Annotated in this window: 116 protein-coding genes, 1 tRNA gene and 1 riboswitch (2 of these 118 running past the window's edge); of the genes, 48 read left to right on the top strand and 69 right to left on the bottom strand. The window is 66.5% G+C overall.

Annotated elements, in window-relative coordinates:
• Positions 1-480, top strand: partial view of an electron transfer flavoprotein subunit alpha/FixB family protein gene (locus H7828_RS16710; protein WP_226782198.1) — the 3' portion only. It extends 447 nt beyond the left edge of the window; 480 of the gene's 927 nt are visible here — the last part of the coding sequence; its start codon lies beyond the left edge, outside the window; its stop codon occupies positions 478-480.
• 62 nt (positions 481-542) lie between these two features.
• On the opposite strand, the gene H7828_RS16705 is transcribed toward H7828_RS16710, so the two are convergent.
• Entirely contained in the window at positions 543-1,367 is an 825-nt protein-coding gene (locus H7828_RS16705; RefSeq protein WP_226782197.1) for a DUF6473 family protein, read from the bottom strand.
• 160 nt (positions 1,368-1,527) lie between these two features.
• Here H7828_RS16705 and H7828_RS16700 point away from each other — a divergent pair, with 160 nt between their 5' ends.
• Together H7828_RS16700 and H7828_RS16695 are read left to right on the top strand one after the other, a co-directional pair.
• Positions 1,528-2,403, top strand: coding sequence for a 3-hydroxybutyryl-CoA dehydrogenase (locus tag H7828_RS16700; protein ID WP_226782196.1), 876 nt, complete (start codon positions 1,528-1,530; stop codon positions 2,401-2,403).
• Between the two features lie 28 nt (positions 2,404-2,431).
• Positions 2,432-2,848 (top strand): VOC family protein, encoded by a 417-nt coding sequence (locus tag H7828_RS16695; RefSeq protein ID WP_226782195.1) that lies wholly within the window; start codon positions 2,432-2,434, stop codon positions 2,846-2,848.
• Positions 2,849-3,364: 516 nt separating this feature from the next.
• On the opposite strand, the gene H7828_RS16690 is transcribed toward H7828_RS16695, so the two are convergent.
• The 3 genes from H7828_RS16690 to H7828_RS16680 form a co-directional block, all read right to left on the bottom strand.
• The gene (locus H7828_RS16690; protein ID WP_226782194.1) at positions 3,365-5,299 is read right to left on the bottom strand and encodes an AsmA family protein; all 1,935 of its coding nucleotides are present in this window, start codon (positions 5,297-5,299) and stop codon (positions 3,365-3,367) included.
• Between the two features lie 137 nt (positions 5,300-5,436).
• Positions 5,437-7,626 carry a primosomal protein N' gene (locus H7828_RS16685; protein WP_226782193.1) on the bottom strand — a complete coding sequence of 730 codons (2,190 nt, stop codon included), beginning with the start codon at positions 7,624-7,626 and terminating at the stop codon, positions 5,437-5,439.
• 8 nt (positions 7,627-7,634) lie between these two features.
• Complete coding sequence (locus H7828_RS16680; protein ID WP_226782192.1) at positions 7,635-8,264, bottom strand: LysE family translocator; 630 nt, start codon at positions 8,262-8,264, stop codon at positions 7,635-7,637.
• Between the two features lie 100 nt (positions 8,265-8,364).
• On the opposite strand from H7828_RS16680, the gene fsa reads away from it, so the two are divergent.
• From fsa to H7828_RS16660, 4 genes are all read left to right on the top strand, one after another.
• The gene (gene fsa, locus H7828_RS16675) at positions 8,365-9,018 is read left to right on the top strand and encodes a fructose-6-phosphate aldolase (protein ID WP_226782191.1); all 654 of its coding nucleotides are present in this window, start codon (positions 8,365-8,367) and stop codon (positions 9,016-9,018) included.
• A gap of 176 nt (positions 9,019-9,194) precedes the next feature.
• Positions 9,195-9,902, top strand: coding sequence for a DUF484 family protein (locus H7828_RS16670; protein WP_226782190.1), 708 nt, complete (start codon positions 9,195-9,197; stop codon positions 9,900-9,902).
• A gap of 3 nt (positions 9,903-9,905) precedes the next feature.
• Complete coding sequence (locus tag H7828_RS16665; RefSeq protein ID WP_226782189.1) at positions 9,906-10,826, top strand: tyrosine recombinase XerC; 921 nt, start codon at positions 9,906-9,908, stop codon at positions 10,824-10,826.
• A gap of 49 nt (positions 10,827-10,875) precedes the next feature.
• Positions 10,876-11,568 (top strand): CDP-alcohol phosphatidyltransferase family protein, encoded by a 693-nt coding sequence (locus H7828_RS16660; RefSeq protein WP_226782188.1) that lies wholly within the window; start codon positions 10,876-10,878, stop codon positions 11,566-11,568.
• Between the two features lie 79 nt (positions 11,569-11,647).
• Here H7828_RS16660 and H7828_RS16655 read toward each other — a convergent pair whose 3' ends face one another.
• From H7828_RS16655 to H7828_RS16640, 4 genes are all read right to left on the bottom strand, one after another.
• Positions 11,648-12,106 (bottom strand): methylated-DNA--[protein]-cysteine S-methyltransferase, encoded by a 459-nt coding sequence (locus tag H7828_RS16655; RefSeq protein ID WP_342592303.1) that lies wholly within the window; start codon positions 12,104-12,106, stop codon positions 11,648-11,650.
• Complete coding sequence (ileS, locus tag H7828_RS16650) at positions 12,103-15,066, bottom strand: isoleucine--tRNA ligase (protein ID WP_226782187.1); 2,964 nt, start codon at positions 15,064-15,066, stop codon at positions 12,103-12,105. The genes H7828_RS16655 and ileS overlap by 4 nt, the downstream gene beginning before the upstream one ends.
• Positions 15,067-15,266: 200 nt before the next feature.
• Positions 15,267-16,271, bottom strand: a complete 1,005-nt coding sequence (locus H7828_RS16645) for a YcjF family protein (protein WP_226782186.1) — start codon at positions 16,269-16,271, stop codon at positions 15,267-15,269.
• Positions 16,272-16,383: 112 nt separating this feature from the next.
• Positions 16,384-17,796 (bottom strand): YcjX family GTP-binding protein, encoded by a 1,413-nt coding sequence (locus tag H7828_RS16640; protein ID WP_226782185.1) that lies wholly within the window; start codon positions 17,794-17,796, stop codon positions 16,384-16,386.
• 113 nt (positions 17,797-17,909) lie between these two features.
• On the opposite strand from H7828_RS16640, the gene truA reads away from it, so the two are divergent.
• From truA to H7828_RS16625, 3 genes are all read left to right on the top strand, one after another.
• On the top strand, positions 17,910-18,686 hold the full coding sequence (gene truA / locus H7828_RS16635) for a tRNA pseudouridine(38-40) synthase TruA (RefSeq protein ID WP_226782184.1): 777 nt from the start codon (positions 17,910-17,912) through the stop codon (positions 18,684-18,686).
• A gap of 105 nt (positions 18,687-18,791) precedes the next feature.
• A complete protein-coding gene (locus tag H7828_RS16630) occupies positions 18,792-19,103 on the top strand; it encodes a hypothetical protein (RefSeq protein WP_425354956.1) in 312 nt (103 codons plus the stop codon).
• Between the two features lie 10 nt (positions 19,104-19,113).
• On the top strand, positions 19,114-19,815 hold the full coding sequence (locus tag H7828_RS16625) for an NAD-dependent deacylase (RefSeq protein ID WP_226782183.1): 702 nt from the start codon (positions 19,114-19,116) through the stop codon (positions 19,813-19,815).
• A 55-nt stretch (positions 19,816-19,870) separates the two neighbouring features.
• Here the strand turns inward: H7828_RS16625 and rpmB are convergent, their stop codons facing one another.
• Together rpmB and meaB are read right to left on the bottom strand one after the other, a co-directional pair.
• Positions 19,871-20,158, bottom strand: coding sequence for a 50S ribosomal protein L28 (gene rpmB / locus H7828_RS16620; RefSeq protein ID WP_226782182.1), 288 nt, complete (start codon positions 20,156-20,158; stop codon positions 19,871-19,873).
• Between the two features lie 133 nt (positions 20,159-20,291).
• On the bottom strand, positions 20,292-21,284 hold the full coding sequence (meaB, locus tag H7828_RS16615; RefSeq protein WP_226782181.1) for a methylmalonyl Co-A mutase-associated GTPase MeaB: 993 nt from the start codon (positions 21,282-21,284) through the stop codon (positions 20,292-20,294).
• Between the two features lie 93 nt (positions 21,285-21,377).
• On the opposite strand from meaB, the gene hrpB reads away from it, so the two are divergent.
• Together hrpB and H7828_RS16605 are read left to right on the top strand one after the other, a co-directional pair.
• Complete coding sequence (gene hrpB / locus H7828_RS16610) at positions 21,378-23,819, top strand: ATP-dependent helicase HrpB (protein ID WP_226782180.1); 2,442 nt, start codon at positions 21,378-21,380, stop codon at positions 23,817-23,819.
• A gap of 13 nt (positions 23,820-23,832) precedes the next feature.
• The gene (locus H7828_RS16605) at positions 23,833-24,057 is read left to right on the top strand and encodes a hypothetical protein (RefSeq protein WP_226782179.1); all 225 of its coding nucleotides are present in this window, start codon (positions 23,833-23,835) and stop codon (positions 24,055-24,057) included.
• A gap of 144 nt (positions 24,058-24,201) precedes the next feature.
• Here the strand turns inward: H7828_RS16605 and argF are convergent, their stop codons facing one another.
• Both argF and H7828_RS16595 read right to left on the bottom strand, forming a co-directional pair.
• Complete coding sequence (gene argF, locus H7828_RS16600) at positions 24,202-25,107, bottom strand: ornithine carbamoyltransferase (protein WP_226782178.1); 906 nt, start codon at positions 25,105-25,107, stop codon at positions 24,202-24,204.
• An 85-nt stretch (positions 25,108-25,192) separates the two neighbouring features.
• The gene (locus H7828_RS16595) at positions 25,193-26,374 is read right to left on the bottom strand and encodes an aspartate aminotransferase family protein (protein WP_226782177.1); all 1,182 of its coding nucleotides are present in this window, start codon (positions 26,372-26,374) and stop codon (positions 25,193-25,195) included.
• Between the two features lie 243 nt (positions 26,375-26,617).
• Between H7828_RS16595 and H7828_RS16590 the strand changes: the two genes are divergently transcribed.
• Positions 26,618-27,511, top strand: coding sequence for a DMT family transporter (locus H7828_RS16590; protein WP_226782176.1), 894 nt, complete (start codon positions 26,618-26,620; stop codon positions 27,509-27,511).
• Positions 27,512-27,639: 128 nt separating this feature from the next.
• A complete protein-coding gene (locus H7828_RS16585; protein ID WP_226782175.1) occupies positions 27,640-28,230 on the top strand; it encodes a GcrA family cell cycle regulator in 591 nt (196 codons plus the stop codon).
• 88 nt (positions 28,231-28,318) lie between these two features.
• On the opposite strand, the gene H7828_RS16580 is transcribed toward H7828_RS16585, so the two are convergent.
• The 7 genes from H7828_RS16580 to H7828_RS16550 all read right to left on the bottom strand — a co-directional run bounded on the left by H7828_RS16580 (position 28,319) and on the right by H7828_RS16550 (position 33,766).
• Entirely contained in the window at positions 28,319-29,191 is an 873-nt protein-coding gene (locus tag H7828_RS16580) for a lysophospholipid acyltransferase family protein (RefSeq protein WP_226782212.1), read from the bottom strand.
• An 84-nt stretch (positions 29,192-29,275) separates the two neighbouring features.
• Positions 29,276-29,554: an HPr family phosphocarrier protein gene (locus H7828_RS16575; protein ID WP_226782174.1), complete on the bottom strand. Its 279-nt coding sequence runs from the start codon at positions 29,552-29,554 to the stop codon at positions 29,276-29,278.
• On the bottom strand, positions 29,551-29,952 hold the full coding sequence (locus H7828_RS16570; protein ID WP_226782211.1) for a PTS sugar transporter subunit IIA: 402 nt from the start codon (positions 29,950-29,952) through the stop codon (positions 29,551-29,553). Before H7828_RS16570 ends, H7828_RS16575 begins: the two co-directional genes overlap by 4 nt.
• Positions 29,953-30,007: 55 nt before the next feature.
• Entirely contained in the window at positions 30,008-30,925 is a 918-nt protein-coding gene (rapZ, locus tag H7828_RS16565) for an RNase adapter RapZ (protein ID WP_226782173.1), read from the bottom strand.
• Complete coding sequence (locus H7828_RS16560; RefSeq protein WP_226782172.1) at positions 30,918-31,364, bottom strand: HPr kinase/phosphorylase; 447 nt, start codon at positions 31,362-31,364, stop codon at positions 30,918-30,920. Before H7828_RS16560 ends, rapZ begins: the two co-directional genes overlap by 8 nt.
• Positions 31,361-33,061 carry a sensor histidine kinase gene (locus tag H7828_RS16555; protein ID WP_226782171.1) on the bottom strand — a complete coding sequence of 567 codons (1,701 nt, stop codon included), beginning with the start codon at positions 33,059-33,061 and terminating at the stop codon, positions 31,361-31,363. Before H7828_RS16555 ends, H7828_RS16560 begins: the two co-directional genes overlap by 4 nt.
• Before the next feature lie 3 nt (positions 33,062-33,064).
• On the bottom strand, positions 33,065-33,766 hold the full coding sequence (locus H7828_RS16550; protein WP_226782170.1) for a response regulator transcription factor: 702 nt from the start codon (positions 33,764-33,766) through the stop codon (positions 33,065-33,067).
• A 336-nt stretch (positions 33,767-34,102) separates the two neighbouring features.
• Between H7828_RS16550 and H7828_RS16545 the strand changes: the two genes are divergently transcribed.
• Entirely contained in the window at positions 34,103-35,701 is a 1,599-nt protein-coding gene (locus H7828_RS16545) for a phosphoenolpyruvate carboxykinase (protein WP_226782169.1), read from the top strand.
• Between the two features lie 104 nt (positions 35,702-35,805).
• On the opposite strand, the gene H7828_RS16540 is transcribed toward H7828_RS16545, so the two are convergent.
• A complete protein-coding gene (locus H7828_RS16540) occupies positions 35,806-36,564 on the bottom strand; it encodes a sulfite exporter TauE/SafE family protein (protein WP_226782168.1) in 759 nt (252 codons plus the stop codon).
• Between the two features lie 171 nt (positions 36,565-36,735).
• On the opposite strand from H7828_RS16540, the gene H7828_RS16535 reads away from it, so the two are divergent.
• Together H7828_RS16535 and H7828_RS16530 are read left to right on the top strand one after the other, a co-directional pair.
• A complete protein-coding gene (locus tag H7828_RS16535) occupies positions 36,736-38,424 on the top strand; it encodes an acyl-CoA dehydrogenase family protein (RefSeq protein WP_226782167.1) in 1,689 nt (562 codons plus the stop codon).
• Positions 38,425-38,524: 100 nt separating this feature from the next.
• Positions 38,525-38,899 (top strand): META domain-containing protein, encoded by a 375-nt coding sequence (locus tag H7828_RS16530; protein ID WP_226782166.1) that lies wholly within the window; start codon positions 38,525-38,527, stop codon positions 38,897-38,899.
• Here H7828_RS16530 and recO read toward each other — a convergent pair.
• The 12 genes from recO to folK all read right to left on the bottom strand — a co-directional run bounded on the left by recO (position 38,890) and on the right by folK (position 48,219).
• Positions 38,890-39,612 carry a DNA repair protein RecO gene (recO, locus tag H7828_RS16525; protein ID WP_226782165.1) on the bottom strand — a complete coding sequence of 241 codons (723 nt, stop codon included), beginning with the start codon at positions 39,610-39,612 and terminating at the stop codon, positions 38,890-38,892. The two genes, H7828_RS16530 and recO, sit on opposite strands and share 10 nt — an antisense overlap.
• A 1-nt stretch (position 39,613) precedes the next feature.
• Complete coding sequence (locus H7828_RS16520; protein ID WP_226782164.1) at positions 39,614-39,943, bottom strand: DUF1491 family protein; 330 nt, start codon at positions 39,941-39,943, stop codon at positions 39,614-39,616.
• Positions 39,944-39,966: 23 nt separating this feature from the next.
• Positions 39,967-40,881: a GTPase Era gene (era, locus tag H7828_RS16515; RefSeq protein ID WP_226782163.1), complete on the bottom strand. Its 915-nt coding sequence runs from the start codon at positions 40,879-40,881 to the stop codon at positions 39,967-39,969.
• Positions 40,878-41,564: a ribonuclease III gene (gene rnc / locus H7828_RS16510; protein WP_226782162.1), complete on the bottom strand. Its 687-nt coding sequence runs from the start codon at positions 41,562-41,564 to the stop codon at positions 40,878-40,880. The genes era and rnc overlap by 4 nt, the downstream gene beginning before the upstream one ends.
• Positions 41,561-42,337 carry a signal peptidase I gene (lepB, locus tag H7828_RS16505; RefSeq protein WP_226782161.1) on the bottom strand — a complete coding sequence of 259 codons (777 nt, stop codon included), beginning with the start codon at positions 42,335-42,337 and terminating at the stop codon, positions 41,561-41,563. Before lepB ends, rnc begins: the two co-directional genes overlap by 4 nt.
• A 160-nt stretch (positions 42,338-42,497) precedes the next feature.
• Positions 42,498-42,896: a holo-ACP synthase gene (gene acpS, locus H7828_RS16500; RefSeq protein WP_226782160.1), complete on the bottom strand. Its 399-nt coding sequence runs from the start codon at positions 42,894-42,896 to the stop codon at positions 42,498-42,500.
• Positions 42,897-42,933: 37 nt separating this feature from the next.
• A complete protein-coding gene (locus H7828_RS16495; protein WP_226782159.1) occupies positions 42,934-43,551 on the bottom strand; it encodes a LysE family translocator in 618 nt (205 codons plus the stop codon).
• Positions 43,548-44,306, bottom strand: coding sequence for a pyridoxine 5'-phosphate synthase (locus tag H7828_RS16490; RefSeq protein ID WP_226782158.1), 759 nt, complete (start codon positions 44,304-44,306; stop codon positions 43,548-43,550). The genes H7828_RS16495 and H7828_RS16490 overlap by 4 nt, the downstream gene beginning before the upstream one ends.
• A gap of 17 nt (positions 44,307-44,323) precedes the next feature.
• A complete protein-coding gene (locus tag H7828_RS16485; RefSeq protein ID WP_425354955.1) occupies positions 44,324-44,989 on the bottom strand; it encodes a DUF2062 domain-containing protein in 666 nt (221 codons plus the stop codon).
• Positions 44,990-45,009: 20 nt separating this feature from the next.
• Entirely contained in the window at positions 45,010-47,130 is a 2,121-nt protein-coding gene (locus H7828_RS16480; protein ID WP_226782156.1) for a RelA/SpoT family protein, read from the bottom strand.
• Positions 47,131-47,185: 55 nt separating this feature from the next.
• Positions 47,186-47,539: a DNA-directed RNA polymerase subunit omega gene (gene rpoZ / locus H7828_RS16475; RefSeq protein ID WP_226782155.1), complete on the bottom strand. Its 354-nt coding sequence runs from the start codon at positions 47,537-47,539 to the stop codon at positions 47,186-47,188.
• Between the two features lie 86 nt (positions 47,540-47,625).
• Complete coding sequence (gene folK, locus H7828_RS16470) at positions 47,626-48,219, bottom strand: 2-amino-4-hydroxy-6-hydroxymethyldihydropteridine diphosphokinase (protein WP_226782154.1); 594 nt, start codon at positions 48,217-48,219, stop codon at positions 47,626-47,628.
• Between the two features lie 96 nt (positions 48,220-48,315).
• Between folK and H7828_RS16465 the strand changes: the two genes are divergently transcribed.
• Together H7828_RS16465 and H7828_RS16460 are read left to right on the top strand one after the other, a co-directional pair.
• Positions 48,316-48,891 (top strand): LabA-like NYN domain-containing protein, encoded by a 576-nt coding sequence (locus H7828_RS16465; RefSeq protein ID WP_226782153.1) that lies wholly within the window; start codon positions 48,316-48,318, stop codon positions 48,889-48,891.
• 21 nt (positions 48,892-48,912) lie between these two features.
• The gene (locus tag H7828_RS16460) at positions 48,913-49,341 is read left to right on the top strand and encodes a YqaA family protein (RefSeq protein ID WP_226782152.1); all 429 of its coding nucleotides are present in this window, start codon (positions 48,913-48,915) and stop codon (positions 49,339-49,341) included.
• Between the two features lies 1 nt (position 49,342).
• Here the strand turns inward: H7828_RS16460 and H7828_RS16455 are convergent, their stop codons facing one another.
• Positions 49,343-49,810 carry a c-type cytochrome gene (locus H7828_RS16455; RefSeq protein ID WP_226782151.1) on the bottom strand — a complete coding sequence of 156 codons (468 nt, stop codon included), beginning with the start codon at positions 49,808-49,810 and terminating at the stop codon, positions 49,343-49,345.
• Positions 49,811-49,947: 137 nt separating this feature from the next.
• Here H7828_RS16455 and ispH point away from each other — a divergent pair, with 137 nt between their 5' ends.
• The 8 genes from ispH to H7828_RS16415 all read left to right on the top strand — a co-directional run bounded on the left by ispH (position 49,948) and on the right by H7828_RS16415 (position 55,517).
• Positions 49,948-50,898, top strand: coding sequence for a 4-hydroxy-3-methylbut-2-enyl diphosphate reductase (gene ispH / locus H7828_RS16450; protein WP_226782150.1), 951 nt, complete (start codon positions 49,948-49,950; stop codon positions 50,896-50,898).
• Positions 50,895-51,359, top strand: a complete 465-nt coding sequence (locus H7828_RS16445; protein WP_226782149.1) for a pyridoxamine 5'-phosphate oxidase family protein — start codon at positions 50,895-50,897, stop codon at positions 51,357-51,359. The genes ispH and H7828_RS16445 overlap by 4 nt, the downstream gene beginning before the upstream one ends.
• Positions 51,360-51,424: 65 nt before the next feature.
• Entirely contained in the window at positions 51,425-52,039 is a 615-nt protein-coding gene (locus H7828_RS16440; protein ID WP_226782148.1) for a LysE family translocator, read from the top strand.
• Positions 52,036-52,635: a class I SAM-dependent methyltransferase gene (locus H7828_RS16435; RefSeq protein ID WP_226782147.1), complete on the top strand. Its 600-nt coding sequence runs from the start codon at positions 52,036-52,038 to the stop codon at positions 52,633-52,635. The genes H7828_RS16440 and H7828_RS16435 overlap by 4 nt, the downstream gene beginning before the upstream one ends.
• A 66-nt stretch (positions 52,636-52,701) precedes the next feature.
• A complete protein-coding gene (locus H7828_RS16430; protein WP_226782146.1) occupies positions 52,702-53,157 on the top strand; it encodes a DUF3429 domain-containing protein in 456 nt (151 codons plus the stop codon).
• Between the two features lie 94 nt (positions 53,158-53,251).
• The gene (locus H7828_RS16425; protein WP_226782145.1) at positions 53,252-54,349 is read left to right on the top strand and encodes an AI-2E family transporter; all 1,098 of its coding nucleotides are present in this window, start codon (positions 53,252-53,254) and stop codon (positions 54,347-54,349) included.
• Positions 54,350-54,426: 77 nt separating this feature from the next.
• Positions 54,427-54,897, top strand: coding sequence for a ribonuclease HI (gene rnhA / locus H7828_RS16420; RefSeq protein WP_226782144.1), 471 nt, complete (start codon positions 54,427-54,429; stop codon positions 54,895-54,897).
• Positions 54,894-55,517 carry a trimeric intracellular cation channel family protein gene (locus H7828_RS16415; RefSeq protein WP_226782143.1) on the top strand — a complete coding sequence of 208 codons (624 nt, stop codon included), beginning with the start codon at positions 54,894-54,896 and terminating at the stop codon, positions 55,515-55,517. Before rnhA ends, H7828_RS16415 begins: the two co-directional genes overlap by 4 nt.
• 29 nt (positions 55,518-55,546) lie before the next feature.
• On the opposite strand, the gene fmt is transcribed toward H7828_RS16415, so the two are convergent.
• The 4 genes from fmt to def (H7828_RS16395) all read right to left on the bottom strand — a co-directional run bounded on the left by fmt (position 55,547) and on the right by def (H7828_RS16395) (position 58,025).
• Positions 55,547-56,446: a methionyl-tRNA formyltransferase gene (gene fmt / locus H7828_RS16410; RefSeq protein WP_226782142.1), complete on the bottom strand. Its 900-nt coding sequence runs from the start codon at positions 56,444-56,446 to the stop codon at positions 55,547-55,549.
• A gap of 71 nt (positions 56,447-56,517) precedes the next feature.
• On the bottom strand, positions 56,518-57,012 hold the full coding sequence (gene def, locus H7828_RS16405; protein WP_226782141.1) for a peptide deformylase: 495 nt from the start codon (positions 57,010-57,012) through the stop codon (positions 56,518-56,520).
• Entirely contained in the window at positions 57,009-57,500 is a 492-nt protein-coding gene (gene def / locus H7828_RS16400) for a peptide deformylase (RefSeq protein ID WP_226782140.1), read from the bottom strand. Before def (H7828_RS16400) ends, def (H7828_RS16405) begins: the two co-directional genes overlap by 4 nt.
• A 3-nt stretch (positions 57,501-57,503) precedes the next feature.
• A complete protein-coding gene (def, locus tag H7828_RS16395; RefSeq protein ID WP_226782139.1) occupies positions 57,504-58,025 on the bottom strand; it encodes a peptide deformylase in 522 nt (173 codons plus the stop codon).
• A gap of 158 nt (positions 58,026-58,183) precedes the next feature.
• Here def (H7828_RS16395) and H7828_RS16390 point away from each other — a divergent pair, with 158 nt between their 5' ends.
• Positions 58,184-59,353, top strand: coding sequence for a MalY/PatB family protein (locus H7828_RS16390; protein WP_226782138.1), 1,170 nt, complete (start codon positions 58,184-58,186; stop codon positions 59,351-59,353).
• Positions 59,354-59,928: 575 nt separating this feature from the next.
• Positions 59,929-61,188 (top strand): DEAD/DEAH box helicase, encoded by a 1,260-nt coding sequence (locus H7828_RS16385; protein ID WP_226782137.1) that lies wholly within the window; start codon positions 59,929-59,931, stop codon positions 61,186-61,188.
• Positions 61,189-61,266: 78 nt separating this feature from the next.
• Here the strand turns inward: H7828_RS16385 and H7828_RS16380 are convergent, their stop codons facing one another.
• The gene (locus tag H7828_RS16380) at positions 61,267-61,620 is read right to left on the bottom strand and encodes a hypothetical protein (RefSeq protein WP_226782136.1); all 354 of its coding nucleotides are present in this window, start codon (positions 61,618-61,620) and stop codon (positions 61,267-61,269) included.
• Between the two features lie 107 nt (positions 61,621-61,727).
• Complete coding sequence (gene cobM, locus H7828_RS16375) at positions 61,728-62,495, bottom strand: precorrin-4 C(11)-methyltransferase (RefSeq protein WP_226782135.1); 768 nt, start codon at positions 62,493-62,495, stop codon at positions 61,728-61,730.
• Between the two features lie 65 nt (positions 62,496-62,560).
• Between cobM and H7828_RS16370 the strand changes: the two genes are divergently transcribed.
• Entirely contained in the window at positions 62,561-63,511 is a 951-nt protein-coding gene (locus H7828_RS16370) for a formylglycine-generating enzyme family protein (protein ID WP_226782134.1), read from the top strand.
• Here the strand turns inward: H7828_RS16370 and cobJ are convergent.
• The 6 genes from cobJ to H7828_RS16340 form a co-directional block, all read right to left on the bottom strand.
• Entirely contained in the window at positions 63,487-65,325 is a 1,839-nt protein-coding gene (gene cobJ / locus H7828_RS16365) for a precorrin-3B C(17)-methyltransferase (RefSeq protein ID WP_226782133.1), read from the bottom strand. The genes H7828_RS16370 and cobJ overlap by 25 nt on opposite strands.
• The gene (cobI, locus tag H7828_RS16360; RefSeq protein ID WP_226782132.1) at positions 65,316-66,017 is read right to left on the bottom strand and encodes a precorrin-2 C(20)-methyltransferase; all 702 of its coding nucleotides are present in this window, start codon (positions 66,015-66,017) and stop codon (positions 65,316-65,318) included. The genes cobJ and cobI overlap by 10 nt, the downstream gene beginning before the upstream one ends.
• 43 nt (positions 66,018-66,060) lie before the next feature.
• Positions 66,061-67,263: a precorrin-6y C5,15-methyltransferase (decarboxylating) subunit CbiE gene (gene cbiE, locus H7828_RS16355; RefSeq protein WP_226782131.1), complete on the bottom strand. Its 1,203-nt coding sequence runs from the start codon at positions 67,261-67,263 to the stop codon at positions 66,061-66,063.
• Positions 67,260-67,883, bottom strand: a complete 624-nt coding sequence (locus tag H7828_RS16350; protein WP_226782130.1) for a precorrin-8X methylmutase — start codon at positions 67,881-67,883, stop codon at positions 67,260-67,262. Before H7828_RS16350 ends, cbiE begins: the two co-directional genes overlap by 4 nt.
• 70 nt (positions 67,884-67,953) lie before the next feature.
• Positions 67,954-69,195, bottom strand: a complete 1,242-nt coding sequence (locus tag H7828_RS16345) for a sirohydrochlorin chelatase (protein ID WP_226782129.1) — start codon at positions 69,193-69,195, stop codon at positions 67,954-67,956.
• Positions 69,192-69,398 carry a DUF6732 family protein gene (locus tag H7828_RS16340; RefSeq protein ID WP_226782128.1) on the bottom strand — a complete coding sequence of 69 codons (207 nt, stop codon included), beginning with the start codon at positions 69,396-69,398 and terminating at the stop codon, positions 69,192-69,194. The genes H7828_RS16345 and H7828_RS16340 overlap by 4 nt, the downstream gene beginning before the upstream one ends.
• Positions 69,399-69,706: 308 nt before the next feature.
• Here H7828_RS16340 and H7828_RS16335 point away from each other — a divergent pair, with 308 nt between their 5' ends.
• Entirely contained in the window at positions 69,707-70,681 is a 975-nt protein-coding gene (locus H7828_RS16335; RefSeq protein WP_226782127.1) for a glutathione S-transferase family protein, read from the top strand.
• Positions 70,682-70,835: 154 nt separating this feature from the next.
• Here the strand turns inward: H7828_RS16335 and H7828_RS16330 are convergent, their stop codons facing one another.
• The 5 genes from H7828_RS16330 to H7828_RS16310 form a co-directional block, all read right to left on the bottom strand.
• Entirely contained in the window at positions 70,836-72,719 is a 1,884-nt protein-coding gene (locus H7828_RS16330) for an acyl-CoA synthetase (protein WP_226782126.1), read from the bottom strand.
• 131 nt (positions 72,720-72,850) lie between these two features.
• On the bottom strand, positions 72,851-74,638 hold the full coding sequence (locus H7828_RS16325) for an ABC transporter transmembrane domain-containing protein (protein ID WP_226782125.1): 1,788 nt from the start codon (positions 74,636-74,638) through the stop codon (positions 72,851-72,853).
• A gap of 187 nt (positions 74,639-74,825) precedes the next feature.
• Positions 74,826-75,758: a 3,5-dioxohexanoate:acetyl-CoA acetone transferase gene (kce, locus tag H7828_RS16320; RefSeq protein ID WP_226782124.1), complete on the bottom strand. Its 933-nt coding sequence runs from the start codon at positions 75,756-75,758 to the stop codon at positions 74,826-74,828.
• A 4-nt stretch (positions 75,759-75,762) separates the two neighbouring features.
• Positions 75,763-76,704: a 3-hydroxyacyl-CoA dehydrogenase gene (locus tag H7828_RS16315; RefSeq protein ID WP_226782123.1), complete on the bottom strand. Its 942-nt coding sequence runs from the start codon at positions 76,702-76,704 to the stop codon at positions 75,763-75,765.
• A 162-nt stretch (positions 76,705-76,866) separates the two neighbouring features.
• Positions 76,867-76,940: transfer RNA gene (locus tag H7828_RS16310), tRNA-Gly, on the bottom strand.
• 218 nt (positions 76,941-77,158) lie between these two features.
• Between H7828_RS16310 and H7828_RS16305 the strand changes: the two genes are divergently transcribed.
• The 4 genes from H7828_RS16305 to H7828_RS16290 all read left to right on the top strand — a co-directional run bounded on the left by H7828_RS16305 (position 77,159) and on the right by H7828_RS16290 (position 80,612).
• Positions 77,159-78,031: a TIGR01459 family HAD-type hydrolase gene (locus H7828_RS16305; RefSeq protein ID WP_226782122.1), complete on the top strand. Its 873-nt coding sequence runs from the start codon at positions 77,159-77,161 to the stop codon at positions 78,029-78,031.
• Between the two features lie 147 nt (positions 78,032-78,178).
• Complete coding sequence (locus tag H7828_RS16300) at positions 78,179-79,117, top strand: bifunctional riboflavin kinase/FAD synthetase (RefSeq protein ID WP_226782121.1); 939 nt, start codon at positions 78,179-78,181, stop codon at positions 79,115-79,117.
• Positions 79,114-79,590 carry a YcgN family cysteine cluster protein gene (locus tag H7828_RS16295; protein ID WP_226782120.1) on the top strand — a complete coding sequence of 159 codons (477 nt, stop codon included), beginning with the start codon at positions 79,114-79,116 and terminating at the stop codon, positions 79,588-79,590. Before H7828_RS16300 ends, H7828_RS16295 begins: the two co-directional genes overlap by 4 nt.
• The gene (locus tag H7828_RS16290; RefSeq protein WP_226782119.1) at positions 79,590-80,612 is read left to right on the top strand and encodes a threonine aldolase family protein; all 1,023 of its coding nucleotides are present in this window, start codon (positions 79,590-79,592) and stop codon (positions 80,610-80,612) included. Before H7828_RS16295 ends, H7828_RS16290 begins: the two co-directional genes overlap by 1 nt.
• On the opposite strand, the gene H7828_RS16285 is transcribed toward H7828_RS16290, so the two are convergent.
• Both H7828_RS16285 and H7828_RS16280 read right to left on the bottom strand, forming a co-directional pair.
• Positions 80,596-81,387: an alpha/beta fold hydrolase gene (locus H7828_RS16285; protein ID WP_226782118.1), complete on the bottom strand. Its 792-nt coding sequence runs from the start codon at positions 81,385-81,387 to the stop codon at positions 80,596-80,598. The two genes, H7828_RS16290 and H7828_RS16285, sit on opposite strands and share 17 nt — an antisense overlap.
• Positions 81,387-81,980, bottom strand: coding sequence for a 2-hydroxychromene-2-carboxylate isomerase (locus H7828_RS16280; RefSeq protein ID WP_226782117.1), 594 nt, complete (start codon positions 81,978-81,980; stop codon positions 81,387-81,389). Before H7828_RS16280 ends, H7828_RS16285 begins: the two co-directional genes overlap by 1 nt.
• 106 nt (positions 81,981-82,086) lie before the next feature.
• Between H7828_RS16280 and H7828_RS16275 the strand changes: the two genes are divergently transcribed.
• Positions 82,087-83,103: a ribose-phosphate pyrophosphokinase gene (locus tag H7828_RS16275; protein WP_226782116.1), complete on the top strand. Its 1,017-nt coding sequence runs from the start codon at positions 82,087-82,089 to the stop codon at positions 83,101-83,103.
• Between the two features lie 9 nt (positions 83,104-83,112).
• On the opposite strand, the gene H7828_RS16270 is transcribed toward H7828_RS16275, so the two are convergent.
• The 11 genes from H7828_RS16270 to ccoN all read right to left on the bottom strand — a co-directional run bounded on the left by H7828_RS16270 (position 83,113) and on the right by ccoN (position 94,424).
• A complete protein-coding gene (locus tag H7828_RS16270; RefSeq protein ID WP_226782115.1) occupies positions 83,113-84,714 on the bottom strand; it encodes a DUF1217 domain-containing protein in 1,602 nt (533 codons plus the stop codon).
• 82 nt (positions 84,715-84,796) lie between these two features.
• Positions 84,797-85,123 (bottom strand): hypothetical protein, encoded by a 327-nt coding sequence (locus tag H7828_RS16265; RefSeq protein WP_226782114.1) that lies wholly within the window; start codon positions 85,121-85,123, stop codon positions 84,797-84,799.
• Positions 85,123-86,283 (bottom strand): acyl-CoA dehydrogenase family protein, encoded by a 1,161-nt coding sequence (locus H7828_RS16260; protein WP_226782113.1) that lies wholly within the window; start codon positions 86,281-86,283, stop codon positions 85,123-85,125. Before H7828_RS16260 ends, H7828_RS16265 begins: the two co-directional genes overlap by 1 nt.
• Positions 86,284-86,335: 52 nt before the next feature.
• Complete coding sequence (gene ccoS, locus H7828_RS16255) at positions 86,336-86,506, bottom strand: cbb3-type cytochrome oxidase assembly protein CcoS (RefSeq protein ID WP_226782112.1); 171 nt, start codon at positions 86,504-86,506, stop codon at positions 86,336-86,338.
• A complete protein-coding gene (locus tag H7828_RS16250) occupies positions 86,503-88,626 on the bottom strand; it encodes a heavy metal translocating P-type ATPase (RefSeq protein ID WP_226782111.1) in 2,124 nt (707 codons plus the stop codon). The genes ccoS and H7828_RS16250 overlap by 4 nt, the downstream gene beginning before the upstream one ends.
• On the bottom strand, positions 88,623-89,081 hold the full coding sequence (locus H7828_RS16245; RefSeq protein WP_226782110.1) for a FixH family protein: 459 nt from the start codon (positions 89,079-89,081) through the stop codon (positions 88,623-88,625). The genes H7828_RS16250 and H7828_RS16245 overlap by 4 nt, the downstream gene beginning before the upstream one ends.
• Positions 89,078-90,700 (bottom strand): cytochrome c oxidase accessory protein CcoG, encoded by a 1,623-nt coding sequence (gene ccoG, locus H7828_RS16240; protein ID WP_226782109.1) that lies wholly within the window; start codon positions 90,698-90,700, stop codon positions 89,078-89,080. The genes H7828_RS16245 and ccoG overlap by 4 nt, the downstream gene beginning before the upstream one ends.
• 233 nt (positions 90,701-90,933) lie before the next feature.
• Positions 90,934-91,797 (bottom strand): cytochrome-c oxidase, cbb3-type subunit III, encoded by an 864-nt coding sequence (gene ccoP, locus H7828_RS16235; RefSeq protein ID WP_226782108.1) that lies wholly within the window; start codon positions 91,795-91,797, stop codon positions 90,934-90,936.
• Positions 91,794-91,976 (bottom strand): cbb3-type cytochrome c oxidase subunit 3, encoded by a 183-nt coding sequence (locus tag H7828_RS16230; RefSeq protein WP_226782107.1) that lies wholly within the window; start codon positions 91,974-91,976, stop codon positions 91,794-91,796. Before H7828_RS16230 ends, ccoP begins: the two co-directional genes overlap by 4 nt.
• Positions 91,977-91,987: 11 nt before the next feature.
• Positions 91,988-92,812: a cytochrome-c oxidase, cbb3-type subunit II gene (gene ccoO, locus H7828_RS16225; protein ID WP_226782106.1), complete on the bottom strand. Its 825-nt coding sequence runs from the start codon at positions 92,810-92,812 to the stop codon at positions 91,988-91,990.
• 13 nt (positions 92,813-92,825) lie between these two features.
• A complete protein-coding gene (gene ccoN, locus H7828_RS16220; protein ID WP_226782105.1) occupies positions 92,826-94,424 on the bottom strand; it encodes a cytochrome-c oxidase, cbb3-type subunit I in 1,599 nt (532 codons plus the stop codon).
• A gap of 202 nt (positions 94,425-94,626) precedes the next feature.
• Here ccoN and H7828_RS16215 point away from each other — a divergent pair, with 202 nt between their 5' ends.
• Complete coding sequence (locus H7828_RS16215) at positions 94,627-95,466, top strand: universal stress protein (RefSeq protein WP_226782104.1); 840 nt, start codon at positions 94,627-94,629, stop codon at positions 95,464-95,466.
• Positions 95,467-95,496: 30 nt separating this feature from the next.
• Here the strand turns inward: H7828_RS16215 and fnrL are convergent, their stop codons facing one another.
• Positions 95,497-96,273 (bottom strand): transcriptional regulator FnrL, encoded by a 777-nt coding sequence (gene fnrL / locus H7828_RS16210; protein WP_226782103.1) that lies wholly within the window; start codon positions 96,271-96,273, stop codon positions 95,497-95,499.
• A 157-nt stretch (positions 96,274-96,430) separates the two neighbouring features.
• On the opposite strand from fnrL, the gene H7828_RS16205 reads away from it, so the two are divergent.
• Entirely contained in the window at positions 96,431-97,696 is a 1,266-nt protein-coding gene (locus H7828_RS16205) for a glycerate kinase type-2 family protein (protein ID WP_226782102.1), read from the top strand.
• A 4-nt stretch (positions 97,697-97,700) separates the two neighbouring features.
• Here the strand turns inward: H7828_RS16205 and H7828_RS16200 are convergent, their stop codons facing one another.
• Positions 97,701-98,207 carry a DAK2 domain-containing protein gene (locus H7828_RS16200; RefSeq protein WP_226782101.1) on the bottom strand — a complete coding sequence of 169 codons (507 nt, stop codon included), beginning with the start codon at positions 98,205-98,207 and terminating at the stop codon, positions 97,701-97,703.
• Positions 98,208-98,317: 110 nt separating this feature from the next.
• Positions 98,318-98,686: a response regulator gene (locus tag H7828_RS16195; RefSeq protein WP_226782100.1), complete on the bottom strand. Its 369-nt coding sequence runs from the start codon at positions 98,684-98,686 to the stop codon at positions 98,318-98,320.
• 222 nt (positions 98,687-98,908) lie between these two features.
• Here H7828_RS16195 and H7828_RS16190 point away from each other — a divergent pair, with 222 nt between their 5' ends.
• Genes H7828_RS16190 through H7828_RS16175 form a run of 4 tightly spaced genes read left to right on the top strand, consistent with a single transcriptional unit; the run spans position 98,909 to position 102,393 of the window.
• Positions 98,909-99,280, top strand: coding sequence for a DUF1636 family protein (locus H7828_RS16190; protein ID WP_226782099.1), 372 nt, complete (start codon positions 98,909-98,911; stop codon positions 99,278-99,280).
• Positions 99,277-100,251, top strand: coding sequence for an aminotransferase class I/II-fold pyridoxal phosphate-dependent enzyme (locus tag H7828_RS16185; protein WP_226782098.1), 975 nt, complete (start codon positions 99,277-99,279; stop codon positions 100,249-100,251). Before H7828_RS16190 ends, H7828_RS16185 begins: the two co-directional genes overlap by 4 nt.
• Positions 100,248-101,150: an adenosylcobinamide-phosphate synthase CbiB gene (gene cbiB / locus H7828_RS16180; RefSeq protein ID WP_226782097.1), complete on the top strand. Its 903-nt coding sequence runs from the start codon at positions 100,248-100,250 to the stop codon at positions 101,148-101,150. Before H7828_RS16185 ends, cbiB begins: the two co-directional genes overlap by 4 nt.
• A gap of 58 nt (positions 101,151-101,208) precedes the next feature.
• Positions 101,209-102,393, top strand: a complete 1,185-nt coding sequence (locus H7828_RS16175; RefSeq protein WP_226782096.1) for a lytic murein transglycosylase — start codon at positions 101,209-101,211, stop codon at positions 102,391-102,393.
• A 57-nt stretch (positions 102,394-102,450) separates the two neighbouring features.
• Here H7828_RS16175 and H7828_RS16170 read toward each other — a convergent pair whose 3' ends face one another.
• Complete coding sequence (locus H7828_RS16170; protein WP_226782095.1) at positions 102,451-103,014, bottom strand: YbjN domain-containing protein; 564 nt, start codon at positions 103,012-103,014, stop codon at positions 102,451-102,453.
• Positions 103,015-103,242: 228 nt separating this feature from the next.
• On the opposite strand from H7828_RS16170, the gene H7828_RS16165 reads away from it, so the two are divergent.
• Positions 103,243-104,085: a PRC-barrel domain-containing protein gene (locus H7828_RS16165; RefSeq protein WP_226782094.1), complete on the top strand. Its 843-nt coding sequence runs from the start codon at positions 103,243-103,245 to the stop codon at positions 104,083-104,085.
• An 89-nt stretch (positions 104,086-104,174) separates the two neighbouring features.
• Here the strand turns inward: H7828_RS16165 and H7828_RS16160 are convergent, their stop codons facing one another.
• Positions 104,175-107,630: a chromosome segregation SMC family protein gene (locus tag H7828_RS16160; RefSeq protein WP_226782093.1), complete on the bottom strand. Its 3,456-nt coding sequence runs from the start codon at positions 107,628-107,630 to the stop codon at positions 104,175-104,177.
• A 191-nt stretch (positions 107,631-107,821) separates the two neighbouring features.
• A riboswitch (cobalamin riboswitch) is annotated at positions 107,822-108,039 on the top strand.
• A gap of 36 nt (positions 108,040-108,075) precedes the next feature.
• Here H7828_RS16160 and H7828_RS16155 point away from each other — a divergent pair.
• On the top strand, positions 108,076-108,249 hold the full coding sequence (locus H7828_RS16155) for a CbtB domain-containing protein (protein WP_226782092.1): 174 nt from the start codon (positions 108,076-108,078) through the stop codon (positions 108,247-108,249).
• A gap of 15 nt (positions 108,250-108,264) precedes the next feature.
• On the top strand, positions 108,265-108,966 hold the full coding sequence (locus H7828_RS16150) for a CbtA family protein (RefSeq protein WP_226782091.1): 702 nt from the start codon (positions 108,265-108,267) through the stop codon (positions 108,964-108,966).
• Positions 108,967-108,970: 4 nt separating this feature from the next.
• On the opposite strand, the gene H7828_RS16145 is transcribed toward H7828_RS16150, so the two are convergent.
• A complete protein-coding gene (locus H7828_RS16145; protein ID WP_226782090.1) occupies positions 108,971-109,291 on the bottom strand; it encodes a DUF1636 family protein in 321 nt (106 codons plus the stop codon).
• 56 nt (positions 109,292-109,347) lie between these two features.
• Between H7828_RS16145 and cobW the strand changes: the two genes are divergently transcribed.
• The 3 genes in view from cobW to cobN are tightly spaced (at most 10 nt apart) and all read left to right on the top strand, a layout consistent with a single transcriptional unit that may run on beyond the window.
• On the top strand, positions 109,348-110,412 hold the full coding sequence (gene cobW, locus H7828_RS16140; RefSeq protein WP_226782089.1) for a cobalamin biosynthesis protein CobW: 1,065 nt from the start codon (positions 109,348-109,350) through the stop codon (positions 110,410-110,412).
• Positions 110,409-110,864 carry a GNAT family N-acetyltransferase gene (locus H7828_RS16135; RefSeq protein WP_226782088.1) on the top strand — a complete coding sequence of 152 codons (456 nt, stop codon included), beginning with the start codon at positions 110,409-110,411 and terminating at the stop codon, positions 110,862-110,864. The genes cobW and H7828_RS16135 overlap by 4 nt, the downstream gene beginning before the upstream one ends.
• Positions 110,865-110,874: 10 nt before the next feature.
• Positions 110,875-110,940: the start of a cobaltochelatase subunit CobN gene (gene cobN, locus H7828_RS16130; protein WP_226782087.1), read on the top strand. Its footprint extends 3,726 nt past the window's final position; only the first 66 of its 3,792 coding nucleotides appear in the window; its start codon is at positions 110,875-110,877; its stop codon lies beyond the right edge, outside the window.

The following is a 110,940-nucleotide window of genomic DNA, read 5'->3' as shown; positions in this document are numbered from 1 at the left end:
TCGGCCTTCGACGCGGCCGAAACCGGCGGCAGCGCGACCGTCGAAAACCTGTCGGCGGTCGAGAACCCCGGCCTGTCCGAATGGGTCGAGGACAAGGTGGCCGAAAGCGACCGCCCCGACCTGACCAGCGCCGGCATCGTCGTTTCCGGCGGGCGCGGCGTGGGCAGCGAGGAGAACTTCGCCATCGTCGAGAAGCTGGCCGACAAGCTGGGCGCCGCCGTGGGGGCCAGCCGTGCCGCCGTGGATTCGGGCTATGCGCCCAACGACTGGCAGGTGGGCCAGACCGGCAAGGTGGTGGCGCCCGAGCTTTACATCGCCATCGGCATTTCCGGCGCGATCCAGCACCTGGCGGGGATGAAGGACAGCAAGATCATCGTCGCTATCAATAAGGACGAAGAGGCGCCGATCTTCCAGGTGGCCGATTACGGCCTTGTCGCCGATCTTTTCGATGCGGTGCCTGAACTGGAAAGCAAGCTCTGAGCCATTGGCACGAATGAACAATGGGCCCGTCACCCTTGGTGGCGGGCCTTTTTCGTGCGCGGTCAGTCCGGACGCATCAGCACCCGCTCCAGCGCCTCGGCCACGGCCTCATGCGCGTCGGGGCCGGGCATCAACAGCGCGGCCGGCGCCTCCAGCGGGCTGAACACCTTGCCCTCGGTCGTGCCCGCGCCCTGCCCCCCCGGCGGGCAGTGTTCGACGATGCGGGCGATCCGCCCCCGCAACTGGCGCAGCATCCGCCGGGTCACGAACATCGGCGCCCCGTCCCCGGCGCTTTCGGCCGGATCGTCGGGCCCGCGGTCGGCCATCCAGAGAAGGATCACCGGGCGGGCGATCTGCGCCATCAGCAGATTCATCCGCTGCACCCAGACGCGGCGCAGTTCGTCGCGGATCAGGGCAAAGCGCGCCTCGGAGGTGCGGGCCAGCGCGTCCAGCATGTGGCCGGTAAAGTGAAACTCGGTAAAGTCCACCTCGGGGAAGACCGCGCGCATCATCGGGCTGGCGCGCACGAAACGGTCGTTGCGGCGTGGATGCACCGAGTAGAACCTGTTCGAAAGGTTCTGCGCCCCCGTCACCTGCAACACCACTGCCCGGGCACGGCGACAAGCCTCGATCACGGTTTCGTCGTGCAGAAAGACATCGACGCCGGCATTCATGTAACCGAAGTTGACCGTCCGCACCCCGGTACGGTCCTGCACCAGCGCCGGATAGGGATCGGGCAGATAGCGGCCATAGGTTTCGGACCCGCCCAGAACCGCGATGAAATCACCCGTCAGCCGTTGCGCGGGGCCGCGAAACACCAGTTTCGATCTGCCGTACCTGCATGGCGCATAATCCAGCGCAGGCCCGGGCATATTTTCATAAGCCATGACTCACCCAATTTTCAATCTCACCCGGGGGTGTTTATGAAGGCCAAGGGTGATCAATCCGCTAACGCGCCATTTTGAACGATTACATCTGTCGGGATTGCGCCTTGCACAGCTGCTGCGCCGCCGCATAATGTCGCGCGAACAAGCAGAGGGGCGGATCATGGACATTCAGCGGGTCGGTATCGTGGGCGCGGGGCAGATGGGCAACGGCATCGCCCATGTCTTTGCGCTGGCCGGGTATGACGTGGTGATGACCGACATCAGCCAGGACAGCCTCGACAAGGCGCGCAAGCTGATCGACCGCAACCTGACCCGCCAGGTCAGCCGCGAAAAGATCAGCCAGGCTGACAAGGACACCGCCATGGGGCGGATCTCGTCCACGATGCAACTGTCCGATCTGGGCGACACCGACCTGGTGATCGAAGCCGCGACCGAACGCGAGACGGTGAAGACCGCCATCTTCGAAGACCTCGTGCCGCACCTGAAGCCGACGACGATCCTCACCTCGAATACCTCGTCGATCTCCATCACCCGCCTGGCCAGCCGCACCGACCGGCCGGAAAAATTCATGGGGTTCCATTTCATGAACCCGGTGCCGGTGATGCAGCTGGTGGAACTGATCCGCGGCATCGCCACCGACAAGGAAACCTTCGACGCCTGCCACACCGTGGTGGAGCGGCTGGGCAAGACGGCCGCCACGGCCGAGGATTTTCCGGCCTTCATCGTCAACCGCATCCTGATGCCGATGATCAACGAGGCGGTCTATACGCTGTACGAAGGCGTCGGGAATGTCCGGTCCATCGACATGGCGATGAAACTGGGCACGAACCACCCCATGGGGCCGCTGGAACTGGCCGATTTCATTGGCCTCGATACCTGCCTTGCCATCATGAACGTGCTGCACGACGGGCTGGCCGACACCAAGTACCGCCCCTGCCCGCTGTTGACGAAATACGTCGAGGCCGGATGGCTGGGCCGCAAATCCGGGCGCGGCTTCTACGACTATCGCGGCGATGAGCCTGTGCCGACGCGCTAGCCGTAGGGATGGGAAGGGACCAAGCAGCTTGATTGCATATGTCACTGTCGGGGCCGACGATATGGCCCGCGCCAGGCGCTTCTACTCTGCCTTTCTGCCGACCCTCGACTATCGGCTGGAAGAGGGCCCCGAGGGCCTGAGCTTCACACTGCCCGTGCAAGAGGGCCAATCTTGCGCGCTGCCGGATTTCTACGTCAAGCCGACCTTCAATGGCCTTCCGGCCTCGGCCGGGAATGGCGCCATGGTTGCCTTCGAGGTCGGGAATCAGCAACAAGTGCGTGACCTTCATGCCGCAGCGCTTGCCGCAGGCGGCATTGACGAAGGGCTGCCCGGGTTTCGGGAGTCCTACGGTCCGCATTTCTATGTCGGGTATCTGCGCGACCCGCAGGGCAACAAGATCGCCCTGTTCTCCAACGACCCGAAGGAACCCGGACGCGACGGATGATATCGGCGCGGCGCTGCAATTCTCGCTTCCCGGACGATACTGCAAAGAGTTTTCCTTGGCGATGTTTTGGTCTTTGAACCCCAGTAGGTCGGTAAGTGCAGGCGCGGCGAACAAGAGTGCCTGAAACCAGAGACGGTCTTAGTTTCGCCAGTTTCCTGATTTTATGTCGTGATGACCGGCCCGCGAAGCAGGGAGTATTCCAGTGGCTAGAGAAAGAGCCAGTTCATGACGACCGTTGATTGGGTGCTTGTGGGCATATTCGGTTTTGCACCTTGCTGGTCGCTTCTGAACTCGGCCTTCGCCTTTTTCTCGGAAAGGCGTCTACGCCCTTTTCTCAAGGCGCAGCGGCAAGCATCCCGTCTGCACCGCCAAAATCAGGTGCCCAACCCGCGCGCCCGGAAGCGATAGAAAACCCGCGACACCTGCGGGCGAAGACCTGACAAGGCCGGCGCCGTCAATCTGGCTTTGCCCATCATGAGTATCCTAGCTGCCGCTGGGTGATACAGGTTGCGCCGCTCAGTTCCCGCCCAGCAGGTCCAGCAGCCCCTTTTTCGCCTCTTCCTCAAGCCGCTTCTTGATCGCATCCTCGGCCGAGCGGCCGTCGGTTATGGGGGTGCCCAGTTCCTCTTCCAACTTGCGGCGGGCGGCCTCCTTGGCCTTTTCCTCAAGCTGTTTGCCCTCTTCCTTGAGCTTTTCCCTGGCCACACCTTCCAAATCCAGCTTGAATTTCGGGGCGGACCAGGGGCCGGTGACCAGGATCGGCACCTCGATCCCCTCGCCCGCCAGAAGCCGCGGGACCACGCGGAAATTCAGGGTCTGTTCGCCCAGGCCCACCTGCCCGCCGCCGCTGGCCGATATCAGGGGCGCGAGAAGCGAAAGGTCGGTGTTGCGCAGTACGCCGTCGGTGATGGTGAATGACGCGCTGATCCTGTCGAAGATCGTCTTGCTGCCCGCGCCACGGAAATTCGGATCGAGCGTGCGCAGCATGCCCACGAGGTCGAACCCCAGCAGCTCGCCCGCGCCGGTGGAAAACCGTCCCTCGCCCTTCAGCGAATGCATCAGCGTGTTCATGTCGTTGCCCACGCCCAGAACGTTCAGCGAAAGGTTGCCCTCGGCCACCAGGCGGTCATAGCCCAGCAATTCGTTGAACAGCCTGGAAATCGCCAGGGCCGAACCGTTCACGTCGACGCGCGTCGACAGGCCGCCGCGGCTGTTGACCACGACCGACCCGTCGATGTTGCCGCCATAGGCCTGAAGCTGGCGGATCTCGGTCACGGCGCGGCCCCGGTCAAGGACGGTGTAGAGGTTCGTCGCGCCCAGAGTGGTGGCGCCGATCCTGACCGATGTGGCCACCAGCGAGATCTTGGCATCCATCGCCTGCAAACCGCTGACGTCGATGGGCGCACTGCTCCAACCGGTGCTGGTGGTGCCGCCGCCGGTCTCGCTGCCCGACAGGCCCGACAGGTCAAGCGCGCCGGTCGCCAGCTTGGCGTTCAGCGCCGGACGGTCGCCCTGCAGGTTCAGGTCGGCATCGCCGGCCAGGCTGTTGTTGTCCAGCGTCACGGTGGCGCTGCGCAGGTTCAGCAGGTTGTCGGTAAAGGTGACATCGCCCACCAACGCCACCTTGTCGCGCCCCAGCCCCTGGGGCAGGCCGGGCGCGGATTGGCCCATCAGGCCCATGATGTCGGACAGATCGCCAAGATCCGCCGTCAGCCGCCCCGCCGCCGCCAGCGGTGTCAGCCCCGCCCGCCCCGAAAAACCGGCCTTGGCGGCGCCCAGCGTCGCCTCGGCCGAGACCGGGACCGCGCCTCGTTCGACAAAGGCCGCCAGCCCGTCGATGGTGGACTTCAGGCGCAGGGGCTTGTCGTTCATCAGCGCGCTCAGCTCAAGGGTGGCCTTGCCCCGCATCGAGGGCAGGGTCAGCGTCGCATCCACGGCCTTGAGGCTCAGATCGCTGCCGCTGCGCCGGTCACGGAACCGCAGGGCGCCGCGCTTCACCTCGGCCCGGTCGATGGTCAGTTCGGGCAGCCCGCCAGCCGCGCCGCTGCTGTCATCGCCGCCGCCGGAGGTTTCGAACTCCCAGTTGCCCTGCCCGCCCGGCCCGATTTCAAGCAATATGTCGGGCGCCGTCGCGCTGACGCCGGTGACGTGGATATTGCCCCGGATCAGTTTCGCCAGGTCAACCGAAACCGAAAGGCTTTCGGCGCGCAGCATCGGCCCCGCATCCGACCAGGGGGCGTTGGCGATGGTCACGGCACCGGTGGTCACGCCCAGGCTGGGCCAGATCGTCGGGCGCACATCGCCCGTCACCGTCATCGCGCGGCCCGTGGCCTGCTGGAACCGGCTTTCCACCAGCGAGGCGATCTTTTCGGCAGGCAGGAACAAGAGCGTGATCACGGCCACGATGCACAGCAGGATCAGCCCCAGAACACCCCGAAAAATCCACCGCATACCTGCCTCCGCCCGATTGTTTCGTGAATCCTAGGGGAAAGCGGGGCTTGCGCGCAACCGTATCCGTGGCGCCGCACGAGGGTGCGGGAGCCTCCGGCGGGGATATTTGAAGGACCAAAGATGAAGGGGCGCAACCTTCAGTAGAAACTCTGCGGATCGATGTCGATGGAGAGGCGCAGCGAGGCGGGAAGCCGGAACTGCGCCACCCATTTCGACAATGCGCCCTGAAGCGGCACGGCCTTGTCGGCCTTGACCAGAAGACGCACCCGGTGGCGCCCCCTGATCCGGGCGATGGGCGCGGGGGCGGGGCCGAAAAGCTGGGCGTTGATCGCCCGGAGGGGGCCGTCGCGGCGCGCCATGTCGGTGGCCACCTCGAAAACCTCCTGCACGTTGGGCGAGGACAGGATGATACCGGCCATGCGGCCATAGGGCGGCACGCCTGCGGCCCGCCGTTCCTGTGCCTCGGCCGACCAGAACTGTTCCTCGTCACCGGCCAGGATCGCGCGGATCACCGGGTGTTCGGGCTGATAGGTCTGCAGCATCGCCGAGCCCGGCTTGTCGGCCCGCCCGGCGCGCCCGGCCACCTGACGCATCAGCTGGAACGTGCGTTCGGCGGCGCGCAGGTCTGACCCCTGCAACCCGAGGTCGGCGTCGATCACCCCGACCAGCGTGAGCAGCGGGAAGTTGTGCCCCTTGGCCACCAGCTGCGTGCCGATGATAATGTCGGCCTCGCCCGCCGCAATGCTCTCGATATGCGCCTTCAGAGCCCGCGCACTGCCGTAGAGATCGGAGGAGAGCACGGCGATGCGGGCCTCGGGGAAAAGCGCCGTGGCTTCCTCGGCCAGGCGTTCGACGCCGGGGCCCACGGGCGAGAGTCGATCCTCGGCCTCGCAGCTTGGGCATTTCTCGGGCATCGGTTTGGTTTCGCCGCATTGATGGCAGACCAGCCGCTTCTGGAACCGGTGTTCCACCATCCGCGCATCGCAGTGATCGCAGCCGATCTGATGCCCGCAGGCCCGGCACAGCGTGATGGGCGCATAGCCGCGCCGGTTGATGAACAGCAGCGCCTGTTCGCCCCTGTCCACCCGCTGCGCCACGGCGCGGGCCAGACGGGGCGAGATCCACTTGCCGCCGGGCAGATCCTCGGCCCGCATGTCGATGGCGCACATTTCGGGCATGACGGCGGCGCCAAAGCGGCTGGTCAGTTCCAGGCGGCGATATTTCCCCGCCTGCACATTGGCCCAGGTTTCAAGGCTGGGCGTGGCGCTGGCCAGCACCACCTGCGCGCTGCAAAGCGAGGCGCGCAGAACCGCCATGTCGCGGGCGTTGTACAGCACGCCATCCTCCTGCTTGTAGGAAGTGTCGTGTTCCTCATCCACCACGATCAGGCCCAGATCGCGGAACGGCAGGAACAGCGCCGAACGCGCGCCCACCACCAGTTGCGCGCCCCCCTCGCCCACCATCCGCCAGCAACGGCGCCGTTCGGTCATGGTGACACCGCTGTGCCATTCGGCGGCCCCTGCCCCGAAACGGCCCTGCACGCGGGTCAGGAACTCGCTGGTCAGCGCGATTTCCGGCAGCAGCACCAGCGCCTGCCGCCCCCTGGCCAGGCAGGCGGCCACGGCCTCGAGATAGACCTCGGTCTTGCCCGAGCCGGTGACGCCACGCAGCATGGTGGTGCCGTATTCGCCGGTTTCGATGGCCGCTTGCAGGCTGGCCGCGCCGGCGGCCTGATCGGGGGTCAGGTCATGGCCCGGCAGATCGGGGTCAAGCCTTGGATAGGGCAGGTCACGGGGGCTGGCCTCTTCCTGTACGGCGCCCTGTTTCACCAGCCCCTTGACGACCGAGGGCGTGACACCGGCACTTTCGGCCAGCTCGCGCAGGGTGAAGGACAAACCGCCGTAGTCGCGCAGCACCTCAAGCACCTTGGCGCGCGCCTCGGTCATGCGGTCGGGTTCACCTGTGCCCAGCCGATAGACGGTGCGCATGCCCGGCGGATCGCCCAGCCCCGGGCTGCGCGTCGCCAGGCGCAACATCGCCGACAGCGGGGTGAGGGTGTAATCGGCGGCGCGGCGCAGGAACTGCTGCATCTCGTCACGCATGGGGGCGGCATCCAGCACGCGGATGATGCTGCGCACCTTGGCCAGGTCGTATCCCCCCTCGCCCGGGCCCCAGACAACGCCCAGAACCTTGCGCGGGCCCAGCGGCACCTCGACAAAGGCGCCTGCCATGCATCCACCCTCGGGGGCCTTGTAATCGAGGCAGCGATCCAGCGGCTGGGTCGTCAGGACGGCCACCAGCGTGCCTTCGTCGAAAAACCCCTGCACCGCGCCGCTCAGGCCGCCTGGCGGCGCAACATCGCCGTCGCCACGCCCATGGCGATCAGCGCGCCGCCCCCGGTGCGGGTCAGCCAGGTGATGACGGCAGGGCGGCGGATCACCCCGCGCAACCTGGCGGCAAGCACGGCGAACATCAGCGCGTTCAGCGCGGCAAGGCCAACGAAGGTGGCAACCAGGATGGCGAACTGCGGCAGAAGCGGGGCGTTTGCCACGATGAACTGCGGCACGAAGGCGATGAAGAAGGCGATGGATTTCGGGTTCAGCGCGGTCACCGCCGCGGCATGGCCAAAGGCGCGACCACCGCTGATCACCGCCTGGTCGGCCGAGACCGTCAGACCGGAGCCCGCACTGCGCAACATCCGCACGCCGAGATAGACAAGGTAGACCGCGCCGACCCATTTCAGCACGGTAAACAGCGCCGCCGAGGTCGCCACCAGCGCCCCAAGGCCGGCGAGGGACAGGCTCATCGCCACCAGATCGCCTGCCGCGACGCCCAGGGCGGTGGGCACGGCCACGCGCCGCCCCTGCCCCAGCGCATAGGACAGCACCAGCAGAACCGTCGGCCCCGGGATCGCCAGCAAGGCGACCGAGGCCGCAACGAATGTCAGCCAGATCGACAGGTCCATCCGCGCCCTCCTTTTTCGCGCCCACATAGGGCTTTCGGCCCCCCCCACCAATGCGCTATCAGGTGGGCAAGTTCAACATGAGAGCCAGAAGGACGATCAGATGAAATTCTTTGTCGATACCGCCGATGTGGATGCAATCCGCGAGCTGAACGATCTGGGCATGGTCGACGGGGTTACGACGAACCCGTCGCTGATCCTGAAATCGGGCCGTGACATCAAGGAAGTCACCAAGGAAATCTGCGACATGGTCGAAGGCCCGGTCAGCGCCGAATGCGTCGCGCTGGACTATGACGGCATGATCGCCGAAGGCCGCGAACTGGCCAAGATCGCCGACAACATCGCCATCAAGCTGCCGCTCACCTGGGCCGGGCTGAAGGCCTGCAAGACGCTGACCGGCGAAGGCAACATGGTGAACGTGACGCTGTGCTTCTCGGCCAACCAGGCGCTGCTGGCCGCCAAGGCGGGCGCGACCTTCATTTCGCCCTTCATCGGCCGGCTGGACGATCTGAACATCGACGGAATGGAGCTGATCGGCGACATACGCACGATCTATGACAACTACGGCTTCGAAACCCAGATCCTGGCCGCCTCGATCCGCAGCGCCAACCACATGAAGGAAGCCGCCCTGATCGGCGCCGATGTGGCCACCGCACCGCCGGGCGTCATCAAGGGCATGGCCAACCACGTTCTGACCGACAAGGGGCTGGATGCCTTCATGGCCGACTGGGCCAAGACCGGCCAGAAGATCGTCTGACCCGCTGCGCCGCCGCAACCCCAAGTTGCGTGGCGGCGGCGCAAATCCGCCCGCGCGGGCGATGCAAAAACACCGCGCCCCCCTGTCCGATTGACAATTGCCCGCAAAAAATGGCTGCCAATGCGGGCAACTCCGATGTATTACTTCACAAATCGAACAATCGAGACGAGGCAGCAATGGCCGAAAGCGCCGTGATCGAAGACGAACTTCGCAACCGGATCATGTCCCATCCCGACGTCATTCTCGAGGATCTGGACCTGATGCGCGCCCTTGTCGCGGGCAACGAACAGACGATGGGCGAGAATATCGTCGATCTGCGCGGCATCGCCATGAAGCGGCTCGAAAACCGGCTGGACCGTCTGGAAGACACCCATCGCAGCGTGATCGCCGCCGCCTATGAAAACCTTGCCGGCACCAACCAGATTCACCGCGCCGTCCTGCGGATGCTGGACCCCACCGATTTCGAGACTTTCCTGCACGACCTTGGCGGCGAGGTGGCCGATATCCTGCGGGTCGATGCCCTGCGCCTTGTCCTGGAAACCGACAGCAACGACGAAGACGCCGATATCCGCCGGTTGTCCGACGTGCTGTCCCTGGCCCAGCCCGGTTTCGTGGCCGATTACCTGACCCAGGGGCGCAACCTGCCCGAACGCCGGGTGACGCTGCGGGGCTGCCAGGGGGGCGCGCCGCGGGTCTATGGCGCCGTCGCGGCCCATCTGCGCTCGGAAGCCTGCCTTAAGCTGGATTTCGGCGCGGGCCGCCTGCCCGGCCTTCTGGTGCTGGGCAGCGAAGATCCGCATATGTTCACCCCCACCCACGGCACCGACCTTCTGGGGTTCTTCGCCGGGGTGTTCGAACGCTCCATGCGCCGCTGGCTGGCCTAGGCCATGCTGTCGCCAGCCCTTCGCGATGCGCTGCAACTCTGGCTGGATGGCATGGGCGCCATGTCCGACGCGGCCGATCATACCCTGACGGCCTATCGCGGCGACCTGCTGGGCTGGCTGGCCTTCCTACAGGGCCACATGAGCGAGGGCAGCGGCATTTCGATGATCGCCGCGGTGGGCATTTCCGACATGCGCGCCTGGATGTCCCACGAACGGGCCCGCGGCGTGGCGCCCCGGTCGCTGGCGCGCAGTCTTTCGGCCGTCAAATCCTTCACCCGCTGGCTGGCCGAGCGTGAGGGGTTCGACCCCACCGCGATCCTGTCCACCCGATCGCCGAAGTTCCAGAAAAAGCTGCCCCGCCCGCTGAGCGAGGACGGCGCGCGCGCCATGATCGACACGGTCGAACTGCAATCGCTGGACGGCTGGGTCGCCGCGCGGGATGTGGCGGTGGTGACGCTGCTTTATGGCTGCGGGCTGCGGATTTCCGAAGCGCTGGCCCTGACCGGCGCCGATCACCCGCTGCCCGAAAGCCTGCGCATCCGCGGCAAGGGCGGGAAGGAACGCATGGTGCCGGTGCTGCCGGCGACACGCCGCGCGGTGGCCGAATATGTCGCGCTGTGCCCCCACCCCCAGGCCGAGGACAAGCCGCTGTTTCGCGGCGTGCGCGGTGGCCCCCTTGGCGGCGGGCCGATCCGCAAGGCGATGGCCCAGGCCCGCGCGCAACTGGGCCTGCCCGCCACGGCCACGCCCCATGCCATGCGCCACAGCTTTGCCACCCACCTTCTGAACGCCGGGGGCGATCTGCGCGCAATCCAGGAGCTTCTGGGCCACGCATCGCTGTCCACGACCCAGGCCTATACCGCCGTCGACTCGGCCCGCCTGCTGGATGTCTACAACGCCGCCCATCCGCGCGCGGCGGGCTGATGGCAGGTTCCCGTTTGCGCCCGCGCCCCGTTTGCGGCAAAACGGGGAAATGACACTCCGGTTTCGCGCCCTTCTCGTGCATCTTCTGACCGCCACAGGCGCGGTGATCGCCATGCTGGCCATGCTTGCGGCCGTGCAAGAGGAATGGAACCTGATGTTCCTCTGGCTGGTCGTCGCCTTCTTTGTCGACGGCATAGATGGCCCCCTGGCCCGAAAATACGACGTGAAGGTCAATGCGCCGCAATACGATGGCGTGCTGATGGACCTGATCATCGACTATCTGACCTATGTCTTCATCCCGGCCTATGCGCTGTTCAAATCCGGCCTGCTGCCGGGGTGGACGGGCTGGATCGCGATCATCGTCATCACCTATGCCAGCGTTGTCTATTTTGCCGACAACCGCATGAAGACGAAGGACAATTCCTTTTCGGGCTTTCCCGGCTGCTGGAACATGGTGGTGATCGTCATGTTCGCGCTGTCACCGAATTTCTGGGTGATCCTCGGGATTGTCGCGGCCCTGTCGGTGGCAATGTTCACGCCGCTGAAGTTCATCCACCCCGTACGCACCGAGCGTTGGCGCAATGTGTCGCTGCCGGTGGCCCTGGCCTGGACCTTCTTTGCCGGGCGCGCCGCCTGGGTCGGGTTCGATCCGGCCAGCTGGGCGCTTTGGGGGCTGGCGCTGACGTCGATCTACCTGATCTTTGCCGGGATCGCGCAGCAGTTGATACCCGAACGCGGCTGAATGCGGCGATTGCCAGGATGATGCAATTTACGGGCCACGCTTGGCACCAAATGCCTGCCCGATTGTCAGATAATCGCAATTACAATAGCAGAGAGGCGGCACCTTCCAGACGCAGGAGCGCCACCTTGGATTCGATCCCGCCCCTTCCCGAATAGCCGCCCAGCCCCTGTGCCGCGAGAATGCGGTGGCATGGCACGAAGATCGGCAGGGCGTTGGCCCCACAGGCCTGACCGATGGCCTGTGCAGGTGCGCCCAGCGCGCGGGCCAACTCGCCATAGGTGCGGGTTTCGCCAAAGGGAATCGCCAGCATCGCCCGCTGCACCTGTCCCTGAAGCTGCCCCTTGTCCAGGGTCAGCGGCAGATCGAAGCGGCGGAGATCACCCGCGAAATAGGCGGAAAGCTGTGCCGCCGCCTCGTCCAGAAGCGGGGTGTGATCAGCCGCGCGTCCGCCCCATTCCAGCGAAACCAGGCTGTCGTCCCGGGCCACCATCGTCAGGCGGCCCAGGCGGCTTTGCACGGTTAGCGCGGTCTCGCTCAACCGGCGTTCAGCGCATCGTCGCAGCGACCGCAGACGCCGGGGTGATCGTGGGTGCCGACATCGGGCAGGATCTTCCAGCAACGCTGGCATTTCTCACCCGAGGCGGGGCGGAACTGCACCGTCACGCCCGGCACATCGTCCAGCGCAAAGCCCTCGACCTGCCCTACCTGAACCGTCAGGTCCGATGTGATGCAGACATCCTCGAAAGGCACGCTGGCCAGGACATCGGCCGTGGCCTGATCGACAAAGACCAGCGGCGCCGCCTCAAGCGAGGCACCGATGGTTTTCTCGCGCCGCTCGACCTCAAGCGCGCCCAGAACCACGCGGCGCACCTTGCGCACCACGGCCCATTTCGCCGCCAGGGCCTCGTCATGCCATTCGGACGGGGTGTCGGGAATGTCCTGTAGATGCACCGAGCTGTCATCGCCAGGGAACCTCTCCAGCCAGACATCCTCCATGGTGAAGACGAGCACCGGTGCCAGCCAGGTTGTCAGCCGGTGGAACAGCAGGTCCAGCACCGTGCGCGCCGCATTGCGGCGGTTCGAGGGGCCATCGCAGTACAGCGCATCCTTGCGGATGTCGAAATAGACCGCCGAAAGATCGACCGTGGCAAAGGTGAAAATCGCCTGGAACACGCCCTGGAAATCGTAGCGGGCATAGCCCTCGCGCACCACCTGGTCGAGCTCAGCCAGCCGGTGCAGAACCCAGCGTTCCAGTTCCGGCATGTCGGCGGGGGCGACACGTTCATCGTCACTGAACCCGTGCAGGTTGCCCAGCAGGAACCGCATGGTGTTGCGCAACCGGCGATAGCTGTCAGCGGTGCCTTTCAGGATCTCGTCACCGATCCGCAGGTCAACGGTATAGTCGGCCTGGGCCACCCAAAGCCGCAGGATATCGGCGCCATACTGCTGCACCACCTTTTCGGGCGCCACGGTATTGCCGATGGATTTCGACATCTTCATGCCCTTGGCGTCCAGCGTGAACCCATGGGTCAGCACGCCGCGATAGGGCGCGCGCCCGATGGTGCCGCAGGCCTGCAACATCGACGAATGGAACCAGCCGCGGTGCTGATCCGTGCCCTCGAGGTAAAGATCGGCCAGTCCGTCGTCCGATCCGTCGGCCCGGTCGCGCAGGACGAAGGCGTGGGTCGAACCGGAATCGAACCAGACGTCGAGGATATCGAAAACCTGGTCATATTCGGACGGGTCGACGATGCCGTCCAGGAACCGCTCCTTCGCGCCGTCCTGATACCAGGCGTCAGCGCCCTCTTGTTCGAAAACCTCAACGATGCGGGAATTCACGGCCTCATTCCGCAGCAGATAGTCGGAATCGTCCGGTTTCGCGCCACGCTTGGTGAAACAGGTCAGCGGCACACCCCAGGCCCGCTGGCGGCTGAGCACCCAGTCGGGTCGCGCCTCGATCATGGAATAGAGCCGGTTGCGCCCGGTCTTCGGTGTCCAGGTCACAAGCTGGTCGATGCTGGTCAGGGCACGCTGGCGGATCGTTTCGCCATATTCGTCCAGACCATCGCCCACGGGCCGGTCGATGGCGGCAAACCACTGGGGCCGGTTCAGCCGGATCACCGGCGCCTTCGAGCGCCAGGAATGCGCATCGCTCAGGGTGATGCGCCGGGTGGCGAACAGCGCGCCGGGTTCCTTCAGCTTCTCGATCACCGCCTTGTTGGCGCCGCCCGGCTTGCCGTTCGGCTTCAGCACCGCCTGCCCGCCGAAGAACGGAAGGTCGGGGCGGAAGGAACTGTCGTCAAGGATGTTGAAGGTCATCGCAAGGCCATGCTTGACCCCGATGGCATAGTCGTCGTCACCGTGGCTGGGCGCGGTATGCACGAAACCCGTGCCCGCATCCGCCGTCACATGGCCGCCGGGGAAAAGGCGCACGTCGAAATCCCATTCGCCCGCCGCCCCTTCAAGCCCGCGCAGGGGGTGCGCACAGTGCAGACCCGCCAGTTCCTGGGCCGACACGCCCCGCAGACGGCGCACCATGGTCATGTCCAGCCGGCCGGCGGCAAATGCCTCTTGGGCAAGATCGTCGGCCACCAGGAAACGCTCGCCGATCGTGGCCCAGCATTCCTCGGGGCGGCCGATGACCTCGTAAAGGCCATAGGCGATCTCGGGGCCGAAACAGATGGCGCGGTTCTGCGGGATGGTCCATGGCGTCGTCGTCCAGATCATCACGCTGGCGTGGTGCAACTGATCGGCCAAAAGCGCCGAATCCGCACCGGCGAAATCGTCGCCCTCACCGCTGGCCATCACCGCGTTGCCCCCCGAAACCACGGGAAAGCGCACCCAGATCGCATCGCTCTGGCGGTCGTGATATTCAACCTCGGCCTCGGCAAGGGCGGTCTTTTCCACCGGCGACCACATGACCGGCTTGCTGCCTTGGTAAAGGGTGCCGTTCATGAGGAACTTCTGAAACTCTTCGGCGATCACCCGTTCGGCGTGGAAATTCATCGTCAGATAGGGATCGGCCCAGTTGCCGGTGACACCCAGCCGCTTGAACTCCTCGCGCTGGACATCCACCCAGCCGGCGGCAAAATCGCGGCATTCCTTGCGGAACTCGACAACCGGCACGGCGTCCTTGTCGCGGCCCTTGGCGCGGTATTTCTCTTCGATCTTCCATTCGATCGGCAGGCCGTGACAATCCCAACCGGGGATATACCGCGCATCCTTGCCCATCATCTGCTGGCTGCGCACCACCATGTCCTTGAGGATCTTGTTCAGCGCGTGCCCGATATGCAGGTTGCCGTTCGCATAGGGCGGGCCGTCATGGAGGGTAAAGCTTTCGCGGCCCTGCTTTTCGCGCAGCCGGTCATAGACGCCGATACGCTCCCACCGGCTCAGCCATTCGGGTTCGCGCTTGGGCAGGCCCGCGCGCATGGGAAAATCGGTCTGCGGCAGGCGCAGGGTGTGTTTATAGTCGTGTTCAGGCGTGTCGGCGCACATGAGGAAAACCCATCGTATCAGAGATTCGGTAAAAAGGGGTGGCGGCGCGACGGAATGTCAGGCGCCTTGTCCCGGCCGGCCTGATCACGTCAGACCGCCGGGCGCGTAATTCGCAGGCTTATGTGCATCATCTCGCGCATGTCGCGGGCGTTATAGGCCCGCGGGGCGCCATCGTCCAGAGCGACCGGCGCGCCGGTGGGCTAGTCGCCCTGCCCCGGAAACAGCCCGGTCAGCGCCCGGCTGACCAGCCGCGACACCGAAGGCCGGCGTTCGCGGTGAAAGGGCAGCGGGCGGCAGACCTCGATCGCGGCAACGCCCACCCGCGCGGTCAGGGCGCCATTCACCACCCCCTCACCGAACCGCCGCGACACCTTGGAAAGCAAACCGCCCCCCGCCATCGAACCGATAAGGTCGTCACCCACGGCCACGGCACCTGTCGCCACAAGGTGGGTCAGAACGCTGCGGGTCAGGCGCCAACTGCCCAGGGTGCCCGCGCGCCCGCCATAGATCTCGGCGATCCGGCGAATCATCCGCAGGTTCCCGGTGAGCGCGGCAAAGACATCGGCCAGGGCCAGCGGCACCAGGGCCGTCACCGCCGCCACCTGCCGTGCCGCCGCCTCCACCTCAAGCCGCGCGGCGGCGTCAAGAGGCGCCAGCAACTCGGCCTCGGCCAGGTCGAACAGCCCGTCGGCATCAAAACTGTCGCCCTTGCGTTCGCTCAGGCGCGCGCGGCCCCACTCCAACTCGGGGCGCGCGGCGTAAAGCGACAATAGCCGGTCCACCACCTTGCGCGCGCCTGCAAGGTCGCCCGCGGCGCGGGCCGCTTCGGCCGCCTTGTGCACGCCATCCAGCCGTTGCAGCCGGGCCAAGGCCGCCCATTCCTTGATGGCGATGGCCAGCAGCACGAACAGAAAGGAGCCCACCAGAACCGCCGCAGCATAGCCCAGCACCGGATAGGTGGCGATCAACCCGCTGACCGCCGACCAGGCCGCCAGTGTCAGGAAGAACCCGACCATGGCGATCAGCAGCCGCCAGAACCACCGCGCCAGGGCCGAAGGCCGGCGCGCCGCCAATGCCGCCACGGTGCGCATGGCCTGGCCGGTGGGTGCATCGGTGTTGATATCGGGCACGGGCGGGGCATCGGCGGGCGTAGAGTGGGGCGCGCTGCCCGCCTCTTCCTCGATCAGAACGGGGCCTTTCACCATGTCTTCGGTCTCCCTTGCATCTGCGTCCCGCCCGCTCTTTCTTGCCTCAAATACTCCCGCCGGAGGCTCCTGCCCCCACGATCATCGCAGCCGCGCAGGGGCGCATACGGGCTCACAGCCGGTCACCGATCAGGAATTGTGCGGCCCGGTCCAGCCGGATATGGGGCGGCCCCTCGCCGGGTTTCAGGGTCAGGGGCTGGGGCGCGAAGGACATCACCGAATAATCCCCCTCCAACCATTCCGCCTGGCCCGAACGCGCCGGGCCAAGAAGGTGCATCGGGTCTTCCGGCAGGGCGCCCGGATAAAAGGCCGCCCTCTTGCCCGAACTCAGCAACTGCCCGCGCACCACGTCCAGCGTGCCGCCCTCGTGGGGCACGGTATCCTCGGTTGTCGCGCGCAGGGCGGCAATCGACATGGCGGCGGTCTGGGCCCCGGCGAAATCGGCGCGCGATTTCGCATCGGCCACCAGCGCCTGCATGATCGCGGTCAGGCGCGGATGCTGGGTGTGGTGCAGGTGATCGGCCTTGGTGGCGGCAAACAGGATCTTCTCCACCCGCTTGCCCAGCAGAAGCTGGCTGAGCCAGGCGTTGCGACCGGGGCGGAAGGCCGACAGGATGTCGGTCATGGCAAGGCGCATGTCCTCGACCGCTTGCGGCCCGGCATGGATGGCCCCCAGGGCATCGACAAGAACCACCTGCCGGTCGATACGGCTGAAATGGTCGCGGAAGAAGGGTTTGACCACCTCGCGCTTGTAGGCGTCGAACCTGCGCTCCATCTCGCGCCACAGCGCACCGCGCGGCAGGCTGGAGGGCTTTTCCAACGGCGCAAAGGTCAGGACAGGCGAACCCGCCAGGTCCCCCGGCAGAAGGAACCGCCCGGGGGTACAGTCGGAAAAGCCCGCCTCGCGCGCGGCGTTCAGATAGGCGGTAAAGCTGGCGGCAAGCGCGCGCGCCACGGGTTCGTCCAGTTGCGCCGTCGCATCGGTCTGTGCGGCCAATGCCAGGTAATCGGCGGCCAGGGGGCGGGTCGCGATCCGTTTCAGGGTTTCGGCCGACCATTCTTCAAAGCTCTTGTCCATCAGGGCCAGGTCAAGAAGCCACTCGCCGGGATAGTCGACAATATCCAGGTGCACCGTGCGCGGCCCCCGCAGCCCGGCGATCAGCCCCGTGGGCTGCACCCTCAGCGACAGGCGGAGTTCCGAAATGGCCCGCGTGCTGTCGGGCCAGCGGGGGGTGCGCCCGGTCAGGTCGGCCAGGTGGGTTTCATAATCGAAACGCGGCAGGGTGTCGTCGGGCTGGGGTTGCAGATAGGCGGTGCGAATCGCCCCATCGGCCGCGGCCACCAATTGCGGCATCCGCGCCCGGTTGATCAGGTTGGCCACAAGCGAGGTGATGAACACGGTCTTGCCCGCCCGCGACAGGCCGGTGACCCCCAGCCGCACCACAGGTTCGAGAAAGGCCCCCGAAAAGGTCGAGCCGATGGATTCCACGCCGCGGCTGACGCCCTCTGCAATATCGCCGATCATATGAAGCGCTGCCCCCTTGCCTTCAGGGCAACATAGGGGCGCGGGCGCCGGGGTTCCAGTGCGCGGCCCTCTGCGGAATTGCCTTTGCCAGGCGCGCGCGCTAGGTCAGCACCATGCCACGCTATGCCCTCAGGATCGAATACAACGGCGCGCCCTTCGCTGGCTGGCAGCGGCAGCGCGATCTGCCCAGCGTCCAGGGCGCCATCGAGGATGCGCTGAAACGGCTGGAACCCGACGCGCCGGGAATCGGCGCCGCCGGACGCACCGATTCGGGCGTGCATGCGACGGCCCAGGTGGCCCATTGCGACCTGCGCCGCGAATGGGAGCCGTTCCGCCTTTCCGAGGCGCTGAACTATCATCTCAAGCCGCAGCCGGTGGCGATCACCGCCATCGCGCGGGTGGCAGACGACTGGCACGCGCGATTCTCGGCAATCGAGCGGCGCTACCTGTTCCGCCTTGTCGCCCGGCGCGCGCCGGTGGTGCATGATGCCGGGCTGGTCTGGCAGGTGCGCCATGCCCTGCGCCTGGCGCCCATGCAGGAGGCCGCGCGCCACCTTCTGGGCCTGCACGATTTCACCACGTTCCGATCCACCATGTGCCAGGCCAATTCGCCGCTCAAAACACTGGACCAACTGGATATTTCCGAACACCCCTACCCCGGCGGACAAGAGTTTCGCTTTGCCCTGCGCGCCCGCAGCTTCCTGCACAACCAGGTGCGCAGCATCGTGGGCACCCTTGAACGGGTCGGCGCGGGCCACTGGCCGCCCGAACAGGTGCAGGCCGCGCTTGCGGCACGCGACCGCGCCGCCTGCGGGCCGGTCTGCCCGCCCCAGGGGCTTTACCTGCGTGGCGTCGGTTACCCCGATCCGCCCTTCCCGCCCGAGGCGTAAAATTTTGTGATTTGCCCGAAACCGCCCAAAATGGCATGATGCGCCCATTGGGCAGCTACCGGCAGCACCGTAAATATGCGGGTTCCGGCAAAAACGAGGCAAGACATGAAAACCATGCTTATCATCGCGGCTCTGGCCGTGGGGACAGTATCCTTTGTGACGTCGCCGGTTCAGGCCGGCACCATTGAACGCGCCTGTCTGAAATCCGACCGCAAGGCAGCCACCCGCGCGCTGTGCGGCTGCATTCAGCAGGTGGCAGACCTGACGCTGGACCGGCGCGATCAGCGTCTGGCGGCGAAATTCTTCCGCGATCCGCACCGCGCGCAGGAAGTGCGCCAGTCCGACCGAAGCAGTGACGAGACTTTCTGGAAGAAATACAAGCAGTTCGGCAGCAACGCCAAGGCCTATTGCAGCTGATTCGCCCCCGATGATCGTGATCCTGACCGGCGCCGGGCTTTCGGCGGAAAGCGGGCTGGGCACGTTTAGCGACAGCGGTGGCCTCTGGTCGCGTTTCGATCTGAACGAGGTAGCAACGCCCCAGGGCTTTGCCCGCGATCCGGCGCAGGTGCATGACTTTTACAACCTGCGCCGCGACACCTGCCGCAAGGCAAGCCCCAACGCCGCCCACCGCGCCCTGGCCCGGTTGAAGCAGGCGCTGGGGGACGATCTGATTCTCGTGACGCAGAATGTCGATGACCTGCTTGAAAGGGCCGGGGCGCAGCAGGTGATTCACATGCACGGTAGCCTCATGGGCGCCCTGTGCAACAAGTGCGATTCGCGTTGGCCGGCCCCGCACCGGATGAGGCCCGACGATCTCTGCCCCGATTGTGGCGCAAGGGCCACGCGCCCCGATGTCGTCTGGTTCGGCGAAATGCCCCGCGCCATGGAGCCTGTCACCCATGCGATTGCGCGGGCCGATCTTTTCGTGGCGATCGGCACCTCGGGCACCGTCTATCCCGCTGCGGGCTTCGTTGACCTTGCGCTTGAGGCGGGCGCCAAAACACTCGAACTGAACCTCGAACCGTCGCAAACCCACGACCGGTTCTACCGCAGCCTTTCCGGCCTGGCCACGCAAACCGTTCCCGCCTTCGTTGAAGGCCTGCTGACCAGCCGCGATCACCGCATCTGAAAACGACAAAAGCCCCGCCGAACCGGCAGGGCCATCGTCATCGTCGAAATCAGGTTCAGGCGGTTGCCTGAGCCTTGGCGATTTCTTTCTTGATCTTCAGCGCATCCGCCGAAAGCTCGGCATCCTTGGCCTTGGCCATGAAGCCGTCCAGACCGCCACGGTGATCGACCGTGCGCAGGGCAGCGGCAGAAATGCGCAGCTTGAACGTGCGGCCCAGCGATTCGGACATCAGCGAGACTTCGTTCAGGTTGGGCAGGAAGCGGCGGCGGGTCTTGTTGTTGGCATGGCTGACATTGTTGCCAGACATCGGGCCTTTTCCGGTCAGTTCGCAACGACGCGACATGGGTTTCATCCTATTTCTTGGGTCGGCAGGTGGCACAGGGCACCACTCCGACACTTCTTGACGACACCGCAGACGCAGCGCCATGAATTCCGTCCGTGGCTCATACGTCCAAGCCATCGGGGCGTCAAGCGATTCATCCCGTTTTGCTGCCGATCAAGCCCTGCAATATCTCGGCCGCCGCGGACGAGGGCGGGCGCGTTCCATCGGCCACCTCGCCATCCAGCCGCGCCATGGCCCCGGCCATCGCGGGATCGGCCCGCAGATGGGCCAGCACGCCCTGGCGCACCTCTTCGTGAAACCAGTGCAGCGCCTGTTCGCGACGCCGCCTGTCCCAATGGCCCTGGGTGCGCCGCCAGTCGGCCAGCGCCTGCATCTTCTCCCAGGCTTTTTCCAGCCCGGCCCCCTCGACCGCCGAAACCGGCATGGCCAGCGGGAACCCCTCGGGGTCTTGCGGGCGCTTGCGCAAAAGCCGCAGCGCCCCGGCATAATCGGCGCAGGTGCGCCGGGCCGTCGCCGCCAGATCGCCATCGGCCTTGTTGATCAGGATGATGTCGGCGGTCTCCATGATCCCGCGCTTGACCCCCTGCAATTCATCGCCGCCCCCGGGCGCAAGCAACAGGACGAAAAGATCGGCCATCTCTGCCACCATCACCTCGCTCTGACCTACACCGACGGTTTCAATCAGCACCACGTCGAACCCCGCCGCCTCGCAAAGGCTCACCGCCTCGCGGGTGCGCCGGGCCACGCCGCCCAGCTCGCTCTGGCTGGGGCTGGGGCGGATGAAGGCGCGGGGGTGACGGCTCAGCTTCTCCATGCGGGTCTTGTCCCCCAGGATCGACCCGCCCGAACGCGCCGAACTGGGATCAACAGCCAGAACGGCGACCCGAAGGCCGGCATCGCACAGCATCAGGCCGAAGGCCTCGATAAAGGTCGATTTGCCCACCCCCGGCGTGCCCGACAGACCAATGCGCAGGGCCTGCGGCGCCTCGGGGGCCAGATGCTCCAGCAATGCGCCCGCCGCCGCCCGGTGATCGGCCCGGCGGCTTTCGATCAGCGTGATCGCACGGGCCAGCGCCCGCCGTTCGCCCGCCGCCACCCCGCGGGCCAGGGATTCGGGATCAGCCATCGCGCCTCCTTGCCGTCACAGGTTTGCCCGGCGGCGCGGGGATTTGTCCAGCCACCTCTGGCATCGGGGCCAAAGGCACGCGATAACGGCGCCATGACGCACCTGCCCATCGACGACGCCCTGCCCGCCCTGCTGGATGCCCTGCGCACCGGCAATCAGGCCGTCCTTCAGGCGCCCCCCGGCGCGGGCAAGACAACCCGCGTGCCCCTGGCCATGCTGGCCGCCTTCGACCCGTCCGGCCGGATCGTGATGCTCGAACCGCGCCGCCTCGCGGCCCGGGCCGCCGCCGCACGCATGGCGCAAACCCTTGGCGAACCGGTGGGCCAGACCGTGGGCTACCGCATCCGCGGCGAAAGCAAGGTGTCGCCCGCCACGCGGATCGAGGTCGTGACCGAAGGCATCCTGACCCGGATGATCCAGTCGAACGCCGAACTGCCGGGCGTTGCCGCCATCATCTTCGACGAATTTCATGAACGGTCCCTGAATGCCGACCTGGGGCTGGCCCTGTGCCTCGAGGTGCGCGGCGCGCTGCGCGACGACCTGATGCTGGTGGTCATGTCGGCAACGCTCGACGCCGAACCGGTGGCCGGGCTGATGGGCGGCGCTCCGGTCATCACCTCGCAGGGGCGGGCCTTTCCGGTTGAAACCCGCTGGCTCGACCGCCCCCTGCCCAAGGCGCAGCGGTTCGATTCCGCCATGGCCGACCTGATCTGCGACGCCGTGGCGCAGACCGAAGGCGGGTTGCTGGCCTTCCTGCCCGGCGAGGGTGAGATCCGCCGCACCGAACGGGCGCTCTCGGGTCGCCTGCCCGCCGATGTCACCATCCGCCCCCTCTTCGGCGCGCTGCCCTTCGCCGATCAGCAGGCGGCCATCGCCCCGGCGCAACAGGGGCGCAAGCTGGTGCTGGCCACCGCCATCGCGGAAACCTCGCTGACGCTGGAGGACGTGCGCGTGGTCATCGACGGAGGTCGCGCCCGCCGCGCCCGGTTCGACCCCGGCTCGGGGATGTCGCGCCTTGTCACCGAACGGGTCACCCGCGCCGAGGCCGAACAACGCCGGGGCCGTGCCGGACGGGTCGCGCCGGGCGTCTGCTTCCGGCTCTGGGCGCGGGGCGAAGAGGGCGCGCTTGCCGCCTTCCCCCCGGCCGAGATCGAAGCCGCCGATCTTGCCGGCCTCGTGCTGGAACTCGCGCTCTGGGGGGTCAGCGACCCTGCGGCCCTGCCCTTTCTCACCCCGCCACCCGAAGCCGCCTTCGGCGAGGCGCAGGCCCTGCTCAGCGACCTTGGCGCGCTGAAGGACGGCCAGATCACCGACCACGGCCGTGCCCTCGCGGTGATGCCCCTGCACCCCCGCCTTGCACATATGCTGCAAAAGGCGGGACCAAAGGCGGCACATCTGGCCGCGCTCTTGTCGGAACGCGACATTCTGCGCGGTGCGCCGGTGGATCTGTCACTGCGCCTGGCCGCCCTGCGTGATCCGCGCGCCTTCGCGAACCACTCTCCCCACCGGATCGACCGCCCCACCCTCGCCCGCGTCCAGCAGGAGCAGCGCCGCCTCACCCGGCTGGCCGGTCGCGAAGGCGCGCTCAACCCGGCGCAGCAGGCCGCGCTCGCCTTTCCCGATCGCATCGCCCTGCGCCGCAAGGGCGACGATCCGCGCTTCGTGCTGTCGGGAGGAAAGGGCGCGGTCCTGCCCGCCGAAGATCCGCTGGCCAATGCCCGGCTTCTGGTGGTCACCGACACCGATGGCCACCCGCGCGAGGCGAAGATCCGCCAGGCCATCGAGATCAGCCAGGCCGACCTGCACACCGTCCACGGCGCCGCCATGACCTGGCAGAACGTCTGCCGGTGGGACAAGCGCAGCCGCCGGGTGATCGCCCGCCAACAGTTGCAGTTCGGCGCACTGGTGCTGGATGACCGCCACTGGCAGGACGCCCCGCCCGAAACACGCGCCCGCGCCATGCTGGACGGCGTGCGCGACCTGGGCTTCACCTTCTCCGCCGCCGCCGACCGCCTGCGCGCCCGCGTCGCCCTGGCGCGCGAGGATGGCGCAGATCTGCCGGACATGGACGAAACCGCCCTGATGGAGGGGATCGAAGACTGGCTGCTGCCCCACCTGACCCAGGTGGCCAATGCCGCCGACTGGAAATCCTTCGATCTCACCACGCCCCTGCGCGCCATGCTGGACTGGACCCAGGCCCAGACGCTCGACCGGGTCGCCCCGGCCCATTTCACCACGCCCCTGGGCAACAAGGCCCCCATCGACTATGCAGGCGAGGCGCCCGAAATCGAAATCCGGCTGCAGGAGATGTTCGGCGTCACGCAACACCCAAAGGTGGCCGGCCGCGCCCTGCGCATCACGCTGCTGTCGCCCGCAAGGCGCCCGGTCCAGACCACCATGGACCTGCCCGGCTTCTGGGCCAGTTCCTATTCCGACGTGCGCAAGGACATGCGCGCCGCCTATCCCCGCCACCCCTGGCCCGAAGACCCGCGCCAGGCCGAACCGACCCTGCGCGCCAAGCCGCGCGGCAGTTGACCAAGGAAACGACATGCAGCTTCTCGAAGACCTCGCCGACGAACTCGCCCTCGAAGCGCTGGCCGCCGCCGAAACCAGCGGCGACACCACCATCGTCAACCAGGTGGGCGAAGTGCTGGGCGCTTCCTCCCAGACCCTGCAAGAGGCCTATCTTACCGCCGTGCGCGTCCGCCGCGCCGAGGAACGGGCCCGCGCCTTGCTGGCCCCCTTCAAGGCAAAACCCGCCGCACAGGAATAACCTCCACTGCGCGAGGAACGGGCAATGCCCCCTCTTTCTTGCCTGAAATACTCATCCCCGGCCAACCCCGCGCGCCCTGGCCCGCAGGGGCGCGCCCGCCCGAAGGGCGGCAAGGGAATGGCATGCGCGCAGCGCGCCTTTGGATCAAACCCCGAGGCACCAGCGCATGATCGCCTTCTGGGCATGCATGCGGTTCTCGGCCTCGTCGAAGATCACCGAATTGGGGCCGTCCATGACGGCACTGGTGGCCTCGTCCTCGCGGTGGGCGGGCAGGCAGTGCATGAACAGGGCGTCGGGGTTGGCCCTGGCCATCAGGGCTTCGTTCACCTGGTAGCCGCGCAGCTGGTTGTGGCGGCGTTCGCGCGCGCTTTGCGGATCGTGCATGCTGACCCAGGTGTCCGTCACCACCAGGTCGGCCCCCTCGACCGCCTTGTGCGGATCGCGTTCGGTGGAATACATGCCCGCCAGCGCCGGATCGGGGTCAAGAGGCGGCGGCCCGGTGAAGACCAGGTCGAAATCGAACTGCTGCGCGGCATGGGCAAAGCTGGCGAAGACGTTGTTGCCATCCCCCGACCAGACAACCTTGCGCCCCTTGATCGGGCCGCGGTGCTCCTCGAAGGTCATCACGTCGGCCATGATCTGGCAGGGGTGGCTGGTGTTGGTCAGCCCGTTGATTACCGGCACGCTGGCATATTCGGCCATGTCCAGCAGGGTCTGCTCCTCGAAGGTGCGGATCATGATCAGATCGACATAGCGGCTGAGCACGCGGGCCGTATCGGCGATGGTTTCGCCATGGCCCAGCTGCATGTCGGCCCCCGAAAGCACCAGGGTCTGCCCGCCCATCTGGCGCACCCCGACATCGAAGCTGACGCGCGTGCGCGTCGAGGGTTTCTCGAAGATCAGCGCCACCATGTGGTTCGCCAGGGGCTGTTCGTCATCGGGTGCGCCGCGCAGCTGGCCGTTGCGCGCCGATTTCATGGCCTGCGCCGAATCGATGATCTGCCGCAGGGCGGCCGGGTCGGTCGTGTGGATGTCGAGAAAATGTGTCATGCGATGTCTCCTGGTGGAGAGCGCCGGGGGCTTTCTGCCCCCGGACCCCCGAGGATATTTTTGGACCAAAGATGGGAGGGGTGGCTCAGGACTCGGAGGCCTGCACCTTGGCGGCCGCGCGATCGAGACGCGCCAGCGCCTCGGAGATGTCGGCATCGGTCAGGGTGAGCGGCGGAAGCAGACGCACCACGTTGTCGGCGGCGGGCACGGTCAGCAGGTGCTCACCATAGCCGGCGGCCACCACGTCGGTGTTGGCTGCGATGCATTTCAGGCCCAGCATCAGCCCGTTGCCGCGCACCGCCTCGAAGACGCCGGGGTGCGAGGCCACGAGGGATTCAAGCCCCTGGCGCAGCAGGCCCGCCTTGCGGTTCACCTCGGGGAGGAAGGCCGGGTCGGTCATGATCTCCATCACCCGGGCGCCCACGGCGCAGGCCAGCGGGTTGCCGCCATAGGTGGACCCGTGCGAGCCGGCGGTCATGCCGCTGGCGGCCTTTTCGGTGGCCAGCACCGCCCCCAGGGGAAAGCCGCCGCCGATGCCCTTGGCGACCATCATGATATCCGGTGCGATCCCGGCCCATTCATGGGCGAAAAGCTTGCCCGTGCGCCCCATGCCGCATTGCACCTCGTCGAAGATCAGCAGGATGCCGTGGTAGTTGCAACGGTCGCGCAGGCCCTTGAGGCACTGATCGGGCACCGGGCGGATGCCGCCTTCGCCCTGGATCGGTTCGATCAGGATGGCGGCGGTGGTGTCGGTGATGGCATTGCTGAGCGCTTCGTGATCGCCGAAGGGCAGGTTCACGAAACCGGGCAGCAGCGGGCCGAAGCCCTTGGTCATCTTTTCCGACGCCGCGGCGGCGATGCCGGCGGAGGACCGGCCATGGAACGAGCCGGTGAAGGTGATGATGTCGGTTCTTTCCGGCTGCCCGGCATCGTGGAAATGCTTGCGCGCCATTTTCACCGCCAGTTCGCAGGCCTCGGTCCCCGAGTTGGTGAAGAAGGCGGTGTCGGCGAAGGTGTGTTCGACCAGCAGGTCGGCCAGCTTCTGCTGGGCGGGGATGTTGTAGAGGTTGCTGACATGCCAGAGCGCATTTGCCTGTTCGGTCAGGGCCGCCACCAGGTCGGGGTTGGCGTGGCCCAGGGCATTCACGGCGATGCCTGCCCCAAGATCGAGGTATCGGGTGCCGTCCGCCTCGGTCAGCCAGGCGCCTTCGCCCTTCTGGAAGGACAGGGGCGCACGGTTGTAGGTCGGCAGAATCGAGGGGATCATCGGATAAATCCTTCAGGCAAGACGCCCCTTTTGGTGGCCGTTCGGCAGGGGGCTGTCAACAATTTGCGGAAAGTCTGAGCGCAGGGCGCACCGAAGTACACCCGAAAATCGGGATCAGCGTCGGCGTCGGAGGGTGATCTGGACAAAAAGGCTCATGCGCATTTGCATAGCGGCGCCACCGCGGCTTGTGAAGCGCAAACTTCGCCCCTTGCCCCCGGGCGCGCGGCGGCGCAGACATCGCGGATGATACCGCGCACCCCCAACCCCGCCCTTGCCGTTGCCCTGATGCTGATGGCCACCGCCTTTATCGCCGGGACAACCGTTCTGGCCAAGGCGATCGGCACCGGCAGCCTGGGGGCGCCGCTCCATCCGCTTCAGGTGAGCAACGGGCGGTTTCTCTTTGCCTTCCTGGCACTGCTGAGCATTGCCGCCGTGGTGCGCCCCCGGATCGAAGCGCCCGATCTGCCGCTGCACACCGCACGGTCGCTGTTCGGCTGGGGCGGCGTGACGCTGATGTTCGCGGCGGTGGCTTTCATCCCGCTGTCGGACGCCACCGCGATTTCCTTTCTGAACCCGGTCTTCGCCATGGTGCTGGCCATCCCCCTGCTGGGGGAAAAGGTGGGCCCGGTGCGGTGGAGTGCTGCGGGCATCGCCTTTGTCGGCGCGGTGATCCTGCTGCGCCCCGGCGCAGGGGTGATCCAGCCCGGCGCCCTTCTGGCGCTGGGGGCCGCGGCGATCATGGGGGTCGAGATCGTCTGCATCAAGCGGCTGAGCGGCAAGGAAGCGCCGTTCCAGATCCTGCTGATCAACAACGCGATCGGCCTTGGCATTTCCACCCTCGCGGTACTGGCCTTCTGGCAGATGCCCAACCTGCAACAGTGGATCGCCCTTGCCGCCATCGGCATGCTGATGGCCTGTGCGCAGACGCTGTTCATCAACGCCATGGCCCGCGCCGAGGCCAGTTTCGTGGCGCCCTTCAGCTATGGCACGCTGTTGTTTGCCACGCTGTACGATTTTGCCATCTACGACGTGATTCCCGACGGGGTTTCGTTTCTGGGGGCCGGTGTCATCGTGGCGGGGGGCGTGGTTCTGGCCACCCGCGACCGGCGCCGCAGGGCCGCCGTTCTGCCGCGTTAGGCCGCCAGACACCACCATGCCTTGTATCCGCCGCGCGGGTGATTAAAATAGAAACCTACCCGAACACCGGGCGCCCCTGTATCACCACGCTATCCGCGCCCCGACATCCCTGCCACCAAGGAGCCGCCATGTCCTGGACCGATGAACGCGTCGAGACTTTGAAGAAGATGTGGGGCGAAGGCCAGTCCGCAAGCCAGATCGCCAAGGAACTGGGCGGCGTGACCCGCAACGCGGTGATCGGAAAGGTGCATCGCCTTGGGCTGTCCAACCGCACCGCCGCCGCACCGGTCAAGCCCGAGCCGGCGGAAGCCGCCCAGCCCGAGGCCGCCAGCAAACCGGCCCCCGCGCCCGAGACGGCCGCCGCGCCCGAACCGTCGCCCGCCCCCAAGGCGGAAGAGCCCGAGCCGACGCCCGCCCCTGCCAGCGTCACGCCGATCCGCCGCGCGATCATTCCCGCCGGTCAGCCGCTGCCGCCGCAGCCCTCGGCCAACGAGATTTCGCCCGAGGCCCTGGCCAGCGTGCGCGAGGTGGAAAAGACCAGCAAGAAGATCAGCCTCATGGAGCTGACCGAGCGCACCTGCAAATGGCCCGTGGGCGATCCGGCAACCGACGATTTCTGGTTCTGCGGCCTCGCGACCCAGGCTGGTAAACCCTATTGCGAGGCCCATGTCGGCGTCGCTTTCCAACCGATGAGTTCGCGCCGCGACCGTCGGCGCTGACGGATTGACGCGCGCCAGCGTGCTGCGGTTTCGCAGGCTGCGGCGGCGTGGTCACCTACTTCTGTAAAAGGCCTGCACCGACGGCAAATCAGCCGCCGTCGCGCAGGGCCAGCGTGCGTTCGCGCAGCCAGGCCATGAACTGCCGGGGCCTTGCCGCGAAGGGCTGCATTTCTTCGGGCGAAATCGGCAGGCCCACGCGCGGCGCCTGGGGCTTGTTCAGCGCATGCACCACCTCGTGCAGTAAAAGCCCTTGGCGCAGGGTGGCCGAAACCCGGTTTGCCATCTGGTACCAGCGCGAATTCTGCCCCGGAAAATAGACCGGCACCACCGTCGCCCCCGAGCGCGCGATCATCTTGGCGGTAAAGGGGTTCCACTCGGCCTCGACCGCCGGACCGAAAAGCGAGGCCGAAGAGGCGACGACGCCCGAGGGGAACAGCACGATCACCCCGCCATCGGCAAGATGGGCCATGGCCCGCTTGCGCATCGCCAGGTTCTGCTGAAGCGAATCCGCCTCGTGGGGGAAGGGCACCGGGATCATGAACTGTTCGATCTCGCCCACCCCGGTCAACAGCGACCGGGTGAGGATCTTGTAGTCTTGGCGCACCCGGCCCACCAGTTCGGCCAGGACCATGCCATCGACCAGTCCGTGCGGGTGGTTGGCGGTGATGACCAGCGGGCCGGTGGCCGGGATGCGGGAAATCTCGCCGCGCGGCGTAGCAAGGTCGATGCCCATGACGTCAAGGGCCTGGGCCCAGAAACCCTGGCCATGGGGCACGCCCATCGCCTCGAACCGGCGAATCAGGCGCAGCAGGCGCAGTTTGCCGGTCAGAAACTCCATGGTCTGGATGGTGCGCGACTGCCAGGGATTGGTGAAGGTGCCCGCATAGGACAGGCGGCGCCGGTCATAGGGCTGATCGGCCAGGTTGCCGCCATCGCCCTGCCCCACGCCGGGGCGCACCATCGGCGCGGCGTCGCTGTCGCTCAGGCTGCGGTCTGTCGGAGGATGTGCCACCCTGCGGCGCCTTTCCCGGCCCTCGCCGGGGCGCTACATGTCTTCCCCAAAGCGGCTGGCCACAAGTGTTTCTATCGCATCGGCCAGTTGATCTGCCTCGGGGCCGCTGGTCTGAACCTCGATATAGGTTCCCCTGGAAGCTGCCAACATCAAAAGCCCCATGATGCTGTCGCCGGCCGCGCTCAGCCCGTCCTTGGAAACGGCGGCGCGGGCGTCATGCTGTTCGACGACTTCGACCAGACGGGCCGAGGCGCGCGCATGCAGCCCCTTCTCGTTCACGATCTTCAGCTTGCGGGTTACGGTCGCGGTCATTCTGTGTCCTCCCCGGGCACGTCGAAAGCATCAATGTATTTTCGCCCCGCCGTCAGCGCCATGCGCACGGCATCGGGCACCGATTGCTGGCGTGACTTGGCCAGCTTGATCAGCATCGGCAGGTTCGCTCCGTAGATGATTTGCCGGTCGACCGGGCGGCAGGCGCAAAGGGAAAGGTTGCTGGGCGATCCGCCGAACATGTCGGTCGCGACGACCACGCCATCGCCGACATCCACATCGTCGGCGGCGGCACAGATTTCATCCTGCTTGGCGCTGCGGTCGTCGTTCGGGCCGATCGAAATGGCCATCATGCCGGTCTGCTTGCCCACCACATGTTCGACGGCAGCCAGAAACTCGGCCGCAAGCCCGCCATGTGCAACGATCACGATGCCGATCAACCGAATACACCCCATTCCCGGCCCCACGTTGGCCGGTTTTCTGCGGTCCGCGACGTCAAACCTGTCTGGTGCCCGTCGTAAGAGCGGCCCGTCGCTCCATTTCCCGGTGCCGAGTTGACACCTGCCAATCTGCCTCTGCAAGGGCTTTCGCCATATGCTCGGCCACCGCGACCGACCGGTGCTGCCCCCCCGTACACCCGAAGCCAATCGCAAGGTGCGTCTTACCCTCTTCGCGGTAGGCAGGCAACAGCGTCAGCAGCAGGTCGCGCACCCGGGCGAAAACCTCGCCATAAAGCGGATCGCCCGCCACATAGGCGGCGACGGCGGGGTCGGTCCCGTTCAGGGGGCGCAGCTCGGGCTCCCAGTAGGGATTGCGCAGGAAGCGCACGTCAAACACCATGTCCACCCCTCGCGGCAGACCGCGCTTGTAGGAGAACGACTGGACCGAAACCGCCAGCCCGCTACCCGAGGCGCCGTCGAACCACATGGCCAGTTCCGCCCGCAGGTCATGGGGGCTTAGTTCCGAGGTGTCGATCACGATGTCCGAACGCGCCCGGATCGGCGCCAGAAGATCGGCCTCGCGGGCGATCCCGACCTCGGGGGTTTCAGCGGGGGCCAGGGGGTGGCGGCGGCGGGTTTCGGAATAGCGCCGCTGCAGCACCTCGGCGCTGGCATCCAGGAACAGCACGTCGGCCCTGAGGCCCGGGGTGGCCGCGATCCGATCGATCACCTCGATCAGGCCACTGGTTGAAAAGTCGCGGTTGCGGGCATCCAGCCCCAGCGCCAAGGGGCGGCTGGGCGGCGCGCCGTCCAGAAGCCGGGGCAGCAGCGAGAGAGGCAGGTTGTCGATCGCCTCGAACCCCATGTCCTCGAGCGCGTTGATCGCGGTCGACCGCCCCGCCCCCGAGGGGCCGGTGATCAGGACGATCCGCGCAGGGCCATCGGGCGGGATCGGAGAGCGGGAGTCAGTCATGAGACGGCACCTGTCCGGTTTTCAGAATTTGCAGCAACGCGGGCGCAAGATGCGCACAACCCTGCCCCGCAACAAGCGGAATTTCGCACCCGACAAGCGTCGTGGCGCGCGGCGGCGGCAGGCGGTCGGTGGGCCCGATATCAAGGTCGGCAACGACGATCAACCGGCTGCCCCCTGCAAGCGTGGCGGGCAGAAGGCCGATACCCCGCGCTTCGATCAGAGGGGGAAGGCTATTGGGGGCGCGGGCGTAAAGCTGGCCGTGGCGCAGCGAAACCTCGGTCCGGTCATCGGCGACAAGATGACAGCCGAAGGCCATCATCCACAGCGCCAGCGCAGATTTGCCCGACCCGGCCGCGCCCGTGATCAGCACGGCATGCCCGTTCAGGGCCACGGTCGTGCCATGGACAACGGCCGTTCCGCCGTCCGGTGCCGGTGTCACACCGGCAGACCCACGACAAAGCGCGCGCCCAGCGGATCCGAGGTGACGTCGGCATCGGTCGGGCGGATGTTCTCGGCCCAGATCACGCCGCCATGAGCCTCGACGATCTGCTTGGAGATGGCGAGGCCGAGGCCCGAGTTGTTGCCGAACTGACCTTCCGGGCGTTCGGAATAGAAGCGGTTGAACACCTTGCTCAGCGCCGATTCGGGGATGCCGGGGCCGGTATCCTCGACCACGATCAGCACCCGGTTTTCACGCTTGCGGGCCCAGACGCGGATGGCGTCGCCGTCTTCGCAGAAGGAAACGGCATTGGTGATCAGGTTCACGAAGACCTGCGCCAGCCGGCTTTCCAGCCCGTCGATGATGATCGGATCGGTCGGCAGGTCCGAGATGAACTCGACCCCCTTGCTCTTGGCATCCTGGCCCAGATACTCGGTCAGGTTGCCCAGCATGTTCAGAAGATCGAAGCTTTCTTCCTCTTCCTTGACCAGCTCGCTGTCCAGCCGCGAGGCGTTGGAAATGTCGCTGACCAGACGGTCAAGGCGGCGCACGTCATGGTCGATCACGTCCAGAAGGCGTTCGCGCTGTTCGTCTTTCTTGACGAACCGCAGGCTGCCCACCGCCGAGCGCAACGAGGCCAGCGGGTTCTTGATTTCGTGGGCGACATCGGCGGCGAACTGTTCATTCGCATCGATCCGGTCGTAAAGTGCGGCGACCATGCCGCGCAGGGCACCGGACAGGCGGCCAATCTCATCCGGGCGGGCCGTCAGATCGGGAATGCGCACGCGGCTGGGCTTGACCGTTTTCGAATTGCGGTCACGCCCGATTTCCGCCGCCGCCGCCAGATCGGACAGGGGATTGGCAATGGTCGAGGCCAGAACCAGGCTCAGCCCGATGGAAACAAGGATGGCGATGACGAACATCTGCAGCACCTGTTCGCGCTCTTCGCGCACCAGGCGGTCAATCTCGCCCGCGGCGCTGGTGATGGCCACCACGCCCACCACATCGCCGCCCTGGCGGATCGGGCTGGTGACGGCGAACACCGCCCCGCCATTGGCATCGACCCCGGTGTTCACCTGGGCGGCTCCGCTCAGCGTCCGTTCGACAAGGGGGCGGGCCTGCGCCTCGAAATCGGCGGCGGGGGTATCGCCGTTGCGCGCGGCGAAAACGGCGGAAAGCCCTTCCCAGATGGAATTCAGGAAATCGGTGATGATCGTGCGCCCTTCCCCGGCGTCGATCTGGGCGAAGGTTTCGGGCCGTGTCCGTTCGATCCCTATGGTGGAGCCAATCAGCGCACCGGTGGCGTCATAGACGAAAATCTCGTTCGAATTGGCAAAGCTCAGATCGCCCAGCACCGCTTCGGTATCAGGCGTGCCATCGCGGGCCATGCGCGCGGCAAAGACATCGGCCACCAGCCCGGCCTCGGTGACCAGGGATGCCTCGCGCTGCACGACAAGGCTGTCGCGGAAGGGGTTCAGATAAAGCACCCCCGCCACCAGAACCAGGATCGCCAGCAGGTTGAAGGTGATGATCTTGCGCGCCAGCGGCGAACGGTTGATCGAGATCAGGCCGCGTTTCTGGCGGCGATCGCGCAACTCCTGCTCCACGGCCGCGCCGGGGCTGGTCCAGTCCTCGCCCAGAACAACGCCGCGCTGCTTGCCTGCCTTGCCCACCTCGATCCCCGACGCCATCGTCATTGCTTACTCTTCGTTGTAGCGGTAGCCGATACCGTAAAGCGTTTCGATAGCCGAGAAATCGTTGTCGACGCTGCGCATCTTCTTGCGCAACCGCTTGATATGGCTGTCGATGGTGCGGTCGTCGACATAGACCTGATCGTCATAGGCCACGTCCATCAGCTGATCGCGCGACTTCACGAAACCGGGGCGCTGTGCCAGCGCCTGAAGCAGCAGGAACTCGGTCACGGTCAGCGATACGTCCTTGCCCTTCCAGACCACCGCATGGCGCAGCGGGTCCATCGACAATTCGCCGCGCTGCATGACCTGGCTTGCCTCGGCCTCGGTCACGTCATCGCCCGAGATCACCTCCTGGCGGCGCAGCAGGGCGCGGATGCGTTCCACCAGAAGACGCTGGGAAAACGGCTTTTTCACATAGTCGTCGGCGCCCATGCGCAGGCCCAGAACCTCGTCGATCTCGTCGTCCTTCGAGGTCAGGAAGATCACGGGCATCGCGGTTTTCTGGCGCACGCGCTGCAACAGGTCCATCCCGTCCATGCGCGGCATCTTGATGTCGAACACGGCCATGTCCGGCAGTCTTTTGTTGAAGGCATCCAGCGCGGCCTGCCCGTCGTTGTAGGTTTCAACCTCGAAACCCTCGGCCTCAAGAGTCATGGACACGGACGTCAGGATGTTCCTGTCGTCGTCCACCAATGCGATCCTCGACATAGGTTTTCCTTGTGCTGCTCGATTATTGTTCTGTTGTTTTGCAAACATAATCCTGTCTCGGTGTCCCAGAATCAACAATTAAGTGCGAATCAGGCCAGTATCGGCGCCACAATTTGGCCCCGAAGGTCTTAGGAATGACTAAATTGTCTCACTTTTCCCTTCGTTGGCGGTGTTCGCCGGGCTGTGGAAAACCCCCGGCGCGCCATGGTTGCGCTAAACCCGGAACTGGTTGCGCTAAACACTTGCGCGCCCCGGGCGACAAATGTTCTCCCTTTTCCCGGGCGGGGGAGACAGGCAACAGCCCCCGCATCATGGATCTTACAGGAGAACGGCACCATGGGCACAGGACGGGTCAATCCGGCACAAACGTTGGAACAGCAGGGAATCAACGGTCTGGGCAACGTCTATTACAACCTGCCCGAGCCCGACCTGATGACCCACGCCCTGACCCGCAAGGAGGGCGAACTGGGGCGCGGCGGCACGCTTCTGGTGACCACCGGCAAGTTCACGGGCCGTTCGCCCAAGGACAAGCATGTGGTGCGCAGTGCCACCACCGAAGATACGATCTGGTGGGAAAACAACGCCGCCATGGCCGCCGATGCCTTTGACCGGCTGTATGACGACATGCTGGAGCATATGAAGGGGCGCGATTATTTCGTGCAGGATCTTTATGGCGGGGCCGATCCGGCGCATCGTCTGGATGTGCGGGTCGTGACGGAACTGGCGTGGCATTCGCTGTTCATCCGCACCCTGCTGCGCCGCCCCGAACGGGATGATCTTGACGATTTCACCGCCGATTTCACGATCATCAACTGCCCCAGCTTCACCGCCACCCCCGAGCGTCACGGCTGCCGCTCGGGCACGGTGATCACGCTGAACTTCGATCGCAAGCTGATCCTGATCGCGGGCACCGAATATGCCGGCGAGAACAAGAAATCGGTCTTCACCCTGTTGAACTACATGCTGCCCGCCAAGGGGATCATGCCGATGCATTGCAGCGCCAACCACGCGCCCGGCAACCCGGTGGACACGGCGGTTTTCTTCGGCCTCTCGGGCACCGGCAAGACGACGCTTTCGGCCGATCCGGCCCGCACCCTGATCGGGGATGACGAACACGGCTGGTCGGACCGCGGCACCTTCAACTTCGAAGGGGGCTGCTATGCCAAGACGATCAACCTCTCGCCCGAGGCCGAGCCCGAGATCTTCGCCACCACCGAGAAATTCGCCACCGTGATCGAGAACATGGTTTACGACCCCGAAACCAAGGAGCTGGATTTCGAGGACGACAGCCTGACCGCGAACATGCGCTGCGCCTATCCGCTGCACTATATCTCGAACGCCTCGCAAAGCGCGCTGGGCGGCCACCCCAAGAACATCATCATGCTGACCTGCGATGCCTTCGGCGTCCTGCCCCCCATCGCGCGGCTGACCCCGGCCCAGGCGATGTACCACTTCCTGTCGGGCTTCACCTCGAAGGTTGCCGGCACCGAGCGCGGCGTGACCGAGCCCGAGCCGACCTTCTCCACCTGCTTCGGTGCACCCTTCATGCCCCGCCGCCCCGAGGTTTACGGCGAATTGCTGAAGGCGAAAATCGCCAAGCACGGCGCCACCTGCTGGCTGGTGAACACCGGCTGGACCGGCGGCGCCTATGGCACCGGATCGCGCATGCCCATCAAGGCCACCCGCGCGCTTCTGTCGGCCGCGCTGGACGGCAGCCTGGAACAGGCCCCCTTCCGCAAGGACAAGAACTTCGGCTTCGAGGTGCCCACCGAGGTCAGCGGCGTGCCCGACATCCTGCTGGACCCGCGCCGCACCTGGGACAACCCCGAAAGCTATGACCGGCAGGCGGCCAAGCTGGTGGCGATGTTCTCGGACAACTTCACCCAGTATGCCGATCACATCGACGACGACGTGCGCGCCATCGCCATCGGCTGAAATGGCCGCAAACCCCGGATCGGCGCCTTGCGGCGCCGGCCTCCGGCGGGAGTATTTCGGGCAAGAAAGAGGGGCGCGTCGTACGCTTCCGCGACGGGGCGCCCCTATCCCAGCAGGCCGCGGCGCAGCAGGTTTGCGCCGGCCAGCACCAGCACGATCAGGGTCATCCTCTTGAACCGCACCTGATCCAGCCGGTCCTGCGCGAGAAAGCCCAGCATCAGGCCGATCCCGGCGGGGACCAGCATGAACAGCGACAGCGGCAGGGTTTCGGCGTTCAGGATGCCCGAGCGGACATGCGCCCCCAGCAGCATCACCGCCCCCAGGCCATAGACCACACCCTGCACCCGGATGTGTTCCACCTTCGGGGTTTCCAGCGCGGTTAGATACATCACTGTCGGCGGCCCCCAGACCCCCGAGACACCGCCAATGGCGCCCGCAAAGGCACCTATGCCCAGCTCGGCGCGGCCCCGCCATTGCGGCGCGATGCGCAGGGTCCAGCCCGCAAGCTGCACCAGGGCGAAAAGGATGATCGGCCCCCCGAGGACCAGGTAAAGCACCCGTGTCGGCAGTAGCGACACCATCTGCGCCGAAAGGGCGATGAAGATCATGACCATGGCAATGAAGCGCCAGTGCAACCGGGCCGAAGCCAGCGCGCCGGGCAAACCGCCGCGCAGGGCCTGCCAGCCGTTCGCGCAGAGCGTGGGCAGGATCAGCGCCGCCAGCGCCCGGTCGGGCGGCAGGACCGACCCGAGCAGGGAGATCATGATCGTCGGCATCGCGAAGCCGACCGCACCCTTGACGAAACCCGCCAGAACCGCCACCCCGCAGATCGCCGCCCAGACGGCAAGCGATAATTCATCCATGTCCGGCCTCCGGCTTGCGCATCGCTCCTCTCTATCGCAGTCGGCTGCGGGGGCCAACGGCCTTCCACCCGATCATTTATGTTCGTAAATTATGGCGCTGGTGAAATTATATTGCGCCACGCTGCATTCCACCCTATCAATTGCTGCAACTGCACAGCGACGGAGACCCCGATGCCCCGAGATGCCGACCAGATGACCGCAACGCCCGATCAGCCACTTCTGGAGGACCTTCCGGCCCTGTGCGAAGAGGCGCTGACCGCCCTGGACGCCCTGATCGCCAAGGCGACCGAAACCCTGCGCGGCAAGGTCATGGCCGGTGGCAAGGTCTCGGGCCCGCTGATCGAAACCCATCAGGTCGCGGCGCACGGGCTGGCCTGGCTGGCCACCTATGCCCAGGCGCTGCGCCAGATGCAGGGCTGGGCGCTTGCCCTTCAGGGGGAGGGGCGGTTCGGGGAAACCGAGCAGTTGATCCTTCAGATCGCCTTTGGCGAATACCTCTGGCAGGTCTATGGCGGCCTGCCCATGTCGCAGGGCGAAATGCTGCGCCCGCAGGATATCGGGCTGTCGCAGGAGGACCAGCGCGCGCTGATGGTGCCCGCGGTGATGGCCCTGACCCGGGATGGCAACACCCAGGCCGCCCGCAGCCGGCTTGTGGCGCTGATGCAGGACCAGACCGCGCGCAGCACCCTGGGGGCGACGGGCCTGGACGACGAGCTTGAGATGATCCGCGACCAGTTCCGCCGCTTTTCGCAGGAACGTGTCGCCCCCCATGCCCATGGCTGGCACCTGACCGACAGCCTGATCCCCATGGAGATCATCACCGAGATGGCCGGCCTGGGGGTCTTCGGCCTGACCATTCCCGAGGAATATGGCGGGCTTGGCCTGTCCAAGGCCAGCATGTGCGTGGTGAGCGAAGAGCTTTCGCGCGGGTATATCGGTGTCGGCTCCCTTGGCACCCGAAGCGAGATCGCGGCCGAACTGATCCTCTGTGGTGGCACCGAGGCGCAGAAGGAGAAATGGCTGCCCGGGCTGGCCAGCGGTGAGATCCTGCCGACGGCGGTCTTCACCGAACCCAACACCGGCTCGGACCTCGGGGCGTTGCGCACCCGCGCGGTGCGCGATGGCGCGGATTGGCGGATCACCGGCAACAAGACCTGGATCACCCATGCCGCCCGCACCCATATGATGACGCTGCTGGCCCGCACCGACCCCGCCACCAGCGATTACCGGGGGCTGTCGATGTTCCTGGCCGAAAAGACGCCGGGGGACGACGCGGCCCCCTTCCCCACCCCGGGGATGAGCGGTGGCGAAATCGGCGTGTTGGGCTACCGGGGGATGAAGGAATACGAACTGGCCTTCGACGGTTTCACGGTGGCGGGCGACAACCTGCTGGGTGGGGAAACCGGCCAGGGGTTCAAGCAGTTGATGGAAACCTTCGAAAGCGCCCGCATCCAGACCGCCGCGCGCGCCATCGGCGTGGCGCAATCGGCGCTGGATGTCTCGCTTGCCTATGCGCAGGACCGCAAGCAGTTCGGCAAGGCGCTGATCGACTTTCCGCGCGTGTCGGGCAAACTGGCGATGATGGCCGTTGAAATCATGGTTGCGCGGCAGCTGACCTATTTCAGCGCCCGCCAGAAGGATGCGGGCAAACGGTGTGATCTTGAGGCGGGAATGGCGAAACTGCTGGGGGCGCGTGTCGCCTGGGCCGCCGCCGACAATGGATTGCAGATCCATGGCGGCAACGGCTTTGCGCTGGAATACCCGATCTCGCGCATCCTCTGCGATGCGCGAATCCTGAGCATCTTCGAAGGGGCCGCCGAGATCCAGGCACAGGTGATCGCCCGGCGCCTGCTGGGGTGATGATGGATGGCCGTGGGCGGGCGTATTCTTGCCAAGGGGCACCACGGCACCACTTGCCTTTCACGCCGCCGCTTGGCATCCCGACGCCATGAAACACCTCATGATCCTCGCCCTTCTGGGCGCCTGCGCCGCCTCTGACGAAACCATTTCGGCTTTCGTCGATCCCGACACCGAATTCCGCCTTGAGAGCATTGCCGGCAAGGATTTTCCGGCAACCGCAACCATCAGCTTTCCGGGCGAAGGCAAGGTTCTGGGCAAGGCGCCCTGCAACCGCTGGTCGGCGCCGCAGACCGAACCCTATCCTTGGGTGAAGATCGGCCCGATCCTCAGCACCCGCCGGGCCTGCCCTGAACAGGCCGCCGAAACCGCGTTTTTCGACGCCCTGCGCGCCATGACCCTGATCGAGGCCACCGGCACGGTCGTGATCCTGAGCGACGGCGACGCGCGCGAGATGGTGTTCCGCGCTCAGAAATGACGGCGGAACAGGTCGATCAGCCTTTGGCGTGCCGCCGGTAGCGGGCGGTTGCCAAGGGAGGGTGCCAGATGCGTTTCAAGGAAATGGCCGGTGGTGCGCAGCCCCTCCTGCAACTCGCCCGCCGATGCCGTGCCCTGCCCCAGCATGCACAGCGGCAACGGCAAAAGACGGTCGGCCCATTCGCCCGCGCCCTGACGGCTGACCGCCCGCCCCGTGCGCGGCGAGACATAGGCCAGGTCATCGAAACTGCCCGTGGCGGCGCAGCTGGTCAGATCAAGCCCGAAACCCGTTTCCTCAAGCAGGGCCTGTTCCCAGTGCAGATAGGCCAGCGGCCAGTCGTCGTTGTCGCCCAAAAGGTCCAGCAGCGCGATCGAGCGAGCATAGAGCAGAGGGTGGCTTTCGCGTTCGGGGAGACAGAACGACAGAAGCGCGGTGATGGCGTTCAGTCCGGCCAGGGGCAGGCGCCCCGCCATCAGGGCGGCCCGGCTGGCCAGGGGTTCGACGGTGAAGGCGCCCAAGTGATCTTCAAGCCGCGCGCGCCAGGTCAGGTCAAGCTGGGCGCCCGGTTGCAGGATGGGCGACATGCGCCGCCCTGCCCCGCCGCGCACCACCCCGGCATGGCGCCCGTGGGCGGTGGTGAACACCTCGATGATGGCCGAGGATTCGCCGTGGCGGCGCACGGTCAGAAGAACCCCCTGGTCGCGCCACTCCATCTCAGCCGCCAAGCCCCGGTTCATCGAGAAGATGCCGCCCGGCGCGATCCTCGACCTCGATCACCCAGAGATCGGAATCAAAGCCGCGTTGGCGGGCGATGGCGGCATCGACCTCGGGTTCGGCGCCCTCGGTCAGGACGGCCCAATGGCGGGTGTCACTCATCATGTCGAACTGGCGCTGGAACACCCGCGCCTGACCGTCCAGCGTGTTCAGCTTGACCAGGACCGCGCCTGCCGTGTCGTCGCCATGGGCCACCACGAAGGCGGGGATATCGGCCAGACGCAGCCGCGCCAGATAAGCCGCCACCCAGAAATCCGCCGTCAGCCGCATGTCAGCCTCTCCTGGCGCGCGCCTCAGTCGCCGTCCTTGAAATCAAGTCCGATCTCGGAATACCGCGCCGCCTCGTCCAGCCAGCCGGGCCGCACCTTGACCTGAAGGAACAGGTGCACCTTGCGCCCCAGGAACGTCTCGAGCTCGGCGCGGGCGGCCTGTGACACGGCCTTGATCGTCTCGCCGCCCTTGCCAAGAATGATGCCCTTGTGGCCGTCGCGCTGCACATAGATCAGCTGTTCGATCCGGGCCGAGCCATCCTTCTTCTCGTCCCAGCTCTCGGTCTCGACGGTCAGCTCGTAGGGCAGTTCCTGGTGAAGGCGCAGGGTCAGCTTTTCGCGGGTCATCTCGGCCGCGATCATCCGCATGGGCAGGTCGGCGATCTGGTCTTCGGGGTACAGCCAGGGCCCGACAGGCAGTTCCGCCGCCAGCCACCGGCGCAGATCCTCGACCCCATGGCCCTTCTCGGCCGAAATCATGAAGGTCTCCGAAAAGGCGAAGGCCTCGTTCAGCTTCCTTGTCAGCGCCAGAAGAACCTTCGCCTCGACCCGGTCGATCTTGTTGATGGCCAGAACCACGCGGCGGCCCTCGGTATGTTCGGCCAGGTTCTCGAGAATGGCGGCGACGCCTTCGGTCAGACCGCGCTGTGCCTCGATCATCAGGACGACGATATCGGCATCCCCCGCCCCGCCCCAGGCCGCCTTGACCATGGCCCGGTCCAGGCGGCGGCGCGGCTTGAACAGCCCCGGCGTATCCACGAAGACGATCTGCGACGCCCCCTCGATGGCAACGCCGCGGATGCGGGCGCGCGTGGTCTGCACCTTGTGGGTCACGATGGAAATCTTCGCGCCCACCATGCGGTTCAGCAGGGTGGATTTTCCGGCGTTCGGTTCCCCGATCAGGGCGACAAATCCGGCGCGGGTTTCGGCTTCACTCATGTCTGATGCTCCATGCGCGCCAGCATCGCGCTTGCTGCGGCCTGTTCGGCGGCACGTTTGCTGGTGGCCTGCGCGCGCTCGGCCTCGCCGGTCTGCAATCGGGCCTCGATGGTGAAGACCGGCGCATGGTCGGGCCCCTCGCGCGAGACGACGACGTATTTCGGCGGGGGCAGCTTGCGGGCCTGGGCCCATTCCTGAAGGCTGGTCTTGGGGTCGCGGGCATCGGCCTCCACGCTGGCGATGCGGGTCTTCCAGTGACGCAGGATCACCTTCTGCGCGGCGTCGATCCCCCCGTCCAGATAGACCGCGGCAATCACCGCCTCCATCCCGTCGCCCAGCAGCGCCTCCTTGCGCCGCCCGCCCGATATCATCTCCGAGCGGCCCAGCTTCAACACCGTGCCAAGCTCGATCTCGCGTGCGACGGCGGCGCAGGTCTCCTTGCGCACAAGGGCGTTGAAGCGCGGGGCAAGCTGGCCCTCGGCCGCATCCGGATCGGCCTTCAGCACCTCCTCGGCCATCACAAGGCCCAGAACCCGGTCGCCCAGAAACTCAAGCCGCTGGTTGTCGGGCCGGGTCGCCGAGGAAATCGAGGCATGGGTCACCGCGCGCACCAGGTGCTCGGGCGTGGCGAAATCGTGCCCCAGGCGCCGGCTGAAGGCCAGGAGGTCGGCGGAAAGTTTCACTCGATCGCCTTGAAGAACCGGTCACTGCGCCAGGTCCAGAAGAACAGCATCGACTTGCCCGCGGACGAGAACATGACCCGGTCCGCCCGGCCGATCAGGTTCTCGTAGGGCACGAAACCGACGCCCATGGCGTTCTGGCTGACCCGGCTGTCGGTCGAGTTGTCGCGGTTGTCGCCCATGAAGAAATACTGCCCCTCGGGCACCGTGTAGACGGGGGTATTGTCCAGCCGCGACTCGCGGATGTTCAGGATCGAATGAGTCGGCCCGCCCGGCAGCGTCTCCCTGAACTTCGATTTCTCGCAGGTGCCGCCGATGCCCACGCCCTCGTTCTCGCACTGGGGCAGGTTGCCCACCGGGCCCTGCTGCTCGAACTCCTCGGCAAAAACGCCATCGGGGGTCTGCACCGCTTCCTCGCCGTTGATGAACAACACACCGTCCTGCACCTGGACGCTGTCGCCCGGCAGGCCGATCAGCCGCTTGATGAAATCGCTGCCCGTCACCGGATGGCGGAACACCACCACATCGCCCCGCTCGGGCTCGGAACCGAAAATGCGGCCGGAAATCGGGCAGATCGCGAAGGGGCAGGAATAGCGCGAATAGCCATAGGCCATCTTGTTGACGAAAAGGAAATCGCCCACCAACAGGGTATCCTTCATGCTGCCCGAGGGAATCCAGAAGGGCTGAAAGAACAGGGTGCGGAAAATACCGGCGATCAACAGGGCATAGACCACCGTTTTCACGGTTTCCATGATACCGTCCTTCTTCTCTGCCATCGCCTGCCTGCCTTGTTGTTGATGCCCGCGCTACATGAGCGGGCCATGCCGGGGAGTCAAGATCGCCGGCCGATTCAGCCGCCCCCATCTTTGGTCCACAAATATCCCGGAGAGCGCGAGAGGCTGGCCTCTCGCTCCCCCGCCCGCCGCGCAAACCGCCCTATTCGGGCAGCGCCTCGATCACCACGAAGGCCTGGGCCCAGGGGTGATCGTCGGTCAGGGTGACATGGATCACGGCCTTGTGACCCGCCGGCGTCATCCCCGCCAGGCGCTCTGCCGCCCAGCCGGTCACGGCCATGACAGGCTGACCGGTGGGCAGGTTGCTGACGGCCATGTCCTTCCAGGCGATCCCCATGCGCAGACCGGTGCCCAGGGCCTTGGAACAGGCCTCCTTGGCGGCCCAGCGTTTGGCATAGGTGGCGGCCACATCGGGGCGGCGGGCCGCCTTGCGCTGCTCGGTTTCGGTGAAGACACGGTTGCGGAACCGGTCGCCGTGCCGCTCCAGCACCCCCGCGATCCGGTCGATGTTGCACAGGTCGGTGCCGATACCCAGGATCATGCAGCACCCCCGTTGCGGACCGACCAACAGGCCCCCCTCATCGCGCAAACGCCGAGCGTAGCAGCCCGAAGGCTGCGAGCGAGAAGAGCGCGGCACAGCCCGCCTCGACCCCGCGCCGGGCGCGGGCATAAAACGCCATCGCGCCGCCCGCCGAGAACACCAGCGCCCAGAGCAGGTAATTGGCCACACCGATCAGCGCACAAACCGCCGTCGCGCCCCGCACGGCGCCGGCGCCCACCTCAGGGCTCAGCCCCATGGAAAGCGCCGCCATCCAGGCCAGAACCGCCTTGGGGTTGGACAGGTTCAGCAACAGGCCGGTCCGAAACCCGCCCATCCGCCCGGCCACCGGGGCCTCTGGCCCGTCTCGCCGCGCCGCCCCCTGGGCCGCGCCCAGCGCAAGCCATCCGAGATAACATGCGCCCACCACCTTCAGCGCGCCCAGTGCGGCGGCCGATCCGGCCAGCACCGCGCCCAGCCCGGTCGCAGCTGCCACGCCCCAAAGCGCAAGGCCCAGGGCAAGCCCCGCCGCCATGGGCAGCGCGGCCCGCCGCCCTTGCGCCATGGCCCGTGCCGCAAGGGCAAGGTTGGCCGGCCCCGGCGAAACGCAGACCACCCCGAAGGCCAGCATGACCTGCAGCAGATCGCCAAGGCTCACGGGGCCGACCGTGCCGCGTCCATCAGGCGGCGCATCTCGGCCATGGCGGCGGGAAGGCCCACGAAGATCGCCTCGCCCACCAGGAAATGGCCAATATTCAGTTCCACCACCTGCGGCAGCGCCGCGATGGGGCCCACCGTGTCATAGGACAATCCGTGCCCGGCATGCACCTCAAGGCCCAGCTCGGCGGCCAGCGCCGCCATGTCGCGCAGGCGGGCCAGTTCGCCGTCGCGCTCGCCGCTCTTCCCCTCGACGTGGAAATCGCAGTAGGCGCCGGTGTGCAGTTCCACCACCGCCGCACCGATCCGGGCCGAGGCGCGGATCTGCGCCTCGTCCGCCGCAACGAACAGCGACACCCGGCAACCCGCCTCGCGCAGGGGGGCGATGAAGGCGGCCAGACGCTTTTCCTCGCCCGCCACCTCAAGCCCGCCTTCCGTCGTGCGTTCTTCGCGCTTTTCGGGAACGATGCAGACAGCGTGGGGCGGATGGCGCAGGGCGATGGCCTGCATCTCCTCGGTTGCGGCCATCTCGAAGTTCAGCGGAATGCTCAGCTGTTCCATCAGGCGGGCGATGTCATCGTCGCGGATGTGGCGGCGATCTTCGCGCAGGTGGGCGGTGATGCCGTCCGCCCCGGCCTCCTGCACCATCAGCGCGGCGCGCAGCGGGTCGGGCACGGCGCCGCCGCGGGCGTTGCGCACGGTTGCCACGTGGTCGATGTTCACGCCAAGGCGCAGGCGATCGGGGGTTTGGGCCATGTCTCGGTTCCTCGGTGCTAGCGGGTGGGCGGTGGCGGCGCGGGCTTCAGCCGTGCCGCTTCGGCGGCGGCGCGCCGTTTGGCGAAATTCTTCTTCAACCGCTTGATGCGCGATTTCTGATAGGCGGTGATCAGGGGCCGCGAGGCGAAATAGGCCACCAGTCCGCAGATCACGCCGGGAATGATACCGCCCACCAGGTAGGGCAGGAAGACCCTGTCGAAAAATTCGTTCAGATGGCCCCAGCGCACCGGCTCGGCGGTGAAGATCGCCTTCAGGTTATGCCAGATCTCAAGCGAGGCATAGGAAAAGGCCGAGACCACCGAGGGGTGGTTCAGGTTGCCGCTGTGTTCGCCCAGCATCCAGCTTCCCAGTTCGACCGACCCCGTGGCGATGATCGGAAAGGTCAGCGGATTGCCCGCGAAGGTGCCCAGGATCGAGGCCAGGATATTGCCGCGCATCACCCAGGCGATGGCGGCGGCGGTGACGAAATGGAATCCGAAAAGCGGCGTGAAGCTGACGAAGACCCCCGCCGCCAGGCCGCGGCTGATCTTGTGGGCCGGATCGGGAAGGCGGCGCAGGCGATGGGCGACGTATTGCGCGGCACGCAACCAGCCACCGCGCGGATAGAAGAATTCGCCAATGGCCTGGAGGTATGAACGCGGGGTGCGTCGTTTGAACACCACTGGCTAGCCGTCCTTCCCCGTCAGGGTTTGCGTTTCAGATCGCGGTGACGGCGAATGGTTGCGACATCGCTGTCGGCCTCCAGCGCCAGGCGCACCGCGTGCATATGTTCGGCGTCCCTCAGGTCAACGTCAATGACGAGGCGGAAAAAGTCCTGTTTCCTGTCGCTGAACCGCAGGTCCGAGATATTCGCCTTCTGCTCGCCGATCAGGGTGCAGATGCGCCCCAGGACGCCGGCATCGTTGCTGATGGTCATGTCGAAGGACACGGTATGCACCGCCGCATGGGGGCCGGAATGCCAGGTCAGATCGACCCAGCGGTCGGTTTCCTCTTCGAAATCGGTCAGCGCGGGGCAATCGATGGCGTGGATGCGCACCCCCATGCCGCGATAGGTGATTCCGACGATCCTTTCGCCCGGCACCGGCTGGCAGCATTCGGCCCGCGCGAAGGTCTGGTTCGGAGACAGCCCGACAATGGCGCGGCTCGGCTCGATCTCGTCCCCCGGCTTGACGGTCAGTTCAGGGTACAGCACCTGCACCACCTTGCGCGCGGGCAGTTCCGCCGAACCCAGCCGCGCCAGCAATTCGTCGCTGCTGTTCAGCGACAGGCGGCGGGCGGCGGTGGTCAGGGCGCGGTCGCTCATCCGCTTGCCGACGTGGTCAAAGGCGACTCGGGCCAGTTCCAGCCCCAGCTTGATGAACCTTTCGCGGTCTTCCTCGCGCAGGGAGCGGCGGATCGCGGTCTTGGCCCGCCCCGTCGCCACGATGTCGATCCAGGTGGTCTGGGGGCGCTGCCCCTCGGCGGTGATGATCTCGACCGACTGGCCGTTCTTCAACCGTGTCCAAAGAGGCACGCGAATGGCATCGACCTTGGCGCCCACGCAGCTGTCGCCGATGCGGGTGTGGATCGCATAGGCGAAATCCAGCGGCGTCGCCCCGCGCGGCAGCTTCACCACGTCGCCCTTGGGGGTGAAGCAGAACACCTGGTCCTGGTACATCTCAAGCTTGACCGCCTCGAGGAAATCCTCGTGATCCTCGGCGGTGTCCAGCCGCTCGGTCAGCGAGGCGATCCACTTCACCGGATCGACGGCAAAGGGGTTCTGCACCCGCACGCCATCGCGATACGACCAATGGGCCGCCACGCCGGTTTCGGCCACCTCGTGCATCTGGCGGGTGCGGATCTGCACCTCGACCCGCTTGCCGTCGCGCCCGGAAACGGTGGTATGGATCGAACGGTAGCCGTTGGATTTCGGCTGGCTGATGTAATCCTTGAACCGCCCCGGCACCGCGCGCCAGCGCTGGTGGATCGCGCCAAGGATGCGGTAACACTCCATCTCGGTGCGGCAGATCACGCGGAACCCGTAAATGTCCGAGAGGCGCGAGAAGGAGAGCTGTTTCTCCTCCATCTTGCGCCAGATGGAATAGGGTTTCTTGGCCCGGCCATAGACCTGAGCCTCGATATTGGCTTTCGAGAGTTCAAGCTGGATGTCGCCGGTGATCTTGTGGATCACGTCGCCGGTTTCGCGTTGCAGGGTGATGAACCGCCGGATGATGCTGGTGCGCGCCTCGGGGTTCAGAACCTGGAACGTCAGGTCCTCAAGCTCATCGCGCATCCACTGCATCCCCATCCGCCCGGCCAGGGCGGCGAAGATGTCCATGGTTTCGCGGGCCTTCTGAACCTGCTTTTCCGGGCGCATCGATTTGATCGTGCGCATGTTGTGCAAACGGTCGGCCAGCTTCACCAGGATCACCCGCAGATCCTTGGACATGGCCATGAACAGCTTGCGGAAATTCTCGGCCTGCTTGGTTTCGGTGCTGTTAAGCTGCAGGTTGGTCAGCTTTGTCACGCCATCCACCAGTTCGGCCACCTCGGTGCCGAACTTCAGCGCCACTTCGCCGTAGGTCGATTTCGTATCTTCGATGGTGTCGTGCAGCAGCGCGGTGACGATGGTGGCATCGTCCAGCTGCATTTCGGCCAGAATACAGGCCACGGCGACGGGGTGGGTGAAATAGGGGTCGCCGGAATGGCGGAACTGGCCCTCGTGCATCGCCTCGCCGTAGGCATAGGCATCGGCCAGAAGCTGTGCGTTGGTCTTGGGGTTGTAGGCGCGGACCAGCGTGATCAGGTCTTGGGCTGTCGTCATCCGGTCCGCCGCCTTGCACGTTTCCGTGCGGATATCACAAGCGCTGTTCGCGCGATTATTGCTGACCCTGCGCTTCCATGAGGGCGCGCAGCAGTTTCTCTTCGCTCATGTCGTCTTCGGCGGGCTTGTCGGGGGCGCCGCCCATCAGCAGGGCCATCGAATCCTCTTCGGGTTCGTCGACCTCGATCTGGGTCTGGTGCGATTCGATCATCCGTTCGCGCAGATCGGCCGCCTGCTGGGTTTCCTCGGCGATCTCGCGCAGCGAGACGACCGGGTTCTTGTCGTTGTCCCGATCCACGGTCAGCGAACCGCCCGAGGCGATCTCGCGCGCACGATGCGCGGCCAACATCACCAGTTCAAACCGGTTGGGGACTTTATCGACGCAATCTTCTACCGTAACGCGGGCCATTGGAATCTCCAGTCGGGACAAGGAAAGCCTGAACGGCGCTTGTATGCCCGTTGAAAAGCCTTGACAACCAGAAACAATCCGGAACGTCAGTTCGTGATCGGGATCACGGCCGATTTTTCGGCCTCGGGAAGGGCATCGGCCATCTGACGCACCGTCATCCCCGAAACCGGGTGGCGCCAGTCGGGCGCGATATCCAACAGGGGAATCAGGACAAAGGCCCGCTCGGCCATGCGCGGGTGCGGCACGATCAACTTGTCGGGAGCGCGCATTTTCTGCTCTTCGATGGCAAGATCATGCCAATGCAGGAATGTCGCCCTGTCGGGCAGCACACTTTCGCCATAGGCGAGCAAATCAAGGTCCATGGTGCGACTGCCCCAGCGTTGCACCCGTTCGCGCCCGAGGTCTGTTTCGACAGAATGCAATCTTGCAAGAAAGTTGCGCGCGGTAAGCCTTGTCTCGAATGACGCGACAGCATTAATATAGTCAGGGCCGGCTCCGGCCGGAAAACAGGGCGTCATGAACATGCGGCTGTATTTCAGCAATCGGCAAGTGGAACTGTCGAGACGTTGCAGCGCCGACATGACCGCCTCTTCTCTCGTTTGACCCGCCAGGGTTGTATTCGCGCCCAATGCCACCAAGACTCGGGCATTGGAATCTGACTGAAAGGACAGTTGCGCCACCGCCGACATTCCTTGATTACCCCAGACAATCGGTCTGCGTTAGCACTCCTTGCTCACGGGAGCCAGCAAACCGAAAGATCAGAAAGGCATTATTTCATGTTTTACCGGGACGAACGGCTTGCGCTGTTCATCGATGGGTCCAACCTTTACGCCGCTGCGAAGGCTTTGGGTTTCGACATCGATTATAAACTGCTGCGCCAGGAATTCATGCGCCGCGGAAAATTGCTGCGGGCGTTCTATTATACCGCGCTTCTTGAAAACGACGATTATTCTCCGATCCGGCCGCTGGTCGACTGGCTCCACTACAACGGTTTCAGCATGGTCACAAAGCCGGCCAAGGAATACACCGACAGCCAGGGCCGCCGGAAGGTCAAGGGCAACATGGATATCGAACTTTGTGTCGATGCCATGGAGCTTGCGCCGCGGGTCGATCACATCGTGCTCTTCTCGGGCGACGGCGATTTTCGCCCTCTGGTTGAAAGCCTGCAACGCAGCGGCGTGCGGGTTTCGGTGGTGTCGACGATTCGCAGCCAGCCGCCGATGATCTCGGACGACCTGCGTCGCCAGGCCGACAATTTCATCGAGCTGGACGAGTTGAAGGACGTGATCGGCCGCCCGCCCCGTGAACCGCGCGAGGACGACAGGCAGGTGCGCGAGCTGGCCGACGACTGATCCGCATCCGGGCGCGCGCGGATGACAGGCCTTGCCATGCTGTTCGCGGCGGCCTTCGGCGCGGCCACCCTGCTGCCGCTGCAATCCGAAATCGTCTTTGCCGCCCTGCAATTGCAGGGCGAAACCCCGGTCGGTTGGCTGATCGTGGTGGCCAGCCTGGGCAACACCCTGGGCGCGCTGGTCAATTATGCACTCGGGCGGCAGGTCGACCGGTTCTCGTCGCGCCGCTGGTTTCCAGTCAAACCGCAACAGATGGCGCGGGCGCAGGCCTGGTTCGCACGCTGGGGCGTGTGGACCCTGCTGCTGTCCTGGGCGCCCTTGGGCGATGCCGTCACCCTGGTGGCAGGCGCGATGCGCACTCCGGTCTGGCTGTTCCTGCTGCTGGTCGCCATCGCCAAGACGCTGCGTTACATCGCCCTTGCCGCCCTCACCGCCGGACTTCTGGCCTAGGTCAATCATGTGCGGTGGCGGCGTTCATCGCGTTGTGCCGGGCGATGATCTCATCAGGCCAGGTGGATTTGATATAGGCCAGCACCGCGGCGATCTCGGCATCCGACAGCACACCGCCATAGGCCGGCATGTCGCTTTCATACCCCTGCCCCACCATGGCCGCCACGCCGTTCCTGGTCAGCGCGAACAGGGCGGCATCGGGATGATGCCAGGTGTGGCCGGTTTCATCATGGGGCGGCGCGGGCATCCGGCCGTTTTCTCCGGCGCTGCGCCAATCGGGCTGGCCCCCCAGGTCGGCGCCATGGCAGCTGGCGCAGGTTTCGGCATAAATGGACTGACCGGCCTTCACCACCTTTGGGGCGTCATAGGCCAGAAGCTGCCCCTTGCGGGGTGCGGCCTGGGTCACGCTCCAAAGGGCAAGGGCGCCCAGCGCCAGCACGCTGACGGACAGCAGGACCTTGGTTTTCATTTCGGCTCCTTCACGGTTTTTCCCTCCGTGACGGATTCCAGCCGGGGGAAGCCAATTCACGTTTCCGCGATCCGCCAGGGGCTGGACGACCGGCGCGCCATTGCCTACCTGTGGGCCATCCCCGACGGAGTGACGACATGGCCAAGCCCCCCCTCACCCTATATCTTGCCGCGCCGCGCGGGTTTTGCGCGGGCGTGGACCGCGCCATCAAGATCGTGGAGATGGCGATCGGAAAATGGGGTGCGCCGGTCTATGTGCGCCATGAGATCGTGCACAACAAATACGTGGTCGACGGGCTGCGCGAAAAGGGCGCCGTCTTCGTCGAAGAGCTTGACGAATGCCCCGCCGACCGCCCGGTGATCTTTTCGGCCCATGGCGTGCCCAAGGCCGTGCCCGCCGCCGCCGAGGCGCGCAACATGATCTATGTCGATGCCACCTGCCCCCTTGTCAGCAAGGTGCATATCGAGGCGGCGCGCCATTCCGAAAACGGCTTGCAGATGGTGATGATCGGCCATGCGGGCCACCCCGAAACCCTTGGCACCATGGGGCAACTGCCCGAAGGCGAGGTTCTGTTGGTGGAAACCGTGGCGGATGTGGCCAAGGTCGCGCCGCGCGATCCCGAAAAGCTGGCCTTCATTACCCAGACCACGCTTTCGGTGGATGACACCGCCGGCATCGTCGCCGCCCTGAAGGCGCGCTTCCCGGCCATCGTGGGGCCGCACAAGGAAGACATATGCTATGCCACCACCAACCGGCAGGAATCGGTCAAGGCGATGGCGCCAAAATGCGATGCGATCCTGGTGATCGGTGCGCCCAATTCCTCGAACTCGCGCCGCCTGGTGGAAGTCGGGCGTACCGCGGGCTGCGACTATGCCCAACTGGTGCAGCGGGCGGGCGACATCGACTGGCGCGCGCTGGACGGGATCGGCTCCATCGGCATCACCGCGGGCGCCAGCGCCCCCGAGGTTCTGGTGAACGAGGTGATCGACGCCTTCGAGGAACGCTATGACCTGACGGTCGAGCGGGTGGAGACAGCCATCGAGAACGTCGAATTCAAGGTGCCGCGCGTCCTGCGCGAACCGGCGTGAAATCGCCCTTCGATCCCCGGCTGGTGCTGGAGCGGCCGCTGATGGCCAACCTGGCCACCGTCGCTGCCGATGGCACGCCGCGCAATGCGCCGGTGTGGTATCAATGGGAGGATGACGCCCTGTGGATGCTGGGCGGCAAGGACAACGCCAGCACCCGCCGCCTGGCCGAAAACCCCGCCTGCGCGGTCGAGATCGTGGATTACGACAACCCCGCAGGCATCCTGCGCCACCTGGGCCTGCGCGGCCGGGCCGAGGTGCACCCGATGAACCCCGACCTGTTCCGCCGCCTGCTGCAACGCTATCTTGGCGCGCCCGACGGCTGGAACCCCTGGTTCATCGACACCATCGCCCGCATCGACGACCCGGCCGGCCGGCTGATCCGGCTGGCGCCCGACAGCATCTTCACCAACGACGTGTCGTTCTTCCGCACCGGGCCCGACCTGGCCACGCGCCCCGACTGACCGCTGGACAGGTTGCGGGTTCGGTGCAACGCTAAGCCACCCCAACGGCAAAAAGGACCGATCCGGTGATCTCGCTCCAGTTCCTGCTGACCGCCCTTGTCGTCGTCTGCGCGCCCGGCACCGGGGTTGTCTATACGCTGGCCATCGCTTTGGGTCAGGGACGGGCATCGGCACTCTGGGCCGCTTTCGGCTGTACGCTGGGCATCCTGCCGCACCTTGCCGCGGCCACGCTGGGGCTGGCGGCGATCCTGCACACCAGCGCGCTGTTGTTCGCCGTGGTGAAATGGGCCGGTGTCGCCTATCTGCTGTACCTCGCCTGGCAAAGCCTGCGCAGCGGCGGGGCCATGGCGATAACCGCGACCCGGACGCGCCATGACGGCATCGCGATCGCACGGCGCGGCGCGCTGATCAACATCCTCAACCCCAAGCTTTCGATCTTCTTCCTCGCCCTCCTGCCGCCCTTCCTGTCGGGCAACCCGGCCAGTGCCACAGGGGAAATGGCCCTGCTGGGCGCCGTTTTCATGGGGATGACCTTTGCCGTCTTCGCCCTCTACGGTGTCTTCGCCGCCGCGGCGCGCAACCGGGTTCTGGGCAGCGCGACGATCATGGCCTGGCTGAACCGGGGCTTTGCGGCGGTCTTCGCCGCCCTTGGCGCCCGGCTTGCCGCCGAAACAAGATGAGCGGCGACCCCCAAACCCTGGCGGTCTATGCCGCCCACCATGCCCAGTACGCGGCATTGACCGAACCCGCCTCGGCCCGCGACAGCCTGCGCCGCTTCATCGCCCGCCTGCCCCGTGGCGGCGCCGCGCTGGACCTTGGCTGTGGGCCGGGCCATGCTGCGGCGGAAATGGCGCGCGCCGGCCTGGTGACCACCGCCTTCGATCTTTCGCCCGAAATGGTCGCCCTTGCCGCCAGCCACCCCGGGGTGAAGGCCATGAAGGCGAGCTTCGACGATCTGAAGGACGAGGCGGCCTTTCACGGCATCTGGGCGAACTTTTCGCTTCTGCATGCGCCGCGCGCCGCCTTTCCGGGGCATCTTGACCGGATCTGCCGCGCCCTGAAACCGGGCGGGATACTTCATCTTGGCATGAAGACGGGCACCGGCACAGATCGCGATGCCCTGGGGCGCCTCTATACCTATTACAGTGCCGATGATCTGGTGGCGCATCTTGACCGCGCGGGGCTGACGGCGGAACCGCCACGTCATGGCAAAGGCCGGGGGCTGGCCGGAACGACCGACCCCCATGTCATCATCCTGGCCCGCCGCCCCGGATAGCCCCGCTTGGCCCCCGGCCCGTTCCGCCCTAGTGTCACCCCGACGCAACCCACCGGCAGAGCCACCATGCAGCGCAACAACATTCCCACCGTTCCCCTTTGCCTTGGCCTGGCCGGGCTTGTCCCCTTCATCTGGGGCGCGCTCAGCGTCCTTCTGCCCGATCTCGGGCTTGCGGCGGCGCGACTGATCGGCGCGCGCTTCGTCGGCCCCTATGTGCAGATCGCCTATGGCAGTGTGATCCTTGCCTTCATGTCCGGGGTGCTTTGGGGCTTTGCCACCCGGGCCGAAGGCGGCGTGGCCGGCACCGGTTATGCGCTTTCGGTGCTGCCGGCGCTCTGGGCTTTCCTCTTCGTCGGCGGCGGCCCGGTCTCGGCCACGATGTACCTGATCTTCGGCTTCCTGGGGCTGCTCATGCTGGACGCGGTCTTCTGGCATCAGGGGCTTGCCCCGCCCTGGTGGATGAAGCTTCGCCTGATGCTGAGCGTCGTCGTGATCGCCTGCCTTTCGGTAAGCGTGATCTGATCGCGCGAATTTCGCGCCCTGCGGGAACCAAACGCCACAGGGGCCGTTGTCGGTAAAGCGCGCCCGCAGGGCAATCGCATGGCAAGAGGTTTAAATGGCGCATCCCGAAAACGCAGACCGCCATGAAACCCCCGAGTTCGATACATTGAATGCAATCCGCAGGGGCGTGACCGTCCTCGTGGTGATTTCGCTGTTCTCGACGGCCTATGTCGCCCGCGACCTGCTGCTGCCGATCCTCGGCGGTATCCTCATCGCGCTGACCCTGCGCCCGGTTGCCCGGGGCATGCAGCGGCTGGGCCTGCCTGCACCCGTATCGGCGGTGATCCTCTGTCTGGGCATCGCCGTTGCGCTTCTGGCGGCCGCGCTGTTTTCGGCCGGGGCCATCAACACCCTGATGGCCGACAGCGCGCAGATGCAGGCCGATCTGCAAAGGCGCCTGACCCGGATCATGATCTCGGTGCGTGACGTGCAGGACGCCTCGCGCGAGGTCGAACAGATGACAAGCATGGGCGAGAACGGCGTGCGCGAGGTGGTGGTACAGCAACCCTCGCTTCTGAACAACGCGATGAGTTCGATCGGCCGCGTCGGGGCCACCGTCGCCGTCGCGCTGGTGCTGGCCACCTTCCTGCTGGCCTCGGGCGAACTGTTCCTGATCAAGCTGGTGCAGGCCTTCCCCCGGATGAGCGACAAGAAGCGCGCCCTGAACACCGTCTACGACATCGAGCGCAATGTCTCGCGCTACCTGCTGACGATCACGCTGATCAACCTGGCGCTGGGGCTGGCCGTCACCGGCGCGCTGGCGCTGATCGGGATGGAATACCCCTATATCTGGGGGATCCTGGCCTTCTGCCTGAACTTTCTGCCCTATATCGGCGGGCTGATCGGCGCCGCCCTTGTTGCCGCCTTTGCCATCGTGTCCTTCGATTCGCTGGCTTATGCGGCGCTGGCGCCCGCTGCCTACATGTTTCTCACCGCCATCGAAGGGCAGTTCATCACGCCCTGGATGGTCGGCCGGCGGCTTGAGATGAACCCGGTCGCCGTCTTCCTGACGGTGGTGGTCTGGGGCTGGCTCTGGGGCATTCCCGGCGCGCTGGTGGCCGTGCCGCTGCTGGTGGCCTTCAAGGTGATCTCGGACAACGTGGACCGGCTCCAGATCATCGGCCGCTTCCTGGGCGGCCCGGAAGCGCGATAGCGCGCCTCGCGGGCTTTTCAGCGGGCGCCGCAGGGCCTATGAGGGCGGCAAACCTGACCGACAGCGGAGCCTGCCCGATGCCCGATATCCTTGCCTATACCGACGGCGCCTGCAGCGGAAACCCCGGCCCCGGCGGCTGGGGCGCGCTGATGATCGCGCGCAGCGACGGCAAGGTGGTGAAAGAGCGCGAGCTGAAAGGCGGCGAGCCTGACACCACCAACAACCGGATGGAGCTTCTGGCCGCAATCAGCGCGCTGGAATCCCTGTCGCGGCCCAGCAAGATCACCATCGTCACCGACAGCGCCTACGTGAAGAACGGCGTGACCGGCTGGATTCACGGCTGGAAGCGCAACGGCTGGCGAACCTCGCAGAAGAAACCGGTCAAGAACGAAGACCTGTGGCGCCGCATCGACGAGGCGCAAAAGCGCCACGACGTCACCTGGGAGTGGGTCAAGGGCCATGCCGGCCACCCCGAAAACGAACGCGCCGACGAACTGGCCCGCGCCGGAATGGCGCCCTTCAAGCCCGGCAAGGGCAACGGCGCATGACGCTGGTCTGGCTGCTCGATCACGTCGCCGTCTTCGTCTTTGCGCTGACGGGCGCGCTGACGGCCAGCCGCGGGCAGCTTGATATCGTTGGCTTCATCGTGCTTTCGGGGCTGACGGCCGTGGGCGGCGGCACGGTGCGCGATGTGCTGCTGAACCGGGATCCGGTGTTCTGGGTCGGCCAGCCCACTTTCCTGGCGCTGATCGTGGCGGCGGCGGTGCTGATCTTCTTCACCGCGCACCTGGTGGAAAGCCGCTATCGTTGGGTCTTGTGGCTGGACGCCGCGGCCCTGGCCTTCGCCGTGCCCGCGGGGGCCGGCGTGGCGCTGGCCATGGGCCATTCCCCGGCGGTTGTCCTTGTCATGGGGGTGACGACGGGCACCGCCGGCGGGCTGATGCGCGACGTGGTGGCCAACGAAATTCCGCTGCTGCTGAAGCAGGGCGAAATCTATGCCACCGCCGCCTTCGCCGGAGCCGCTGCGGCGCTGATCGCGCTACAGTTCGGCGCGGTGCCGCAACTGGCGCTGATCGGAGGGGGCATCGTCACCTTCGCACTCAGGGGCGGGTCTCTGGCCTTCGGGTGGCGGATGCCGGTCTATCGCGCGCGACCACCGCGCGCCTGAACGATCGCGCGCGCCCACCGCGCGTCAGATCAGGTCAGAACCGGCGGCAGGGCAAGCCCGCGCAGCACATCCTCTGCCGCCATGGCACCCTTGCCGGCCCGCTGCGCCCGTTCGATGCGCACCGCGCCGGTGCCGCAGGCCACGGTAAAGCCCTCCGTCACCTGCCCCGGCGCGCCCTCGCCCGCGACGGCAAGGGCACGCAGCAGCTTCACCCGCTCGCCCGCCACCTCGCACCAGGCGCCCGGAAAGGGCGAAAGGCCGTTGATATGCCGTGCCACCTCGGACGCCGGGCGGGTCCAGTCGATCCGCGCTTCGGCCTTGTCGATCTTGGCGGCATAGGTCACGCCCTCTTCGGGCTGGGCCACGGCCTCCAGCCTCGGCAGATCCTCCAGCGCCCGCAGGATCAGGTCGGCCCCCGTGGACGAAAGCCGGTCGTGCAGATCGCCGGTCGTCTCGGCCGCGCCAATCGGCGTGGCAGCGCGCAACAGCACCGGCCCGGTGTCCAGCCCCGCCTCCATCCGCATGATGCAGACGCCGGTCTCCCCGTCCCCCGCCATCACGGCCCGGTGAATAGGCGCCGCCCCGCGCCAGCGTGGCAGCAGCGAGGCGTGGATGTTCAGACAGCCCAGCATCGGCGCATCCAGAACCGCCTGCGGCAGGATCAACCCATAGGCCACGACAACGGCCACATCCGCCCCCAGCGCGGCGAATTCGGCCTGCGCCTCGGCCCCTTTCAGAGAAACCGGATGGCGCACCCGCAGCCCCAGTGCCTGCGCACGGGCATGAACCGGCGTCGGACGATCCTTCTTGCCCCGCCCCGCCGGGCGTGGCGGCTGGCAATAGACACAGGCAATCTCGTGCCCCGCCCCGACCAATGCCTCCAGCACCGGAACCGAAAAATCCGGCGTTCCCATGAACACGATCCGCATCTGTGCGCCCTCGCCTCTTTCTTGCTGAAAATACTCGCGCCGCAGGCATCCCCGGCCCGCAACGGCCACCGTCAGCGCAGTTTTGCCGCCTTCTTCAGCAGCATGGCCCGCTTTACCCGGCTCAGCCGGTCGAAGTACATCCGCCCGTTCAGGTGATCGATCTGATGCTGCACGCTCGTGGCCCAAAGCCCGACGAAATCGCGGTCTTCGCTTTCGCCGCGTTCGTTCATAAAGCGCACAGTCACGGCCCGGGGCCGCTCCACCGGCGCCGAAAGCCCCGGCAGGTTGGGCGAGGCCTCCTCGTGCCAGCGCGGCTCGACACTGGCGTGCAGAACCTCGGGGTTGGCCATGCGCACGGCCTGCCCGCGCTTGTCCGAGGCATCCACCACCGCAAGGCGCAGCATCACCCCAAGCTGCGGCGCGGCCAGCCCGACACCGGGCATGGCATCCATCGCCGCAATCATCTCGTCCCACAGGGCGCGGATATCGTCGGTGATCTGCTCGACGGGTTCGGCTGCCGTGCGCAACCGGCGGTCGGGCCACATGACATAGGGGCGCGGCGTCATGCCAGATACCCCGCCTCAAGCCCGGCGCGCAGGTCGGGCGCGACACGATCGAAGATCACGATCCCGTCCAGATGGTCCAGCTCGTGCTGGGCACAGCGGGCGGCCATGCCCGAAAGCTCCTGTTCCTGCCAGGCGCCGTCATGCCCCTGCCAGCGCATCCGCACCGTTTGCGGCCGTTCGACGGGCATCGGCACGTCGGGGATCGAAAGGCATTGCTCATCGGCCGTGCCAAGATCATCCGACGCCCAGAGGATCTGCGGATTGACGAAGGCGAAGGGCGAAGGGGTGCCCTCCTTCCAGGTCACATCCATGACGAAAAGGCGCAGGGCGCGCCCGACCTGCGGTGCGGCAAGGCCCCGCCCCGGCGCGGCATACATCGTGGCGAACATATCGTCGATCAGGGCCTTAAGCCCCGCGTCGAAAAGCGCAACCGGCGCACAGACCTGCGACAGCACCGGGTCGGGCCATTTCAGGATGTCGAGCGGCACCGCTCAGGCCCGCATCCGCTCGCGCTTCAGCTTCACCATCTTGCGGGTGATCATCTGCCGGCGCAGGGGCTTGAGATAATCGATGAACAGCTTGCCGTCGATATGGTCGATCTCGTGCTGCACGCAGGTCGCCCACAACCCGCTGAAGCGCTCCGAATGCTCGGCCATGTCCAGATCATGCCAGCGCACGTCAACCTCGGCCGGCCGCTCGACCTCGCCGTATTGCTCGGGGATCGACAGGCAGCCCTCGTCATAGACCGAGAGTTCGTCGCTCGCCCAGGTCACCTCGGGGTTCACCATGACGATGGGGCGCGGCGCGGCACCCTCCTCCTTGACGCAGTCGAGCACGATCAGCCGCTGCAATACGCCAACCTGCGGCGCGGCCAGCCCGATGCCCGGCGCGTCGTACATGGTTTCCAGCATGTCCGCCGCCAGGGTGCGCAACGCGGGCGTCACCTCGGCAACCGGGGTGGCGGCCTTTTTCAGGCGCGGGTCGGGATGGATGAGGATATCAAGCAATGCCATGGCGCGGATGTAAGCGGAGAGACCGCGTTTGGCAATATCGCCCGGACCCGGGCGTCGGCAAATGGGAAGGCCCGGACCCGGGCGTCGGCGAATAGGGCTGGACGCCACGCCACGCCCGCTTAGGGTATCGGCGCATATCAGCGAAGAGGACCACCCCCATGAGTTTCGACGAAATCATCGACCGCCGCGGCACCCACAGTGCAAAATGGGACATGATGGAGACACTCTATGGCGTCCCCGCCAAGGACGGGCTGTCGATGTGGGTGGCCGACATGGATTTCCGCCCGCCCCAATGCGTGCAGGACGCGGTGCAGGGCATGGCCGATCATGGCGTCTATGGCTATTTCGGCGGCGATGGCGAATACAAGGCCGCCATCCAGTGGTGGATGGAGAACCGCCACGGCTGGCAGGTACAGCCCGAATGGATCTTCACCACTCACGGCCTGGTCAACGGCACCTCGATGTGCATCGACACCTTCACCGCGCCCGGTGACGGCGTGGTGCTGTTCACTCCGGTCTATCACGCCTTCGCCCGGGTGATCGAGGCCGCGGGGCGGCGCGTCGTGGAATGCGAGATGCCCCTTGCCGATGGCCGCTACGAACTCGACATCGAAGGCTGGAACGCCCGGATGGACGGCAGCGAAACGATGCTGATCCTCTGCTCGCCCCACAACCCCGGCGGGCGGGTCTGGACAAGGACCGAGCTGGAGCAGGTGGCCGAATTCGCCCGCCGCCACGACCTTATCCTTGTCAGTGACGAAATCCACCACGATCTGGTCTATCCCGGCCACCGCCATATCCCCATGGCCCATATCGACGGGATCGCCGACCGGCTGGTGATGATGACGGCAACCACCAAGACCTTCAACATCGCCGGATCGCACGTCGGCAATGTCATCATCTCAGACCCGGCCCTGCGCACCCGCTTCGCCGCCCGCATGGCGGCCATGGGAATGTCGCCCAACTCTTTCGGCCTGATCATGGCGACGGCCGCCTATTCCCCCGAGGGCGCGGCCTGGGTCGACGACCTGATGGTCTATCTCGACGGCAACAGGAAGGTGTTCGACGCCGGGATCGCCCAGATCCCCGGCCTCGCCTCGGCCCCTCTCGAAGCGACATACCTCAGCTGGGTCAGCTTCGAAGGCACCGGCATGACACCTGAAGAGTTCACCGGCCGCGTGTCGAAAGAGGCGCGAATCGCCACCAATGCAGGGCCCACCTTCGGAAAGGGCGGTGAATCCTTCCTGCGCTTCAACATCGCCACCCCCCGCGCCCGCATCGACGAGGCCGTGGCGCGCCTGAAGGACGCCTTCGGCGACCTGCAATAAGGGGGGCGGCCCTGCGGGCCGTTTGGGGCTTCGCCCCTTGCCCCCAGAGTATTTGAAGCAAGAAAGAGAAGAGGTAACGCTCGGTTAACCTTAATCCCTTATGACCGAAAGCACGGTACAGGCTGGAGAGCCGATGACCGTGCAAGGAAGAGACGCCCCGCCCGGCGACAGGCTCCCCGGGTGGGGCACACCGCCCTGTTTCTTTCTTGCCAAAAATACTCAATCCCGCGCGAGCCTGCGCAGCAGGCGAGCGCGCCCCATGGCGACGCGCGCAGGCGCGGCGCAACAGGGTTGCTGAGGAAACTCCTTGACTTTCAGCCCGCCGGCGCCGATATGCGCATCAACCGCCACCCTCTGCCGCGTGAGCAGATCCGCCCCTCCTGGGCCGAACCGGGGTCGCGTTCATCCACAGTTTCCCACATCACGCAGGGGGGCTGCGCCCTGACGGCATTCGGCGGCATTCGGCCATCGGAGTCAGATCGCGGCGCAACCTGCACCGCTCCCGGGTCCGATCCCGGGCGCACCACCGCATTCATGCGGCCGGAACCTTCTCTGGCCGCGACAAAGGACTTCCCATGGATTTCGACATGCTGGGCCTTGCGCCCAAGATCGTCTCTAACCTCACCGCGCTTGGCATCACCGATCCGACGCCGATCCAGAAACAGGCCATTCCCCACGCCATGAACGGGCGCGACGTGATGGGTCTGGCCCAAACCGGCACCGGCAAGACTGCCGCCTTCGGTCTGCCGCTGATCCACACGCTGTCGAAGCTGGGCGTGAAGCCGAAGCCGCGCAGCGCCCATGGCCTGATCCTGGCCCCCACGCGCGAGCTGGCCAACCAGATCGCCGAGAACCTGCGTGCCTATACCGGCGGATCGCATCTCTCGGTGGCCATTGTCGTGGGCGGCGTCAGCATCAACCGCCAGATCAACCGTCTGGAGCGGGGCGTCGACCTTCTGGTCGCCACGCCCGGCCGCCTGATGGACCTGCTGGACCGGCGCGCCGTCACCTTGGGCGATGCCAAGTTCCTGGTGCTGGACGAGGCTGACCAGATGCTGGACCTTGGTTTCATCCACGCCCTGCGCAAGATCGCGCCGCTTCTGGCCAAGGATCGCCAGACCATGCTGTTCTCGGCCACCATGCCCAAGCAGATGAACGAAATCGCCAGCGCCTACCTGACCGATCCTGTCCGTGTCGAGGTCTCGCGCCCCGGCCAGACGGCCGACAACATCACCCAGTCTGTGCATTTCATCGCCCAGTCCGAAAAGCAGGGCCTTCTGATGGAACTCCTGAAGAAGCACCCCGAGGAACGGGCCCTGGTCTTCGGGCGCACCAAGCATGGCAGCGAAAAGCTGATGAAGAACCTGGATCGCGCCGGTTTCGCCACCGCCTCGATCCATGGCAACAAGAGCCAGGGCCAGCGCGACCGCGCCATCGCCGATTTCAAGGCCGGCAAGATCAAGGTTCTGGTGGCCACCGACGTTGCCGCGCGCGGCATCGACATCCCCGAGGTCATGTTCGTCTACAACTACGACCTGCCCAACGTGGCCGAGAACTATGTCCACCGGATCGGGCGCACCGCCCGTGCGGGGGCCAGTGGCCAGGCCATCGCCTTTTGCGCCCCCGACGAGATGCCCTATCTCAAGGATATCGAGAAGGTGGTGAAACAGTCCATCGAGGTGGCCTCGGGCCGCCCCTGGGAGGTTGTCGGCGCGGCCAAACCCGCCCGTCGGCGCGGTGGTGGTGGCGGCAAGCCCCAGGGCAACCGCAAGCCGCAGTCGGCCAAGCCCGCGGGCAGTGGCAGCCAGAACCGCCGTCGGCGCCGCGCGGCCTGATCGCCGACCGGCCTGCCCCGTTCAGCCGGGGCGGGCCATTCCGGTTTCGTGCCGCATCACGGCGTGCAAAACCGGACCCTAGTGAAAGATCGGCAACAGGGCGGCCGGCGTGAAATCGCCCCGGGCGAAATCGACCGGCGGACGGTCGCTGACCGGCGTCATCCGCTTGAATTCATAGACCATTTCATCGTCGTCCGCCCCCGAGGCGACGATCAGGCAGCGGCCCATGTGGCGCGGGCCATCGTAAAGATCGACATGGCCGCGCATCCTTGGGGCATCTTCGGCGCGCAGCGAAAACCCCTCATCCCAATAGCGCAGGACAGTGAAGGTCTGGCCGCCGACATCCACGCGCATCCGCCCCTTGCGGCGCTGCGCCCTGTCGCGCGCGGCCTTCAGCCCGTCCTTCACCTCTTGTGGCAGATCTTCCAGCATGTTGCCTCCGGTTCGCCGATGCATCCACAGGATGCCCGTCCCCGGGCATCCGTCAAGTCGTTCCGTATCTCGCCACAAGCATAGAGCGCATTTCCATGACAGTTCGGTTAAGCCTCGGCCTTTGGTCGTAGAACATGGGGGCGTGCCGGGTCGTAAAGTGCCGAATCGCGAAAGTCTTGCACCTCGCCCAGGGCGGGGCCGACCAGGATCAGCGCGGTGCGCGTGATCTTCTCGTCGCGCACCTTCTGGCGCATGTCGGACAGTGTGCCGCGCAGGAACATCTGGTCGGGCCAACCGACGCGATAGGCCACCACCACCGGGCAGTCGGCGCCGTAGTGGGGGGTCAGCACGCGCTCGATCTCGCGCAGGTTGCGGATGCCCAGGTGAATGGCCAAGGTCGCGCCGGTGCGGGCGAAGTTCTCCAGCGTTTCGCCGGCGGGCATCGAGGTGGATTTCATCGACACCCGCGTCAGCACGATCGACTGCGCGACCTCGGGAATCGTCAACTCCTGCCCCAGCGCGGCGGCGGCGGCGGCATAGGCGGGCACGCCGGGCACGATCTGATAGTCGATGCCATCGGCCCGCAGGCGGCGGATCTGTTCGGCAATCGCGCCGTAAAGCGAAGGATCGCCCGAATGCACCCGCGCCACGTCCTGTCCGCGGGCATGGGCGGCGACGATCTCGGCGTGGGTCTGCTCCAGCGTCATCGGCGCCGTGTCGCGCACCAGCGCCCCCTCGGGCGCGCCTGCCACCACCTCTTGCGGCACCAGCGATCCGGCATAAAGACAGACCGGACAGGCCGCGATCAGGCGCTGAGCCTTCAGCGTCAGAAGTTCAGGGTCGCCCGGCCCTGCGCCGATGAAATAAACCGTCATTCCAAGTACTTTCCCATTCGTTGCGGCCCTTGACATGGCCCTGTCGGCGGCCGGATTATCGGCCCATGAAAACTTCCCCAAAGCCCGCCTGCTGCACCCCCACCGCCGGGGCGCGCGCCCCGGACGCACCTGCCACCTTCGATGCGAACGCCCGGATGGACCCTTCCCTGCGCGACTGCGTCCCGGTGCCGGGGGGCACATCGCTGATCGGAACCGACCGCCCGGTGATCTTGCCGGACGAGGAATCGCCCCTGCGCCGCGCCCGCGTCAAACCCCTGTGGTGGGAGCGTGGCACGACGACGAACGCCGCCTTCGCCCGCTTCGTCGCCGCCACCGGATACCAGAGCGAGGCGGAACGCTTCGGCTGGTCCTTCGTGTTCTGGATGCATGTTCCCGAAGCCCTGAACACGACCCGCGCCGTCGACGGGCTTGAGTGGTGGCGTCGTGTGGATGGCGCCTGCTGGGCGCATCCCACCGGCCCCGAAGGCCCCCCCGCCGACCCCGATCATCCGGTCGTTCACATGTCCTGGGCCGATGCCCGCGCCTATGCCGGCTGGGCCGGGGGCCGCCTGCCCCGCGAGGCCGAGTGGGAGCATGCGGCGCGTGGCGGGCTGGGCGATGTGCGCTATCCCTGGGGCGACCGCGAACCCGACGACACCGAATTCATGCCCTGCAACATCTGGCAGGGCGATTTCCCGCGCACCAATACCTGCGCCGACGGCCATTCGGCCACGGCCCCCGCCATCAGCTTTGCGCCCAACGGTTACGGGCTTTTCAACATGGTGGGCAATGTGTGGGAATGGTCGGGCGATCCGTTCCGCCTGCGCAGCCTGAAGAAGACGGCCCGCAATGCCGCCCCCCACGGGCCGCAAAAGATGCTGAAGGGTGGTTCGTTCCTGTGTCATGCGTCCTATTGCCACCGCTACCGGATCGCCGCGCGGACGGGCAACACACCCGACAGCGCCACCACCCACATGGGGTTTCGCGTCGTTTACGATTCGCCGCCGCCCGGCTGAGCCAGGTCACCGTCGATCTTGCGGGCATAACCGCGCGGGGTGTACATGCGCGGCCCCTCGCCCAGCTGTGCCAGGCGCGATTGGCTTGACCCGACAAGAACCACGGTCAGCATGTCCACCTCGTCGACCTGCAATTCATCCAGGCGGCGATAGCGGATATGTTCTTCGGGCCGTCCAAGGGACGAGGCCAGCATCACCGGCGTGTCGGCCGGGCGATGGGCCAACAGGATGTCGCGCGCCTCGGCCAGAAGGGTGCGGCGGCGCATCGACACCGGGTTGTAGAAGGCGATGACAAAATCGCCCTCGGACGCCGCCTGCAACCGGCGCAGGATGTCATCGCGCGGTGTCAGAAGATCAGACAGCGAGATTGCACAGAAATCATGCCCGAGCGGCGCACCTGCCCGCGCCGCCGCCCCCTGAAGCGCGGAAACCCCGGGCGAACAGACCACCTCGATCCGGCGGGCGGCGTCACTGACACCGTGTTCGGTGCGGTCCAGCAGTTCGAAGACCAGCGCCCCCATGGCATAGATCCCGGCATCCCCCGAGCAGACCAGCGCAACGTCGCGCCCCTCGCCCGCCCGCTCCAGCGCATAGCGGCAGCGGTCTTCCTCGCCGCCCAGGGGGAAGTCGGTGCGCTGCTTGCCCGCCGCCAGCGGGCCCAGCAGGTCGATGTAAAGGCCATAGCCCACCAGTTCCTCGGCCTCGGCCACCAGGCGCGACACCTCGGGCGTGCGCCAGGCCGCCTGGCCCGGGCCGATCCCGACCACCGAAAGCCGTCCGCGCCCCCGCCCTCGCAAGGCGGTGAGGGGCGCGGGGGCGGTGGCCAGGGCGCAGGTGGCCATGGCCGTCTTGCGCTTGGGCGCCGACAGGACCGCGTCGGGGCCTGCCCCTGCCAGGGCAGCGCCTTCGCTTACCCCGTGGCAGCCGACCTCGGCAAACACGACATCGCTGGGGTTCTCCAGACGCGGTGTCTCGGCCTCCAGTTCGGCGGCATCGAACAGGCGCAGCGGCAGGTCCAGCTTGCGCGCCAGGGCCAGCACGGCGGGTTCGTCCGCCTTCAGGTCCAGCGTGCACAGCGCTTTCACGGCGCCCGGAGCGATTTCAAGGTCGTCCAGCATCTGCAAGACCAGCCGCTCAAGCTCTTCTGGCGGGCAGTCCCGCGCGCAGCCGACGCCGATCACGCAGCGCTGTGGGTGAAAGGTAAGGACGCCTGGCGCCGGGGGCATCATCGTCGCCTCGACCGCCACGCCCGAGAGATCGGGCGCATCGGCCAGGGGCAGATCGTGCAGCCATTGGGCCCTGCCCGCCTCGTCGCCGTTGATATGGGCCCGCTCGCCGCCCAGCAGCCGCGCCATGGCATCCTTGGCCAGGTCGGGCGTGCCCAGGGCCCAGCCCTCGGGCGGTTCGTCCAGCGCAACGCCAAGCGCGACATCCCCCGCCGTCGTCACCGCCGCCACGCCGCCCAGCCCTTCGGCGATCTGGCGCGCCAGCCGGTTCGCGCCGCGATGCCCGCCCAGAAGCGGCACCACCACGGCGCCATCGTCCGACACAGAAACCACGGGCGGTTCGCTGCGCTTGTCGGCCAGCAAGGGCGCGACGCCGCGAATCAGGATGCCGCTGGCACAGACACCGACAATCGGCACACCGGCGGCGAACAGATCGCGCGCATGCTCAAGCGCGTTGTCGAACAGGGCATCGGCCCGCCCGACCCGGCCCGACCGCCCATGAACCGCAGCCCCCAGCAGGGCAGCAATCCGGTGCGCCACCGGCTCACCCGAGCGGGACAGGCACAGAACGACAGGTTTCACAGCCATGGATCGGCCCCCTTGGTCAGCAGGATCATCGAGAAATAGGGCGCCGCCTCGGGCGCTTCGGACAATGGGCAGACCACCTCGTCGGCCAGGGTGGCGCGGGCGACATAGACCGCCCGCCCCTCCAGCCCCAGGTCGGCCAGAACCGCGCGGATCTTGCCGAGGTGGCGGCCCACCTTCATGATCGCCACGCTTTCGGCGCCCTCGATCCTTGCGCGCAGCTCGGCCTCGGGCAAGGGGCCGGGCAGGATCGTCACCCTTTCGTTGCGCGCGGCCAGCGGCATCGCGGCGCGGGCGGCACAGGCCGTGACCGAGGTGACACCCGGCACCACCTCGACCGCGAAGCGACGCGACAGGCGGGCGTGCAGATACATGAACGACCCATAGAAAAAAGGATCGCCCTCGCAAAGGCAGACCACATCCCGGCCCTGCTCCAGCACGGCGGCAATCTGCGCCGCGCCCGCGTCATAGGCCGCCTGCGCCGGTTCGCGCGCCACGCTCATCGGGACGTCGATCACGATCTCCTCGGCCCCCGGCGCGATCAGGTCGGCGGCGATGGCGCGCGCAAGGCTTGCCCCGCCCGCCAGCGCCGGATAGGCCACGACCGCCGCGCCCGAAATCAGCCGCGCCGCCTTGCGCGTGATCAACTCGGGATCGCCCGGCCCCAGTCCGACACCGTAAAGAACGCCGGTCAAGACCCGCACCCTGCCGTTTCTGCCTGGCCTAAAGAACTCTGCGTCATCGCTTGATCAGGCTCCACTGGGTGACAGGCATCGAGGGGCGCCAGCCGCGATAGGGGCCGACCGGTTCGGCCCGGTGTATCTGAACCTTCACCAGGTCCCCGCCATGTTCGGCGTGAAGGGCCAGAAGTTGCGCCTCGGATTCCAGGGTCACGGCATTGGCCACCAGCCGCCCCAGAGGTTTCAATGCCCCCCAGGCCGCCTGAAACACACCATCGCTCAGCCCGCCGCCAACGAAGATCGCGTCGGGTGCGGGCAGGCCCTCCAGGGCATCGGGCGCTTCGCCCTCGATCAGTTCCAGGCGCGGTGTGCCAAGGGCCAGGGCGTTGGCGGCGGCCATGGCGCGACGGTCGGCGCGGGGTTCGATGCCGATGGCGCGGGCATACCGGGCCGCGCGCATCCATTCGACGGCGACCGAACCGCAGCCGGTGCCGATATCCCACAGAAGTGCCCCGCGCATCGGCATCAGCTTGGCCACCGTGATGGCGCGCACCTCTTGTTTCGTCATGGTGCCGTCGTGCTGGAACAGGGCATCGGCCAGGCCCGGCACCCGGGGCAGAAGTGCGGCATCCGGCGCCGCCACGCATTCGACGGCCAGCGTGTTGAAGGCGGGCACCGCGTGATCCCAGCTTTCGGCAAGGCCATCGAAGCGCTGTTCTTCCTTGCCGCCCATGGCCGCCAGCACGGTCATCGCACTTTTGCCAAAGCCGCGTTCCGTCAGGAACCGGGCGATCCGCGCCGGGGTTTCGGCGCCGGTGGTGAGGATCAGCAGCCGCACGTCAGGCTGGATGAAGGCGATCATCTGTTCCACCGGGCGGCCATGCACGGTCAGCGTTTCGACATCCGCCATCGACCAGCCCATGCGCGCGGCGGCCAGTTGAAAGGCGCTCAGCTGCGGATGGAACACGATCTGCGCCGGCGGGATCGCCCGGCCGATCCGCGCCCCGACCGAGAACCACAGCGGATCACCCGTGGCCAGCACCACGACCCGCCGCCCGGCAAACCCCTTCAGCATGTCGATCAGCGCATCGAAGGGCGAGGGCCACGAGACGCGCTCGGCCGTCACGCTGTCGGACAGGCGGTGATGCCGGTCGCCGCCGACGATCACTTCGGCGGCTTCCAGAATGGCCCGGGTGGCGGGGGCCAAGCCCTCGATCCCGTCTTCTCCGATACCGACGATGTGCAGCCAGGGTTCGGTCATTGCGTCGCTCCCAATGCGTTGACGGCGGCGGCGGCCATGGCCGAGCCACCCCGCCGGCCCCGCAGGGTCACAAAATCACAGCCGCGCGGATCGCGCGCCAGTTCGGCCTTGGATTCGGCCGCGCCGACAAAACCCACGGCAAAGCCCAGGATCAGGGCAGGTTTCGGCCATCCCTGATCCAGCAGTTCAAGCAGGTGAAACAGGGCCGTCGGCGCGTTGCCCACGGCCACGACAGCGCCTTCGATCCTGTCGCGCCAAAGCTCGACCGCCGCGGCCGAGCGGGTGTTGCCGATGTCGCTGGCCCGTTCCGGCACGCCGGGGGCGTTCAGGGTGCAGATCACCTGGTTCGATGCGGGCAGGAACCGGCGGATCACCCCCGAGGCGACCATTTCGCAATCGCACAGCACCGGCGCCCCGGCGGCCAGGGCCGCCTGCCCCGCCGAGAAGGCTGCGGGCGAAAAGGCCAGCCGGTCCGCGATCTCGACCATGCCGCAGGCGTGGATCAGCCGCACCACCATCGCATCCATGCCCGGCGGAAAGCGCTCCAGCCGCGCCTCGGCGCGCACCGTGGCGAAGCTTTGCGCATAGATCGCGGCGGGGTCTTTTTCGTAGGGGCGCATCCGGTTTTCCGATGTTGCGCCGGTGGCAGATGGCGGAGCCTCCGGCGGGAGTATTTTCAGCAAGAAAGAGTCAGCGGCGGGTCTTGCGGGCGGATTCGGGGCCGTGGGGGTGATCGGCGTGGGGGTACGGCGCGTGGTGGTGGTGGTGATCGTGGTCGTGATGATGATGGTGGTGGCTGTGGTCGTGGTGGTGGTCGTCACCATGGTGATGGTGATGATGATGGTGGTGGTGATCTTCCGCCATCAGCAGGCGGCAGAGACCGGTGCAGAAGGTATCGCAGAGGCTGCAATCCTCGACGTTGGAGCCCGGCGCGCTGGCGCCCTGCCCTTCGACGTGGTGGTGGTGGGATTCCTGCACGGCCCCCACCTCGGCCTCGAAGCCCAGCACCTGGGCGCGATATTTGCACATGGCACAGGTGGGCGGGGGAATGTCGCCGAAGGCCGGGTGATCCTGGCGGGCCGCGATCGGGATCGAGATCGGCGCACCACCTTCCGGGGCAAGAACCTGTGCGCGGTAGGGACAGGCGGCGCAATTGGGCGGCGGTGTCTTTCCGGTCTGTTCGATGATGCGCTCGGCGAAGGTTTCCAGCACCTTGGGGTGATCGTTCAGATAGCCCGCCTTCACGAACTGAAGATCGGGATGGCGCGCGGCGACTTCATCGGTAAATCCGTAGATCCGGTCGATCAGGATGCCGGTGAACAGGAAATAGGGAAAGACGACGATTCGCTTGTAACCCAGCTTTGCCGCATGGGTCAGGCAGGGTTCGACCAGCGGGAAGGTGACGCCGGAATAGCCCACCTCGACCCAGCCGAACCCCATCCCCTCGTGCAGCAGGCGCGCGATCTTGGCCACGTTGCCATTGGCGTCGGGGTCTGACGCGCCGCGCCCGATGACCACGAGGCAGGTTTCATGCAGCGGCACCTCTCCCAGTTCGGCATTCGCGCGCTGCACGGCCTCATCTATACGCGCCCCGGCGGCGGCGATCATCTTCGGATCGACCCCCAGTTCGCGGCCATATTGCACGGTGATCCCGTGCCTGGCGCCATAGGTATTCAGCACGGTCGGAATGTCGTTCTTGGCGTGCATCGCGGCAAAAAGCATGCCCGGCACGGCAAGGATGCGGTCGCACCCCGCCTCGCGCAGGCGGTCCAGCCCGTCGCGGATCACCGGGTTGGCGAATTCGAGGTAGCCGTAATCGACCAGCCAGTCCTCGGGCAGATAGGCGGGCAGCTTTTCGGCCAGCACGGCGAATTCGTCCACCGCCGCCTGGCTGCGCGACCCGTGGCCGCAGATCATGACGCCGGTCTTCATGCCTCGGCCTCGGCTTCTTCGCTGTCGTCCTGCGCATCGTCATCGTCGCGCTTGCCCTTCAGCCCGGCCCAGAGGCCCAGCCCGATGGCGATGGCAATGGCCGCCCCGGCAACCCAGTGATCGTGCCCGGCATATTCACCGATATGCCCCACATGGGCCAGGGCGGCCCCCGGGGCGAGGATCAGAAGAAGGGTCAGTCGCATGGCGCATCCTTTCGCAGCTGTGCGGGCGCGCCGGATGGTGCGTCGGGGCACCTGCCCCGCCTGACGATGCCATCCGCGCACCCCCTGTTTGGGTCGGTTCGCAAGACGGCCACCTGTCCGGCCCCCGCTGGGGCGTCGTCAGGCCCGGGTATAGGCCGGGCGGCCCCGGGCCGCAATGCGCGATGCGGCACCTGCCGCGCCCGGCGCGACCTGTGCGCCTTTGCCGAGGTGGCCGTGCCTTGGTGCCGGTATGCACAGGAGACGCCCCGCGCTAGGTATGAACGACAGGAAAAAGCAGGAGCGGAACGATGGGACAACTGGTCGACGGCGAATGGCACGATACATGGTATGACACCGAATCCAACGGCGGCGCCTTCAAGCGCGACAATGCCTCGTTCCGCAACTGGATCACCGCCGATGGCAGCCCCGGCCCCAGCGGCGAGGGCGGTTTCAAGGCCGAGGCGGGGCGCTATCACCTCTATGTCTCGCTGGCCTGCCCCTGGGCCAACCGCACGCTGTTCTTCCGCGCCCTGAAAGAGCTGGACGACCTGATCGACGTGTCGGTCGTGCACCCCGAGATGCTGTCCGAAGGCTGGACCTTTGCGACGGATTACCCCGGAACGACCGGTGACCGGCTTTATGGTCTGCCCTTCGCCCGCGACATCTATCTGAAGGCCAAGCCCGACATGACGGGCCGCGTCACGGTGCCGATCCTGTGGGACAAGCAGCGCGAAACCGTGGTCAGCAACGAAAGCAGCGAAATCATCCGCATGTTCAACTCGGCCTTCGACCAGTTGACCGGCAACACCGACGATTACTGGCCCGAAGACCTGCGCGCCGCCATCGAACCGGTGAACGACCGCATCTACGACACGGTGAACAACGGCGTCTACAAGGCGGGCTTCGCCACGTCGCAAAAGGCTTATGACGCGGGCGTGGTGCCGCTGTTTGACAGTCTCGACTGGCTTGAGGCGCGGCTGGGCGAGAACCGCTACCTCATGGGCGACCGGATCACCGAGGCCGATTGGCGGCTGTTCTCGACACTGGTGCGGTTCGATCCGGTCTATCACCTGCACTTCAAGTGCAACCGCCGGCGGATCGTGGATTACCCGAACCTCTGGGCCTACACGCGCGAATTGTACCAGTGGCCCGGAATCCCCGACACGGTGAATTTCGACCATATCGTGCGCCACTACCACTACAGCCACGACACCATCAATCCGAACCGGATCATCCCGATCAATCCGGTGATCGACTGGTGGGCGCCGCACGGACGGGGCTGAGGCGTCCGGCGCGGCGGGGACGGACAAGCCCCGGAAAGGGCCCGCGCCCCGTGACGGCGGAATTGAGTATTTTCTGCAAGAAAGAAACTGGCCGTAGGTCTTCCTCGCTCAGATACTCAGTTTTCCGCCCCCACGCGTGGCGCCCAAGGCACGATCAGTCGGCCCATTCCCAGGGCCGGGTGAAGGCGCCCAGCACCTCGGTGACCTTCGCTTCGTCGGCTTTCGGGGACAGCCGGGCGACGAGGCCGCGCTTCTTGTCCTCGATCACCTCTTTCACCCGGACATCAAGCCCCGCCTCTTTCAGCGCACCGTCATAGACGCGGGTGATGGCCATGCGGCGCAGGTCGGGCTTGAACACCTTGCCCACCGCCGTTTTCGGCAGTTCGTCGAGAATTTCGATGTACTTGGGCTGAGCCGCGCGTTCATGCACCGTCTTGCGGGCATGCTCCATCAGGGTTTCCACCGTGCAGTCGCTGCCCGAAACCAGTTCGACATAGGCGCAGGGCAGCTCGCCCGAGTGGGCGTCGGGCTGGCCGATGGCGCCGCACATGGCCACAGCCTCGTGCCCGGCCAGCGCCTCTTCGATTTCGGCCGGGTCTATGTTGTGCCCGCCCCGGATGATCAGATCCTTGGCCCGGCCGGTGATCCAGAGATAGCCGTCGGCGTCCATCCGGCCCAGATCGCCGGTGCGCAGGTAAATGTCGTGGTGGAACAGATCATGGTTCTTGTCGGCCTCGGTATAGGTGGACCCGGCGAAGACACCGGGGTTGGCCACGCAGATTTCGCCCACGGTGTCGGTTTCGCATTCCTGCACGCCATCGGGCGTCTTCTTCAGGATCTTCACCTCGGTATAGGGGAAGGGAATGCCCACCGAACCGACCTTCTTTTCGCCATCGACAGGGTTGATCGACACGAGGCAGGTCGCCTCGGTCAGGCCGTAGCCTTCGCAGATCTTCACGCCCGTGGCCTTTTCGAACCGCTTGAACAATTCGATCGGAAGCGGCGACGAGCCCGAGAAGGCCTGCTTGATCGAGGACACATCGGCATCGACCGGGCGTTGCATCAGGGCGGAAATGGCGGTGGGGACGGTGATCACGAAGGTGATCTTCCAGCGTTCGATCAGCTTCCAGAAGTTGTCGAAGACACCATCGCCGCGATAGCCTGCGGGCGTCGGAAACACCACATGCGCCCCGGACGAGATCATGGCCATGACGATGACGTGGCAGGCAAAGACATGGAACAGCGGCAGCGGGCAGATCACGTTGTCCTGTTCGGTGAACAGCAGCCGATGCCCCAGCCAGCCGTTATAGACCATGCCCGAAATCTTGTGCTGGGCCACCTTGGGCATCCCGGTGGTGCCGCCGGTGTGGAAATAGGCGGCGACGCGGTCGACCTCGGGGTCGTCGAAGGTAAGCCGGTCGGCGGGGCGGCGGGCCAGTTCGGCCCTGAAATCCAGCACCTTGGCATTGTGCGACACCGGGTTCTTGGGCCGCAGGAAAGGCACGAGCCAGGATTTGGGTGGGCTGAGATAGCGGTTGAGATCAACCTCGAGCACGGTCGTGACCCCTGGGGCCAGCTTCACCGCCTCGGCCGCCTTTTGCGGCACATCGGTTTTCGGGAAGGCCTTGAGCGTGACCAGGACCTTCGCACCGGTTTCGCGCAGGATCGCGGCGATCTGTTCGGCGTCCAGCAGCGGGTTGATGGGGTTGGCGATGCCGGCAATGCAGCCCCCGATCAGGGTGACGGCGGTTTCCAGGCAGTTGGGAAGCAGATAGGCCACAACGTCATCCGGCCCCACCCCGAGATCGCGAAACAGGTTCGCCGCCTGGGTCGACTGGCGGTGGAAGGCATCCCAGGTCAGGGTTTCGGCCTTGTCCTTCGGCCCCGAGAGAAGCTGGAAGGTGATCGCGTTGCGCGGCCCGTGGCGCCCCGCCACATCGGCCATGAAACGGTGCATCGTCCTGGGCACATCCCGTTCGGCCCAGGGCATTTCGTTCTCGATCGCGTCACGATCAGCGTAACCCGCATATTGGCCCATGATAAAGTTCCTCCTCCCGGGGGGCGCTTGTCGCGCACTCGTTCTCACAACTTCAGAATGAGCGGAAAGCGGCCACATCGCAAGCGTGGCGGGCAAAGCGACGCGACGTCAGACCGGCAGGTGCCGTTTGGTCATTCGGCCGCGATGCCGTCGGTGAACTGCAACCGCGCCAGGCGGGCATAAAGCCCGTCTTCGGCCACCAGGGCATCATGGGTGCCGGTGGCCACGATCCGGCCCGATTCAAACACGACGATGCGGTCGGCCTTCTTCACGGTCGCCAGGCGGTGGGCCACGATCAGCGTGGTGCGGCCACGGGCCAGGGTTTCGACGGCGCTTTGCACCGCGCGTTCGCTTTCGGCGTCCAGCGCGCTTGTCGCCTCGTCCAGCAGCAGCACCGGCGCGTCGCGCAGGATGGCCCGGGCGATGGCGATACGCTGTTTCTGCCCGCCCGACAGCATCACGCCGCGCTCGCCCACATAGGTGTCATAACCATCGGGAAGGGCGGTCAGGAAATCGTGGGCGGCGGCGGCGCGGGCGGCCTGTTCGACATCGGCGTCGCTTGCGCCGGGACGGCCGAAGCGGATGTTCTCACGCGCCGAGGCGGCGAAGATCACCGGGTCTTGCGGCACCAGGGCCACATGGGCACGGAATGCATCGCGGGCCAGATCGCGCAGGTCCATCCCGTCCAGCCGGATCGTGCCGCTGTCGGGATCGTAGAACCGCAGGATCAACTGGATGATCGTGGTCTTGCCCGCGCCCGAGGGGCCCACCAGGGCGACGGTTTCGCCCGGTTCGACCTTCAGGTTCACCCCGTCCAGCGCGGCGGTGCCGGGGCGGGCGGGATAGTGGAAGGAAACGTCGTCGAAGGTGATCGCGCCCTTCACCGGCAGGGGCAGCGCCTTGGGCGCGGCGGGGTCGTTCACGGTATCCGTCACGCTCAGCAGTTCGACAAGGCGTTCGGTTGCCCCGGCGGCGCGCTGCAATTCGCCCCAGATTTCCGACAGGGCGGCCACGCCCCCTGCCACCATCACCGCGTAGATCACGAACTGGACCAACTCACCCACGCTCATCAGATCGGCGCGCACATCGCGCGCACCCATCCACAGCACTCCGACAATGCCGAAAAACACCAGCGCGATGACGATCACGGTCATGATCGCCCGGGTGAAGATGCGCCGGCGCGCGGCATCGAAGCTTTTCTCGGTCACATCCGAAAAGGCGCGGCGGCTCATGCTTTCGTGGGTGAAGGCCTGCACCGTCTGCACAGCCGTCAGGGTTTCGCTGGCCGAACCCGAGGATTGCGCGATCCAGTCCTGGTTCTCGCGGCTCAGCACCCGCAACCGGCGGCCCAGCACGATGATCGGCACGATCACCAGCGGCACGATCAAGAGAACCATCGCCGTCAGCTTGATCGAGGTGATGAACAGCAGGACAAGCCCGCCGGTCAGGATCAGCAGGTTGCGCAGGGCTATGGAGACCGACGAACCGATAACCGACTGGATCAGCGTCGTGTCGGTGGTGATCCGGCTCAGAACCTCGCCGGTCATGATCTTTTCATAGAAGGTGGGCGACATGCCGATCACCCGGTCGAACACCGCCTTGCGGATATCGGCCACCACACGTTCGCCCAGGCGGGTCACGAAATAGTACCTTAGCCCGGTGCCCACGGCCAGAAGCCCGGCAATCGCCAGGGCCGCCATGAAGTACTCATCCAGAAGTGCCGCCGCGCTGGTTTCGAAACCGTCGACGACCCGGCGCACCGCAAGCGGCAGAACCAGCGACACGCAGGCCGTCAGCACCAGCGCCCCCAGCGCCAGCGCGACCAGCCCGCGATAGGGCCGCATGAAGGGCCAGAGCGCACGCAGCGCGCCGACCTTTTTGCTTTTCGCCCGTTCCTGATCGCTGAATTTCTCTGCCATGGTCCACCATTCTGCCGCGCGCCTGCGGCTTAGCCGTTTCGGACGCGCGGAACAAGTTATGCACGCCGCGGCACGTCGTCCCCCGAAAGGGCGGCGCGGCTGTGCGCCCCCTATGCACCCGAGGGCAACATGCGGTCTTTGATTCAGCGCAACCTTGCGCGCGGCGCCGGCAGGTGGGGCGGTTGGGTCAGAAATTCACCCGGTCGCCACCCTTCAGGTTAAGGATCGCGCGCGCCTCGTCGGGGGTGGCGACGCGTTTGCCCAGGGCCTCGATCAGGGCGCGGGCCTTCTTCACCTGCTGGGCATTGGATTCGGCCAGTTGCCCCTTGCCGATCCACAGCGAATCCTCCAGCCCCACGCGGATGTTGCCCCCCAGCGCCGCCGCCTGGGCCGCGATGCGGAACTGCGCCGCCCCGGCGCCAAGGACCGACCAGCGCAGATCGGCGCCGAACAGGCGGTCGGCGGTGCGCTTCATGTGGGCCACGTCTTCGGCGTGGTTGCCGATGCCGCCCAGCAGGCCAAAGACCGACTGTACGAAAAAAGGCGGCTTCACCAACCCGCGCTGCACGAAATGGTGCAGGTTGTAGAGATGCGAGATGTCGTAGCATTCGAACTCGAACCGGGTGCCGTTTTCGCCCGCCATCTTCAGCACGTATTCGATGTCCTTGAACGAATTGCGGAACACCAGGTCGCGCGATCCTTCCAGGTGCTCACGCTCCCACCCTTGCAGGTCGGGATAGCGGCTCAGCATGCCGTATAGGCCAAAGTTCATCGACCCCATGTTCAGCGAGGCAACCTCGGGGGCGAATTGCGCCGCGGGGCGGGCGCGCTCCTCGACGCTCATGTAGGGGGAACCGCCGGTGGTCAGGTTGATGGCGGCCGAGGTGGCCTGTTTCACCCGCGGCAGGAAGGCGGCAAAGCCCTCGGGCGTCTGGTCGGGCCTGCCGGTTGCTGGATCGCGCGCATGCAGGTGCAGGATGGCCGCCCCCGCCTCGGCCGCGTCGATGGCCGCTTGCGCGATCTCGTCGGCGGTGACAGGCAGGTGCGGCGACATGCCCGGCGTATGGATCGCACCGGTCACGGCACAGGTGATGATGACGGCGTCGTCGATGGCGGCCATGGGGTCAGTCCTTCGGTTTCAGGTCGCGGCGATGCAGGGCAAGATCGGCCAGCCGCGTATCGCGCCAGGCGCTTCGCGCGGGAATATCGGCAAGCGGCAGGCGGGCGCGCCGGTCCTGCGTGACCTGTTCGCGCACCGGGCCAGTCCAGTCCGGCCGCCCTTCGGTTCCGATGGCAAGGTCGACATACATCGGCCCGTACCGGTCGATATAATCCGAAACGCCACCCGGCGCGTTCAGGTCGATGGTTTCGAACGGCCCGATGATCGACCAGCGCAGGGCCAGCCCGTCGCGCAGGGCGATGTCCACATCCTCGGGGTCGGCGATGCCCGCCTCCACCAGGCGAAACGCCTCGTCCAGAAGGGCGCCCTGCAGGCGGTTCATCACGAAACCCGGGATCTCCCGTTTCAGGGTGATCAGGCTGTGGCCCGCCGCCTGCATCGTGGCATGGCAGGCGGCAAGGGTTGCCGCATCGGTCTGCGGGCCGGGCACCAGTTCGACCGCCGGAAGAAGATGGGGCGGGTTCAGCGGATGAGCGACAAGGCAGCGATGCGCCCCCTCCAAACCCTCGAACATCGCCGAGGGCAGCAGGCCCGAGGTGGAACTGGCAATCACCGCATCCGGCGCCGCCAACCTGTCGATTTCACCAAGAACCTCGCGCTTGATCTCCAGCTTCTCGGGGGTGTTTTCCTGCACATGCACCGCCCCCTCCAGCGACGCTGCGATATTCTCACAGGGGTGAAGGCGGGCCATCACGGCATCGACCGGATCAAAAAGCAAACCGCGCGTGGCCATCTCCTCGACCAGCGGGGCGATCAGGGCCGGGGCGGCATCGGCCACGCCCTCCACCCCGTCCCAGAGGGTGACGTCGGCACCGGCGCGGGCGAAACCGATGGCCCAGGCCCGCCCGATCAGCCCCTGCCCCAAGACTGCGATCCTGCTGTCCATCGAACCCCCTTCACCATCCACGCCCTACGGGTGCAACACGGCCCCCACATGGCAACCTTCAGGCAATCACGCCCCGCGCACAAGTTTTCCGCGCCGCCGGTTCGGACAGGCGGCCCGAAACCGCCCAACGGAAGACATGATCACGCCATGGGAAGAGGAATCTGGAGCGGGTAGCGGGAATCGAACCCGCACCTTAAGCTTGGAAGGCTCTTATGATACCATTTCACCATACCCGCGCCATGCGGGACGATTAGAACAGCGGCACAGGCGCGTCAAGCCGGTCACGGCAGCGATACCCGCAAACACCGCTGCGCGGTGTGCCTCCGGCGGGGATATTTGAAAGACCAAAGATGAGGGTGCACCGCTTACCGCACCGCCTCTGGCCAGCGCGGGCGGAAAGGGCTAGCAGTGGGCGCATTCCCTTCCCCGGCTTCGCCCCAACCATCAGAGCACCATGACCCGGATCATCGAAAAACTCGCTGACATCGCCAAGGATTACGACGCTGTCTTCTGTGACTTGTGGGGCTGCCTGCATAACGGCATCACCGCCCACGCCGCCGCCGTCGAGGCGCTGCGCGCCTTCAGGGCGCAGGGCGGAACGGTGATCCTTCTCACCAACGCGCCGCGCCAGAGGGCCAGTGTCGAAAAACAGCTCGAACGGTTCTCGACCCCGCGCGACTGCTGGGACAGCATCGCCACGTCGGGCGATTCGGCCCGGGTTGCGATGTTTCAGGGCGCCATCGGCGAAAAGGTCTATTTCATCGGTCAGCCTCATGACGAGGTCTTCTTCGAACCGATCAAGATCGTCACCGACCCGGTAACGATCCGTCGCACCGACCTGGACGAGGCGACGGGCATCCTCTGCTGCGGCCCCTTCGACCCCTTCGCCGACCCCGCCGAAATGCGCCCGCAGTTCCTGTCGGCCATCGCCGTTGGCCTGAAGATGCTCTGCGCCAACCCCGACATCATCGTCGATCGCGGCGACACGCGCGAATGGTGCGCCGGCGCCCTCGCCCAGCTCTACCGCGAAATGGGCGGCGAAACCCTGATGTTCGGCAAACCCCACCCCCCGGTCTACGACCTGGCCCGCCGCCGCCTGGCCGAACTGGGCCGCGACATTCCCGAAAGCCGCATCCTGTGTATCGGCGACGGCATCGCCACCGACGTGCTGGGGGCCGCCGGCGAAGACATGGATTGCCTCTTCATCACCGGCGGCCTTGCAGCCGAACAGACCGCCACGCGCGATCAGCCCGATCCCGACGCGCTCGAAAGCTTCCTGCAAGGTGCCCCGGCCCGCCCGACCTTTGCCATGGGGCAACTGCGCTGATCCCCCTCTTTCTTGCCTCAAATACTCAGGGCGCGCGAGAAACCGCAGGTTTCGAGCGCGCCCCCGGGCGACGCCGACAGGCGGCGCAAACCCCAGCGCGCCACTGACCGCTTGCACCACCCGCCAACGGCAGCTATCCGGTCCTCCATGCGGATCGTGCGGGATCATCAGTTCGTTTCACCCGGGGATCGCGGCGCCAGCGTCGCGATCGGCAATTTCGACGGCGTGCACCGCGGTCACCGCGCCGTCATCGATATCGCACGCAGCCAGGCCACGCGCCTGTCCTGCCCACTTGGCGTCCTGACCTTCGAACCCCACCCCCGCGAATTCTTCGCCCCCGACGCCCCGCCCTTCCGCCTGATGAACGCCGAGGCCAAGGCGAACCGGCTGGCCAAGCTGGGCATCGACCGCCTGTACGAGATCGCCTTCAACAAGGCGCTCTCCTCGCTCACACCCGAAGGTTTCGCGCGCAACGTCCTGGCCGATGGCCTTGGGTTGTCGCATGTGGTGGTGGGCGCCGACTTCTGCTTTGGCAAGGGGCGCGCGGGCAGCGCCGCCGATCTTGAACGCTTCGGGGCCGACATGGGCTTTGGCGTTACCATCGCGCCGCTGCTTCAGGCCCGCGACGGCGCCGTCTCCTCCACCCGCATCCGCGAGGCCCTGTCCGAGGGGCGCCCGCGTGACGCGGCGGCGATGCTGGGCCACATGCACCGCATCGAAGGCGAGGTGATCCGAGGGGATCAGCGCGGCCGCGACTTGGGCTATCCCACCGCGAACATGAGCATCGCAGGCCTGCATCCGCCGAAATTTGGCGTCTATGCCGTGCGGGTCGATGTTCTTTCCGGCCCCCATGCGGGCACCTATGATGCCGTCAGTTCGATCGGCGTGCGCCCGATGTTCGGGGTGAACCGGCCCAATATCGAAACCTTCCTTTTCGATTTCACCGGCGATCTTTACGGCACCCACCTGTCGGTGGCCCTGGTCGATTACCTGCGCGGGGAAGAGAAATTCGACAGTATCGAGACCCTGATCACCCAGATGGACGCCGACAGCGCCCGCGCCCGCACCATCCTGGCGGCATCATGAGCGCGGATGACCCGATCGACCGCGACGGGCTGCGCCAGCGATTCTGGGAAAGGGTTCCGCTCAACAAGCTCACCAGGAAAGAGTGGGAGGCACTCTGCGACGGCTGTGGCAAATGCTGCCTGAACAAGCTGGAAGACGAGGATACCGGCGAGGTTGCGCTGACCCGGGTGGCCTGCCGGCTGCTGGATGGCGAAAGCTGCCGCTGTGCGCAGTATCCGATCCGCCATCAGTTCGTGCCCGAATGCATCACCCTGACGCCCGGCAACATCGCGAAGAACGCCTATTGGATGCCCACCACCTGCGCCTATCGCCTTCTGCACGAGGGCAAGCCGCTGTTTCCCTGGCACCCGCTGATTTCGGGCACGCCGCAATCGGTGCATGATGCGGGCGTCTCGGTGCAGGGCTTCACCGTGCCGGAATTCGAAGTCCCCGAGGACGAGTGGGAAGACTACATCATCGAGGAGCCGACCTGATGCATTTTGCCTCCGACAACACCGGCCCGGCGCACCCGCGGGTCATGCAGGCCCTCATGGATGCCAACACCGGCTATGCCCCGGGATATGGCACCGACCCGATCATGGACGAGGTGCGCGCCCAGGTCCGCGACCTGTTCGAGGCGCCCGAGGCTGCGGTCTATCTCGTGGCCACCGGCACGGCCGCCAACGCCCTTCTGCTGGGCACCATGACCCGCCCGTGGGAGACGATCTTCTGCGCCCGTGCAGCCCACGCCGATGTCGATGAATGCGGCGCGCCCGAGTTCTTCACCGGCGGCGCCAAGCTTTCCACCGTCGAAACCACCGAGGGCAAGATGACGCCTGCCGCCCTGTCCCAAGCCATTGCCCGCCATCCGCGCGGCGTGGTGCATGGTGTGCAGCCGGGGCCGGTGACGATCACCCAGATCACCGAGTTCGGCACCCTGCATTCGGTGGCCGAAGTCACGGCGCTGTGCGATGTCGCCCGCGCCAACGGCCTGGGCGTGCATATGGACGGCGCGCGCTTCGCCAATGCCGTCGCGGCACTGAACTGCAGCCCCGCCGACATGACATGGCGCGCGGGCGTCGATACCCTGTCGTTCGGCGGCACCAAGAACGGCCTTCTGGGGGTCGAGGCGGCGGTGATCTTCGACCCAGAACTGGCCTGGGAGTTCGAGTTGCGCCGCAAGCGCGGGGCGCAGCTGTTTTCGAAACACCGCTATCTCAGCGCCCAGATGCGGGCCTACCTGGCCGACGATCTCTGGCTGGAAACGGCCCGCGCGGCCAACGCCAATGCCGCGCGTCTTGCGCAGGGCCTGCGCGCGGCGGGCATCGCCCCCAGCTATCCGGTGCCCGGCAACATGATCTTTGCCGATCTGCCCGCCGCCACCCATGCCCGCCTGCAAGAGGCCGGTGCCGAATATTTCGCCTCCGAAACCGGGGATGGCACCTTCGCCGCGCGGCTGGTCTGTGACTGGTCGATCGGGCAGGACCAGATCGACCGCTTCATCGCCCTTCTGTAACGATCGCGCGGGCCGTTTCGCCCGGATGGGTCAGGGGCAGCATGTGCCCTGCCCCGGCCACCACACGCTCCTCCGCCTGCGGCAGGCGGGCGATCAGCGCGCGGTGGACGGCGGCGATCACAGGCGGTGATCTTTCGCCACGGATCAGGGTGACCGGCATCGTCAGCCTTTCCATCCGACCGGGGACTAGCAGGCCCGCGCCGTCGCGATCATGCGCCGCCGCCCCCGCCGTGACCAGGGACATGCGCGCCGTCATGGCGGCACGTTGCGCCTCGGGCAGGGCCTCCCAGGGGCGACCATCGCCCCAGGCGCCGGTGAACAGCCGCGCCGCCACCTCGGACCGACCGGCGGCAAGCGCGTCGATCACCGGCACGAAGCTGGCGTCGTGGGCGGCGATTTCGGCGGCATTGTCGGCACGGGCCGCGGCGAAGAAGACCGGCTCGATCAGGGTCAGACTGCGGCAAAGTTCCGGGTGTTCCACGGACAGGCGCAGGGCCACCGTGCCACCGAAGGAATGCCCGATGATATCCATCGGGGCATCACAGAAGCTGAGCGCGATGTCGGTGCAGGCGCGGTGATAATCACCGCCGCTCCAGGCCGCGCTGCGCCCGTGACCGGGCAAATCGAAGGCAACGGCGGACAGTAGCAGATCGGTGGCCACCTGGCGCCAGACCCCGGAATGGGCCAGCATCCCGTGGACAAGGAGGGCGGGCCGCCCCCCCGCACCACAGCTTTCCCAGTGGGTTCGAAACCCGGCCCTGTCGTCGGTCGGCATCAGCCCGCCAGGTGCGCGTCCAGATGGCTCAGACGGTCGACACCCCAGAACCGGGCGCCATCGTCGGTGATGAAGAATGGCGCGCCGAAGACGCCGCGCATCACCGCCTCTTCCAGGTTGGCGGCATAGGTTTCGGCACCGCTCAGCAGGCCGCTGTCGGCCAGCGACGGATCGAACCCCGCGCCCGACAGGCAGTCGCGGATCACCTCGTCCTGGGCGATATCCTTGTCTTCGGCCCAGCAGGCGCGCGTGATCGCCGCCACCAGCGCCGGCAGGTCGCCACCCCCGGCATTCTGCGCCGCGATAATGGCGTAAGAGGACGGCGCCATGTTGGTGGGCCAATGGGCGGGCTTCACGTTGAACGGCATGTTCAGAAGTTTCGCCGAACGCTCCATGTCCATCAGGCGGTATTCCTGGCGCGACACGTGGCGGTCCTTGGGCGGCTGGCCCCCGGTGCGGGCGAACAACTGCATGATATCCAGCGGCTTGTAGGTCACCGTTGCGCCGTGCTTTTGGGCGATTTCGGTCAGCCGATCCCCCACCATGTAAGTATAGGGCGAAATGGTCGCGAGGTAATAATCGATATGGGCCATTTTCAGCGTCTCCCGAGGGGGCAAAAGGTTTGCGGCACCCTAGCCCCATGCTAAGCGGTGTCAACGTGACGATTCCGTTACTGGCCACCACGGGAACCCCATCAAAATGCCTGCCATGTCCGAACCCAAGCTGATCTCCGGCAATTCCAACCGCCCCCTCGCCCAGGCCATCGCCCGGCGCATGTCGCTGCACCGCGGCATGGGCGTCAATCTGCTGGATGCCCGGGTCGAGCGGTTCAACGATGCCGAGATCTTCGTCGAGGTCTACGAGAACGTGCGTGGCGAGGACATGTTCATCATCCAGCCAACCAGCAACCCGGCCAATGACAACCTCATGGAACTGCTGATCATGGCCGATGCCCTGCGCCGCTCCAGCGCTGCGCGCATCACCGCCGTGATCCCCTATTTCGGCTATGCCCGGCAGGACCGCCGCACCAAGGCCCGCACGCCAATCACCGCGAAACTGGTGGCCAACATGATCGTCGAAGCCGGGATCGAGCGGGTGCTGACCATGGATCTGCATGCCGCGCAGATCCAGGGCTTCTTCGACATTCCGGTCGACAACCTCTATGCCTCGCCGGTCTTCGCGCTGGATATCAAGCACCAGTTTGCCGGGCGGATGGACGAACTGATGGTCGTGTCGCCCGACGTGGGCGGCGTGGGCCGGGCGCGCGAGCTGGCGCAACGGGTCGGCTGCCCCCTGGCCATCGTCGACAAGCGACGCGAAAAGGCGGGCGAAGTGGCCGAGATGACGGTGATCGGCGACGTGACCGGCAAGGCCTGTCTGATTGTCGATGACATCTGCGACACCGCCGGCACCCTGTGCAAGGCGGCCGAAGTCCTGATCGAGGCGGGCGCGACCGAAGTTCATTCCTACATCACTCACGGCGTCCTGTCGGGCCCGGCGGTCGAGCGGGTGACCAATTCGGTGATGAAGAGCCTTGTCATCACCGACAGCATCGAAGCCTCGCCCGCCGTGCGCGCCTGCCCCAACATCCGTATCGTGCCGACGGCGCCGATGTTCACCCAGGCAATCCTGAACATCTGGAACGGTACCAGCGTGTCGTCGCTGTTCGATCCCGACACGCTGGGCCCGATCTACGAGGGCATGTACAACCGCTGACATGCCCCCTCAGCCCTGCAACAGCGAGAGGACGAGGTTGCCGGGCGCTGTGGACATGCCATCACCCACCTGACTTCGAACCAGGTAGCGCTGGCGCAGTTCTTCCAGCTTGTCCGGACCGGTGAAATCGGCCAGCCGGTCGGTGCCGAAAAAGCGGTTCGACCGGTCCTTGAGTTCGACAAGCTGCCGGTCGATATCCAGTGTTCCGAAGCTGGACGGAAGCTGAAAGACGGTTTCGAAAACCTCGCGCATCGGTTTGGAGGACATGACCGAGAACCAGTGGGCGTTGTTGCTGGTGCCAAGATTCACGATCTGGGTCAGGTCACGTTCCAGCGCGAGGGCGAAGCGCATGGTCGGGTCGCTTTCGCCGACCCTCACTTCGAACTGGCGGTCAAGATAGGCCCCGACGATCGCCGCGCCGAAGCCTTCGGGATAGATCCGTTCGTCGCTTTCGGGCTGCATGTCGATGGCATCGGCAAAGGCGCGATACCGCTGATCGGGGTAGACGTTGACCAAAGATGTCGGGCTGCTGCGGTCGGAGTCCAGGATCCGGCTGACGAAGGCGGCCCCATCGGGGCGCGGCGGCAGATCGAACAGCGCGTAGGACTTCAGCATCAGATCGACATCGCCGAAGAAATCACGGGGTGAGCGGATCGGGGCGTCGTGGTTCGACACGGCCGCGGCGAAGGCTTCGACGCGGCTGGTGAAGCTGTCGCCATCGGCCTCGGCCGCGGCGCGTTCAACGAAACCGAAAGCCTTGGCCAGGGCAAGATAACGCCTGTCTTCCTGCGTGTTCGCCACCGAAGCGCTGTCGGTGGGGTCGGATTCCAGAACGGTCTGGATGAAGGCGGTACGTTCCGCGTCGCGCCCAAGGCCGAAAAGCCCGAGCGTTGCCTGATAGAGTTCGGGATCCTCCATCAGGTCGGCGGCGGTGGCCACGGGTGCATCGCGCGCGGCCAGAAGCGCCGCGAAACCCTGCATCCCCCCCCGCTGCTGTGCCTTTTCGGCAAGGCCGACAGCGCGGGCAAGATCGCGATAGCGCGGATCGGACAGGAGGTTGGCAAAGGACATCTGATCGGCAGGATCGGATTCAAGCACCTGTTTCAGGAAATATCCGTTGCCCATGTCGCGTTCCAGCCCGAAGGCCGCCAGCGTGGTCTTCAACAGCGCCCGGTCGTTCAGCAACGCGTCAGCCGACCGGATGTCGGCCAGATCATCCGCCCCTGCCGCCACCGGTGAAAGGCGTGCCAGTGACGGGCCCTCCTTGCCGGCGAAGTTGAAGGTTTCCGCCAGGGCGAGATAGCGCTTGTCCGACAGGCGGTTGGCCATGGATTTCGGATCGTCCAGATCGGATTCAAGGATCTTCTGCAGGAAGGCGCGGTTGTTGATGTCGTCGTCCAGCCCGAAGGCCCCCAACGCCACGCGAAGCATCGCGCGGTCGTCCAGCAATTGGTCAGCGGTCTGGATATCGGCGATCCGGTCAAGAAAGCGCTGGGTTTCGCGGGCAACCTGCGGCGATCTGGCGAAAAGATCCTGCTGCGCGTCGCGTGTGCGCTTCAGGAAGGCATAGCCCCCCGTGCCAGTTCCAAGTGTCGTGGGTACGAACGCCATCTGGCCCCCTGCATGTCATCGCCATGTGACGATCCCGGCCAGTCTTGCGCCCTGTCCCTTAAGATTCGGTTTCCACCCGCATTCACGCGGATTTTCCGTCGCGGCGCGCGATCAGCCCGCCGTCATGCCCCACCTGGAACACCCGCGCCCCCTGCGCGCCCGTGCAGCGCACGATCAGCCAGACCGGATCGCGGCCCGGCATCGCGACGCAGTCGGAAACATCTCCACCGGTTTCCTGGGCGTAGATCTGGGCATAGGCCGCGATCACGTCGGTTTCCGTCAGTTCGCTGACCCGCTGGCCGGTGGAAAACCCAAGAACCCCGGCGCAAAGCGACAGCCCCGCCAGTGCCCAGAGCACCGGGCGCGGCAGGGTTGCCCCGCCCTGGAGGAACCGGGGCGCGGTGCGCATCACATGGCGCCCATCATTTCGCGCCCGATCAGCATTCGGCGGATTTCGCTGGTGCCGGCGCCGATCTCCATCAGCTTGGCGTCGCGGAACAGGCGGCTGACCGCGCTTTCGTTCATGAACCCGGCGCCCCCCATGGCCTGTACCGCCTGATGGGCGCAGGTCATCGCCTCTTCGCTGGCATAAAGAACGCAGGCCGCCGCATCGGCGCGCGTCACTTGCCCGCGATCACAGGCCGCCGCCACGGCATAGACATAGGCCCGCGCCGAACCGAGTTTCGTGTAGATATCGGCGATCTTGCCCTGCATGAGCTGAAAATCCCCGATCCGCTGGCCGAATTGCTTGCGCTCGGCCAGGTAGGGCATGATCTCATCCAGACAGGCCGCCATGATGCCGGTGCCGATGCCCGACAACACCACACGTTCGTAATCCAGCCCCGACATCAGCACGCGCACGCCCTTGCCTTCATCGCCCAGCACGTTCTCGAAAGGCACCTCGACATCCTCAAACACCAGTTCGGCGGTGTTGGAGCCGCGCATGCCCAGCTTGTCGAAATGGGGCGAGGTGGAGAACCCCTTCATGTCCCGTTCGACGATGAAGGCGGTGATGCCCTTGCTGCCGGCCTCGGGGTCGGTCTTGGCATAGACGATCAGGGTGTCGGCGTCGGGGCCGTTGGTGATCCAGTACTTGGTGCCGTTGAGGTTGTAGTACCCGTTGCGCTTTTCGGCGCGCAGCTTCATCCCCACCACATCCGATCCCGCGCCCGCCTCGGACATGGCCAGGGCGCCCACCTGTTCACCGCTCACCAGCCCAGGCAGGTATTTCGCCTTTTGCGCGTCACTCCCGTTCAGGGCCAACTGGTTGACGCAAAGGTTGGAATGCGCGCCATAGGACAGCGAAACCGAGGCCGAGGCGCGCGCGATCTCCTCGACCGCGATCACATGGGCCAGGTATCCCATGTCGGCGCCGCCGTATTCCTCGGGCACGGTGATGCCCAGCAGGCCCAGATCGCCCATTTCGCGCCACAGCGCGCGGGGAAAGTCGTTTTCGGCGTCGATCTGCGCCGCGAGGGGTTTCACCCTGTCCTGCGCCCAGCGGTGGGTCATGTCGCGCAGGGCCGCGATGTCTTCGCCGTGGTCGAAATTCATGGTTGCCGTAAACATCGCCGCCTCCCGGGGTTGCCTGATTGTCAGAGTGGCAGGATGGCCCGGCGCGTCAACCCTCGCGCGTATCCTCGGGCGGTTGATCGGCCTCGTCGAACAGGATGCGTTGCGCATCGCCTTCCAGGTCTTCGAACTGGTCGCCCTTCAGCGCCCAGATGAACCCGCCCAGCCAGATGCCCCCAAGAACCAGGGACACAGGCACGAGGATCACAAGAATGTTCATGTCCGCATCCGCAGGGCGTTCAGAAGAACGGTGATCGACGAGGTCGACATGGCCAGCGCCGCCATCAGCGGCGTGGCGAAACCGGCCAGCGCCAGCGGTACGGCGACAAGGTTGTAAAGACCGGCGGTGGCGAAATTCTGGACGATCCGCTTGCGGGCGCGGCGCGCCAGGTCCACCGCCTCGGGCAGGACCGACACATCGGGGTTCAGCAGCACCATGTCCGACACCACCCGCGCCGCGTCCATCGCGCTGGCCGGGGCCATCGACACGAAGGCGCTGGCCAGTGCGGGCGTATCGTTCAGCCCGTCTCCCACCATCAGCGCCCGGCGGCCCTGCGCGCGCAACCCGTCCAGCACGCGCACCTTGTCCTCGGGGCGCATGTCGGCCTGCGCCTGCGCGATTCCCGCGGCCAAGGCGATCTTGTCGGCCGCATGAGCCGTGTCGCCGGTCAGCAGCAGGGTGTCGATGCCCATGGCATGCAGGCCCGCCACCGCCTGCGCCACGCCCGGGCGCATCTGTTCACCGGTCTGCAGCGGATAGAGCCTGTCTCCGATCTTCAGCGTCGGGTTGGCCGTGCCCCCCAACCAGCCGCCCCGCCCCAGGGCCACCGGGCGGCCCTGCCAGGTGGCGCTTACGCCGTCGCCGCGATGCTCCTGCACCTCGGTCAGGTCCGCCGCCACGATGTCGGGCAACCCCGCCAGCAGACCACGCGCCACCGGATGATGAGAGGCCAGCGCCAGCGCCTTCAGCACGCCCATCCCCGCCGCATCCGGCCCCTGTTGCGGGATCGCGCGCCCGTCGGTCAGGGTGCCGGTCTTGTCGAAGACCACGCAATCGACCTCGGCCAGCCGCTCCAGCGCCGTCGCGTTCTTCAGCAGAACACCGCGCCTGAACAGCCGCCCCGAGGCGGCAGTGCTGACCGCAGGCACCGCCAGGCCAAGGGCACAGGGGCAGGTGATGATCAGAACCGCGATGGCGATGTTCAGCGACAGGCGCAGATCGCCACTGGCCCAGACCCAGCCGAGAAAGGCCAGCAGCGCCAGAAGATGAACGGCGGGCGCATAGATCGCGGCGGCCCGGTCGGCCAGGCCCGAATACTTGTTGCGCGCGGTTTCCGCCACTTCGACCAGGGCCGCCATGCGCCGCAGGGTCGTGTCGTCGCCCACCGCCGTCACGCGCATCTTGATGGCGCCGCTCAGGTTCACCTCGCCCGCGACAAGGGTATCGCCCGGCCCCGCCGCCATCGGCTGGCTTTCGCCGGTGACAAGGCCCCGGTCCAACGTCGTTTCGCCCCGGATCAAGACGCCGTCCAGCGGCACGCGCATGCCTGCGGGCACATGCAGCAGGTCGCCCACCTGCACCTGTGCCACCGGCACGGTTTCGGTGCCCCCCCGCGTGACCCTTTCGGCCCGCGACGGCTCAAGCGCGGCCAGTTCGCGCGCGGCCGAGCGCGCGGCGATCCGGGTGCGGTGATCGAGGTATCGGCCGATCAGCAGGAAGAAGGTCAGCGACAGCGCGGCGTCGAAATAGGCGTGCCGCCCGCTTTCCAACGTTTCATAAAGCGACATGCCACAGGCCAGGATCAGCGCCAGGGAAATCGGCACCTCCATGTTCAGCCGCCCCGCCCGCAGTGCCGCCCAGGCCGAGGAAAAGAACGGCCGTCCGGCATAGGCCACGGCCGGCAGCGCGATCATCGCCGAGATCCAGTGGAACATGTCGCGCGTCGCATCCGTCGCCCCCGACCAGACCGACACCGACAGCAGCATCACGTTCATCATGGCAAAACCCGCCACCCCGATGGCGATCAGCAGCGACCGGCCCGTCGCGTCGCCCTCGCCCCCCAGCGCGTCGGTATCCAGTTCCAGCGCGTCGTAGCCGGCGGCGCGGATGGCGGCCAGGCAGGGCTCGGCGCCCAGGCCCGGCACGGTTTCGATGCGCACCCGCTTCAGCCCCAGGTTCACCCGCGCCGAGATCACGCCATCCACCCGGCTGAGCGCGCGCTCGACGCCCGCCATGCAGGCCGCGCAATGGATCGTGGGCAGCGAGATCTGCACGCCCCCCTCGGGCGCGGCTCCGGTGGTATCGGGCATGGGGGGGCAGGCTGGGCAGGCAGCGGTCATTTCAGAACCTTCACCACGATACGTTGCTTGAATTCGGTGCCATCTTCGGCGCGCGCCACAAGGCGCAGGTTCCAGTTGCCGCGCCCAAGTTCGACATGGGACACGAAGCTGCGCCCGTCGAAATGGAACGCGGGCGTCTGATCCTGCGCGACACTGGTGGCCCGCCCCAGGGTGGCCGAGACGATTTCGGGCTGCACCGGCGAACCGTCCTTGTCGAAGGTCAGGAACAGCGACCCCTGGCGATCCAGCACCGCCGACACGTCCCAGCCCAGGGCCTCCTGGCTTGCCCGGTCGGCATCGAAGCTTTGCGAGGCGACGTAGGAATTCTGCACCTCGAGCCCCGGAAAGGTGGCGACCGCCTGGAAGGCCAGCGTCAGGTTCACCGCCACGATCACGGCGAACCCGCCACCGATGATGAACAGCACATGCCGCCCTGTCAGTTCCCTTGTCATCATTCGCCCTTTCCGTTGAAGGTGGTTTCCCGGCTGGCCCGCGCGCCGGTTTCGCTGTCTTCGACCCAGATCCGAAGGTCGGTCAGATCGCTGTTGGCCGGCACCGACCCCGGCGCCGCCACGACATAGACCCGCTGTTGCAGGGTTTCCTGCGCCGGGACGGTCACCGTGTCGTCGGCCCCTTCAAGGCTGATCGTCAGCGGCGCGTCCGAGGTGATCAGAAGGCGGAACTGGCGATCCTCGCCCGTCATGTTGCGCAGCCGCACGGCATAGGCATTGCGCACCGATCCGTCCGACAGGGTGATGAAGGTGGGGTTGCGCACCGGCTCCACCGTCAGCCCGATGTCGGATCGCACGAAAAGCGCCCAGATCAGCCCCACCCCGATCAGCGACCACAGCACGGAATAGACGATGGTGCGCGGCCGCAGGATATGCTTCCACAGCGGCTTTGGCGTCCAGTCGGTCGCGCGGCGGGTGACGACCGGCTGATCGCCCGCTTGCGGCACATCGGCCACCCGCCCGGCCACCGGCACCGTCGCCGTGGCGCCCCCTGCCGTGGCCTCGGTGCCCATGGGGCGGACAGCGGCCAGATCACCGGGCACCAGCGGCGGTTCGTCGTCCAGCGCAAGATAATCGATCAACCCGCGCGGCTTGCCGATCTTGGCCATCACGTCGTCGCAGGCGTCGATGCACAGGGCGCAGGTGATGCACTCCATCTGCTGACCGTCGCGAATGTCGATGCCCATGGGGCAGACGTTGACGCAGGCCATGCAATCGATGCAGTCGCCCATCTGCCCCGTGTCGTCCGAGGGCAGGTCCTTCTCGGCCACGCTGTAGGGTGTTGCCTGGCGCAGTTCGGCGGCGGCGCGCGCGCCCTTGCGGTGCTTGCCGCGCGGTTCGCCCCGCCAGTGGCGATAGCCGACGGTCAGGGTGCCGCTGTCCATCATCGCGCCCTGGATGCGCGGCCAGGGGCACATGTAGATGCAGACCTGTTCGCGCATGAAGCCACCGAAGATGAAGGTGGTCGCGGTAAGGATCGCGATGGTGGCATAGGCGACAGGGGCCGCGTTCAGCGTGAAGATGTCGCGCGCCAGGGTGGGCGCATCGGCGAAATAGAACACCCAGGCCCCCCCCGTGGCCACGGCGATCAGCAGCCAGACCGCCCATTTGGTGATGCGAAGGCGCCACTTGCGCGCGTCCCAATCAGCCTTCCACAGGCGGATGCGGGCGTTGCGGTCGCCCTCGATCCAGCGTTCCACCAGGATGAAAAGATCGGTCCAGACCGTCTGCGGGCAGGCATAGCCGCACCAGACCCGGCCCAGTGCCGAGGTGAACAGGAACAGACCCAGCCCCGCCATGATCAGCAGGCCGGCAACGAAATAGAATTCGTGCGGCCAGATCTCGATCCAGAAGAAATAGAAGCGCCGCCCGGCCAGATCGACCAGCACCGCCTGATCCGGGAGCGCGGGGCCGCGATCCCACCTGATCCAGGGGGTAAGGTAGTAGATTCCAAGGGTGACGATCATGATCCACCACTTGAACTTTCGGAAGAAGCCGTTGACGCGGCGCGGAAAAATGGGCTCGCGCGGCGCATAAAGCGGCGGTGGCGTATCTGATGCCATGACGTGACTCCGGTCCTGTTCGCGACAACACATTAAGCTGGCGGAAGCGGCGGGATATTGATGCAGATCAAAGGCGACATCACCGCGACACTTTGGCCTTCGCCCCGGCCCCCCGGCGCAGATGCGTGGGGGCCGTCAAACGGAAAAACACCCCCGCCCCTCCCCGAGTGCGAACAGGAAGAAGGGGCAGAGGTGCCAACCGCGGGCGTGGGGAACCCGCGGTGTCCCTTGGGCTATTCGCCGCCCCCCAGCTGGTGGACATAGGCGGCGACGGCGTTGATCTCGGCGTCGCTCAGGCGCGGGGTCCAAGGCGGCATGATGCCGAAGCGGGCGTTGCGGATGGTGTATTCCAGCGCCTCGGCGTCGCCACCGTAAAGCCAGATGGCATCGGTCAAGTTGGGTGCGCCCTGTTCGCGGTCGCCCGTGCCGTTTTCCCCGTGACAGGACGAACAGTTGTCAAGGTACAGTTCGGCCCCCTGCCCGGCCAGGGCGGCATCGTGATCCTGCCCGGAAATCTGCTGCACATGGGCCACCAGCGCGGCGATCTCCTCTTTCTCCAGCAATTCGCCGAAGGCGGGCATCTGCGACCAGCGGGCGTCGGGGTCGGCCTCGTTGCGGATGCCGTGGCGCACCGTATAGGCGATCGCCTCGATGTCGCCGCCCCAAAGCCAGTCGTCATCCAGCAGGTTGGGATAGCCCAACGCCCCCGCCGCGCCCGAGCCGTGACACTGGGAACAGTTGGTGCGGAACACCGCCGCCCCGCCCGCCGTGGCAAAGCGGTTCAACTCGGGGTCGGCTTCCAGCGTCGCGAGATCGACAGCAGCCAGTTGCGCCGTCAGTGCCGCGTTGGCCTCTTCGACGGCAGCGATGTTCTGCGCCACCTCGCCCCGGGTCGAATAGCCCAGAAGCCCCGATGTGGCGCCCTTGATCAGCGGCCAGGCGGGATAGGCGATGGTATATCCGATGGACCATACGATGGTGGCATAGAGCGTCCACAGCCACCAGCGCGGCAGGGGGTTGTTCAGCTCCTTGATGCCGTCCCATTCGTGGCCGGTGGTTTCGACACCGGTGATCTTGTCTGTTTCTTTCCTGCTCATTTCGCACCCCCGTTTCCAAGGCTTTCGGTGTCGTCGCGCAGGGGGATCTGCGAGATTTCGTCATGCATCCGGCGGCTGCCCGGTCGATAGGCCCAGAGGATCACCCCGAGGAAGAACAGGGTCATCGCCAGTAGGACCCAGCTGTCGGCCAGCGCGCGCAGAAAGGTATAGGTTTCCATTTCGCGGCCTCCTATCGGCTTGCGTCGGGGGTGAAGGTCGAGAAATCGACCAGCGTGCCCAGCATCTGGAGATAGGCGATCAGCGCGTCCATCTCGGTCAGTTGCGGCTGGCCGTCGAAGTTGCTGACCACCGCGCCGGGATAGCGTTCCAGCAACCCGTCATAGTCACCCTCGGGGTCGGCCTGAACGGAGAAATCGGCAGCGGCCAGTTCGATCATCTCGTCGGTATAGGGCACGCCGACGAAACGGTTGGTCGACAGCAGGTCGGCGGCATAGGTGCCCTCGATCGGCGTATCGGCCAGGAAGGCATATTTCGGCATGATCGATTCAGGCACCACCGATTGCGGGTCTTTCAGGTGATCGACGTGCCAGGCATCGGAATACCGCCCCCCCACGCGCGCCAGGTCGGGGCCCGTCCGCTTGCTGCCCCACTGGAACGGATGGTCGTACATCGATTCCGCTGCCAGCGAGTAGTGGCCATAGCGTTCGACCTCATCCCGCATGGGGCGGATCATCTGGCTGTGGCAAAGATAGCAGCCCTCGCGCACGTAGATGTCGCGCCCGGCCAGTTCCAGCGGCGAATAGGGTCGCATGCCTTCGACATCCTCGATGGTGTTCTCGAGGTAGAACAGCGGCGCGATTTCCACCACGCCCCCCACTGCCACCACCAGAAGCGAGGCAACCAGCAGCAGGGTGGGCGAACGTTCCAGGATCTGGTGACGGTTCAGGAACGCGGTCTGATGAGGCAGCTCGTTGGGGATCTCCTCGGGGAAATCGTCCAGGGTGCTGACCTTCGGATCCTTTTCCGCGCCGGTGATTTTGGGGTTCTTGGCCATGCTTTCGACCTCCTTATTCTGCCGGGACGCCGACGGGGGCTTTCACGCGAACGCCTCCCCGGATCGTCATCCACATGTTCCAGCCCATGATCAGACCGCCGGTCAGGTACATCACCCCACCGAGGCCCCGGACGACGTACATCGGGTATTTGGCGATGACGGTGTCGGCAAAGCTGTTGACCAGGAAACCCTGCGCATCGACTTCGCGCCACATCAGGCCTTCCATGATGCCGCTGACCCACATCGACGCCGCGTAGAGAACGATGCCGATGGTCGCGAGCCAGAAGTGCCAGTTGATCGCCGCCATGGAATACATCCGCTCACGCCCCCAGAGACGCGGGGTCAGGAAGTAAAGAGCGGCGAAGGTGATCATCCCGTTCCAGCCCAGGGCGCCGGAATGGACGTGCCCGATGGTCCAGTCGGTGTAGTGGGACAGCGAGTTCACGGCGCGGATCGACATCATCGGCCCTTCGAAGGTGGACATGCCGTAAAAGGCCAGCGCCGCCACCATCATGCGGATGATCGGATCGGTGCGCAGCTTGTCCCACGCGCCCTGAAGCGTCATCAGCCCGTTGATCATGCCCCCCCAGGACGGCATCCACAGGATGATCGAGAACACCATGCCCAGCGTCGCCGCCCAGTCGGGAAGTGCCGTGTAATGCAGGTGGTGCGGACCGGCCCAGATATAAAGGAAGATCAGCGCCCAGAAGTGGATGATCGACAGCTTGTAGGAATAGACGGGGCGGCCCGCCTGCTTGGGCACGAAGTAATACATCATCCCCAGGAAACCGGCGGTCAGGAAGAAGCCCACGGCGTTGTGGCCATACCACCACTGCACCATGGCATCCTGCACCCCCGCGAAGACCTGAACCGACTTGCTGCCGAAGATCGACACCGGGATCGACAGGTTGTTCACCACGTGCAGCATGGCCACGGTGATGATGAACCCGAGGTAGAACCAGTTGGCGACATAGATGTGCTTTTCGCGGCGGATGAACAGCGTGCCCATGAACACCGCCAGATAGGCCAGCCAGACCACCGTCAGCCAGAGATCGACGTACCATTCAGGCTCGGCGTATTCCTTGGACTGGGTCGAACCCAGCACATAACCGGTGGCCGCAAGAACGATGAACAGGTTGTAGCCCCAGAAGACGAACCAGGCCAGGTTGCCGCCCCAGAGGCGCGCGCCACAGGTGCGCTGCACCACGTAGAACGACGTGGCGATCAGGGCATTGCCCCCGAAGGCAAAGATCACCGCGCTGGTGTGCAGCGGGCGCAGCCGGCCGAAATTGGCATAGGGCTGGGCGAACTCGAGGTTCAGCGCGGGAAAGGCCAGCTGGAAGGCGATGAACGTTCCGGCCAGGAACCCGATGATTCCCCAAGCCGCAGTGGCCACCACGCCATAGCGGATGACGCCATCCATGTAGCCGCCGGAATCGGCCTGCGGCCTTTCGACGTCCACGCCCCGCAGGACCCAGACGAACATGCCCGCGGCGACCAGCATGATGATGATGGCATGAACCTGATAGGCCAGGTCCCGCCCGTAATTGGCGGCGATGGCGGCACAAAGCGCGATCCCCCCCAATGCGATGAGTTTGAATGTGTTGAACATGCGCTGTTCCCCGCTCTCGTCTTTCGTCGGGACGACACTCCGATCCCGATCCTGTTCATTGGGGTGATCTAGACTCGGGCGTTGCGGGCGCATTGATCTGGATCAATACTGGCCAAACTTGGTTGTGGCACCGATGCCGGAACAACCCGAAGGCACGGCGTCACCGCTGGCGCCGCATTCTCCTGATCCCGGAGGCACGACAATGAACTTCAGCACGATAACAACGCTCTTGCACAGCGAAACGCAGAACACCGATGTCCTCGAGGCCGCGATCGACCTGGCGCGCCGCCTGAACGCGCATCTCAGCGTGGTTCTGGTGGGGGTGAACGCCGTCGATCCCGGGCTGAGCTATGCCGGCATCAACACCACCCTGCTGACCACCGCGCTCAGCGATGCCGATACCTCGACCGCCGACATGGCCGCGGCCCTGGCCCGGCGCATGGCCCGCGAAGACGTGACATGGGACGACATCTCGATCGTCGCGCCCTCGGCCGGGCTTGGCTATGCCCTGGCCCAGCAGGCGCGGTTCTCGGATCTGACCATCCTGCCCCAGCCCTATGGCAAATGGCGCGGACAGGTGGATATCGCCGCCGCCGAAGCCGCCCTGCTGGACAGCGCCGCGCCGGTGCTGATCCTGCCCGAGGGCCAGACGACCCTGGCCGCGCCCGAACGGGTGTTGCTGGCCTGGGATCAGGGGGCGCCCGCGCTGGCCGCGGCCCGTGGCGCGCTGCCCTTCCTGCGCGAGGCGGAAGAGGTGGTCGTCTGCGTGATCGACCCGCCGTCCCAGGGCCCCGAACGGTCGGACCCGGGCGGCGCGCTGGCCGCCTTCCTGAACCGCCACGGCGCGAAGGTGCGCATCAACGTCCTGCCCTCGGCCGGAGAGCGCATCTCCGATGTCATCATGAACGAGGCCAAGGCCCAGGCCACCGACATGATCGTGATGGGGGGTTACGGCCGGTCGCGGATGCGGCAATACATCCTTGGCGGCACCACCCGCCGGATGCTGGAACAATGCCCGCTGCCGCTTTTCATGGCGCATTGACCTGGCGTGGCCCCGGCGCGTGGACGGGGCTCAGTGGCCGGGGGGCATCGCCGGATCGTCCCCCGCCTCGCGGCGCAGGCGGTTCATGTCAGGCACCGAAATCGCGCGGCTGCTGTCGACGTTGATGATGCCATCCGCCCTGAGCGCCGAAATCTGGCGGCTGACCGTTTCCAGCGTCAGCCCCAGGTAATTGCCCATCATCTCGCGCGTCAGGGGCAATTCGAAGGGCGCGGTCTTCGGCTGCCCCGTCACATGGGACCGGCGGGCGATCAGCGCCAGCAGGCTTGCGATCTTCTCGCGCGCGGTCTTGCGGCCCAGAAGCAGCATCCAGTCGCGCGATGCGTCAAGTTCGTCCAGCGCCATTTCAAGAAGCCGGTGCGCCAGGTTGGGCGTGGTCGCGATCAGCCGCTCGAAGGGGCGGCGGCGGAAACAGCACAGGGTCACGGCGGTGACGGCGTTCACGTCGAAGGGCGCGAATTCGCGCCCCGGACGGCCGATGAAATCGCTGCTCAGCAACAGGCCCACCATCTGCGTGCGCCCGTCCTCCATCGACTGGCTGATCGCCGCGACGCCACTGACGACCGAGGCCACATGCTCGGTCCGGTCGCCGCGCCAGACGATGGGCTGACCGGGGGCGAAGGTGCGATAGTACTTGATGCTTTCCAGCACCGAGAGTTCGTCGGGCGCGCATTGCGAACAGACAGCACGATGCCGGATCGGGCAAGCGCTGCACTTGCCGATCGTCTCGCTCAGGAGGCCACTGCCGTTCAGGTCCGGTGTGGCTCGGGAGAGGCTTCTGTCGTTCATGGCGCGAGACCTAGTGCCGGTGCGACCGGCGGGCAAGATGAAGCCAAAGCATATCAGGCCCTGACGGGCGGACAAAGTGCCACATCCCACCGCTTGACACCCGCCCGGTCAACCCGTTGTCTGGCGCCACCTCCACTTCCCCAGCCGGAACCACACCATGAGCCGCATTTCCGATCTGCGCGACAGCGCGACTTCCCTGTTCGAACGCGCCGTCGCCCAGGCCGATCCCGCCGCCGCCGTGATCCGCGAACTTGACCGCGCGCCCCTGCCCAAGGCAAGGGGGCGCACCATCCTGATCGCCATCGGCAAGGCCGCCCCCGCCATGATGCGCGCCGCGCTGACGCGGGTCACGGGGGCCCATGTGGCGCTTTGCGTGACCCACCACGAAAACGCCGCCGACTGTCCGGGCGCCACCGTCATGCGCGCGGGCCACCCGGTGCCCGACGCCGCCGGAGAGGCCGCGGGCCGCGCGGTGATCGACCTGCTGGAGCAGGCCGGGGAAGACGACCGGGTGATCGCGCTGATCTCGGGCGGAGGGTCGGCGCTGGTGCCCGCGCCCGCGCCGGGCCTGACGCTTGAGCACAAGATCACCCTCAACCGCGCCCTTCTGGCCAGCGGTCTGGACATCGTCGAAATGAACCTGGTGCGCCAACAGGTGTCGCGGCTGAAGGGCGGTGGCTTTGCCCGGCTGGCCGCGCCCGCCTCTGTCACCGGCTACCTTCTGTCCGACGTGATCGGGGACGACCTGCGCGCCATCGCCTCGGGGCCCACCGTGGCGCCCATCGGCACGCGCAGCCAGGCCGCCGAAACCCTGCGCCGCGCCGCGGTGTGGGACGATCTGCCCGCCGCCCTGCGCAGCCACCTTTCCGCCCCCGATGCCCCGACGCCACCGTTGCAGGCCACCAACCACCTTGTCGGGTCGAACGGCCAGTCGCTGCGCGCGGTGGCCGAAGCGGCGCGGCAGGACTTTGCCACCCGGATCGTGAGCGAAGGCCTGACCGGCGACGTGGGCGATGCCGCCCGCGCCATCCACGATGTCGCCCGCGCCCTGCCCGCCGATGCGCCGGCGACGGCGCTGCTCTGGGGTGGGGAAACCACGGTGAGGCTCGCGGGCGATGGCCTGGGCGGGCGCAACCAGGAACTGGCACTGCGCCTTGCCGCCCTGGGGAAGGAGACGCCCCTCAACCGGACCTGGGTGTTCCTTTCGGGCGGCACCGACGGGCGCGACGGCCCGACCGAGGCGGCAGGCGGGATCGTCGACAACGACAGCTGGTCCCGAATGGCCTCGGCGGGCGATCCGGCGGGCCTGTTGGCCAACAACGACAGCAACGCCGCGCTGGCCCTGTCGGGCGACCTGCTGATCACCGGGGCGACGGGCACCAACGTGGCCGACATCCAGATCCTGCTGTCGGTTCCCCGCTAGGGCCTCACTCCCCCTTCTGGAAGACGGCCAGCAGTTCGGCCACCGATACCGCGCCGGCATCAAGATGCCCCACGCCCGCCCCCTCGACATATCGGGCGCGGCCCTTCTGGGCCACCATGGCGCGGGTTGCCTCGGCGCCGCGGTGGGCGGCGCGGGCCGGATCGCGGGCGCCGATGGCGGGCAACAGGGCATCCAGCATCGTCTTGTCGCCCGCGCCCGCCATCCCCATCAGCGCGATCCGTTCGGTGGCCGATTGCAGCGCTTCGGCCAGGGGCAGTTCGCCGCGCGCCGCCTGGTCCAGCGCCCCGATGAGGACGGCGAAGAACGCCCCCGAGTCTCCCCCCGCCGCCGAGCGGAACGCCTTTTCGGGCTGTTCGGCCGTGGCGGCGGCAGCCAGTCCGCGCACCATCAGTGCGCCATGCCCGCCCCCGCCCGAGGCCAGGCTCAGCCCGTCAAGATGCTGTTCCAGCGCAAGGAACCGCTGGTAAGCGTCGGTCAGGAAAATGCTCATCCTCTCGCCCCCTGCAAGACAGTCGTGCGGTCCCCCCGGAAAAGCCGGGGCACCGGTGCGATGGTCCCTTGTCCGCGCTTCGCGCCCGGGGATCAAGCCGAAGGCAGGGATCAGACCGGACCGTCGGTGCCGTAATGGGCGACGATCGCGGCCATGTCCTCGGGCGGGGTGCCGGGGGCCAGCACGGTGCAGGTGTTGGGCACATGGACAAAGACCGAGCCGTCCGAAAAGAACGAATCCCGGGTCACCGGAATGATCCTGATTTGGGGGTGGCGATAGCTGGCGTAATCCGCGATGGCCAGCGGCGAACCCGCCCGAAGGCCCAGGTCAAGGATCACGATGTCGGGGCCGTAGCCCTGAAGGAAGGCAATCGCATCCTGCTGGCACGCGGTGATCGAAACCTGCGCCCCGCTGCGGCGCAGATAGCCCGCCCAAACCTCGGCAAGGGCCGGATTCTCTTCCACGATAAGAACGTGCATTCCGCCTCCTGCCCCGTCTTGTGGCGGCCAGTCTACCCAATCAGGAGGTTTCCAACCCAACCCTTAACGAAAGGTTAACGAAATCGCCAAGGGCCGGGCTTTCGCTTTGTGGTTGATAGATAGGCGAAATATCGCTTGCAGTCGTGGCCGATCCGGTAAAGTTTCGCCGCGATCCGTGCCATGGGTCAATGAAACGCTCCGCCCCAAGCAAGGCCCGACACCATGACCACCTGGATCACCATCTGCGATACCTGCAAACGCGACGGTTGGGACACCAGCGGCGCCGAAACCACCGATGGCGAAAGGCTCGCCGCCCTCATCGAATCCGAACCGCGCACCGGTGTGCGCACAAGGCGGGTTTCCTGCCTCATGGGCTGCACCCATGGCTGCAACGTCGCGGTGCAGGCGGCGGGCAAGCTTTGCTATACCCTGGGGCGGTTCGAACCCGATGCCGTCTCGGCCGCGGCCATCGCCGATTATGCCGCGCTGCATGCCGCCTCGGACAATGGCCAAGTGCCGTTCCGCCAGTGGCCGGTGGGGGTGAAGGGCCATTTCGTCACCCGCCATCCGCCCCTCCCGTCCGAGCCCGAATGACCGCCCCGCGCGATCACGGCGGCGCCCTGGATGCGGCCATCGCCCGCTGGGGTGGCACGCGCGCCGACTGGATCGACCTCTCCACCGGCATCAACCCGGTGCCCTACCCCCTGCCCCCGCTTGCGCCCGCCGACTGGTGCGCCCTGCCCGATGCCGAAGCGGCCCGCGCCCTCGACCAGGCCGCGCGCAGGGCCTGGTCGGTGCCCGAGGGGGCGGCGGTGCTGGCCGCGCCGGGGGCCTCGGCACTGATCGCCACGCTGCCCTTCTGCCTTGACGGCCAAAGCGTGCAGATCCGGCACGACACCTACAACGAACACGCCGCCGCCTTCCGCAACGCGGGCTGGACGGTGGAAACCGGGGGGGCCGATGCGCGGGTGATCGTGCATCCCAACAACCCCACGGGCGAATTCTGCGCCGCGCCACAGGCCGGCTTTACCGTGATCGACGAAAGCTTCTGCGACACGGCCCCACAGCGCAGCCACATCGCACAGGCCGGGCCGGGCTGTGTCATCCTCAAGAGCTTTGGCAAGTTCTGGGGGCTGGCCGGGCTGCGCCTGGGCTTTGCCATCGGCGATCCGCAGGTGATCGCGGCCATGCGCGCGCGGCTCGGGCCCTGGCCGGTGGCGGGGCCAGCCCTGCGCATCGGTGCGGCAGCGCTGGCCGATACCGCCTGGGCCGACACCACCCGCGCCCGCCTGACCGCCGATGCCGACCGGCTGGATCGGCTGGTGGCCAGGGCCGGCGCCGTCGTGCAGGGCGATTGCCCGCTGTTCCGGCTCTATACCGTGCCCGATGCCCGGGCCTGGCAGGGTGCATTCGCCCGGCACCATATCCTTACCCGCACCTTTCCCTATGCTCCGACCTGGCTGCGCCTTGGCCTGCCCGCGCCCGAACACTGGCCCCGGCTGCGGGCGGCCTGCGGGACGGTGGGTGGGGCGTCGGCGCAGCCGCGCGTCACCCCCCGGCCATGATCCTTCCCGTCGCCCTCCTGCTCGACGCCATCTTCGGCGAACCCGATTGGCTCTGGTCGCGCCTGCCCCATCCCGCCGTGCTCATGGGGCGCGCCGTGGGGCTGTGCGACCGGCACCTGAACCGGGGCGAGGCACGGCGCGCGCGCGGTATCCTCGCCCTGGCGCTGCTGATCGCACTGGCCCTGGCGGTCGCGGCGCTGCTGGCGGCGCTGCCCCTCGGCCCCCTGCCCGAAATGCTGGCCGCCGCCATCCTGCTGGCCCAGCGCAGCTTGGTCGATCACGTCGGCGCCGTGGCAAGGGCCCTGCGCCATTCTCCGGCCGAGGCGCGGCGCGCCGTCGCGCTGATCGTCAGCCGAGACACCTCGTCCATGGATGGCCCCGCCATCACGCGCAGCGCCATCGAATCCGCCTCCGAGAACCTGTCGGACGGGGTGATCGCCCCGGCCTTCTGGTTTGCCCTCGCCGGGCTGCCCGGCCTGCTGGTCTACAAGATCGTCAACACCGCCGACAGCATGATCGGCTATCGCACCCCCCGCCACGAGGCTTTCGGATGGGCCGCCGCCCGGTGCGACGACCTGCTCAACCTCGCGCCTGCCCGCCTGACCGCGCTGCTGATTGCGGCCACTTCGGGCCAGTTGCACCGCCTTGGCGAAATCCGCCGCGATGCCGCACGGCACAAATCGCCCAATGCCGGCTGGCCCGAGGCGGCCATGGCCCGCGCCCTGGGCATCGCCCTGGCCGGGCCGCGCAGCTACGATGGCCGGATGCAGCCCTTTCCCTTCGTCAACCCCGAGGGCAACCGCAGCCCCGGCGCCGCCGATATCGACGCCGCCATCGGGCTGATGTGGCGGGCCTGGGCCGCCTTCCTGATCTTGGCAACGGTGGTTGCGGTTGTCTGATCCGCCGCACCTGTTAACCTTTCGCCAAACCCGAACCGCATTCCCGGAAGGACCCCCAATGCGCCTGCCCCTCGCCACCCTGGCCACGCTTGCCCTTTCCGCCGGCATCGCCACGGCCCAGGCCGCCGTTCCCTGCGGCGGCAGCTTCGCCGATTTCCGCGAGAAGATGAAAGCCGAGGCAATCGCCCGCGGCCACGCCCCCGACGCCGTCGACAGCTTCTTCCGCAACACCCGGCAGGACGACAGCACCCTGCGCGCCGACCGCCGCCAGGGGGTGTTCCAACTGCCCTTCATCGAATTCGCCCGCCGGGTGATCAGCCAGAACCGGATCGACAACGGCCGCGCCAACCTGAACAAATGGTCCTCGGTCTTTGACCGGGTGCAGGCCGAATATGGCGTCAGCCCCGGCGTTCTGCTTTCCTTCTGGGCGCTTGAAACCGACTATGGCGCGGTGCAGGGCGATTTCAACACCGTCAATTCCCTGATGACCCTGGCCCACGATTGCCGCCGCCCCGACCTGTTCCGCCCCCAGGTCTTTGCCGCGCTTGAACTCTACGAAAAGGGCGCGCTCGATCCCACCACCACGACGGGCGCCTGGGCGGGCGAGATCGGCATGGTGCAGATGCTGCCCGAGGACATCCTGACCAACGGCGTCGACGGCGATGGCGACGGCAAGGTCAGCCTCAAGACTTCGCCCCCCGATGCCCTCCTGTCGGGCGCCTCGATGCTGAAATCGCTGGGCTGGCGGGCGAACGAACCCTGGCTGCATGAAATCACTGTCCCCGAGGGGCTCGACTGGGCGCAGACCGGGCTGAACCATCCGAAAACCGTGGCCGAATGGCGCGCCCTGGGGATCGCCCCGCGCAATGGCGCGCTGGGGGATGATGCGCTCATGGCCTCGGTCCTGCTGCCCCAGGGGCGCAGGGGGCCGGCCTTCCTGGCCTACCCGAACTTCAACGTCTATTTCGAGTGGAACCAAAGCTTCGTCTATGTGACCACCGCCGCCTACTTTGCCACCCGGCTGGAAGGGGCCAAGGTCTTCGACTCCGGTTCCCCCGAACCCGGCCTGGACGACGCACAGATGAAGCGGCTCCAGGAAAAGCTGGTGGCGCGCGGCCACGACGTGGGGGGCATCGACGGCATTCTCGGCGAAAAGACCCGCGAGGCCGTGCAGGTCGAACAGCAGCGCCTCGGCCTGCCCGCCGATGCCTGGCCCACGGCCGAGCTTGTCAACCGGCTCTGATCCTGCGGGACGGTGGGTGGGGCGTCGGCGCAGCCGCGCGTCACCCCCGGCCCGCCCTCAGACCCCCAGCTGGTTTTCCCAGATCACGATCAACTGCCGCCAGAGGTCCAGGTAGGTGGCAAAGGTTTCGGGCCCCATGCCATCGTCGCGCATCAGCAGGTCCATCTGCATGCGCGGGTTGCCCTCTTCGTTCAGCCAGGCGCGGATATACCGGAACCGCGCGTTGAAATCGTTGATCTCGGCCGCATCGATGGGCCGGTTCAGAAGATAGCCGCTGTGAAACTGCACGCCCTTGCAGTTCACGCCGCCCTGACAGTCCAGGAAATAGACCCAGTAATCGGTCCGCGAAATCCGCCCGGTAATCATCGGGTTTCCGGCATTGTCGGTCGTCAGCTTCGCCTGATAGCCCTCGGTCAGCATGGCATCCCGCACCGCCACCGGGTCCGCGGCCAGCAATCCCTGGCGCAGGGCGCCCTCGGGCACCTTGGGCGGCTGGGGCGCCGCCGCCTGCCCCGGGTCGGTGGCGGGGCGGCTGCCCGCGCCCTTGCTGATCCCCTGCGCCGAGGCCGCGGCCCCCATTCCCAACCCGACGGCACAAGCGATGGCCAGTAGTCCCTTCATGATCTTGCCCTCCCACTCTGATCCGCAATCCTAGCCTCCGGTGCTGCCGCAACGTCAAGCAATTCCGCATCCGGGCAGCAGGCGTGACGCATACTGTCATGAACCGCAGCCGCTTCCGGCGAAGCCTGCGCGAAAATTTGCCGCTTTCCCGGAACAAAGCCGCCGGCCAGCCATTGTGACGACATACAGCGGGGCATGTCCCCGCAAGGAATAAAAGGAAACACCGACATGAAACCGATCATGACCACGACCGCACTTGTCGCCCTTCTTGCCACCCCTGCCTTGGCGCAGGACAACATGGCCGATACCCCCTTCTACACCGCCGGTGGCGAAGAGGCTGCCGTCGGACATTTCGACCTGCGCGCTTCCGATCTGATCGGCATGCGCCTCTACACCTCGGAAACCGAATATGGCGAAGAAGAAGCCATGGATGTTTCCGAAGACTGGAACGACGTTGGTGAAATCAGCGACATCATCCTGGCCCGCGACGGTAGCAGCGAAGGTGTCCTGCTCGACATCGGCGGCTTCCTCGGCATCGGCGAACGCACCGTGGCCGTGACCATGGACAAGCTGAACTTCGTGCGCGACGGAGATGATGCCGGCGACTATTTCATCGTCGTCACCGCCTCGCAGGCGCAACTGGACAGCGCCCCCGAGTTCGACGAGGAGAGCCTTGACGGCTGGCGCATGGGCACCGCGATGGACCCGGCCCCGGCTGAAAAGACCGCCGCCGCCGGCGCCCCCGAAGCGCTTGACGACATGGATCAGCGCGTCGCCCTGGCCGCCGACGAAGTGAACAGCGAAGAGCTGATCGGCGCCCGCGTCTACGACGCCAACGACGAATGGATCGGCGAAGTCTCCGAGCTTCTGATTTCGGACGACGGCAAGATCAACGAGGTCGTGCTGGACATCGGCGGCTTCCTCGGGATGGGCGAGCACCAGGTCGCCATGAAGATGGACGAGTTGAAGCTGATGCACCCCGAAGGTGACATGGACGACGTGACCGTCCATGCGGCCGTGAAGGGCGAGATGCTGAATGACCTGCCCGAATGGGAAGGCAAGGACAAGTAAGGCGTCAGCCGCTTATCCACCGACGAACAGGAAGGGCCGGTGCGATCGCACCGGCCCTTTTTTCGTGCCGCGCCCCAGTTGCGGGTGGGTCAGGCCACCATCGCTTCGGCCTTCTTCAGGTCGACCGAGACAAGCTGGCTCACCCCCTGTTCGCCCATGGTCACCCCGAACAGGCGATCCATGCGCGCCATGGTCACGCCGTGGTGGGTGATGATCAGGAACCGCGTGTCGGTCTGGCGTGTCATCTCGTCCAGCAGATCGCAGAACCGGGTCACGTTGGCATCGTCCAGGGGCGCGTCCACCTCGTCCAGCACGCAGATCGGCGCGGGGTTGGCCAGGAACACCGCGAAGATCAGCGCCATTGCCGTCAGGGTCTGCTCGCCCCCCGACAGAAGCGACAGCGTCGACAGCTTCTTGCCCGGCGGCTGGCACATGATCTCAAGCCCGGCATCCAGCGGATCGTCGGATTCCACCAGTTCCAGCCGCGCATCGCCGCCCCCGAACAGGTGGGTGAACAGCTGGGCGAAGTTGCTGTTCACCTCTTCGAAGGCGGTCAGCAAGCGCTCGCGCCCCTCGCGGTTCAGCCCGGCGATGCCGGTGCGCAGAGCCTTGATCGCCTCTTCCAGGTCGGCCTTCTCGCGCACCAGAAGGTCGTGTTCCTCCTGCACCTCGCGGGCGTCCTCCTCGGCGCGCAGGTTCACTGCCCCCAGGGAATCGCGCTGGCGTTTCAGGCGGTTGACCTCGGCCTCGATCTTTTCGGCGGGGGGCATCGCATCGGGATCGGCGCCCAGGGTATCCAGAAGAACCTCGGGCGTCACCTCCAGCGCCTCGTCGATCCGGGCGGCGGCCTGGGCGACGGTGGCGGCGGCGGCCTCGGCCCGCGCTTCCGAGGCGGCGCGGGCTTCGCGCGCCTCGCCGGCCTGGCGTTCGGCGTCGCGGGCGGCGATCACCGCGGCGCGTTGCGCGGTCTCCCCCGCCGCCAGCGCCTCGCCCGCCGCGGCCTTGCGGGCGGTGGCGGTTTCGAACCCGCGGTCAAGCTCGCCACGCTTGGCGGCAATCTCGTCGGGCGCGCTGCTGGCGGCCTTCAATTCTTCGCGCGAGGTTTCCAGCCGCGATTCAAGCTCGGCCATCCGCTTGCCCGCTGTGTCCAGACGACCGCGCCAGCCGGTCAGTTCCTTGTCCACCGCCTGGGCGCGACGGCTGCGCGCCTCGCCCGCGCGCCGCGCCTCGTCATGAGCCGAACGACGCTGCATCATGGTCATCCGCGAGGCTTCGACCGTCAGCTTGATGTCATCCACCTGGGCGCGCAGTGCCGACAGGTCGGGCAGTTCGGCCAGGGCGGCCTCGGCCTCTTTCAGGCGCTTGCGGGCGCCCATCGCCTCTTCCTCGTGGCGCGACACGGCCAGCCGGGCGCTTTCCAGCTTGCCATCGGCGATGTTGCGATCGGCCTCGAGACGCGACAGCGCGCGGGTGGTTTCCGCCACCTGCCGGTCGGCATCGCGCCGGGCCTCGCGGGCGTCGCGGTCGGCGCGGGTCAGGTCCTCAAGCCGCTGTTTCAGCATGTCATGGGCACTGGACGCGCCCTCGGCCCGGGCGCCGACGCGCTCCATCTCTTGTTTCAGGGCTTCCAGGCGGTTCATCTGCTGCAACCGCAGCGCCGCCGCCGATGGCGCATCCTCGGCCCCGGCGCGAAACCCGTCCCAGCGCCACAGATCGCCCTCGACGCTGACCAGCCGCTGACCGGGCAGCAGCGTGCCCTGCATCTGCGCCCCTTCTTCGCGGGCAACAACGCCGATCTGGCCAATCCGCCGGATCAGGACATCGGGCACCTGCACATGATCGGCCAGCGACGCGATGCCTTCGGGCAGCGGCTGCGCCACGCCGTAACCGGGCAGCGGCGCCCAACCCGACACGCCCGCAACGCCGATGGCGGGGGCACGCAGATCGTCGGCAAGGGCGGCACCCAGTGCCTTTTCGTACCCCGGCGCCACCGAAAGCAGGTCCATCACCTGGCCGTCCTCGGCGGTGTCGCGGGCCACTAGTTTGGCCAGGGCCGCGGCCTCGGCGCGCAGGGCGCCCAGCTCGCCCTCGGCGGCGCTGCGCTCGGCGCGGGCCTCGGCCTCGCGCGATTGGGCATCGCTGCGCGCCTCGTCCGCCGCGATCAGTTCGGCCTCGACCCGGGCCGAGAGTTCGGTGGCGGCCTGTTGCGCGGCGGCGGCGGTGTCATAATCGGCCCCGGCACGCTCCAGCGCGGCCTCGGCGGCGGCCACGGCGGCGCGGGCGCTTTCGGCCTCGCGCATGGCACGGTCGCGGGTGCGCACCGAATCCTCGACCAGACGCTGCGCCGACTGGTAGCGCGCCGATAGCCGCGCCACCTCTTCGCTCTGCTCGGAGAGCGCCGCCTCGCGCGTGGCAAGATGGTTCGTCGCCTCGCGCGCCGCTTCGGCGGCCCTTGCCAGCGCCTCGTCCTGGCCGCGCATCGCGGCGGCCAGCGATGCAGCCTCTTTTTCAAGGCGGGCGATGGTCTCACCGGCATCGCTGTTCAGGGTCTCTTCACGCTCGGCGTCATGCTCAAGCTGCGAGATGCGCTTTTGCAGCGTCTCGATCTGGCTGCGCGCGCGGGTCTCGCTTTCGCTCAGGGCCTCGCGCTCAACGGTCAGGCGTTGCAGCACGGCGCTGGCGATCGCCTCTTCCTCGCGCAGGGGCGGCAGGGCGGCGTCGGCCTCATCGCGGGCCTCTTCGGCGGCGCGGGCGACCCTTTCAGCCTCGCGCGCGGCGGCGATGCGGGTGCGCAACCCTTCCTCTTCGGTCTTTCGAACCTCATCGGCCTCGCGCCAGCGGCGGTACAGCAACAGACCCTCGGCCTGGCGCAGATCGCCGCCGATCTCGCGATAGCGCGCCGCCTGACGGGCCTGGCGGGCCAGTTGCGACAGCTGCGCGGCAAGCGCCTCGACCACGTCATCGACCCGCAAGAGGTTGGCCTCGGCCGCCTTCAGCTTCAGCTCGGCCTCGTGGCGGCGCTGGTAGAGCCCGGAAATGCCGGCGGCCTCTTCCAGGATGCGGCGGCGCGACTTCGGCTTGGCGTTGATGAGTTCGGAAATCTGCCCCTGGCGCACCAGCGCGGGCGAATGCGCCCCGGTCGAGGCATCGGCGAACAGCATCTGGATGTCGCGGGCGCGCACCTCCTTGCTGTTGGCCTTGTAGGCCGAACCGGCATCGCGGGTGATGCGGCGCGTCACCTCCAGCACGTCATCGTCGTTGAACCCGGTGGGCGCACGGCGTTCCGAGTTGTCGAGATGCAGCGCGACCTCGGCGAAATTGCGCGCCGGGCGCGTCGAGGTGCCGGCAAAGATCACGTCCTCCATCCCGCCGCCGCGCATGGCCGAGGCGCGGTTTTCCCCCATGACCCAGCGCAGCGCCTCAAGCAGGTTGGATTTGCCGCAGCCATTGGGCCCGACAACACCGGTCAGCCCGTCAGAGATGACAAGATCGGTCGGATCGACGAAGGATTTGAAACCGTTCAGTTTCAGACGGGTGAAGCGCAAGAAGTAACCTCTCGAATCGGCCCGCGCATCCTGAACCAACGCCCCCCAGAGTCAACGCGCCGCGCAGCATGTCGCAAGGGCGCCCGGGTTCTCCACCAGATATCGCGCCGTCGGCTGCGCCCTGGCGGCGGGGCGTGGCGGGCCCGGGCGATGCCATGTCGCAATCGGCCTTGACCCGGGCCACACGGGCGCGCCAAATGGGGCGGCATGGTGCCCTGATCCCGTGACCCACACGGAGGGCATAATCGGGAATGTGGAACGGGTGACCCAATTCGGGGCCCGCCACCACAGCCGCCCCCGCGACTGTCCGCGGCGAGCCTGCGCTGAGAATGCCACTGGAGCGATCCGGGAAGGCCAGCGCAAGTGACGACCCGCCAGCCAGGAGACCGGCCATGCGTCGATGAAACCCTCCCGTCGGGTGTGACGGGCCAAGGAGAACACGCATATGACCACACAGACCCAGACCCTGCCGCGCGTCCAGTCGACCAGCCCCGCCGCGATTGTCTTCGCGGTGATCGCCGGCGTCCTTCTGATCGGTGCCTCGGGGCTTGCCCAGGCCAGCATCATGCATGATGCCGCCCACGATCAGCGCCACGCCATGGCCTTTCCCTGCCACTGAGCCAGGGCTGAAATCATGTTCAGGACAGTACTGACCAGCGCGGTCTTCGCTGGGCTGGGAGCGGGGCTGTGCGCCGCGCTTTTCCAGTTCCAGTTCGTGATTCCCCTGCTTCTTGAGGGGGAATTGTATGAAACCGGGGCGCGGGTGCATTTCGCCGTCGAGGGCAGCACCCAGAGCCTGTCACAGACGCCGCCCCTTGGAACCGACTGGGCGCGCCATGGCATGACCGTGGCGTTCAACTTTGTCTCCTACACCGGGTTCGCCTTCCTGCTGCTGGCGGGGATGTCGCTGGCGGCGCTGCGCGGCCATCCGATCACCCCGCGTTCGGGGCTGGTCTGGGGGCTGTGCGGTTTCCTGGCGGTGCAGTTGGCGCCGGCCTTCGGACTGCCGCCCGAACTGCCCGGCACCATCGCGGCCGAAGTCGTGCCGCGTCAGATATGGTGGGCCGGAACGATCCTGGCCAGCGGCGCGGGAATCGCGCTGATCGCCTTCGGCAACTCGTTGCTGCCGTTGGCGGGGGCCGTGCTGATCGCCGTGCCGCACCTGGTGGGCGCGCCGGTGCTGGACACCTATTTCGGCATCGCCCCGCCCGAACTGTCGGCCCTTTTCGCCACCCGCAGCCTTGGCGCGGCGGCTGTCGGTTGGACGATCCTGGGCTATCTGGCCGGGTTCTTCCACAGCCGCCTTGCCGAAGAGGGCGACGCGGCCACCGCATGAGCGATCACGCAGGCACCCGGCCCTTGAGGCACAGGCGCAGCCGCCCCGCGCGGCGTGCATCCTCGATCCATCCATCGGGGGCCTGCGCGTACAGTTCGGCAAACCCGTGGATGTCGGCGCAATCGCCGGCATTCACCCCGGAAAACAGGTATGTCGCCTTGCCCGGCGACCGAAACGCCAGGCTGACCGGTTCGCCGCACATCGTCATGCAATCGACCTGCCGCAGGGCGTACCCCCCCGGCACCCCAAGCGCGTCGATCAGGGCCGCACCCAGCGCCCGCCCTCCGGCCTGACAGGACCGACATATCAAAATCTCATGGCTCATCGCCCGCGCCTATGCCAGGCCCGCCCGTCGATCAAGCCCCGCAAACAGGATAGACCATGCCCGCAAAGATCCCCGCCACCGTCGTCACCGGTTTTCTCGGTTCCGGCAAGACGACGCTGATCCGCCACATGCTGCAGAACGCCGAAGGCCGTCGCATCGCCCTCATCATCAACGAATTCGGAGACCTCGGCGTGGATGGCGACATCCTGAAGGGCTGCGGCGATGAAACCTGCACCGACGACGACGTGATGGAACTGTCCAACGGCTGCATCTGCTGCACCGTGGCCGAGGATTTCATCCCCACCATGGAAAAGCTGCTGGACCGGCCCAATCCGCCCGACCACATCGTGATCGAAACCAGCGGCCTTGCCCTGCCCCAGCCCCTGGTGCGCGCCTTCAACTGGCCCGGCATTTCCACCCGCGTCACGGTTGACGGCGTGGTGACGGTGGTCGATGGCAAGGCGGTCAGCCTGGGCCAGTTTGCCCACAACGTCGCCGCCGTGGACGCCCAGCGCGCCATGGATGAAAACCTTGATCACGAAACGCCGCTGTCCGAACTCTTCGAGGATCAGATCGCCTGCGCCGACATGATCGTGGTGAACAAGGCCGATCTTCTGGGCGCCGACGCGGCCGCTGCCCTGGCCGCCCGCCTGAAATCCGATAGCCGCGACGGCGTGCAGGTGGTGACCGCCACCATGGGCGCCCTGCCCGTCGGGGTACTGCTGGGCCAGAACGCCGCCGCGGAATCCTCGCTCGATCAACGCCACGAGGTGCACCACCACCATCACCACGACGACGAGGATGGCGAAGATCACGACCACGAGCATGAACACGGCCACGACGAATTCGAATCCTTCGTCCTCAACCTGCCCGAACTGACCGATCCGGCGGCCTTCTCGGCCCGTGTCGTCGACACGATCAAGGCCCATGACATCCTGCGGCTCAAGGGTTTTGCCGCCGTTCAGGGCAAACCCATGCGCCTGACGCTTCAGGCGGTCGGCCCCCGCATCGACACCTATTTCGACCGCCCCATCGCGGCGAACGAAACCCGCGAAACCCGCCTTGTGGTGATCGGTCAGGCCGGGCTGGACCGCGCGGCCATCGAAAAGGCGCTGGCGTGACCCTCATCGTCGAACCGGGCGACCCCACGGCGCCCGGCGCCGCCGCCCTTCTCCGCGCCAGCCACGCGCTGATGGAGGCGTCGTTCCCCCCCGAGGAGAACCACTATCTCTCGCTCGACGCGCTGAAGGCGCCCCATATCGCCTTTTTCATCGCCCGCGAGGGCAGCGAAACCCTGGGCACCGGGGCGCTGGCGCAGATGGAGGGCTACGGCGAGGTGAAATCCATGTTCACCGCCGAAGCCGCCCGTGGGCGCGGCGTGGCCGATGCCCTGCTGCGCCAGATCGAGGACCACGCCCGCGCGCTGGGTCTGCCCCTGCTGCGGCTGGAAACCGGCAACTCCCTGCTGGCCGCACACCGTCTCTACGCGCGCCACGGCTTCGCGCCCCGTGGCCCCTTCGGCGATTACACCGCCAACAAGACCAGCGTTTTCATGGAAAAACCGCTGAACTGAAAGGCCCGCCATGCATCTTCTTGCCGCCACCCCCGGCACCGTCGACGACGGCACCGAACCCGTCGATCTGGGCCAG

It is taken from the genome of Oceaniglobus trochenteri, from assembly GCF_020529025.1.
GTDB lineage: Bacteria > Pseudomonadota > Alphaproteobacteria > Rhodobacterales > Rhodobacteraceae > Oceaniglobus > Oceaniglobus trochenteri.
This window is presented reverse-complemented; position numbering and strand designations above follow the sequence as displayed.

Coding starts and splice junctions, on each gene's coding strand:
- H7828_RS16155 (WP_226782092.1), top strand. CDS start 108,076: ATGACCACACAGACCCAGACCCTGCCGCGCGTCCAGTCGACCAGCCCC.
- rapZ (WP_226782173.1), bottom strand. CDS start 30,925: ATGACTGACTCCCGCTCTCCGATCCCGCCCGATGGCCCTGCGCGGATC.
- cobW (WP_226782089.1), top strand. CDS start 109,348: ATGCCCGCAAAGATCCCCGCCACCGTCGTCACCGGTTTTCTCGGTTCC.
- H7828_RS16645 (WP_226782186.1), bottom strand. CDS start 16,271: ATGGTGAAAGGCCCCGTTCTGATCGAGGAAGAGGCGGGCAGCGCGCCC.
- H7828_RS16350 (WP_226782130.1), bottom strand. CDS start 67,883: ATGCGCCCCTACGAAAAAGACCCCGCCGCGATCTATGCGCAAAGCTTC.
- H7828_RS16595 (WP_226782177.1), bottom strand. CDS start 26,374: ATGATCCCCTCGATTCTGCCGACCTACAACCGTGCGCCCCTGTCCTTC.
- H7828_RS16700 (WP_226782196.1), top strand. CDS start 1,528: ATGGACATTCAGCGGGTCGGTATCGTGGGCGCGGGGCAGATGGGCAAC.
- H7828_RS16260 (WP_226782113.1), bottom strand. CDS start 86,283: ATGTTTACGGCAACCATGAATTTCGACCACGGCGAAGACATCGCGGCC.
- H7828_RS16545 (WP_226782169.1), top strand. CDS start 34,103: ATGGGCACAGGACGGGTCAATCCGGCACAAACGTTGGAACAGCAGGGA.
- H7828_RS16585 (WP_226782175.1), top strand. CDS start 27,640: ATGTCCTGGACCGATGAACGCGTCGAGACTTTGAAGAAGATGTGGGGC.
- H7828_RS16250 (WP_226782111.1), bottom strand. CDS start 88,626: ATGACCGCTGCCTGCCCAGCCTGCCCCCCCATGCCCGATACCACCGGA.
- H7828_RS16385 (WP_226782137.1), top strand. CDS start 59,929: ATGGATTTCGACATGCTGGGCCTTGCGCCCAAGATCGTCTCTAACCTC.
- H7828_RS16520 (WP_226782164.1), bottom strand. CDS start 39,943: ATGCGGCTGACGGCGGATTTCTGGGTGGCGGCTTATCTGGCGCGGCTG.
- H7828_RS16465 (WP_226782153.1), top strand. CDS start 48,316: ATGTTTTACCGGGACGAACGGCTTGCGCTGTTCATCGATGGGTCCAAC.
- fnrL (WP_226782103.1), bottom strand. CDS start 96,273: ATGAACGACAGAAGCCTCTCCCGAGCCACACCGGACCTGAACGGCAGT.
- H7828_RS16680 (WP_226782192.1), bottom strand. CDS start 8,264: ATGGACCTGTCGATCTGGCTGACATTCGTTGCGGCCTCGGTCGCCTTG.
- H7828_RS16550 (WP_226782170.1), bottom strand. CDS start 33,766: ATGTCGAGGATCGCATTGGTGGACGACGACAGGAACATCCTGACGTCC.
- H7828_RS16305 (WP_226782122.1), top strand. CDS start 77,159: ATGACCCGGATCATCGAAAAACTCGCTGACATCGCCAAGGATTACGAC.
- H7828_RS16540 (WP_226782168.1), bottom strand. CDS start 36,564: ATGGATGAATTATCGCTTGCCGTCTGGGCGGCGATCTGCGGGGTGGCG.
- H7828_RS16280 (WP_226782117.1), bottom strand. CDS start 81,980: ATGGCCCATATCGATTATTACCTCGCGACCATTTCGCCCTATACTTAC.
- H7828_RS16175 (WP_226782096.1), top strand. CDS start 101,209: ATGCGCCTGCCCCTCGCCACCCTGGCCACGCTTGCCCTTTCCGCCGGC.
- H7828_RS16435 (WP_226782147.1), top strand. CDS start 52,036: ATGAGCGGCGACCCCCAAACCCTGGCGGTCTATGCCGCCCACCATGCC.
- def (WP_226782141.1), bottom strand. CDS start 57,012: ATGACGCCGCGCCCCTATGTCATGTGGCCCGACCGCCGGTTGCGCACG.
- H7828_RS16530 (WP_226782166.1), top strand. CDS start 38,525: ATGATCCTCGCCCTTCTGGGCGCCTGCGCCGCCTCTGACGAAACCATT.
- H7828_RS16265 (WP_226782114.1), bottom strand. CDS start 85,123: ATGCGCACCGCGCCCCGGTTCCTCCAGGGCGGGGCAACCCTGCCGCGC.
- H7828_RS16670 (WP_226782190.1), top strand. CDS start 9,195: ATGGCCGAAAGCGCCGTGATCGAAGACGAACTTCGCAACCGGATCATG.
- ccoO (WP_226782106.1), bottom strand. CDS start 92,812: ATGGCCAAGAACCCCAAAATCACCGGCGCGGAAAAGGATCCGAAGGTC.
- H7828_RS16325 (WP_226782125.1), bottom strand. CDS start 74,638: ATGGCAGAGAAATTCAGCGATCAGGAACGGGCGAAAAGCAAAAAGGTC.
- argF (WP_226782178.1), bottom strand. CDS start 25,107: ATGACACATTTTCTCGACATCCACACGACCGACCCGGCCGCCCTGCGG.
- cbiE (WP_226782131.1), bottom strand. CDS start 67,263: ATGACCGAACCCTGGCTGCACATCGTCGGTATCGGAGAAGACGGGATC.
- H7828_RS16335 (WP_226782127.1), top strand. CDS start 69,707: ATGGGACAACTGGTCGACGGCGAATGGCACGATACATGGTATGACACC.
- cobM (WP_226782135.1), bottom strand. CDS start 62,495: ATGACGGTTTATTTCATCGGCGCAGGGCCGGGCGACCCTGAACTTCTG.
- H7828_RS16340 (WP_226782128.1), bottom strand. CDS start 69,398: ATGCGACTGACCCTTCTTCTGATCCTCGCCCCGGGGGCCGCCCTGGCC.
- H7828_RS16315 (WP_226782123.1), bottom strand. CDS start 76,704: ATGGACAGCAGGATCGCAGTCTTGGGGCAGGGGCTGATCGGGCGGGCC.
- H7828_RS16490 (WP_226782158.1), bottom strand. CDS start 44,306: ATGGCCCAAACCCCCGATCGCCTGCGCCTTGGCGTGAACATCGACCAC.
- H7828_RS16230 (WP_226782107.1), bottom strand. CDS start 91,976: ATGGAAACCTATACCTTTCTGCGCGCGCTGGCCGACAGCTGGGTCCTA.
- def (WP_226782139.1), bottom strand. CDS start 58,025: ATGGCATTGCTTGATATCCTCATCCATCCCGACCCGCGCCTGAAAAAG.
- ccoG (WP_226782109.1), bottom strand. CDS start 90,700: ATGGCATCAGATACGCCACCGCCGCTTTATGCGCCGCGCGAGCCCATT.
- H7828_RS16380 (WP_226782136.1), bottom strand. CDS start 61,620: ATGCTGGAAGATCTGCCACAAGAGGTGAAGGACGGGCTGAAGGCCGCG.
- H7828_RS16690 (WP_226782194.1), bottom strand. CDS start 5,299: ATGCGGTGGATTTTTCGGGGTGTTCTGGGGCTGATCCTGCTGTGCATC.
- H7828_RS16660 (WP_226782188.1), top strand. CDS start 10,876: ATGACACTCCGGTTTCGCGCCCTTCTCGTGCATCTTCTGACCGCCACA.
- truA (WP_226782184.1), top strand. CDS start 17,910: ATGCCACGCTATGCCCTCAGGATCGAATACAACGGCGCGCCCTTCGCT.
- H7828_RS16705 (WP_226782197.1), bottom strand. CDS start 1,367: ATGGCTTATGAAAATATGCCCGGGCCTGCGCTGGATTATGCGCCATGC.
- hrpB (WP_226782180.1), top strand. CDS start 21,378: ATGACGCACCTGCCCATCGACGACGCCCTGCCCGCCCTGCTGGATGCC.
- H7828_RS16145 (WP_226782090.1), bottom strand. CDS start 109,291: ATGAGCCATGAGATTTTGATATGTCGGTCCTGTCAGGCCGGAGGGCGG.
- ccoN (WP_226782105.1), bottom strand. CDS start 94,424: ATGTTCAACACATTCAAACTCATCGCATTGGGGGGGATCGCGCTTTGT.
- H7828_RS16150 (WP_226782091.1), top strand. CDS start 108,265: ATGTTCAGGACAGTACTGACCAGCGCGGTCTTCGCTGGGCTGGGAGCG.
- H7828_RS16195 (WP_226782100.1), bottom strand. CDS start 98,686: ATGCACGTTCTTATCGTGGAAGAGAATCCGGCCCTTGCCGAGGTTTGG.
- cbiB (WP_226782097.1), top strand. CDS start 100,248: ATGATCCTTCCCGTCGCCCTCCTGCTCGACGCCATCTTCGGCGAACCC.
- H7828_RS16425 (WP_226782145.1), top strand. CDS start 53,252: ATGGCGCATCCCGAAAACGCAGACCGCCATGAAACCCCCGAGTTCGAT.
- H7828_RS16270 (WP_226782115.1), bottom strand. CDS start 84,714: ATGGCGTTCGTACCCACGACACTTGGAACTGGCACGGGGGGCTATGCC.
- H7828_RS16215 (WP_226782104.1), top strand. CDS start 94,627: ATGAACTTCAGCACGATAACAACGCTCTTGCACAGCGAAACGCAGAAC.
- H7828_RS16390 (WP_226782138.1), top strand. CDS start 58,184: ATGAGTTTCGACGAAATCATCGACCGCCGCGGCACCCACAGTGCAAAA.
- cobJ (WP_226782133.1), bottom strand. CDS start 65,325: ATGGCTGTGAAACCTGTCGTTCTGTGCCTGTCCCGCTCGGGTGAGCCG.
- H7828_RS16300 (WP_226782121.1), top strand. CDS start 78,179: ATGCGGATCGTGCGGGATCATCAGTTCGTTTCACCCGGGGATCGCGGC.
- H7828_RS16200 (WP_226782101.1), bottom strand. CDS start 98,207: ATGAGCATTTTCCTGACCGACGCTTACCAGCGGTTCCTTGCGCTGGAA.
- H7828_RS16460 (WP_226782152.1), top strand. CDS start 48,913: ATGACAGGCCTTGCCATGCTGTTCGCGGCGGCCTTCGGCGCGGCCACC.
- H7828_RS16295 (WP_226782120.1), top strand. CDS start 79,114: ATGAGCGCGGATGACCCGATCGACCGCGACGGGCTGCGCCAGCGATTC.
- fmt (WP_226782142.1), bottom strand. CDS start 56,446: ATGCGGATCGTGTTCATGGGAACGCCGGATTTTTCGGTTCCGGTGCTG.
- ccoS (WP_226782112.1), bottom strand. CDS start 86,506: ATGAACATTCTTGTGATCCTCGTGCCTGTGTCCCTGGTTCTTGGGGGC.
- rpoZ (WP_226782155.1), bottom strand. CDS start 47,539: ATGGCCCGCGTTACGGTAGAAGATTGCGTCGATAAAGTCCCCAACCGG.
- rnhA (WP_226782144.1), top strand. CDS start 54,427: ATGCCCGATATCCTTGCCTATACCGACGGCGCCTGCAGCGGAAACCCC.
- H7828_RS16535 (WP_226782167.1), top strand. CDS start 36,736: ATGCCCCGAGATGCCGACCAGATGACCGCAACGCCCGATCAGCCACTT.
- recO (WP_226782165.1), bottom strand. CDS start 39,612: ATGGAGTGGCGCGACCAGGGGGTTCTTCTGACCGTGCGCCGCCACGGC.
- era (WP_226782163.1), bottom strand. CDS start 40,881: ATGAGTGAAGCCGAAACCCGCGCCGGATTTGTCGCCCTGATCGGGGAA.
- meaB (WP_226782181.1), bottom strand. CDS start 21,284: ATGGCTGATCCCGAATCCCTGGCCCGCGGGGTGGCGGCGGGCGAACGG.
- H7828_RS16455 (WP_226782151.1), bottom strand. CDS start 49,810: ATGAAAACCAAGGTCCTGCTGTCCGTCAGCGTGCTGGCGCTGGGCGCC.
- H7828_RS16185 (WP_226782098.1), top strand. CDS start 99,277: ATGACCGCCCCGCGCGATCACGGCGGCGCCCTGGATGCGGCCATCGCC.
- H7828_RS16245 (WP_226782110.1), bottom strand. CDS start 89,081: ATGATGACAAGGGAACTGACAGGGCGGCATGTGCTGTTCATCATCGGT.
- lepB (WP_226782161.1), bottom strand. CDS start 42,337: ATGGCAGAGAAGAAGGACGGTATCATGGAAACCGTGAAAACGGTGGTC.
- H7828_RS16555 (WP_226782171.1), bottom strand. CDS start 33,061: ATGACGATGGCGTCGGGGATCGAGGTGGGCAAGGCAGGCAAGCAGCGC.
- H7828_RS16480 (WP_226782156.1), bottom strand. CDS start 47,130: ATGACGACAGCCCAAGACCTGATCACGCTGGTCCGCGCCTACAACCCC.
- H7828_RS16190 (WP_226782099.1), top strand. CDS start 98,909: ATGACCACCTGGATCACCATCTGCGATACCTGCAAACGCGACGGTTGG.
- H7828_RS16430 (WP_226782146.1), top strand. CDS start 52,702: ATGCAGCGCAACAACATTCCCACCGTTCCCCTTTGCCTTGGCCTGGCC.
- H7828_RS16575 (WP_226782174.1), bottom strand. CDS start 29,554: ATGACCGCGACCGTAACCCGCAAGCTGAAGATCGTGAACGAGAAGGGG.
- kce (WP_226782124.1), bottom strand. CDS start 75,758: ATGGCCGCCATCGACGACGCCGTCATCATCACCTGTGCCGTGACCGGT.
- H7828_RS16345 (WP_226782129.1), bottom strand. CDS start 69,195: ATGAAGACCGGCGTCATGATCTGCGGCCACGGGTCGCGCAGCCAGGCG.
- H7828_RS16625 (WP_226782183.1), top strand. CDS start 19,114: ATGATCGTGATCCTGACCGGCGCCGGGCTTTCGGCGGAAAGCGGGCTG.
- H7828_RS16665 (WP_226782189.1), top strand. CDS start 9,906: ATGCTGTCGCCAGCCCTTCGCGATGCGCTGCAACTCTGGCTGGATGGC.
- H7828_RS16580 (WP_226782212.1), bottom strand. CDS start 29,191: ATGGTGCGCCCCGGCGTGGGGCAGGGCGATGGCGGCAACCTGGCCGAT.
- rpmB (WP_226782182.1), bottom strand. CDS start 20,158: ATGTCGCGTCGTTGCGAACTGACCGGAAAAGGCCCGATGTCTGGCAAC.
- H7828_RS16285 (WP_226782118.1), bottom strand. CDS start 81,387: ATGCCGACCGACGACAGGGCCGGGTTTCGAACCCACTGGGAAAGCTGT.
- H7828_RS16165 (WP_226782094.1), top strand. CDS start 103,243: ATGAAACCGATCATGACCACGACCGCACTTGTCGCCCTTCTTGCCACC.
- H7828_RS16605 (WP_226782179.1), top strand. CDS start 23,833: ATGCAGCTTCTCGAAGACCTCGCCGACGAACTCGCCCTCGAAGCGCTG.
- acpS (WP_226782160.1), bottom strand. CDS start 42,896: ATGATCCTGGGTATCGGCACCGACCTGTGCAACATCGACCGGATCGCG.
- H7828_RS16330 (WP_226782126.1), bottom strand. CDS start 72,719: ATGGGCCAATATGCGGGTTACGCTGATCGTGACGCGATCGAGAACGAA.
- ccoP (WP_226782108.1), bottom strand. CDS start 91,797: ATGAGCAGGAAAGAAACAGACAAGATCACCGGTGTCGAAACCACCGGC.
- ispH (WP_226782150.1), top strand. CDS start 49,948: ATGGCCAAGCCCCCCCTCACCCTATATCTTGCCGCGCCGCGCGGGTTT.
- H7828_RS16275 (WP_226782116.1), top strand. CDS start 82,087: ATGCCTGCCATGTCCGAACCCAAGCTGATCTCCGGCAATTCCAACCGC.
- H7828_RS16170 (WP_226782095.1), bottom strand. CDS start 103,014: ATGAAGGGACTACTGGCCATCGCTTGTGCCGTCGGGTTGGGAATGGGG.
- H7828_RS16290 (WP_226782119.1), top strand. CDS start 79,590: ATGCATTTTGCCTCCGACAACACCGGCCCGGCGCACCCGCGGGTCATG.
- fsa (WP_226782191.1), top strand. CDS start 8,365: ATGAAATTCTTTGTCGATACCGCCGATGTGGATGCAATCCGCGAGCTG.
- H7828_RS16590 (WP_226782176.1), top strand. CDS start 26,618: ATGATACCGCGCACCCCCAACCCCGCCCTTGCCGTTGCCCTGATGCTG.
- H7828_RS16415 (WP_226782143.1), top strand. CDS start 54,894: ATGACGCTGGTCTGGCTGCTCGATCACGTCGCCGTCTTCGTCTTTGCG.
- H7828_RS16205 (WP_226782102.1), top strand. CDS start 96,431: ATGAGCCGCATTTCCGATCTGCGCGACAGCGCGACTTCCCTGTTCGAA.
- ileS (WP_226782187.1), bottom strand. CDS start 15,066: ATGTGCGCCGACACGCCTGAACACGACTATAAACACACCCTGCGCCTG.
- H7828_RS16630 (WP_425354956.1), top strand. CDS start 18,792: ATGAAAACCATGCTTATCATCGCGGCTCTGGCCGTGGGGACAGTATCC.
- H7828_RS16640 (WP_226782185.1), bottom strand. CDS start 17,796: ATGATCGGCGATATTGCAGAGGGCGTCAGCCGCGGCGTGGAATCCATC.
- H7828_RS16370 (WP_226782134.1), top strand. CDS start 62,561: ATGAAAACTTCCCCAAAGCCCGCCTGCTGCACCCCCACCGCCGGGGCG.